This is a genomic window from Frondihabitans australicus, from assembly GCF_003634555.1.
GTDB lineage: Bacteria > Actinomycetota > Actinomycetes > Actinomycetales > Microbacteriaceae > Frondihabitans > Frondihabitans australicus.
Map to the genome: position 1 here is coordinate 3553733 of NZ_RBKS01000001.1, position 114850 is coordinate 3668582.

At 66.1% G+C, this 114850-nt stretch carries 107 protein-coding genes, 1 tRNA gene and 1 pseudogene (2 of these 109 cut by a window edge); 51 read left to right on the forward strand and 58 right to left on the reverse strand.

Annotation, left to right across the window (positions count from 1 at the left end):
* A protein-coding gene (locus C8E83_RS16980; protein ID WP_121371980.1) for a magnesium chelatase ATPase subunit I crosses the window boundary here: on the reverse strand, window positions 1-1142 show its 5' portion. It extends 247 nt beyond the left edge of the window; the window shows 1142 of its 1389 coding nt (coding positions 1-1142); it begins with the start codon at window positions 1140-1142; its stop codon lies beyond the left edge, outside the window.
* Between the two features lie 201 nt (window positions 1143-1343).
* On the opposite strand from C8E83_RS16980, the gene C8E83_RS16985 reads away from it, so the two are divergent.
* The 5 genes from C8E83_RS16985 to C8E83_RS19650 all read left to right on the forward strand — a co-directional run bounded on the left by C8E83_RS16985 (window position 1344) and on the right by C8E83_RS19650 (window position 6747).
* Entirely contained in the window at window positions 1344-4520 is a 3177-nt protein-coding gene (locus C8E83_RS16985) for an FtsK/SpoIIIE domain-containing protein (RefSeq protein WP_170159981.1), read from the forward strand.
* Between the two features lies 1 nt (window position 4521).
* The gene (locus tag C8E83_RS16990; protein WP_121371274.1) at window positions 4522-5511 is read left to right on the forward strand and encodes a hypothetical protein; all 990 of its coding nucleotides are present in this window, start codon (window positions 4522-4524) and stop codon (window positions 5509-5511) included.
* Window positions 5498-5710 carry a hypothetical protein gene (locus C8E83_RS19285; protein WP_147430215.1) on the forward strand — a complete coding sequence of 71 codons (213 nt, stop codon included), beginning with the start codon at window positions 5498-5500 and terminating at the stop codon, window positions 5708-5710. Before C8E83_RS16990 ends, C8E83_RS19285 begins: the two co-directional genes overlap by 14 nt.
* A gap of 64 nt (window positions 5711-5774) precedes the next feature.
* Window positions 5775-6038 (forward strand): hypothetical protein, encoded by a 264-nt coding sequence (locus C8E83_RS16995; protein WP_121371275.1) that lies wholly within the window; start codon window positions 5775-5777, stop codon window positions 6036-6038.
* Window position 6039: 1 nt separating this feature from the next.
* On the forward strand, window positions 6040-6747 hold the full coding sequence (locus C8E83_RS19650; RefSeq protein WP_170159982.1) for a hypothetical protein: 708 nt from the start codon (window positions 6040-6042) through the stop codon (window positions 6745-6747).
* Window positions 6748-6768: 21 nt separating this feature from the next.
* Here the strand turns inward: C8E83_RS19650 and C8E83_RS17005 are convergent, their stop codons facing one another.
* Window positions 6769-7926: an ABC transporter permease gene (locus C8E83_RS17005; protein WP_121371276.1), complete on the reverse strand. Its 1158-nt coding sequence runs from the start codon at window positions 7924-7926 to the stop codon at window positions 6769-6771.
* A gap of 94 nt (window positions 7927-8020) precedes the next feature.
* Here C8E83_RS17005 and C8E83_RS17010 point away from each other — a divergent pair, with 94 nt between their 5' ends.
* Complete coding sequence (locus C8E83_RS17010; RefSeq protein WP_121371277.1) at window positions 8021-8629, forward strand: TetR/AcrR family transcriptional regulator; 609 nt, start codon at window positions 8021-8023, stop codon at window positions 8627-8629.
* Window positions 8630-8717: 88 nt separating this feature from the next.
* Here C8E83_RS17010 and pnuC read toward each other — a convergent pair whose 3' ends face one another.
* Together pnuC and C8E83_RS17020 are read right to left on the reverse strand one after the other, a co-directional pair.
* Complete coding sequence (gene pnuC / locus C8E83_RS17015) at window positions 8718-9443, reverse strand: nicotinamide riboside transporter PnuC (RefSeq protein ID WP_121371278.1); 726 nt, start codon at window positions 9441-9443, stop codon at window positions 8718-8720.
* A 284-nt stretch (window positions 9444-9727) separates the two neighbouring features.
* The gene (locus tag C8E83_RS17020; RefSeq protein WP_121371279.1) at window positions 9728-10633 is read right to left on the reverse strand and encodes an EamA family transporter; all 906 of its coding nucleotides are present in this window, start codon (window positions 10631-10633) and stop codon (window positions 9728-9730) included.
* 205 nt (window positions 10634-10838) lie between these two features.
* Between C8E83_RS17020 and C8E83_RS17025 the strand changes: the two genes are divergently transcribed.
* Both C8E83_RS17025 and C8E83_RS17030 read left to right on the forward strand, forming a co-directional pair.
* A complete protein-coding gene (locus C8E83_RS17025) occupies window positions 10839-12296 on the forward strand; it encodes an LCP family protein (protein WP_245981784.1) in 1458 nt (485 codons plus the stop codon).
* A 542-nt stretch (window positions 12297-12838) separates the two neighbouring features.
* Window positions 12839-12928: transfer RNA gene (locus tag C8E83_RS17030), tRNA-Ser, on the forward strand.
* Between the two features lie 296 nt (window positions 12929-13224).
* Here the strand turns inward: C8E83_RS17030 and C8E83_RS17035 are convergent.
* The 9 genes from C8E83_RS17035 to C8E83_RS19295 form a co-directional block, all read right to left on the reverse strand.
* Entirely contained in the window at window positions 13225-15084 is a 1860-nt protein-coding gene (locus C8E83_RS17035; RefSeq protein ID WP_147430216.1) for a hypothetical protein, read from the reverse strand.
* Between the two features lie 65 nt (window positions 15085-15149).
* Window positions 15150-16151, reverse strand: coding sequence for a hypothetical protein (locus C8E83_RS17040; protein ID WP_147430217.1), 1002 nt, complete (start codon window positions 16149-16151; stop codon window positions 15150-15152).
* 210 nt (window positions 16152-16361) lie between these two features.
* Window positions 16362-18311 (reverse strand): DUF3732 domain-containing protein, encoded by a 1950-nt coding sequence (locus C8E83_RS17045; RefSeq protein ID WP_121371282.1) that lies wholly within the window; start codon window positions 18309-18311, stop codon window positions 16362-16364.
* 5 nt (window positions 18312-18316) lie between these two features.
* Entirely contained in the window at window positions 18317-18832 is a 516-nt protein-coding gene (locus C8E83_RS17050; RefSeq protein WP_121371283.1) for a three component ABC system middle component, read from the reverse strand.
* Complete coding sequence (locus C8E83_RS19290; RefSeq protein WP_245981786.1) at window positions 18829-20019, reverse strand: ABC-three component system protein; 1191 nt, start codon at window positions 20017-20019, stop codon at window positions 18829-18831. The genes C8E83_RS17050 and C8E83_RS19290 overlap by 4 nt, the downstream gene beginning before the upstream one ends.
* A 92-nt stretch (window positions 20020-20111) precedes the next feature.
* Window positions 20112-20957, reverse strand: coding sequence for a tyrosine-type recombinase/integrase (locus tag C8E83_RS17065; protein ID WP_121371286.1), 846 nt, complete (start codon window positions 20955-20957; stop codon window positions 20112-20114).
* Between the two features lie 726 nt (window positions 20958-21683).
* Window positions 21684-22199, reverse strand: a complete 516-nt coding sequence (locus tag C8E83_RS19660) for a DNA N-6-adenine-methyltransferase (RefSeq protein WP_170159983.1) — start codon at window positions 22197-22199, stop codon at window positions 21684-21686.
* 402 nt (window positions 22200-22601) lie between these two features.
* Window positions 22602-23144 (reverse strand): DNA N-6-adenine-methyltransferase, encoded by a 543-nt coding sequence (locus C8E83_RS17080; RefSeq protein ID WP_170159984.1) that lies wholly within the window; start codon window positions 23142-23144, stop codon window positions 22602-22604.
* A gap of 800 nt (window positions 23145-23944) precedes the next feature.
* Entirely contained in the window at window positions 23945-24346 is a 402-nt protein-coding gene (locus C8E83_RS19295) for a hypothetical protein (protein WP_147430219.1), read from the reverse strand.
* A gap of 153 nt (window positions 24347-24499) precedes the next feature.
* Here C8E83_RS19295 and C8E83_RS17085 point away from each other — a divergent pair, with 153 nt between their 5' ends.
* Window positions 24500-24919, forward strand: a complete 420-nt coding sequence (locus tag C8E83_RS17085) for a hypothetical protein (RefSeq protein ID WP_121371289.1) — start codon at window positions 24500-24502, stop codon at window positions 24917-24919.
* Window positions 24920-24938: 19 nt separating this feature from the next.
* Here the strand turns inward: C8E83_RS17085 and C8E83_RS19300 are convergent, their stop codons facing one another.
* The 10 genes from C8E83_RS19300 to C8E83_RS17130 form a co-directional block, all read right to left on the reverse strand.
* The gene (locus tag C8E83_RS19300) at window positions 24939-25271 is read right to left on the reverse strand and encodes a hypothetical protein (RefSeq protein ID WP_147430220.1); all 333 of its coding nucleotides are present in this window, start codon (window positions 25269-25271) and stop codon (window positions 24939-24941) included.
* 192 nt (window positions 25272-25463) lie between these two features.
* Entirely contained in the window at window positions 25464-26129 is a 666-nt protein-coding gene (locus tag C8E83_RS17090; RefSeq protein WP_121371290.1) for an SDR family NAD(P)-dependent oxidoreductase, read from the reverse strand.
* A 237-nt stretch (window positions 26130-26366) separates the two neighbouring features.
* The gene (locus C8E83_RS17095; protein WP_245981789.1) at window positions 26367-26954 is read right to left on the reverse strand and encodes an aldo/keto reductase; all 588 of its coding nucleotides are present in this window, start codon (window positions 26952-26954) and stop codon (window positions 26367-26369) included.
* A gap of 138 nt (window positions 26955-27092) precedes the next feature.
* Window positions 27093-27638, reverse strand: coding sequence for an RNA polymerase sigma factor (locus C8E83_RS17100; RefSeq protein ID WP_121371292.1), 546 nt, complete (start codon window positions 27636-27638; stop codon window positions 27093-27095).
* Window positions 27635-28216, reverse strand: coding sequence for a hypothetical protein (locus tag C8E83_RS17105; protein WP_121371293.1), 582 nt, complete (start codon window positions 28214-28216; stop codon window positions 27635-27637). Before C8E83_RS17105 ends, C8E83_RS17100 begins: the two co-directional genes overlap by 4 nt.
* Before the next feature lie 203 nt (window positions 28217-28419).
* Window positions 28420-28725 (reverse strand): hypothetical protein, encoded by a 306-nt coding sequence (locus C8E83_RS17110; RefSeq protein ID WP_121371294.1) that lies wholly within the window; start codon window positions 28723-28725, stop codon window positions 28420-28422.
* Window positions 28722-29189 (reverse strand): hypothetical protein, encoded by a 468-nt coding sequence (locus C8E83_RS17115; RefSeq protein ID WP_121371295.1) that lies wholly within the window; start codon window positions 29187-29189, stop codon window positions 28722-28724. The genes C8E83_RS17110 and C8E83_RS17115 overlap by 4 nt, the downstream gene beginning before the upstream one ends.
* Window positions 29186-29509: a hypothetical protein gene (locus tag C8E83_RS17120; protein ID WP_147430221.1), complete on the reverse strand. Its 324-nt coding sequence runs from the start codon at window positions 29507-29509 to the stop codon at window positions 29186-29188. Before C8E83_RS17120 ends, C8E83_RS17115 begins: the two co-directional genes overlap by 4 nt.
* A 169-nt stretch (window positions 29510-29678) precedes the next feature.
* Window positions 29679-30668, reverse strand: coding sequence for a hypothetical protein (locus C8E83_RS17125; RefSeq protein WP_147430222.1), 990 nt, complete (start codon window positions 30666-30668; stop codon window positions 29679-29681).
* Window positions 30665-30955: a hypothetical protein gene (locus tag C8E83_RS17130; RefSeq protein ID WP_121371298.1), complete on the reverse strand. Its 291-nt coding sequence runs from the start codon at window positions 30953-30955 to the stop codon at window positions 30665-30667. Before C8E83_RS17130 ends, C8E83_RS17125 begins: the two co-directional genes overlap by 4 nt.
* A gap of 129 nt (window positions 30956-31084) precedes the next feature.
* Between C8E83_RS17130 and C8E83_RS17135 the strand changes: the two genes are divergently transcribed.
* Window positions 31085-31489 carry a hypothetical protein gene (locus tag C8E83_RS17135; protein ID WP_121371299.1) on the forward strand — a complete coding sequence of 135 codons (405 nt, stop codon included), beginning with the start codon at window positions 31085-31087 and terminating at the stop codon, window positions 31487-31489.
* Here C8E83_RS17135 and C8E83_RS17140 read toward each other — a convergent pair.
* Together C8E83_RS17140 and C8E83_RS19305 are read right to left on the reverse strand one after the other, a co-directional pair.
* A complete protein-coding gene (locus C8E83_RS17140) occupies window positions 31486-31773 on the reverse strand; it encodes a helix-turn-helix domain-containing protein (protein ID WP_121371300.1) in 288 nt (95 codons plus the stop codon). The genes C8E83_RS17135 and C8E83_RS17140 overlap by 4 nt on opposite strands.
* Before the next feature lie 118 nt (window positions 31774-31891).
* On the reverse strand, window positions 31892-32920 hold the full coding sequence (locus C8E83_RS19305) for a hypothetical protein (RefSeq protein WP_147430223.1): 1029 nt from the start codon (window positions 32918-32920) through the stop codon (window positions 31892-31894).
* Between the two features lie 407 nt (window positions 32921-33327).
* Between C8E83_RS19305 and C8E83_RS17150 the strand changes: the two genes are divergently transcribed.
* The gene (locus C8E83_RS17150; RefSeq protein WP_121371302.1) at window positions 33328-34149 is read left to right on the forward strand and encodes an alpha/beta fold hydrolase; all 822 of its coding nucleotides are present in this window, start codon (window positions 33328-33330) and stop codon (window positions 34147-34149) included.
* A gap of 29 nt (window positions 34150-34178) precedes the next feature.
* Here the strand turns inward: C8E83_RS17150 and C8E83_RS17155 are convergent, their stop codons facing one another.
* Window positions 34179-35225, reverse strand: a complete 1047-nt coding sequence (locus tag C8E83_RS17155; RefSeq protein WP_147430224.1) for an ABC-2 transporter permease — start codon at window positions 35223-35225, stop codon at window positions 34179-34181.
* Window positions 35226-35460: 235 nt separating this feature from the next.
* On the opposite strand from C8E83_RS17155, the gene C8E83_RS17160 reads away from it, so the two are divergent.
* Complete coding sequence (locus C8E83_RS17160) at window positions 35461-36486, forward strand: GlxA family transcriptional regulator (RefSeq protein WP_121371304.1); 1026 nt, start codon at window positions 35461-35463, stop codon at window positions 36484-36486.
* A 143-nt stretch (window positions 36487-36629) separates the two neighbouring features.
* Window positions 36630-37457 (forward strand): helix-turn-helix domain-containing protein, encoded by an 828-nt coding sequence (locus C8E83_RS20060; protein ID WP_121371305.1) that lies wholly within the window; start codon window positions 36630-36632, stop codon window positions 37455-37457.
* 7 nt (window positions 37458-37464) lie between these two features.
* Here the strand turns inward: C8E83_RS20060 and C8E83_RS17170 are convergent, their stop codons facing one another.
* On the reverse strand, window positions 37465-38001 hold the full coding sequence (locus tag C8E83_RS17170; RefSeq protein WP_147430225.1) for an MmyB family transcriptional regulator: 537 nt from the start codon (window positions 37999-38001) through the stop codon (window positions 37465-37467).
* A gap of 184 nt (window positions 38002-38185) precedes the next feature.
* On the opposite strand from C8E83_RS17170, the gene C8E83_RS17175 reads away from it, so the two are divergent.
* Genes C8E83_RS17175 through C8E83_RS17185 form a run of 3 tightly spaced genes read left to right on the forward strand, consistent with a single transcriptional unit; the run spans window position 38186 to window position 40832 of the window.
* Window positions 38186-39472 (forward strand): NAD(P)/FAD-dependent oxidoreductase, encoded by a 1287-nt coding sequence (locus C8E83_RS17175; protein WP_121371307.1) that lies wholly within the window; start codon window positions 38186-38188, stop codon window positions 39470-39472.
* A gap of 5 nt (window positions 39473-39477) precedes the next feature.
* A complete protein-coding gene (locus C8E83_RS17180; RefSeq protein ID WP_121371308.1) occupies window positions 39478-40173 on the forward strand; it encodes a hypothetical protein in 696 nt (231 codons plus the stop codon).
* Window positions 40170-40832, forward strand: coding sequence for an alpha/beta hydrolase (locus C8E83_RS17185; RefSeq protein ID WP_147430226.1), 663 nt, complete (start codon window positions 40170-40172; stop codon window positions 40830-40832). The genes C8E83_RS17180 and C8E83_RS17185 overlap by 4 nt, the downstream gene beginning before the upstream one ends.
* Window positions 40833-40845: 13 nt before the next feature.
* Here the strand turns inward: C8E83_RS17185 and C8E83_RS17190 are convergent, their stop codons facing one another.
* Entirely contained in the window at window positions 40846-41205 is a 360-nt protein-coding gene (locus tag C8E83_RS17190; RefSeq protein WP_121371310.1) for a UBP-type zinc finger domain-containing protein, read from the reverse strand.
* Between the two features lie 172 nt (window positions 41206-41377).
* On the opposite strand from C8E83_RS17190, the gene alsS reads away from it, so the two are divergent.
* Together alsS and budA are read left to right on the forward strand one after the other, a co-directional pair.
* The gene (alsS, locus tag C8E83_RS17195; protein WP_211331718.1) at window positions 41378-43060 is read left to right on the forward strand and encodes an acetolactate synthase AlsS; all 1683 of its coding nucleotides are present in this window, start codon (window positions 41378-41380) and stop codon (window positions 43058-43060) included.
* Window positions 43057-43881: an acetolactate decarboxylase gene (gene budA / locus C8E83_RS17200; RefSeq protein ID WP_211331719.1), complete on the forward strand. Its 825-nt coding sequence runs from the start codon at window positions 43057-43059 to the stop codon at window positions 43879-43881. The genes alsS and budA overlap by 4 nt, the downstream gene beginning before the upstream one ends.
* Before the next feature lie 2 nt (window positions 43882-43883).
* Here budA and C8E83_RS17205 read toward each other — a convergent pair whose 3' ends face one another.
* Together C8E83_RS17205 and C8E83_RS17210 are read right to left on the reverse strand one after the other, a co-directional pair.
* A complete protein-coding gene (locus C8E83_RS17205) occupies window positions 43884-46823 on the reverse strand; it encodes an AAA family ATPase (protein ID WP_121371312.1) in 2940 nt (979 codons plus the stop codon).
* A complete protein-coding gene (locus C8E83_RS17210) occupies window positions 46766-49600 on the reverse strand; it encodes a helix-turn-helix transcriptional regulator (RefSeq protein ID WP_170159986.1) in 2835 nt (944 codons plus the stop codon). The genes C8E83_RS17205 and C8E83_RS17210 overlap by 58 nt, the downstream gene beginning before the upstream one ends.
* 292 nt (window positions 49601-49892) lie before the next feature.
* Here C8E83_RS17210 and C8E83_RS17215 point away from each other — a divergent pair, with 292 nt between their 5' ends.
* Complete coding sequence (locus C8E83_RS17215; RefSeq protein ID WP_121371314.1) at window positions 49893-51113, forward strand: MFS transporter; 1221 nt, start codon at window positions 49893-49895, stop codon at window positions 51111-51113.
* 19 nt (window positions 51114-51132) lie between these two features.
* On the opposite strand, the gene C8E83_RS17220 is transcribed toward C8E83_RS17215, so the two are convergent.
* Complete coding sequence (locus C8E83_RS17220) at window positions 51133-53835, reverse strand: helix-turn-helix transcriptional regulator (RefSeq protein ID WP_170159987.1); 2703 nt, start codon at window positions 53833-53835, stop codon at window positions 51133-51135.
* A gap of 347 nt (window positions 53836-54182) precedes the next feature.
* Here C8E83_RS17220 and C8E83_RS17225 point away from each other — a divergent pair, with 347 nt between their 5' ends.
* The 5 genes from C8E83_RS17225 (at window position 54183) to C8E83_RS17245 (ending at window position 58519) form a co-directional block, all read left to right on the forward strand.
* Entirely contained in the window at window positions 54183-54968 is a 786-nt protein-coding gene (locus C8E83_RS17225; RefSeq protein ID WP_121371983.1) for an aquaporin, read from the forward strand.
* A gap of 159 nt (window positions 54969-55127) precedes the next feature.
* Window positions 55128-56201, forward strand: a complete 1074-nt coding sequence (locus C8E83_RS17230; protein WP_121371316.1) for a Dyp-type peroxidase — start codon at window positions 55128-55130, stop codon at window positions 56199-56201.
* Between the two features lies 1 nt (window position 56202).
* Window positions 56203-57006, forward strand: a complete 804-nt coding sequence (locus C8E83_RS17235) for a family 1 encapsulin nanocompartment shell protein (RefSeq protein WP_121371317.1) — start codon at window positions 56203-56205, stop codon at window positions 57004-57006.
* 191 nt (window positions 57007-57197) lie between these two features.
* Window positions 57198-57776, forward strand: a complete 579-nt coding sequence (locus C8E83_RS17240) for a molybdopterin-dependent oxidoreductase (protein WP_121371318.1) — start codon at window positions 57198-57200, stop codon at window positions 57774-57776.
* Window positions 57773-58519 (forward strand): FAD-binding oxidoreductase, encoded by a 747-nt coding sequence (locus C8E83_RS17245; RefSeq protein WP_245981793.1) that lies wholly within the window; start codon window positions 57773-57775, stop codon window positions 58517-58519. Before C8E83_RS17240 ends, C8E83_RS17245 begins: the two co-directional genes overlap by 4 nt.
* A 100-nt stretch (window positions 58520-58619) precedes the next feature.
* Here C8E83_RS17245 and C8E83_RS17250 read toward each other — a convergent pair whose 3' ends face one another.
* The 5 genes from C8E83_RS17250 to C8E83_RS17270 all read right to left on the reverse strand — a co-directional run bounded on the left by C8E83_RS17250 (window position 58620) and on the right by C8E83_RS17270 (window position 61656).
* Window positions 58620-59051: a hypothetical protein gene (locus C8E83_RS17250; protein ID WP_121371320.1), complete on the reverse strand. Its 432-nt coding sequence runs from the start codon at window positions 59049-59051 to the stop codon at window positions 58620-58622.
* Window positions 59048-59434 (reverse strand): nuclear transport factor 2 family protein, encoded by a 387-nt coding sequence (locus C8E83_RS17255; RefSeq protein WP_121371321.1) that lies wholly within the window; start codon window positions 59432-59434, stop codon window positions 59048-59050. The genes C8E83_RS17250 and C8E83_RS17255 overlap by 4 nt, the downstream gene beginning before the upstream one ends.
* Before the next feature lie 341 nt (window positions 59435-59775).
* The gene (locus C8E83_RS17260; protein WP_121371322.1) at window positions 59776-60513 is read right to left on the reverse strand and encodes an SDR family oxidoreductase; all 738 of its coding nucleotides are present in this window, start codon (window positions 60511-60513) and stop codon (window positions 59776-59778) included.
* Window positions 60514-60560: 47 nt separating this feature from the next.
* Complete coding sequence (locus C8E83_RS17265; protein ID WP_121371323.1) at window positions 60561-61091, reverse strand: NAD(P)H-dependent oxidoreductase; 531 nt, start codon at window positions 61089-61091, stop codon at window positions 60561-60563.
* A 13-nt stretch (window positions 61092-61104) separates the two neighbouring features.
* Window positions 61105-61656 (reverse strand): hypothetical protein, encoded by a 552-nt coding sequence (locus C8E83_RS17270; RefSeq protein ID WP_121371324.1) that lies wholly within the window; start codon window positions 61654-61656, stop codon window positions 61105-61107.
* 227 nt (window positions 61657-61883) lie between these two features.
* On the opposite strand from C8E83_RS17270, the gene C8E83_RS17275 reads away from it, so the two are divergent.
* Both C8E83_RS17275 and C8E83_RS17280 read left to right on the forward strand, forming a co-directional pair.
* Window positions 61884-63071 carry an NAD-dependent formate dehydrogenase gene (locus C8E83_RS17275; RefSeq protein ID WP_121371325.1) on the forward strand — a complete coding sequence of 396 codons (1188 nt, stop codon included), beginning with the start codon at window positions 61884-61886 and terminating at the stop codon, window positions 63069-63071.
* Window positions 63061-64320 carry an MFS transporter gene (locus C8E83_RS17280; protein ID WP_170159988.1) on the forward strand — a complete coding sequence of 420 codons (1260 nt, stop codon included), beginning with the start codon at window positions 63061-63063 and terminating at the stop codon, window positions 64318-64320. The genes C8E83_RS17275 and C8E83_RS17280 overlap by 11 nt, the downstream gene beginning before the upstream one ends.
* Here the strand turns inward: C8E83_RS17280 and C8E83_RS17285 are convergent.
* The 3 genes from C8E83_RS17285 to C8E83_RS17295 all read right to left on the reverse strand — a co-directional run bounded on the left by C8E83_RS17285 (window position 64265) and on the right by C8E83_RS17295 (window position 65969).
* On the reverse strand, window positions 64265-65002 hold the full coding sequence (locus tag C8E83_RS17285; protein ID WP_170159989.1) for a YoaK family protein: 738 nt from the start codon (window positions 65000-65002) through the stop codon (window positions 64265-64267). The genes C8E83_RS17280 and C8E83_RS17285 overlap by 56 nt on opposite strands.
* A 122-nt stretch (window positions 65003-65124) precedes the next feature.
* Window positions 65125-65577 (reverse strand): CrcB family protein, encoded by a 453-nt coding sequence (locus tag C8E83_RS17290; RefSeq protein WP_121371328.1) that lies wholly within the window; start codon window positions 65575-65577, stop codon window positions 65125-65127.
* On the reverse strand, window positions 65496-65969 hold the full coding sequence (locus C8E83_RS17295; protein WP_121371329.1) for a CrcB family protein: 474 nt from the start codon (window positions 65967-65969) through the stop codon (window positions 65496-65498). Before C8E83_RS17295 ends, C8E83_RS17290 begins: the two co-directional genes overlap by 82 nt.
* A gap of 126 nt (window positions 65970-66095) precedes the next feature.
* Between C8E83_RS17295 and C8E83_RS17300 the strand changes: the two genes are divergently transcribed.
* The 7 genes and pseudogenes from C8E83_RS17300 to C8E83_RS17325 all read left to right on the forward strand — a co-directional run bounded on the left by C8E83_RS17300 (window position 66096) and on the right by C8E83_RS17325 (window position 72899).
* Window positions 66096-67058: a PrsW family intramembrane metalloprotease gene (locus C8E83_RS17300; protein ID WP_121371330.1), complete on the forward strand. Its 963-nt coding sequence runs from the start codon at window positions 66096-66098 to the stop codon at window positions 67056-67058.
* 24 nt (window positions 67059-67082) lie between these two features.
* Window positions 67083-67223 carry a hypothetical protein gene (locus C8E83_RS19665; protein ID WP_170159991.1) on the forward strand — a complete coding sequence of 47 codons (141 nt, stop codon included), beginning with the start codon at window positions 67083-67085 and terminating at the stop codon, window positions 67221-67223.
* Window positions 67224-67399: 176 nt separating this feature from the next.
* A pseudogene (locus C8E83_RS17305) lies at window positions 67400-67735 on the forward strand (DUF1003 domain-containing protein); the annotation flags it as partial.
* Between the two features lie 9 nt (window positions 67736-67744).
* The gene (locus C8E83_RS17310; RefSeq protein ID WP_121371331.1) at window positions 67745-68539 is read left to right on the forward strand and encodes an SDR family NAD(P)-dependent oxidoreductase; all 795 of its coding nucleotides are present in this window, start codon (window positions 67745-67747) and stop codon (window positions 68537-68539) included.
* The gene (locus tag C8E83_RS17315; RefSeq protein WP_121371332.1) at window positions 68536-68817 is read left to right on the forward strand and encodes a hypothetical protein; all 282 of its coding nucleotides are present in this window, start codon (window positions 68536-68538) and stop codon (window positions 68815-68817) included. Before C8E83_RS17310 ends, C8E83_RS17315 begins: the two co-directional genes overlap by 4 nt.
* On the forward strand, window positions 68804-70225 hold the full coding sequence (locus tag C8E83_RS17320) for an alanine--tRNA ligase-related protein (RefSeq protein WP_121371333.1): 1422 nt from the start codon (window positions 68804-68806) through the stop codon (window positions 70223-70225). The genes C8E83_RS17315 and C8E83_RS17320 overlap by 14 nt, the downstream gene beginning before the upstream one ends.
* A gap of 7 nt (window positions 70226-70232) precedes the next feature.
* Window positions 70233-72899, forward strand: a complete 2667-nt coding sequence (locus C8E83_RS17325) for a phosphatidylglycerol lysyltransferase domain-containing protein (RefSeq protein WP_170159992.1) — start codon at window positions 70233-70235, stop codon at window positions 72897-72899.
* Window positions 72900-72938: 39 nt separating this feature from the next.
* On the opposite strand, the gene C8E83_RS17330 is transcribed toward C8E83_RS17325, so the two are convergent.
* From C8E83_RS17330 to C8E83_RS17350, 5 genes are all read right to left on the reverse strand, one after another.
* Window positions 72939-73181: a hypothetical protein gene (locus C8E83_RS17330; protein ID WP_121371335.1), complete on the reverse strand. Its 243-nt coding sequence runs from the start codon at window positions 73179-73181 to the stop codon at window positions 72939-72941.
* Between the two features lie 97 nt (window positions 73182-73278).
* Complete coding sequence (locus C8E83_RS17335; protein ID WP_121371336.1) at window positions 73279-73878, reverse strand: TetR/AcrR family transcriptional regulator; 600 nt, start codon at window positions 73876-73878, stop codon at window positions 73279-73281.
* Window positions 73879-73984: 106 nt separating this feature from the next.
* On the reverse strand, window positions 73985-74500 hold the full coding sequence (msrA, locus tag C8E83_RS17340; protein ID WP_121371337.1) for a peptide-methionine (S)-S-oxide reductase MsrA: 516 nt from the start codon (window positions 74498-74500) through the stop codon (window positions 73985-73987).
* On the reverse strand, window positions 74497-74976 hold the full coding sequence (gene msrB, locus C8E83_RS17345; protein ID WP_121371984.1) for a peptide-methionine (R)-S-oxide reductase MsrB: 480 nt from the start codon (window positions 74974-74976) through the stop codon (window positions 74497-74499). The genes msrA and msrB overlap by 4 nt, the downstream gene beginning before the upstream one ends.
* Window positions 74977-75093: 117 nt before the next feature.
* Entirely contained in the window at window positions 75094-75558 is a 465-nt protein-coding gene (locus C8E83_RS17350) for a MarR family winged helix-turn-helix transcriptional regulator (RefSeq protein WP_121371985.1), read from the reverse strand.
* Between the two features lie 46 nt (window positions 75559-75604).
* On the opposite strand from C8E83_RS17350, the gene C8E83_RS17355 reads away from it, so the two are divergent.
* Window positions 75605-76528, forward strand: coding sequence for an SDR family NAD(P)-dependent oxidoreductase (locus tag C8E83_RS17355; RefSeq protein WP_245981797.1), 924 nt, complete (start codon window positions 75605-75607; stop codon window positions 76526-76528).
* Window positions 76529-76706: 178 nt separating this feature from the next.
* On the opposite strand, the gene C8E83_RS17360 is transcribed toward C8E83_RS17355, so the two are convergent.
* Window positions 76707-78989: a helix-turn-helix domain-containing protein gene (locus C8E83_RS17360; protein WP_170159993.1), complete on the reverse strand. Its 2283-nt coding sequence runs from the start codon at window positions 78987-78989 to the stop codon at window positions 76707-76709.
* A 240-nt stretch (window positions 78990-79229) separates the two neighbouring features.
* Here C8E83_RS17360 and C8E83_RS17365 point away from each other — a divergent pair, with 240 nt between their 5' ends.
* Window positions 79230-80078: a helix-turn-helix domain-containing protein gene (locus tag C8E83_RS17365; protein ID WP_121371339.1), complete on the forward strand. Its 849-nt coding sequence runs from the start codon at window positions 79230-79232 to the stop codon at window positions 80076-80078.
* Window positions 80079-80140: 62 nt separating this feature from the next.
* Here C8E83_RS17365 and C8E83_RS17370 read toward each other — a convergent pair whose 3' ends face one another.
* Window positions 80141-80782 (reverse strand): DUF1269 domain-containing protein, encoded by a 642-nt coding sequence (locus C8E83_RS17370; protein ID WP_245981798.1) that lies wholly within the window; start codon window positions 80780-80782, stop codon window positions 80141-80143.
* 332 nt (window positions 80783-81114) lie between these two features.
* Here C8E83_RS17370 and C8E83_RS17375 point away from each other — a divergent pair, with 332 nt between their 5' ends.
* Window positions 81115-81777 carry a hypothetical protein gene (locus tag C8E83_RS17375; RefSeq protein WP_121371341.1) on the forward strand — a complete coding sequence of 221 codons (663 nt, stop codon included), beginning with the start codon at window positions 81115-81117 and terminating at the stop codon, window positions 81775-81777.
* A gap of 115 nt (window positions 81778-81892) precedes the next feature.
* Here C8E83_RS17375 and C8E83_RS17380 read toward each other — a convergent pair whose 3' ends face one another.
* The 3 genes from C8E83_RS17380 to C8E83_RS17390 form a co-directional block, all read right to left on the reverse strand.
* On the reverse strand, window positions 81893-83107 hold the full coding sequence (locus C8E83_RS17380; protein ID WP_211331720.1) for a cupin domain-containing protein: 1215 nt from the start codon (window positions 83105-83107) through the stop codon (window positions 81893-81895).
* A 104-nt stretch (window positions 83108-83211) separates the two neighbouring features.
* Window positions 83212-83565 (reverse strand): hypothetical protein, encoded by a 354-nt coding sequence (locus tag C8E83_RS17385; RefSeq protein WP_121371342.1) that lies wholly within the window; start codon window positions 83563-83565, stop codon window positions 83212-83214.
* A 40-nt stretch (window positions 83566-83605) separates the two neighbouring features.
* Window positions 83606-84748, reverse strand: a complete 1143-nt coding sequence (locus C8E83_RS17390; RefSeq protein ID WP_121371343.1) for an FAD binding domain-containing protein — start codon at window positions 84746-84748, stop codon at window positions 83606-83608.
* 169 nt (window positions 84749-84917) lie between these two features.
* Between C8E83_RS17390 and C8E83_RS19310 the strand changes: the two genes are divergently transcribed.
* The gene (locus tag C8E83_RS19310) at window positions 84918-85595 is read left to right on the forward strand and encodes a hypothetical protein (protein WP_147430227.1); all 678 of its coding nucleotides are present in this window, start codon (window positions 84918-84920) and stop codon (window positions 85593-85595) included.
* Between the two features lie 137 nt (window positions 85596-85732).
* Here the strand turns inward: C8E83_RS19310 and C8E83_RS19315 are convergent, their stop codons facing one another.
* The gene (locus C8E83_RS19315) at window positions 85733-86806 is read right to left on the reverse strand and encodes a YaaC family protein (protein WP_147430228.1); all 1074 of its coding nucleotides are present in this window, start codon (window positions 86804-86806) and stop codon (window positions 85733-85735) included.
* 97 nt (window positions 86807-86903) lie between these two features.
* Here C8E83_RS19315 and C8E83_RS19320 point away from each other — a divergent pair, with 97 nt between their 5' ends.
* On the forward strand, window positions 86904-87467 hold the full coding sequence (locus C8E83_RS19320; RefSeq protein WP_147430229.1) for a hypothetical protein: 564 nt from the start codon (window positions 86904-86906) through the stop codon (window positions 87465-87467).
* 1053 nt (window positions 87468-88520) lie between these two features.
* Complete coding sequence (locus C8E83_RS19325; RefSeq protein WP_147430230.1) at window positions 88521-88793, forward strand: hypothetical protein; 273 nt, start codon at window positions 88521-88523, stop codon at window positions 88791-88793.
* Here C8E83_RS19325 and C8E83_RS17400 read toward each other — a convergent pair.
* The 3 genes from C8E83_RS17400 to C8E83_RS17410 form a co-directional block, all read right to left on the reverse strand.
* Entirely contained in the window at window positions 88738-90114 is a 1377-nt protein-coding gene (locus C8E83_RS17400) for a sigma-70 family RNA polymerase sigma factor (RefSeq protein WP_121371345.1), read from the reverse strand. The genes C8E83_RS19325 and C8E83_RS17400 overlap by 56 nt on opposite strands.
* Before the next feature lie 306 nt (window positions 90115-90420).
* Window positions 90421-91659, reverse strand: a complete 1239-nt coding sequence (locus C8E83_RS17405; protein ID WP_121371346.1) for a helix-turn-helix domain-containing protein — start codon at window positions 91657-91659, stop codon at window positions 90421-90423.
* A gap of 9 nt (window positions 91660-91668) precedes the next feature.
* Entirely contained in the window at window positions 91669-92358 is a 690-nt protein-coding gene (locus C8E83_RS17410) for a hypothetical protein (protein ID WP_147430231.1), read from the reverse strand.
* A 47-nt stretch (window positions 92359-92405) separates the two neighbouring features.
* On the opposite strand from C8E83_RS17410, the gene C8E83_RS19330 reads away from it, so the two are divergent.
* From C8E83_RS19330 to C8E83_RS17430, 4 genes are all read left to right on the forward strand, one after another.
* Window positions 92406-92894, forward strand: coding sequence for a hypothetical protein (locus C8E83_RS19330; RefSeq protein WP_147430232.1), 489 nt, complete (start codon window positions 92406-92408; stop codon window positions 92892-92894).
* A 698-nt stretch (window positions 92895-93592) separates the two neighbouring features.
* Window positions 93593-95383, forward strand: a complete 1791-nt coding sequence (locus C8E83_RS17420) for an alpha/beta hydrolase (RefSeq protein WP_121371349.1) — start codon at window positions 93593-93595, stop codon at window positions 95381-95383.
* Window positions 95384-95438: 55 nt separating this feature from the next.
* Window positions 95439-96827, forward strand: a complete 1389-nt coding sequence (locus C8E83_RS17425) for an LCP family protein (RefSeq protein ID WP_121371350.1) — start codon at window positions 95439-95441, stop codon at window positions 96825-96827.
* Window positions 96828-96906: 79 nt separating this feature from the next.
* Window positions 96907-97281, forward strand: a complete 375-nt coding sequence (locus C8E83_RS17430; RefSeq protein ID WP_121371351.1) for a PLD nuclease N-terminal domain-containing protein — start codon at window positions 96907-96909, stop codon at window positions 97279-97281.
* 195 nt (window positions 97282-97476) lie between these two features.
* Here C8E83_RS17430 and lgt read toward each other — a convergent pair whose 3' ends face one another.
* Window positions 97477-98376, reverse strand: a complete 900-nt coding sequence (gene lgt, locus C8E83_RS17435) for a prolipoprotein diacylglyceryl transferase (protein ID WP_121371352.1) — start codon at window positions 98374-98376, stop codon at window positions 97477-97479.
* Window positions 98377-98453: 77 nt separating this feature from the next.
* Window positions 98454-99005: an HdeD family acid-resistance protein gene (locus C8E83_RS17440; protein ID WP_121371353.1), complete on the reverse strand. Its 552-nt coding sequence runs from the start codon at window positions 99003-99005 to the stop codon at window positions 98454-98456.
* Window positions 99006-99206: 201 nt separating this feature from the next.
* On the opposite strand from C8E83_RS17440, the gene C8E83_RS17445 reads away from it, so the two are divergent.
* Entirely contained in the window at window positions 99207-102683 is a 3477-nt protein-coding gene (locus tag C8E83_RS17445; protein ID WP_170159994.1) for an esterase-like activity of phytase family protein, read from the forward strand.
* On the opposite strand, the gene C8E83_RS17450 is transcribed toward C8E83_RS17445, so the two are convergent.
* Complete coding sequence (locus C8E83_RS17450; protein ID WP_170159995.1) at window positions 102680-103660, reverse strand: alpha/beta hydrolase-fold protein; 981 nt, start codon at window positions 103658-103660, stop codon at window positions 102680-102682. The genes C8E83_RS17445 and C8E83_RS17450 overlap by 4 nt on opposite strands.
* A gap of 112 nt (window positions 103661-103772) precedes the next feature.
* Here C8E83_RS17450 and C8E83_RS17455 point away from each other — a divergent pair, with 112 nt between their 5' ends.
* The 3 genes from C8E83_RS17455 to C8E83_RS17465 all read left to right on the forward strand — a co-directional run bounded on the left by C8E83_RS17455 (window position 103773) and on the right by C8E83_RS17465 (window position 108014).
* Window positions 103773-105911: an alkaline phosphatase family protein gene (locus tag C8E83_RS17455; RefSeq protein WP_170159796.1), complete on the forward strand. Its 2139-nt coding sequence runs from the start codon at window positions 103773-103775 to the stop codon at window positions 105909-105911.
* Entirely contained in the window at window positions 105908-106543 is a 636-nt protein-coding gene (locus tag C8E83_RS17460) for a hypothetical protein (RefSeq protein ID WP_121371356.1), read from the forward strand. Before C8E83_RS17455 ends, C8E83_RS17460 begins: the two co-directional genes overlap by 4 nt.
* Window positions 106544-106673: 130 nt before the next feature.
* Window positions 106674-108014, forward strand: a complete 1341-nt coding sequence (locus tag C8E83_RS17465) for an anaerobic C4-dicarboxylate transporter (RefSeq protein WP_121371357.1) — start codon at window positions 106674-106676, stop codon at window positions 108012-108014.
* A gap of 36 nt (window positions 108015-108050) precedes the next feature.
* On the opposite strand, the gene C8E83_RS17470 is transcribed toward C8E83_RS17465, so the two are convergent.
* On the reverse strand, window positions 108051-109205 hold the full coding sequence (locus C8E83_RS17470; protein ID WP_121371358.1) for an N-formylglutamate amidohydrolase: 1155 nt from the start codon (window positions 109203-109205) through the stop codon (window positions 108051-108053).
* Between the two features lie 104 nt (window positions 109206-109309).
* On the opposite strand from C8E83_RS17470, the gene C8E83_RS17475 reads away from it, so the two are divergent.
* Together C8E83_RS17475 and C8E83_RS17480 are read left to right on the forward strand one after the other, a co-directional pair.
* Entirely contained in the window at window positions 109310-109531 is a 222-nt protein-coding gene (locus C8E83_RS17475; protein WP_121371359.1) for a hypothetical protein, read from the forward strand.
* A 71-nt stretch (window positions 109532-109602) separates the two neighbouring features.
* Window positions 109603-109983: a hypothetical protein gene (locus tag C8E83_RS17480; protein WP_121371360.1), complete on the forward strand. Its 381-nt coding sequence runs from the start codon at window positions 109603-109605 to the stop codon at window positions 109981-109983.
* Between the two features lie 143 nt (window positions 109984-110126).
* Here C8E83_RS17480 and C8E83_RS17485 read toward each other — a convergent pair whose 3' ends face one another.
* The gene (locus tag C8E83_RS17485) at window positions 110127-110810 is read right to left on the reverse strand and encodes an NYN domain-containing protein (protein WP_147430233.1); all 684 of its coding nucleotides are present in this window, start codon (window positions 110808-110810) and stop codon (window positions 110127-110129) included.
* Between the two features lie 113 nt (window positions 110811-110923).
* Here C8E83_RS17485 and C8E83_RS17490 point away from each other — a divergent pair, with 113 nt between their 5' ends.
* On the forward strand, window positions 110924-111367 hold the full coding sequence (locus C8E83_RS17490) for a DUF2269 family protein (RefSeq protein ID WP_121371362.1): 444 nt from the start codon (window positions 110924-110926) through the stop codon (window positions 111365-111367).
* A 198-nt stretch (window positions 111368-111565) separates the two neighbouring features.
* Window positions 111566-114850, forward strand: the 5' portion of a protein-coding gene (locus C8E83_RS17495; RefSeq protein WP_121371363.1) for a DUF11 domain-containing protein. 3171 nt of this gene lie beyond the right edge of the window; only the first 3285 of its 6456 coding nucleotides appear in the window; its start codon is at window positions 111566-111568; its stop codon lies beyond the right edge, outside the window.

The following is a 114850-nucleotide window of genomic DNA, read 5'->3' on the forward strand; positions in this document are numbered from 1 at the left end:
CCGAAGTCGACGCCCCGGAAGTGCTCTCGGACGGTCTCCGCCGTCGCGGCCCGCAGAAGGTGCTCGAGGATGTCGTCCTCGCGCCCCTCCTCGCCCGACTCGAACTCGATCTTCCCACCGAGCACGTCGACCGCGGTCTCGAGATCGATCGGGCGGGCGACCGCCTCGGGCTCGCCCTGGCGCGTGGCGCGGTGGATCGCGGCGGCGGCGATGGTCTCGGCTCCGGCGATCGCGAACCGCGCGCTCACGCCCGAGCGCTGGTCGACCGCGGTCGATTCGCGGAGGCCCCTGGTGAAGCGGGCGAGGATCTCGATGAGGTGGTCCGGCACCTCGGCCACGAGGTCGGCCTCCTGGCGGATCACCGCGACCTCGTCGGCGAGCTCGGTGGGGTAGTGCGTGCGGATCTCGGCGCCGAAGCGGTCTTTGAGGGGTGTGATGATCCGGCCGCGGTTCGTGTAGTCCTCGGGGTTCGCGCTGGCGACGACGAGCACGTCGAGCGGCAGGCGCAGCACGTAGCCGCGGATCTGGATGTCGCGCTCCTCCATCACGTTGAGCATCGCAACCTGGATGCGCTCGGCGAGGTCGGGAAGCTCGTTGATGGCGACGATGCCGCGGTGGCTGCGCGGGATCAGGCCGAAGTGGATCGTCTCGGGATCGCCGAGGCTGCGCCCCTCCGCGACCTTCATCGGGTCGACGTCGCCGATCAGGTCGGCGACCGAGGTGTCGGGCGTCGCGAGCTTCTCGACGTAGCGCTCGTCGCGGTGCTTCCACTCGATCGGCAGGGTGTCGCCGAGCTCCTTGCTCTTGCGGATGCTCGCGTGCGTGATCGGCTCGTACGGGTGCTCGCCCAGCTCCGAGCCGGCGATGACCGGCGACCACTCGTCGAGCAGCCCCGACAGGGTGCGCAGGAGCCGCGTCTTGCCCTGACCGCGCTCGCCCAGGAGCACGACGTCGTGCCCCGCGATGAGCGCGCGCTCCAGCTGCGGGATCACCGTGTTCTCGAACCCGTGCAGGCCCGGCCACGGGTCGCGCCCCGCTCGGAGGGCGGCCAGGAGGTTGTCGCGGACCTCCTGGCGGAGGGACTTCTGGACGTGGCCCGAGGCGCGAAGCTCGCCGAGCGTGGAGATGGTGGGAGCGCTCACGAGCGCCACGCTACGCCGGGCCGTGTGTCGTCGGGGTTACGGTCTCCCGTCCGTTCGCCGAGGGCGTGACCCGATCGCGGGGTGCCCACATCATTGTGAGAAAGCCTCAGTCTTGGGTAGCCTATGAGCCAGTTGGGTGGCCGACATGCGTTGCCCGAGCCGACGAGCGAGAGAGCCGACTCGATGACTACCGAAGCCCCCGTGAGCACCACGTCGACCGGCGCAGCGTATGCCCGTCACGGTCATGCCGTCGAAGAGCTGGCAGTGTCGGTCTCCGAGCGAGTGACTGCTGAGGTGTCGGCTCGCTGGGTCGAGCCGACGGCCCCGGTGAAGGAGATCCGCAACCGCTACGCCGCGGAGCGTCAGGGCATCGCCGCGGTCTTCGCCAGGATGCGCGACGGTCTCAAGCGCTACGACGTCACCCTCGAGGAGTGGAGCAGCTCCACGACCACATCGGTGACTCCGGAGCAGCTCCTGCGGGAAATGACCGCCTTCGCCGAGGCGCTGGAGAAGTCCAAGCGTCCGTTTCTGGCTGTCAAGCGCCTCGAGCAGCAGAAGGAGTTCTTCGCCGCGGCGGAGAAGATCCAGCAGACCCACGCCGACGTGCTCGAGACCCTCCGCCGCCGCGAGAACGACGCGATCGTCGCGGCGCACCAGACCGCATTCAACTCGTGGCTGGCAGCCGTGAGCCGTGACGCGGACGCGATCGAGGCGTCGGTCCGCGGCGATATCGAGCGGCTGCGTGCCGAAGAGCCGAACCACGCCGCCCCGGCGTGGAGGTCGCCGTCGCGCGCCGATCGTGAAGGTGTGCCCCAGCCGATCGTCGAGGTCGGCCGAGTTGGCCTCACCGACTGGCACTTCGACGCGGTGCACTCCATCTGGGACGAGAAGACGACCGACATCACTCGCACCGTCAACTGGTCTGCTTCCGGGCTCGGCCTCGACTTCCCCCTCGCCCTCGATCTCGATTCCCTCGGGGGATTCGTGACGGGGTCGCGCGAACTCGTCGAGTCGGCGGTCGTGCAGCTCCTGTCACTCCTTCCCCCGGGCATGCTGTCGGTTCAGGCCGTCGACCCGGTCGGCCTCGGCGAGTCGCTCAACTTCCTCTACGGTCTCAACGAAGCGGGCGACAAGGTCCTCGGCGACGCGGTCTGGACCACCGCGGAGCAGGCTGCGCGGCTCCTCGTCGAGCTCGAGAAGCACGTGACGTTCGTCACGCAGAAGTACCTGCAGGGTCAGCACAGCACCCTGACCGAGTACAACCTCGCCGCTGGCGAGGTGGCCGAGCCGTACCGCGTGGTGCTTCTCTACGACTTCCCCGCCATGTTCACTCGCGATGGAACGTCGTGGGACGAGGAGAGCATGACCCGCCTCCGGAAACTCGCCGGCGTCGGTCGTCGGTCGGGCCTGTACTTCTTCGCGGTGTCGTCGACCGCGCCGACCGGGTCGAGCGCGCTGTCCGAGCTCGTGGCGCTCTATCCGCAGTCGACCTTCGGAGCGCGCACGTCGGCGCCTTCAGCCGACCGGGTCGACTCGATGACCCTCGACTGGTCCTTCGCACCGGTCGGGGCACCGGACCGCGAAGCCCGCGACGACGTCTTCTCGCGCGTCCTGCGGGGTCTGGACTCGCAGGAGTCGACGAAGGTCGAGCCGTCCAGAATCGCCGAGCTGGCACGTGCGCACGAGGCCAAGATGCATGCCCGCGGCGTCTCGGCCGATCTGGCCCTCGCCGATCCTGCGGATGCCTCGACCTGGTGGCGTGGCTCGAGTGAGAAGGGCATCACCTCGCGCTTCGGCCGGATGGGAGCCTCCGGAGTGGCCGAGGTGGCGTTCAACTCCAAGATGGAGTCGAGTGCTCTGATCGGCGGCCGCGTCGGATCGGGCAAGTCGTTCCTGCTCCATTCGATCGTCATGGATCTCATCACGCAGTACTCGCCCGATGAGCTCGAGCTCTATCTGATCGACCTCAAGGAGGGCGTCGAGTTCAAGGGCTACGCCGACGCGCGACTTCCGCACGCTCGCACGATCGCCATCGAGAGCAATCGTGAGTTCGCCGTGAGCGTTCTCACGTCGCTCGATCGTGAGATCACGAGGCGAGGAGAGCTCTTCAAGGGCACTTCCGGCACGACGGTGGACCTCGACGCCTACCGGTCGCAGACGGGCCTGGCGCTCCCACGAGTCCTCCTCGTCATCGACGAATTCCACAAGCTCTTCGAGCGCGAGGACTCGCTTCGTCGAGAGGCGGAGGCGCTCCTCGAACGCCTCATCAAGGAGGGGCGTGCCTTCGGCGTCCACGTGATCCTGGGCTCGCAGTCGATCGCCCTGGTGGGTTCGGCCTTCCGGAGCGTGGCCGGGCAGATCTACTACCGACTGGTTCTGGCCAGTTCGGAGGAGGACTCCAGGATCCTGCTCGGTGAAGGGAACCCCGACGCCCAGCTGCTCAGCCGGGCGGGCGAGGGGATCATCAACAAGCAGGCGGGACTTCGCGAGGCGAACGATCGATTCCAGGCGGCCTTCTGGGACCCCGACCACCGGGCGCGGATCCTCACCGATCTCCGTGCCCGGGCCGATGCCGCGGGATTCGCTGCCGAACCGGTCGTCTTCGAAGGCCAGGCGTCCGTATCGGCGGACTCGCTGTCGGCCGACGAACTCCGACGGAGCAACCCGAACGGCTCCCTGTCGCTGCCCGCGGGAGCGACCATGACGCTTGATCCGGCCACACAGGTCGTCCTGGAACGGGCGCCGGGAGCGAACCTCCTGATCATCGACGACGAAGGGGTGGACACCCTGGCGATCTCGGCGGCCGCCCTCCGGGCGGTCGGGATCGACGTCCTCTTCGGCGACTTCGGAGCGTTCGGATCCAGTCACGAGCCCGTCAAGGACTCCCTGGCCGACCTCGGTGTGACGATGGCATCGCAGCGCGCCCTGCCATCGCTCCTGGAGGCCCTCGTCACCGAGCTCGACCGCCGGATCGCGCTGGGCAGCTACTCCGAGCCCGCCAGGGTGCTCATGCTCGCCGGCTTCCATAGGGCCCGCGACTTCTCGCCGGAATCGGTCTACGACGAAGGCAGCAGTTCGCGGGCGCTGCAGCGCCTCCTCAAGGACGGCCCCGAGTTCGGCGTCTTCACCATCGCCCAGGTGGATCGTCCCGCTGCTCTCGAGAGGCGACTCAGCTCCGAGGCCCTTCGCGAGTTCGGCCAGAAACTCCTCTGCACCATGAGCGCGCAGGACTCCCGCCATCTGATCGAAACCGACGCGGCGTCGAACCTCAAGGTCAGTGAGGTGATCCTCGACGACTACGACGGGGCCACGAGCACGGTCCTTCGAAAGCTCAGCTTCCCCGGTGTCGCATGGCTCGAAGACCAGAGGGTCGGCTGACATGGTCGGCGGTGCGGAGGTCACCACCGAAGCGGTCGCGGACCTGGCCCGGGATCTGCGGGCCTACGCGTCGAACTCCGGCCGAGCGCACGTCTCCGCGCGACGCGGCCTCGACTCGGCGGTCTCGTTCGTCGAGGAGGTCGTCGCGACCCGACGCCGGGCCGCACAGTCGGCCAGGTCGGAACTCGACGCGGAGACGGCCCGGCAGGAGCGCGCCCGCCGAGAGCGCGAGCGACTGGCTGCTCTCGAACGCGAACGGGGTCAGGAGTCGTCGGCCTACGGCTGGTCTCTCCCTCAGGACACGTCGTGGCAGGACGAAGCCGCGCTGGCAGAGCTGAGACGCCGACTCCGCGAGTGCGAGATCGCCCTCGAACGAGCACAGAGGATCTCCGGAGCCGTGTCGACTCGCGCCGCTGAGGTTCGGAGGCTGGTGGCGTCCCACGCCAACGCAACGGGTCAGATCGTGGACAAGACGATCGACCTTCTCGGCCTCGAGCACGCCCAGCTCGAGACCTACCTGAGTCAGACCTCCGCTCCGGGAGGAGCCTTCTCGGCGGTCTCGACGCCCGCGGCGATCGAGGGGCCGGCGTCCGTTGCCGACGCCGCGCTGCCCGAAGGGTTCGCCATGGTCTCGCTGGCCGACATCGACGACAACGGACGCGTGACGGGCCCCGAGAGCTTCGGCAAGGGGTACTCGCCGCGCGACCTCGAGTGGGCGCACGAGGCGTTCCTCGAGGTCGTGCTGCCGACTCTGAGGGCGGGCGGCGGCATCGACGACCTCCGCCTGCGAGACGCGAACGAGGGGAAAGTCGGGACACGCAGCTTCTCCGACACGTTCGGGGGCTTTCTCGGCGACTCCGCGATTCGCCTCACGCCGATCGGCGACCGGTGGGAGATCACCAACGGGGCGCACCGCATCTGGGTCGCCCGCCACATGGGGCTGGAGTCCATCCCCGCCAGGATCGGAGCGGCCCACCGTGGCGAACATTGACGAGGGGATCCGCGACCTGAGGCAGGCGATGGATCGCCGGGTCGCAGCGGAGTCGCGGGCCTCGGGACTCTGGCGCGACGTCGTCTATCGACGCCTCCAGGATCGGATGCTGACGCCCCTCCAGGTCGAGGACCTGGCGCTGCTTCGCACCCTCACCGACGCCGACGCCGAGATCTCCCGGCTCCTGCGCGAACTCTGAGCAGTTCGCCTCCGACCACTACGACTCCCACCCTTCCTGACCGACACGACAGAAGAGAGACATCATGGCTGGCGTCATCGCCGACCCGAAGGACCTTCGCAACGTCCGAAGCGCCCTCGACCGCTGCCAGAAGGACATCGACCGCGCTTTGGCGCAGGTTCGCGGCACGCTGCGCTCAGCGAACTGGCGCGACGACCGCAGAGTGAAGTTCGAGAAGGACCTCGAGAGCCTGCTCGGGTCGATCGCGCGGTTCTCGAAGGACGCCGACGAGTTGAAGACCTACCTCGGTCGGAAGGCCGACGAGCTCGACCGCTTCCTCTCCAACTGAGATGGCCAACGACTTCGACGCTCGGCTCCGCGACGTCAGAGCGAGTGCAGCACGGCACCGTTCGGCCGACGTCGTCTTGATCGTGCTGACCCTGCTGCTGTCGGCCACCGTGCTCGTGCCGTGGCTCCTCGGACGATTCCTCCTCCGTGACACCCTGTTCCGGCCGGAGGCGTCGTCCGTCTTCGACATCGCCATCCGCAAGAACGGGACCTACTTCCTGTCGGACTGGACCGCCGGCCTCGCCGTGCTCTTCGTCTTCCTCGGCCTGGCGCTCGTCCTGCGACCGTGGTCGCTGCGCATCGGACGGGTCGTCTTCGGGTTCCTCTTCCTCGCTGTCGGCGCGGGAGTCTTCGGGCCGGTCAGCTCGCACCTGTGGAGCCTGGACGAGCACGTGTCAGCCGACCGTCTGCGCACCACCGCCTACCCGTGGAGCGACACGAAGTACGAGTGCGACGAGCAGGAAGCCATGTTCAGCGGCGACCTCTGGCAGGCGCACACGGCCCGGACCGAGGGGCTCGACGGTGGCTGCGATCGCATCGTCGTCTACAAGGGGTGGGAGCCGGTCGGCTGGGCGCAGCTTCCCCACGGCAAGACCGAGTCCTCCCTCGTGATCCAGAACAACGGCCTGGTGCAGGTCAAAGACGACAACGGGCACGTCATCACGTCGTTCGCCATCTGGAAGCCGCCCATTCAGGGCGCCTCCGGCTGATCGGCGGGCGGCCGGGCGAGGTCAGGCGTGGGCGGGCGCGCGGTGGGAGGGGTGAGGGGCGTGAGCCGGCTCCTGCGACGCCGCGCTGTCGACCGACGGCTCGAGGGCGAGCTCGTCCTCGCTGCGCAGGCGGACGTCCTCCTGATTGCGGAAGTGGCCGGCGACTGTCGCGACGAGCCCCAGCACCGCCCAGCCGGCGAGCACCAGCCACGCGAACGTCGGGTTCGCGTCGGGGAAGTACGACAGGTCGCGCACGAGTGTGGTCGAGGCTCCGGGCACGAACCACTGGCCGACCGCACCCCACGGCCCGACGAGGAACTGCTCGGGCTGCGTCGCAGCCGACAGCGGGTTGCCGACGAGCATCGTCGTGACAGACCCGAGCGGCACACCCATGCGGCCGATGAGGGCGTTCATGCCGACGACGAACGAGGCGGTCGCGGCCATGGTGAGCGAGATCGCGGCGGCGTTGAGCCAGAACGAGCCGAGCAGGATCCCGAAGAGTCCCTGCAGCAGAGACGTCACCCCGACGCCGGCGAGCACGGCGTACACGCCGACACCGACGAGGCGGCGCCAGGAGCCGGTGACGGTCAGCGCGATGAGGATCCCGCCCAGGATCCCGCCGAGCACCAGAGGAAACGACGCCGCGCTGAGGCCGAGGCCGCGCGAGTCCTGCGACGAGAGCGGCACGACGTCGTGCACGGTGGCTCCGACGCCGGAGGCGACGCCGGTCATGATCTGCGTGACGGCGGCGCCGTTCGCGCTCGCCGTGAGGACCTCGGGTCGGGCGGCGGCTGCTGCGGTCGCGCCGGCCGCCGCGCTCGCGCCGCCGGCCGCCGCCGAGCCCGTGCCGCCCGCCGCAGCCGACGCCCCGAACGTCGCGGGCAGGACGATCGCGCCGTCCACGTCGCGCGTCCGGATCAGCTTCACCGCGTCGGCCCGCGAAGCGACCCGCGTGACGTCGAAGGCCCCGGGGCTCTTCTTGTCGAGCGCCTGCTTCACGCCGGCGACCTGCTGCGAGGTGCCGCTCACCGCGACCGGCAGGTCTTTCACCGACGAGGTCATGGTCGGCCAGATGAAGGCGAGCAGGATCACCGCGACGGCGACGGCCGCCGCGACGGCGAGCAGCACGGTGCGGGCCCAGGCCGTGCGGTGGGTGACGGGTGTTGCGGTGGTGGACATCTCTGCTCCTGGATCTAAAACGAATGTTCGTTCTTTATTGTGAGAATGCAGAGACGAGTTGTCAAGAACGAACGTTCTTTTTTAGAATCGGAGCATGCCCAAGGTCACCGCCGAACACCGCGACGCGCGCCGCCGCGAGATCGCGCAGGCGGCGCTGAGGCTCTTCGCGCGCAAGGGATTCCAGGGCACGAGCGTGGCCGACATCATCGCCGAGAGCGGCCTCAGCGCCGGCGCGATCTACGGCAACTACAAGAACAAGGACGAACTCGTGCAGGCTGCCGCGACCGAGCTGCTCGAGTTCCGGCTCTCGAACGCGGCCGCCATCGACGACGGAGCGCCGCCGCGGCCGCCGGGCGAGATGGTCGAGCGGATCGTGCACGGCATCACGTCCGAGGTCGCCGACCTCGGCGTGCTGGTGCAGGTGTGGGGGCAGGCGACGCTCGATCCGGCCATGCGCGAGGCCACCACGCGGGTGGCCGAGAAGCTGCGCGACACGTTCGAGGAGTACCTCGTCGACTGGTACACGCGCGGTCTCGGGCTGCCGGCCGGCGAGGCCGCGACGGCAGCCGCGAGCACGGCCTCGCTCTACGTCGGCATCATGCAGGGCTACGTCGTGCAGTCGACGATCTCGACGACGTTCGACGCCGAGGCCTATCTCGCCGCCGTCTCGTCGCTCGCCCCCGTCGCGCCACCGCGCGCCTGACGAGTCGCTGCGAGGAGTGGCGTTTCACGCGAGGAGCGCCGCCGCGACGCCACTCCACGCGTGAAACGCCACTCCGCACGTGCGCGGGCTAGGGGGCGGGCGGGGCGACGGGCGCAGGATCCGGCATCACCGGCAGCGACGCCAGTCGCCTCGTGCGCGCCCACACGAAGAACCCCGTCAGCGTGAACACCCCGTAGAAGACGTACATGATCGCCGACGCCCAGTACCCGGCGCTCAGCAGCAGCGGCACCCCGACGATGTCGACGGCGACCCAGATCAGCCAGAACTCGACCCAACCCTTGGCCATGCCGTAGGTGGCGAGAAGCGAGCCCATGAAGATCCAGGCGTCGCTCCAGACGGGCGGGTACGAGCCGAGGGCGGAGAAGATCGGCGTGAGCACGGCGGTTCCGGCGACGAGGGCCACCGCGAGCAGGATGCGGGTGCGCAGGCCGGCCCAGACGGGTTCGACTGCGCCTGCTCCTGCGCCCTGAGTCGACGCGTCGCCCGACGAGCGGACACGACGGCGCGTGCGCTGCCACGCCCACCACCCGTAGATCGAGACGACGATGAACATGACCTGGCGGCCCGCCTGGCCGAGCAGGTTGACCGGGTTCGGGGTGTCGAAGACGGCCCCGAGGAAGACGGTGAAGAGCAGCACGTTGCCCGCGATGCCGATCGGCCACGCCCAGACCTTGCGGCGCATGCCGCCGAGCGCCGAGACGAGGCCGAAGAGATTGCCGATCACCTCGCGCCAGAGCACGGTCTGGTCGCCCACCTGGAAGGTGGAGTCGAAGAGCCAGCGGATCGCGTCCATGCTGAGATCATCTCAGAGGCAAGGGAGGCCCCGCTCCGCCAGAGAGGTGTCGGCCGCAGAGAGAGGCCCCGCTCCCAGGGGCCGCGGGGGTAGGGGTTGGCGGCCTCCCATCCTGGGAGCGGAGCGGGGTCGCATGAACGCGCCCTCGGCAAGGGCTTCGCTGCCTGGCCAGGTCTCGTATCCCTCCGTGACCGGCCGCCGCGATCTCCTTGTACGCAGAGGATCGCCCCTCGTGTGGAGGGCGGCAATACGTCAAACGACGTAGTTCGATGCGGCGCCGGGGCTCAGGGTGAGGGGACGAGCGCCTGCTCCTGCGCCCTGCGCACCCGCGGCCGGTAGCTGGCGAAGAGCACCCCGCCCACGACGAACGCGCCGCCGACCACCTCGGGCACCGACGGCACCTCGCCGAAGACCGCCCACGAGGCGAGCACGCCGATCACCGGCACGAGCATGGAGAACGGGGCGACGGTGCTCGAGGGGTAGCGGGAGAGCAGCGTGTTCCAGAGCCCGTAGCCGACGACCGTCGCGATGATCACGACGTAGAGCAGGCCGAGGTCGGCGGGCAGGGCGTCGAGCGTGAACGCCGTCGCGAGCGCGTGGCCGACCGTGCGCGGGCCCTCGACGACGAGCGCCAGCACCGCCATCGGAATCGGCGGCACGACCGACATCCACAGCGTGAGGTGAAGCGGGTTCGGGGCCTGGGCCTTGCGCGACGAGACGTTGCCGAGCGCCCACCCGAGCGCACCGCAGAGCACGAGAACCAGCGGCAGGATCGCCGACACCTGCGCCCGGTACACCGCGATCGCCGCCAGCCCCGCCACCGCGATGCCGATGCCGATCGCCTGCCGCCTGGAGATGCGCTCGCGCAGGAACAGCCCGGCGAGCATCACCGTGAACGGCGCCGACGCCTGCAGCACGATCGACGCGAGCCCCGACGACACCCCGGCCGACATGCCGAGGTAGAGGAACGCGAACTGCACGATCCCGAGACACGTGCCCACCGCGAGCAGCCACCGCACCTTCACCCTCGGCCGCGGCACGAGGAACACCGTCGGGATCGCGATCAGCACGAACCGCACGGCCACCGTGAGCAGCGGTGGGAAGTGCCGCAGCGCCAGCTCGGTCGCCGGGAAGTTGAGCCCCCAGCACACCGCCACGAGCGCGGCGAGAAAGCGGTCGCGGGGCGTCATGCCCTCCATCCTCGCCCGGTCGCAGGAGCCGCGACAGAGCCAATCGCACCCGCGTGGCTCCGCACAGCATCCCGGCAGACCCCTGTGAACCCGCGCGCGGGTCAGCCCGCGTTCAGTAGATTCGTAGGCCTTGCCCGCGCCCGGACACTCGTCCGTGCCTGCCGTCCGGTGCTCCTGCGCCCGTGACGAGCGATGAAAGGACACAGTGACAGACCCCCTCGACCGCCTGCCCGCGCCCTCTCCCGCCCGCGACCGCTCGCGCCGCGCCGCCCGTTCGGCTCCGCTCGCCCGCCACGGCCGTCTGCCTCGCCGGAGCCCGTGGAAGGCGCTGGCGACGACGGTCGCGGCCGCCGTGGCCGTCGTCGCGGTGAGCGGCGCCGCCGTCGGCGCGATCGCGCTGAAGCAGGTGAGCGACGACCTCGGCCCGGGGGTCGCCCTTCAGGGCGAGAAGACCGAGCCGGCGGTGAAGCAGCCGGGCGCGGGGCTCGCCGCCTACAAGGGCGGGTTCAACATCCTCATCGTCGGCACCGACAACGACCCGAAGCAGGGCACCTCGTACGGCGTGCGCGATGCGACCCTGAACGACGTCAACATCCTGTTGCACGTCTCCGCGGACCACACGAACGCGACGGCCGTCAGCATCCCGCGCGACCTCGTCGTGCCGATCCCGTCGTGCCCGCGCACGGACGGACAGGGCTCGACCTCCGCGCAGTCGGCGGCGCCCATCAACTCCGCGTACGGCGACGGCGGGCTCAACTGCGTCGTGCAGACGGTCAAGCAGCTCACCGGAGTCGACATCCCGTTCGCCGGGCAGATCTCGTTCAACGGCGTCATCGAGATGTCGAACGCGATCGGGGGAGTGCCCGTCTGCGTGAACAAGCCGATCCACGACCGCTACACCGGGCTGAACCTGCCGGCGGGCACGTCGACGCTGTCGGGCGCCGACGCGCTGGCGTTCCTCCGCTCGCGGCACGGCGTGGGCGACGGCTCCGACCTCGGTCGCATCTCGAGCCAGCAGGTCTACCTGTCGTCGATGCTCCGCACGATCAAGTCGGGCGGCGTTCTCGGAAGCCCCACGAAGCTCTACGGCCTCGCTCGCGCCGCGGCGTCGAACATGACCCTGTCGAACAGCCTCAACAGCACGTCGACCCTCATCTCGATGGGCAGCGCGCTCCGCGATCTGGACTTGAGTCGTGTGAACTTCGTGCAGTACCCGGGCAGCACCGCGGGCACGGGCATCTACGCCGACAAGGTGCAGCCCGACACGGCCACCGCGGCCGAGCTGTTCGGGGCGATCAAAGCTGACCGGCCGTTCACGGTGCCGGCGGGGTCCACGGGCATCGGGTCGGAGTCGAGCGCTGCGGCCGGGACGGGCTCCGGCGCCGCGACTGGTGCCGCCGGGGGGTCGGGTACCGCGAGCGCGGGGGCCGGCGGCGCCGGGGCGGCGGGCGGATCCTCGGCGGCGGCCGGGGGCTCCGGGGCGGCGGGCTCTGCCGCGGGCTCGGGTGCGGCGGGGTCTGCGGGGTCGAGCGCGTCTGGGTCGAGCGGCGGGGCGACGGCTCCTGCGACCATCGGCTCGGGAGCCTCGACGGGCGCGGCCATCTCGGGCCTCACCGGGCAGACGGCCGCCGATCAGACCTGCTCGGTGGCCTACCGCTTCTAGTCGAGGTGGTGCGTCGCCCGCCCGTGTCGCCCCCGCCCCCGCCGCATTTCGCGACCGGAACGGCGCTCCGGCCTCATGCGTCACCGATGTTCCGGGGGCCTCGGGGCGAACCGGTCGCGAAATCGAGACCGCGGCCGGGAACGAGGAGAGCCGCCCCGCGAGTAACCATCTCGCGGGGCGGCTCCGTGTCACTCGACCGATCGGGGATGTCGGGAGTGGAGACCCTGCGAGGCCGGGATCAGGGGTGTTCGGCCTCGCAGGGCGCTGCGTCTGGCGGCGTCGCCAGTGAATGTGCGCCCCACATCGGCGCGATCAGGTGTTCGGGCACCTGCTCGTCGGGATACCGCCGTCGGGAGTGGGGCTGGCTGATGGAATGACTCTAAGTGGTCCTCATTATGGAGGACAAGAGGACACGCGCACCCAGATCGGGGGTCAAAAATGTGGGCCTTAATGCGGACAAGCAGGCGCAGGATGCACGGGGTGAGTTCACACCCGGCCACCCGCTATAGTTGAGGCCGTGTGCTCGCGCGAGCGAGCGCCACGGAGCCGTCGCATAGTTCGGCCTAGTGCACCACCCTGCTAAGGTGGAGTCCCCTTTTTGGGGACCGTGGGTTCAAATCCCACCGGCTCCGCTTCCGGGTCGATGACGAATCTAAATCCATTTGATGACGTATCTCGATCCGCGCGAAAAGCCCCCGATATTTTCGGGGGCTTTCGTTGTTCTTGGCGCTCGCCACCGCGGTCTCGGCGAGGACTTCGCGGCGGAGGACGCCCCGCGGGCGCGTAAAAGGCCCCGGCACGCCCATTTTTGGGCGCGCCGGGGCCTTCGTCGTTCAGATGTCGCTCTGGAGTCGTTGGCAGTCCTGTTCCGGGGCGCGACGATTATCCCCGTCCAGCGCAGGGTTTTTGGGTGCCGCCGAGGTCTTTTCTAGGTCCTGCTGACCACGACAGTCGGGCGGGCTTTGTAACCCCGCCTGTAGTGGCTTCGGTCGTTGCGGTCCCGGAGTCTCTTCGGGGGTCGCCGGCGTGCACCGGGTTTGGGCATGGGGACGGTAATGCCCGTTCGGAGCTTGATGGCCAGGTTCTTTTGCTCGAGTTTGAAGCGCTCGTGCATGTACTGGGCGATGCGGGTCATGTTGAACGCGACGAGCATGAGCGCCCACGCGAGTTGCGCGACGGCAAGACCACGCATCGGACGGTTGGTCGGGTCGGAGAGGACGGATGCATCGTTGTGGAGGAAGTCGTTCGCGGACTCGCTGCTGGCGCGGTCAGCCTTGTAAACGCGGTTGTGCGCGCGTGTGGCGTAGCCGTACTTCTGCCCGGATTCCTTCTCGCTCTCGGCAATGGGGATGTTGAGGGACTTCTTGCAGCAGATGTCGACGTCTCGTTCGAGAATCTGGCTCTCGTTGATGGGGGCGAGGTTGTCTTTCTGGAGGGCCTTCTTCGTCATCGTGCGGAGAGGGCAGTCGACGGTGGCGGAGTCGCCCATGGCGGGGCACTGGTACTTGACACTGCTCGGGTTCGGGTTGTGGTCCTTGATGTGCAGCTTGTACGCCTGCCGGAGGTCGATGTCCCGCCAGTACTCCTCGACCGTGATGAGGCCATCGTCGTACCGGATAGTCGCTTCGAGCAGCTCCTTGGGTGTGCTGGCGCAGTACCAGTCGCCTTCGACGAAGTGCGCACCTCCGAATCCGTTGGTGATGCCCTTCTGGCCGCCGACCTTGCCGCCTTTGTAGTCCTTGACGACCTTGATGCCGCGTTCGCGCAGGGGGCGGTGGAACTTCTCGACGGTTAGCTGGGTGTAGCCCTTGTCGAATGAGAGGCGGCTGATTTTGGTGCCTCGGCCCATGATGATGTCAACGAGGGCGATGGTGTGCTCGCCGATGCGCTTGTTGGGCGCGCTGAGGCTGCCGGCGTAGGCGAGCTGCGGTGGCGCGAGGGTGTTGTCCGCGGAAGGGTCTTCGTAGACGCCGAGCATGACATTGCCCATGAACGCCATCTGCCAGTCGGATGCCACCCACGTTGTGACGCCCGCGGAGTCTTTGACGGCGGCGCCCTTTTCGACCGGGTAGAGGCCGGCCTGCGGCTCGAGGACGACTCTTTCGACTTCCGACTCCGGGTCTTCGGGGTCCATGTCGGCGTACCGCTCGAACTTCTCCAGGCCGTTCGTGTCGCGGCGCCATGGCGCCAGCTGTGACACCGCCTCGAGAGCGGTCTGGTCGACGGTTAGGGCCACCGTGTTTTGGCGGCGAACGGAACGGGGGAGCTCTTCGAGGGTCATCTGAATGAGCGCGCAGGTGAACTTGTCACCGCGCGACATCATCTCTTCGACGAAGTCCTCATTCTCGGCCAGGTCTTCTTCGAGCTTCTCGCGCTCGAGCCGGCCGATGGCGCACTTGCGGCCGCCGCCCCAAGCGTCCCACGTTTTCGTCAGACGGCGAACAGCTCGCCGGGCGAGCTGGTTCCAATTGCGCGTGGTCCCGTCGAACAGGTGGGAGATGCCGAGCGCTTCTTTGGCGGCGTTGGTGAGTCGGTGCCCGAGGGCGTGGCCGAGGATGGTGCCCTTGAGAGCAGACCGTTCCGCGACGAGGACCAACATGAGGGTGAGGATGACTTCATCGTCGATTGTGGGCTTTCGGCCGCCCCGGTACCTTTCGGCGCTGTCGGCCTCGCGCCACTCGCACACGAGGGTGAGCACGCCGGAGCGGCGAAGACGCTGCCTCCATCGTAGGACGAGGCCCTTGTCGATGCTCGACGTGTTCAGGGAGCCGGAGACGACCTCTGCCATCGGCATGAGCCCATAGAGGGTTTCGTCGAAGACGTCGTCGATGTCGACGTCGCTGCTGTACGCGCTCACGCCTTCGCCGCCTTCATGACGTCGTGAAACTCGCTGACGAGGTCCAGGTCGTCGAGCCGGCTGAACGGCTCGTATCGAGCGACCAGTGCCTTGATGGACGCGTAGCCGGAGAGGTGCGTAACAATTCGGAAAGGGAGCCGGTCGAGCATGTCGACAATCCACGTGTCGCGCAGTTTCATCTGGTCCGGCGCGCTCTTCAGCTTAAAAACGTGAGCTCCGTGCTGGACTCGCCATCGGGACGTGGCGGTACCTGGCCGAACGATGTATTCCGAGGTCGACCGCTGCTCGAGCGCCGTCAGGAACCCTGGGGTCCACTCGGCCCGCATGGCAACTTGCCTGGCGTTAGCACCTTGGACATCGATGAGGACCGTGTCGCCGTCAACGCAGACATCGGAGGGCCGAACGAAGACGATTTCCGGAGTCCGAAGCCCGGCGCCGCCGGCGAGAGCGACAGCGGCCATGGCATCGACTCTGTTTCGAAGGGCTCGCGACGAAGCCCAGCTGCGGGCATTAGCGAGCTCGTTCTTTGTGTAGACAGACACGGTGCCGCGTTGCCCAGAATGGCGGCTCTGCAGGCTTCGGCCGGTGCTGTGCAGGACGAACCGCTGAAGCATGCTCTGGTAGGCGGTTCTCGTGTTCACGTTCGTGTAGACCGTGTGGAGGAAGCGGCGAAGGAGCGTGTCCGTGAACAGGTCCGTGACGTTCAGAGGGGTGTGCATCTCGAGGACCGCCCACAGGACGAACGCCGTCACCCGGTGACTGAGTTGCGTCACGTAGGTCTCTGAGGGCGACGGGTACGAGCCAAGTAGCGGCGCGAGGAAGTTCTGGATGTCCTCCCACACGCCGGCGGGCGCAGTTTGGGTGCGCCGCATGTTCTTCATCGCCTTCTTTGCAATGCGCGTGTTGTGCTCGTTTCTATGAGCATATTGTGCTAGAGCGCTAACGATTTGGGTAGAGGGGATTTCGACCGAGGCGGTGGCGGAAGGAGTTGGGATCATGCCCCGTCTATGCGCGGAAAATCGAACAGCCGTATCTGAAGGTAAAATCCCAGATCAGGGATCGTTTTCCTTGAATGGTCGGGCTGGAGTGGCCCGTTCGCATGTGGCGTGCCCACCGCATGCGACAGCACGTCAGAAGACTCGGCGGGCGAAGCGGAGATCAGCTATGCCCAGAATGAGACCCCGAGGGGCCCACCCTGGCGAGTTGGACTATTCGGCCTCGTCGACGGTGCCGTCGAGCCGCGACGCTTCGTTCCAGGTTTCCTCGGATGCCCATTCGGAGGGAACGAGGCCGTGGTCGTCCCAGTCGACAAGGGAGTCGATGAACCAGTCCTCGCCGATGGTGGCGTGCTCGATGAGGATGATTTGGAACTTCGGGGCGAGGTCCAGGCAGAAGTCAAACAGTTGCCGCACCATTCGCCGGACGACGTCGTTGTCTCGGTCGCTCGACCCGGATTGCTGTGTCTGCGAGGGCTGGTCCAGCATCAAGAGCGCCGGCACCGGGCGGCCATGCGTGACAAACCAGTGATGCAGTGCAAGGTGGGCGGCCACGTGGTAGCCGACCCAGTTCTCACCACTTCCGATGCGAGCGAGCGGGCGAGGCCCGCTGGGTGTGTCGGCGACGACAGTGAGGTGCTTCGGGTCGAGCCAGACTCGGTCCGAGTGTTCCACTTCCAGCGTCTGCGCGAAGTTGGTCAACGTCTCATTGACGGAGTCGAGGATCGCGATCATCCGAGCGTCGGCATCTTCGTCGAGGGAGCGCTTGAGCATCTCGACTCGTTCGGCAGCCCGTTCGGCGGCGATTCTCGTCGTGTCCGGGTCGCTCTCATTCACCTCGGCGAAGTTCGCGAGGGTTGCGTCGATGCGACCGCGAATGAATTCTCGGCTGGCGGGAGTGCCACGTTCGCCTGGCGTGCCTGCGGCGGACTCGAGGGCTGCGAGGGCGTCATCCGCGGCGACGAGTTCGCTTCGGATCCGGCTAGTTTCCTCCGTCAACCGCGCCAGCGCCTTCTGCCGGGCTGGGCGAGCGGCCGCCAGCAGTTCGATTTCGCCCTCGAGACGGGTAAGTCTCGCGTTGAGGTGGTCCGCGGTGGGGTCCTCGCCCTGCAGAAGCTGCGTGCACACGGGGCACCGTGCAGCCTCGCCGGGCTCACCGGTCAGGCCGATGCTGTGCAGGCGCCCGGCGTGCTGGCGAATCGCGGAGCCGTACCCGGACGCTCCTGCCGCCGACTCGAGAAGCAGGTCCCGGTCGTCGAGGACCCGTCCGAGTTCCTGACGCAAGGTTGAGCGCCGTGCTCTGAGCGCTCGTGTTCGGTCCTGAGCTTCGGCGACTGTCTCCGCGTTCGCGAACGTTTCTGTGTCTCGATGGCGGACTGTCTCGAGGATGCCGCGCAGCACCACGACGTTAGTGGACTCTTCCGCGTCGGTGAGGCCGACCGCGTGTGCTTGCCTTAGCAGTGACTGCAGCTGCTCTCGCGCGTTCTCGACGGTTATGGCGGCGCGATCCGCTGCGAGGCGGGCGGCGCGAAGGTCTCGCTCTGCGGAGGCGAGTTCCGCGCGTTTCAAAGCCTGGTCGCCATCGATGGCACCCAGGAAGAAGGGGAGGGCGTTGCGAATGGTACGTGCGACACCGTCATCCGATTGTCGGTGGAAGAGGGTGTCCGACCGGGCTATCTCGTCCTGCCGTTGGAAGAGGAAGAACGCCGCGGCGCCGAGGGTGACGGCGAATGGGCCTTGCAAATCCCCGTTATCGAGTCGCGCGTCCCGTAACCCGATTCGTTCTCCGACTTCCACTCGCATGGAAACGGAGTCGGTGTTCGGGTGCAGCTCGGCGTGCGTTGGAAGGTCCAGGGTGTCGCCGCCGAAGCGGATCATGGACTGGCTGGTGCCTTTGTGGTCGTCGGGGACCCTCGGGCGGCCTAGGAACACACGTGCTCCGTCGTCGAGTTGCCAGAGAGTGCCGAACCAGGCGACGGTCAGGTCGATGATGCCCGCCGGTATCGATGGTTCGTCGCGTCCCAGGCAGAAGTCGACGATGTCCAGGAGGGCGGTCTTCCCGGTGCGTGACGGTCCGGCGACGATGTTCAGCTGGCCGGGGCGGAAGAGAACTTCGTGGACACGACCGTCAGTGTGAAAGAGAGCGACCTTCAGGAGTTGCACGGTGCTTATGGTGTCACGCCGAGAACCGCGAAGACGGTCGGCACGCTTCCGACATGGGCGAACCACCGCCCAAGGAATCCGGCCGTGGCCATGATGGACCGCAGCTCGTCGCTGTTCGACTTCGGGATGGAATCCCGGATGGTCCCGCGAAGTCGACCATCAGTGAGTTCCAGGGAGCCGCTGTTCAACCCCCACCGAAGGCCTTCCCTCACGTAGGGCGCGAGGCTCGCGGCCCGCCGGCCGATGCCCGCGTGGATGACCGGGTTCTCTTGAACCCACCGCGGAAGATTCGATGTGATCCGGACTGGAACGACATCCCGCGTTCCCCCGTGCAATGCCATCGGTGCGACAAGGAAGCTGAGTTCCCACGGCATCAGTTCACCGCTGTGCTTAGCGTGCCGGTACGCCGCGGCGGCGATGAGTGCGGCGATGAGCGCCGGGTTCAGCATGGCGGCGGCTGCGTGGGAGCGGTTCTCCCAGTGCGGGAGGCCATCCAATGTGCGCGGCGGGGCGTCTGTCATTCGCGACCCACTGTCACCGACTCCAGGAGAGCGTTGAAGTCCTGGTGCCAACCGTGGTGACCCTCGTCGGCGATCTCCATCTGCACACCGTGCCCGTAGAAGGTATCCGCGTAGTCGGATCGGATCTTCATGGAGGCCAAGGTGCGCAGGGCGTGGAACAGTTCACGTCCCTTTGCTTTCTTCGTCTCCTCGGTTGCGTCCCGGGGCAATTCGTCGCACATGGCGTGGAACCGCCACTCCCATTCGGTAGCGAGGGAGTTCTTGAACGAGTCGAACTCCCGCATCTCGATGAGGTCTCGGTCCAACCAGTCCGTGGTCTGCTCGACCTGCCGGTAAAAGTTGATGATCGACATCTCGACGAGCCTGTTGTTCAAACCGATGAGGTCCATCTGTCGAACGAACAGTCGGTCGCCGTGGTCGGCGACGATGCCGGACCAGGCGTCCTGATCGACCTCGTCGACCGTTGTGTAGAGAGCATCGCCACCGAATCGCCTGCTGAGGCGGTCGATTTCCGTGGCGAGCTGCATGGCGTTGATGGATCCGCGGGATCCTCGCAGCATGTCGAGGGCAACCGCGTGCCACCAACCGAGAAGCGCCTGCTCGAGGTCCTTCTTGCGCGCTGCGTCTCGAGGCGGGATGAGGAACAGTTCGCGGCGGATCTCGGCGAGTACGTCGCCGGTGGATTCGTCGAGGACTTCGACTCGCTCGAGGAGATCGTGGCGGGTCGAGTCTGTTAGTGCCAGCCAGGCGTCGCGTGAGGCTTTGGTTTCCGCGTTGTTGGATGATTGCGCGGCATGATTCAGGAGCTTGAGGGCCCGTGTCGAGTCCCGGTCGCTATCAGGTCGTAGAAACGAAGCGGCTGATCCTTGCGGCGCCAGCGACGTCGTGACTAACGCCAGTCTTGGGCCATGCGCCGCGAGGAACCTCGCGTCATCCATCCACACCTGGACCGTGCGCCACCAATCGTCCGACTTGTCCGTCAAGGGCTTCGTGCCAGGCTTGTGCGATTTGAGTTGCAGCAGTTCGGTCGGAGTGCCCTCGTCGTCCCAGGACACGTCGTCCCATTTCTCCAGGAGAATGCCCTGGTCGGGGCGGTCTTTGCCGAATCGGAGGAGTTCCAGCAAACCCCACGCGACCTGGTGAAGATACCCGACCGCACTCGCCGATGCGTCATGACTGTTGCTCAAAGCAGCCCCCTAATCTCCTCGAGTCCAGACGATACCGGGTAACACCGTCGCCGATACCTATGCGGCAGACGGGCGGCCCGACGTGGGGAGAGTCACTTGTCGGCGAATGGCAGGACGGCGTCGAGAGCTTCTGCCGACCGCAGGCCCGCAAGCTTCAACAATGGTTTCAGCCGCGTCCCAGAGTTGAGGTGCCCGACGAGCCACGTCGCCCGCATGCGGCGCGTCGTCAACGGAATCTGCGGGCCGGTTCGCGCGACGAAGTCGGTGATGAGGTTTGCGTTCGACCCGCGCTGTCCGGTCCGAAACGCCCAGCCCGTACCACCCGTCACGGCGCACCGGGTGATGAGGAGGTCGAGCCAGACCCCGTTGACGGGTATCTCGCGCTCCGTCCCGCCGACGACTCTGACGGTCCCATCGGCCAGCGACACGTCTTCGAGGCGTTGTCGGATGATCTCCGCCCCGGTGAGGCCGGCACCGAACCCCAGGGCGAGGAGCGCACCGGTGGAGCTTGTGAGATCGTCGTTACGCATCGACCGTGACCAAGACCGCAGCAGTGCCAGTTCGCGGTCATCGTAGGGTTTAGATGCCTCCGACTTCGCGAAGGTACGGATGAGGTCGGAGGTGCTGCCGCCTCGAATCGCTTCGGCTACTCGTCGGACGCGGGCTCGCATCGTGCTCTTCCCGCCCGGCGTGTAGTCCTTCAAATACACCTGAACGAATCGTTCGAGAGTCCGCGGCGAGAGGACGTCGGTGTCGTTCAAGGGGATGTGGTTGATGAATGCGTAGTGGACAAGCCTTGAGACCACCGGGTTGAGTTGGTCGCGGCTGTACACGACGAGGGGTTCCGCCCGGGCTACGAGATCGTGCACGTACGGGGCGATGGCCTCCCAGTCGCGTTGCGGCAGCTTGGGCTGGTATGGCTTTGGTTCGTTTCCCATGTCGTCACGGCCGTCCTAGCCTTGGCCGGGGGCTGTTGGCCCGTACGCTAAGCGCATGGGACGGCCGAGCAGAATGACGCCTGCTGAGCTTGCGGCGCCCCCGTGGCCGGAATCACCGTCAACTGACGCATTGGGTGAGACCGCCCGCCAGTTTGTCCTCAACGTGAGAAAGGTCATGGACGGTCGAAGTATTCGCGCCGTCGCCCTGACATGCGGGGTTGGCAACGTCACCCTCGCCAACCTTCTCGCCGGCCGCGCATGGCCGGATCTCGCCACCATCGCCCGGCTCGAAAGCGGCCTCGATGCGGACCTGTGGCCTGGACGGAGAGCTGACTGAGACTCCAGCACATTGTGCTCATAAAAATGAGCATAGGGGTGCGGGATGGCGGCGTCCAGTCAGGCCGTGCGCCGGTCTGCGGCCACCCTGTAGAGCCGGCTGTCGTTCAGGCCTGAGTCTTCCCACCTCAGGGACGTGAATCCAGAGTCGAGAGGGCGCATTCGCTCGAAAACCGCCTAGGTATCACCTCAATTCAGGCGTGAATGTGGCCTATGCGGCGAAGTGCAGTCGCGCAGATACGCGCGCTACCGGCCGCGGCTTCCTTAGTGTCCAGCAGGGTTCGGAAGTCTTGGGTCTCTCCTTCGCCGGGTTCGTGCGGCGGGAATCGTGGCGGCCCGGAAGGTTCTCGAACTTGGTCGAGACACCTTCCGGGACGCGTTCGTTGTTGTTTAGTTGGCGGAAGTAGGGGTGAGGCAGACGCCGAGTCCGGAATGGAAGACGGCGTTGGCGGCGGTGGTGCCGTAGGCGAGGAGGACGGACCCGCCTCGAGGTCCGCCCTGGGCCCGCATACCGGTGCGACTGTCGATGTACTTGACGGTTTCGCGGATGAAGCAGGCGATGGTTGCGTCCTGGATGGCGTTCTGGACCCACCTGTTGTTGGTGCCCGTGCGGAGGAGGGCGATGCCGTCGCCGTGGTCGCGGAGCTTGTGCCCCCAGAGGCCGAGGTCGGCATCGGGCTGGTTCATCCACACGGTTCCGTGCCACGCAGCGTAGATGCTGTCTTCGAGGGTGGTGATGTGCTCGGTGGCGTTGACGTGGGACTTGTCGGCGCCGGGGGAGCACACGTCCATCGAGAACTTCCTGATGCCGTACTCGCCGGTGGTGAGGTTGAGGAGGAGGTTTGACGGCGCGCACCATCGGGCGATGGCGGCGACGGCGGTCTCGCTGGTGGACCCGGTCTCCATGGTGGAGGCCGGCGTGGAAATGGGGGTTGATGAGTTAATCACCCCCTTCCTGTGCCTCGGGCCGCAGATCGGCTGTGGGTCGTCGATTTCTGGAGCGTGTGGCCGCCAATTCAGTGGGTAACCGCAGCGCGTATGTCGTGGAAGTGTCCGTCTTCCGCTGCGCCTGCTGCGGCGCGCTACGGTCGGCGTCATCCGTGGGATCCAGGTTGAGGTGCACCCCCTGTTGGTCGGAAGCCTTCCGTTCGGAAACGTCGCGCTTCGGACCGCACTGATGCTGGCTCGTACCGGTCCCACTACCGTGGATTTTCTTTGTCTCAACGTGTACATGCGGCGAAAACGGAGACGTCCCGGAAGATTCTCGAAATTGTGTCGAAGAATCTTCCGGGACGTGGTGGGTGGTGGTCAGCTGGCGAGGATGGGGGTGACGCAGATGCCGAGTTCGGAGTGCAGGACGGCGTCGGCGGCGGCCTTGCCGTAGGCGAGGAGGACGGACCCGGCGCCGGGGCTACCCGCGGGTTTGCCGGTGGAACCCTTGATGAAGCTGATGCGGCCGTTGATGAAGCAGGCGACGGTTGCCTGCTTCAGGGCGGCCTGGAACCACTTGGTGTCGGGGCGGGCGAACACGAGCGCGATGCCGTCGCCGTGGTCGGCGAGCTTGCGCATCCAAGGGGCGATGTCGCTATAAGGCGGGTTCATCCACACGGTGCCGGCCCACGGGGTGGTGAGACCGTCTTCGACGATGGTCAGGTGCACGTCGGCCGGGACGTGGGTTTTCTCGGCGCCGGGCGAGCAGACGTCCATCGCGAAGCGCTCGATGGCCAGCGCTTCGAAGATGTGGCGCGGCGTGTACCACTCGTCGGTGGCGCCCTTGGCGGTCTCGTGGGTGAAGCCGGCTTTCTTGGCGGAGACCGGCGTGGACTGAGTGGGGTTGGGTGAATGTGTCACCTCCTCCCTGTGCTGGATCAGATATGCCAGCCGCGGATTTGGCCGTCGCGGAGGGCAGCTCGCCGGACTGACCACGCGTCTGACGAACGGTTGCGATCAGGGTCGACTTGCGATCTTGACGCCTTTCGCGGCAGGTACAGCTATGGAGGGATAGAGGTATATATATCTGTCCTCTATCTATCTCTCTCTTCTCTACATAAGAGAGATAGAAAAGTAAGTAAGTAAGTCAGGCCTCCGAAATGGCTCTGCAGCCCTGATTATTCGGGGTTTCCGACGACTTGTGCCGGACTTGAAAGCGGCCAGCGGAATGGGTCGATTTCGGGGATTTTCGGCGAATCGTCACGTTCGAGAGGGACACCGACGCACTTGCCCGATCAGAGTCAGCGCCTGTCCATTCGTCGATTCACGGTTTCTCCACGCGCGCGGCATAGAACGCGCCGGAAAACCTTCGCTACCGCGCTCGCTTGTCGAGTACCGGGCCGGCACAGTATCCAGGTCAAGCGCTTCCTCGCGCGCTAATACGAGCGTGCTGGGCGCGTGGCCCAAGCCGGGGGATCCGAAATATCCGATGGGAACTCGTGCGCACCTGGTCGTCCTCAAGCGTCGAGCCGGGCTAGCGTTCGCCACGGCACCGCCGCCGCCACCGCCTACGCGAAGCTCGGTGCGCCGGAGAATATCTTGCCGAAACTGCCCAAACAAATGCGCAACGCGGGCATCGGCCAAGTCGCACCTGGTGCAGCATGGGGCGGCCGCGGGCGTACTCGACGTAAGGGTCTGCTGCGGCCCCTGTCAGGCGGCCGTCAAAAGTCCTTGGCTGGCTTGTCGCCGGGAAATGGAATCCAGCGTCCACCATTGGCAGAGCGGCCCGTTGTTCTCTTGCAGTCGCAACTGTCGCATCCGCTCGACGAGTGATTCCTGTAGAAGTCGTGCGGACACTCGCACGACGGACTAGGCGAATGGAGGGTTTCCGCGCGGGCGAGTACTTGCTTCGTAACTTTCACCACGGCATCGCTGTCGGCGAGGTCTCGAGCCCAGAGCTGCACTCCGACCTCGTGAACCAACTTCGCCAGGGCGTCGAGCACCTCGGCTTCATCGGCTCTTGTCGCCCACCCGTAGTGAGCACCGGTCTGACCAGTGGTCTGCAGAGCAGCCGTGGCCTTTTTCATCGAGTCGATGATCGTCGTCCGTGCGTCGCGTTCCATGTCCCCAGAAGTCACCCGTCCACGCTAGGGGAGGTGCGGCGAGAACTAGGACCATCGGGTCACCCCAGAACGGGGCCCGCACCTGGTCGAGTTCCCCTGGCATAGACGCGTCGTCAGCGTCCGCTGGCCGTCATCAACCACATTGGAGACCCCGTGCCCACCATCTTCTTCGCCCCGTCCGGTCGGCACAGAACCCTGTTCGGTGACCTGTCCGTCGAGGAACTCACCACGGAAAGCGGATCCGGAGAAACCCCGAAGCAGAAGTTCGTCCTCGAACTCGCCTCGCACCTGACAGAAGACGGGCTGGCGCGACTCGACGATGCACCTCCCGGGTGGCGGTGGACCGTCACGGTCCCCGAGAACGCTGAAGTTCCCGCGCCGTGGTGGCGCGAGAAGTACGGAAACCTGCACCCCGAGGAACTCCGGAACGCGAAGGCGATCCGGAACGCAGACTGGCCGGACACCTTCACGGCCCAGGTCGCCGATCTCGGTGACGCTCTCGAACGCGACGGCTACCGGACCCTCAACCAGGCGCCGGCCAGCTGGGTCTGGGTTGCCGGCGGCAGGGAATGAACGCGGGACACACCCTCCTTCACCGAGGCCACGCTTCAGGTTCCGGCTCGTTCTCGGCGATCACCGCCGCGATAGCTCGTTCATGCTGGCAAGCCCAGGCCACGGCCGAGTTGAAGGTCTGGAACGCCTTCAACCAGAGCCGCTTCCCGTACTCGTTGCGGCAGTGCGCGTACACGTCGTAGACGAATGTCCCGCGCTCGGGCCGTTTCAGGACGTAACCGATAGGTGTCGGTGTTCGCCGGATGAGCCAAACGCCTTGCCCGCCGGGAACCGGCGGGATGGCGAACGGGTGAGAATCCGGGCGCCGGCGAAAGATCGCATCAACGCTCTCACCGCTGCCTCGAACTCCCATGGCCGGGACGATACGGGCCACCTCTGACGGGGAGCGTCTCGGCATGGGCCCACCCGCGTGGAATGGCCAGGCGTCTTCGATCTTCCAATCCCTAGGCACTTAGTGAGCGGAGTCCTGACGTTCTTGACGAAGGTTCCTAGGTACGGCATTCCGTCACCGGCGATCTCGGTCAGCGCGCAGCCTGAGATGACATCAGCGGGGCATATCGGCCGCGTAAGTTCGGAATTCAGTCGGCGCGGTGTGGAGGCCCCAGATGGTGTCGGCGAGGGCCTCCGGTTCGTGGCTGGGGTCGCCGCCTCCGATGCCGAGGGGGATGATCAGCTGGGCGACGTTGATGTTCTCCGGTTCGAGGGCGTCGTGCAGGAGCTGCGCGTAGGCGCTTTCGCCGGCGAATGCCACGGAGGTTCCCGTGACCTTTGGGCCAGGGCGGACGGCGCTGCCGCCGTTGACGAAGATGATGCTGCCGCCGCCTTGTGAACGCATGCCCGGGATGACCTGGTGCGCCGCGGCGACTGGACCGTAAATCGAGAACTCGACCGGACCGACCAGGTCGGCCGCAGTGGTCTCCAGGACGGGTCGCATGAACGCCTTTGCGGGCAGGGGGCTGTACTGCAGGACGGTGATCTCCCCGAGTCGATCCGCAGCGGTGGTGAGGCTGCGGACGAGGGAGTCCTGGTCTCGGACGTTTGTGGGGAAGCCGGCGGCGGTGATGTTTTCGCCTGCGAGAGTCGTCACCAGATCGTCCAGGCGCTGCGGGTTTCGAGCAAGGAGCGCGACGCTGAATCCTTCGCGGCCGAAACGTCGAGCGACGGCGAGTCCGAGCCCGGGTCCTGCTCCGATGATGGCGATGGTGCTCATGTGTGGCTGCCTTTCCTAGAAGTGACGGCGTTGTGCCTCGACGTGGGGTCCTCGAGCCGAGGATGAATGCCCTTGCATCTAGCGTGCGCGTCAGCGCAAGGGCCTTCACAGGAAGACCGCAACGGGCCCGAACTGACGCGTACCGGCTTCTCCGATAGAGCTCACCAAATGGCCCGTAGATGCCCGGAATAAACGCGCGGCAGTTGTCGTGAGTTCGAACGGTTTACACGTGATTCGTCAGAGGTTCGTCTGCGCCTCGAGGAAGTCAGGGTAGCGGCCGCCCTCGATAGTGACGGAGTCCGACAGCTCCGTCAGGCGCGCAATGTCAGCGTCGTCGAGGTCAACATTGGCGGCTGCGACGTTCTCTTCGACGCGGTGCAACTTCGTCGTTCCGGGAATGGGGACGATCCATGGTTCCTGGGCCAGGAGCCACGCGAGGGCGATCTGGCCGGGCGTGACGCCTTTGTCCTTCGCGATCTCCTTGACGCCGTCGACGAGTCGGAGGTTGTTAGTGAGTGCGTCGCCTTGGAACCGCGGGATGCTCGCGCGAAGATCGTTCCCGTCTTCGAATGCCGTGCCGGCGCTGATGGTTCCCGTGAGGAAGCCCTTGCCGAGGGGGCTGTAGGGGACGAATCCGATTCCGAGTTCCTGGCAGGCGCTCAGGACGCCTTCTTCGGGTCGGCGCCACCAGAGCGAGTACTCGCTTTGAATCGCGGTGACGGGCTGGACGGCGTGGGCACGGCGTATGGTCCGTTCGGCGGCTTCGGACATTCCGTAGTTCAGGGAAGGAACGCCAGGGAAGTTAGCGGAGTCGGTGCCGGGCACGCCACGCAATTGCGACTGGGGGCTAAATGCTCCCAGAGGGAGGGGGACTGCGGCGGCGTTTGAGCCCCAGAATGTCCTCGTTCTTCTTTCTCGGGCTAGGGGACGGCGCTGCAGCAGCCGGTGTGTGATTGTGGCGAGTTAGCGCCTGGTGGAGTCGGCCCGGGTCAGAGTGTCGCGGAGGCTCGCCCGTGCAGCGGAGTAGCGGCTACGGGCCGTCGAGGCGGGGATGTCGAGGATGATGGCGGCCTCGACGAGAGAGAATCCATCCCAGTGCACGAGAGCGACGAGGTCCCTCTGTGTTTCGGGGAGACGTTGGACGAGGTCGCGGAGGTCCGATGCGTCGCCCTCGTCGTCGGCACGGTAGGCGCTCTGCGCCGCTCGGAGCTCCAACCGGAGAAGTTCAGTGTTCGCGTCGGCACGTTGCCGGCCGCGATGATGGTTGGCGAGTGTTCTCCTGGCTACGCCGAAGAGCCACATTCGGGTTTCTTCGTTCGAGTCGGGAAGGTCGTCGATGCGCCGCCAGGCGGTCAGCATCGTGTCGCTGACGAGGTCGGCGGCGTCCTCGAGGATGTCCACGCGGCGGGCGAAGTATGCCAAGAGGTCTCGGGAGGTACGTTCCACCGCGGTCCGCAGGCGTTCGTCGCGGCGGCGGGCCCGCGAGTCCGCGAACGGGGCGACGTTCATTCGCCGTCCGTCCGGTGGCAGGCGATGTCTTCCCCGACGCCGTAGCCCGTGAGCCCGCGCTTCTGCATGCCTTGGTCCAGCAAATGGATGGCGTAGTTCGCCACCGCTTCGGCACGGTAGTAGGCCACACCGTTCGAGGTATCTGTGTTGTCGAGGTAAGCCTGGCTCTTGGTGTACTTCACGGCCGTGTCGACGTTGATGCTGCGGAGGTCGACGGTGGAGAAGATCTGGTGGGCGATCTTCTCCTTCCACGCGGGAGTGTCCGTGATGTGGAGGTTGATGAAACAGGCCGACGTGGAAGTCACTTGGACGGTGGCGCGCGCGTCGGGCACGACGCCGGGCGAGTAGTAGAACGGATTCCAGTTCGGCAACGCCGCCGCTGCCGCGGTTGCCGTGGACGCGGCGACGACGGCGACGACCGACGCCGCGATGATCGCATTCCTGCGCCGCGTCCGCGGCCTGCTCACGGCGGCTTCTGCTGCGACACTAACCGCGTCGAGTTCACGGTCGATGCCGTCACCCGCGACGGTGACCCGTGGCGCGCTCCTTGCCAGCAGTTCGTCGAGTTCGCCGTCCATCACGCTTTCCCCATTGGATTCCCTCATACCCAGTACATGTCCGGCAACCGAGGGAACGTCCAACCAGTGTGCGACTCGAACCACCAGCCTGGAACCGAGCTCCGTCAGTCGCCGGTATTCGCTTTGTCCCAGTCAGGTGCGCGGACAGCGCCATAGGCGACGGCGATGCTTGAGTATCGATAGGAGCGTTTCGGCGCTGCCTCTCATTGGAGTCGTTCGATTCTGATGACCATGCTGGTCCAGCGTCTGGTGGGTATGCCGTCGCCGCGGATGTCGAGGATCATGACCATGTCGGCACCGATGGCAACTCGGCTCATGCCGAGCAGGGATCGTTCTTCGCCATCCTTGCGGAGGTTTTTCTCGTCGTCGTCGTCGTCCGGGTTGGGGGTGCGGCGGGCTGTCATCTTGTCGAAGTCGATGACGTATGCGGATCCGTTCATGGTCGTGACCAGGTAGACGCCCTCGGTCTGGTCGATGTTGAGCATGATGGGGTCGGGGCTGTCTGTCATTCGTGAAACCAGTTCTTTCCGTTGCTGTCGGCGCCGTACCGGCCGGGGAGGCAATCCGCCGGGGGTCCCGATTGGGAGCGGTGGATGGCGGCGGTTTCGAGTTCGGCGCTTCCCGCTTCTCCGCGGATGAACCGCCACCTGAGCTGCTGCCACTCGTTATCCCCTTCGAGACAGCTGAGCCCGTAGCGGGCAGTCACCCGGCTGACTTCCCGGTCTCGGTCTGCTGCTTCTCCGGTGGTGAAGGTGAGGAGGGTGTGCATGATGCTTTCCGCTTCTCTGCGGTACTCGTCGAAGTCGTCTCGGTACGTGCCGCCTCGGGGCGGTGCCGCCTCGAACCGGGCAGACGCGGCGGTGGGTTCGATGGCGATGGGAACGACGGTGTGGGTGTCATCGTGGAGCAGCATGGTGCCGCTGATGCGCGGCGGAATCAGGCGCACGTCGATGATCGATGCGTAAATCGTCACTGGGGTTCACCTGCCTGCCCGGTGGGGCCAGCAGGCGGTGCTCGGCGTTCGTTTCGGAGCTTCTCGGCTCGCCGGTTGAAGTCGTCCCGTGCCCGTTTCCATGCGGCTACATCGTCGAGAGGCACGGCGGCGTGCTCGGCCTTCACGGCGTGGAGCGCGTGGAGCATCGGATGTTCGGGGCCGTGATCTCCGGGGAGCCGGAGGATGTACTCGTGCATGAGTCGCCGGGATGCGTCATACAGGAGGTCGAGGAGGGTGTCGGCGCCGTAGTCGGTCGGGTGCTGGATATGCGGAAACTGGTCTTCGTCGTTGGTCGCCATCATTCGAGTCCTCGAGGTCGTTCACCGGTGAGCTCCCCGACAAGCCCTAGCGCGTCCTCCAGGAACGGTTCCGAGTTCGGAAGAAGGTTCTCCCCATCGGTGTGGCGGTGCATCGGTTCCCCGAGCATCCCGGGCCGGTTGAGGACTAACCGCCCAACTTGCATCGCCATCAGCGGTTGCTCTCGTCGTCATCCACGTATTCGACGTCGCCGTCGAACCCGGACGCATGAAGGATCTGCCGGAGACTGTCCTCGGTGACGACCATCTGCCCGATGGACGTGTGAATGGCGACCAGGCGGCCGATACGACCCCGTGCGTCACGGAGGGCATCGTCGACGCCATCGACCAGGTCTGTTGAGCGGGGCTCGGTCGCGTGCAGGGGGACGAACGCGAGTTCGTGCTCGTTGTCATCCCAACCGACACCGACTCGAAGCCGTTCACCGGTTGCGGCATGTTCGTAGGCGAGGGAGCCGAACGGATGTCCGTGCTGGAAGGTCAGGTCCGACCCGGTGCGCGTCCACCCGTCAAGGTCGGTGACGGGCCAGGCGGTGACGGCGATGGCGCCTTCGCCGAGGCGAAGCCCGGTGATGAGCGTCTCCCCATCCGTCGTCTCCATGTCGGCCTCACCGGCAACGTTTGATCCATCGGCTGTCGCTGCTTCCTCAGCGGCCTCGGGGATGCCGAGGAATGTGTAGCCGATGCGCTGCAGGCCGAGGCCGGCCGCGTCGAGGATCCCGTCTTCCATCTGCGTGGAAAGAACCTGGGTGCCGATGAGCGCGTTGAGCGACATCAACGCCGACACGCGCGCCTTCGCGTCCGCCTCCGCCAGTGCGGCAGCCACCTTTTCAGGGTTTCGACCGGCGACAGCTTTCTGGTCATGGAGGTACTTGCATTCGATGGACTCGAGGTTTGTGTTCCACCGGACACCGATGCGGATGTTCTTCCCGGTCGTGAAGTGCCGGTACCAGAGGTACCCGTAGGGTCGACCGCCCGGCATTTGGAGGTCGGCGCCCAAGAGCTCATGGGCTGTGGACTTGTGGGAGGCGTTCCATCGCGGCACCCGCGCCCAGCCGGGGGAGAACGGAACTGGAATCAACTTCTGGTTCCGCGAGACCACCGTGTACATGCTTCTGGTGCCGTCCGAGTCCTTCGATGTCACAGCAGAGCCTCAGAAAAGGCCGATTTGCTGGCGTCATCAATGAAGACCCGGTCGTAGCGGGGCGGATCCTCATCGATGGAGAGCGCCGGCCACAAAGGGCTGCCATCCGTGACGGGTGCAACCCGGCCGCCACGGAGGGTGAGATGGTGAAAGGAGGTCACCTCGTCCCCTGGTCTTCCGGCTTGGTCGCGGGCGTCGATGACAAAGGTCATGTCAGTGCTCTCGCCGAAGCCTCGAGGTAAATCGAGGATGCGTTGCGGGGAGGCGGTCTTGTCACGTTCATGCATGTGCCGCTCCGCTGTCGTTGGCTGAGTCCTGTGGCCCCATGAGCGAGCCCTGTCGACCGCGGATGCGCTCCACGCCTGACTTCTCGGGGCTGGAGCAGGAGTCATCATGGTGGCTATAGTAATAGCCACATGGACGCGAGCCAAGCACAGATTCGGATCACCGTTTTCGGTGGTCTCGTTGCGCGCGCCGACTGGCTTGCCGTGGTTGCGGTGCCAGCCGGAGTGAGCGTGGACATTGTCGACTTCGGCTACAGGGTGACCGTCATCGTGACTAGAGAGGCGGAGGTGGCGACGGTCGTGGCAGATCTGGTGACAGGTGATGCGGCCTTGTCAACGGTGGAGACGGCAGATTCACCCGTCGTGATGCTTGCCCGTCGGATTCTTGCCGCGCGCATGGCGATGGGCGTCGCGGACCCGGGGCCGCCGGCCGGCGAACCCGCAACGGAACTGCGGGCACTCATCGAAGCGACTGGGGCCGTGTGGATCAGCACGGATCCTGATGACGAGGACAGCGGGATGTCTGAGGAGGGTTAGTTGTCTCGGACGGAATGAGACGTGTAGAGGTCCGCGTTCAGTGCTAGTTCGAGCCTGCCGATGGTTGCAAGGTCGGGCCACGCTCGTCCGGCCAGCACGTTGAGGACGGTCATGTGATTTAGGCCCGCCTCGGCGGCGACCGAGCGGACGCTGCGATCACCGATTTCGTCCCGTAGCCGAAGGACGAATTGTCTGGCGATCTCGGTTAGGCGGTCCTCCGAAGGCACGTCGGGCCACGGGTCGGGCGCACCGTCAACGGGGAGGGCGCGCTCGGTCCTGGGCATGTTCCCAGGGTAGAGGACATGGGATCAGCGGAGCCGGGAGAGTCTGATGTCGCTGTGTCACCGCGATGGCCGACGGGCGTGGCGGACTTTGGCGATTCCACCGTCCAGATGCTCGGCTTCAGGCTCGGTCGGTCTTTCGTCTTCGCGTTCCAGAGAAGAATTGCAGGCACGTGATCAGCGCGAGCGCTGCTGCGGGAACGCCGAGGAGATCCTTCCACGGAATCTGAGTGAGGACGGTGGGGGAGAACACGGTGGCCGCAACCCCGAGAACGGCAATGGTGAAAAGGGACAGGCTGACGCGGAGGGCCGTCTCGTGTGCTGGGCGTTCTGGAGGGAGGAGGTCACGCTTCTCGTCCGATGTCGGGTACGGCGCGAGGACGATGCGGCATGCGTCCTCCGTCCAGGAGGCGAACCAGGCGGAGGGAGAAGTCTCGCCTGCGCTGAGGAGCCGGCGTGCACGGGATTCGAGCAGCGGCTCGAACAGTCGCTCCCAGGTGAGTGCGGCTGCTCGGTCGGATTCGGCGACGGCTGTTCGGGCGAATCGGTTGCGGAGGACATGCTCGATTTGACGGGCACCGCGGAGAGCCAGCTCTTCAACGACCTCTGGCGGGCGTCGCTTCGCAACGGCTTGAGCGAGTATGTCTCGCTGGACGGTGATGGACAGGTAGAGGCGCCATTCGAATGGTGCACGGAGGTCCCACGTGCGCTGTTTGAGCGCAAGCGCGACCAGCAGGGTTGCGAAGTCGAGGAGGAGGAAAAACGCCGGCACCAGCCACAGCGATGCATCTGTCCCGAGGAGACTCCCGGCCGTGGCGAGCAGAAGCAGGCCAGTGAGGAGAAGGAGCCATCCAGCGAGCACGGGGAGCGCGAATGCGGCATCGAGGCCGGAATCGACAGTCCTCGTTGCGTGACGGACACGAGCGTCGAGTTGCCGAAACGCACCTGTGCGCCCTCGAGCCTCGGGTAGCGATTTTCCGAACGCGAAGGGAACGAGTCGAGGAAGCCGCGCGAGAGTCCGCTCGACACGAGTGGGGATGGCGCGCACGGAGTCGAATGTCCCGACGTTGCTGGCTACGGCAAGCGTCACCGCCCATACCCCCAGACCCCAGCTCTGCACGTACAACAGGTCGATGAATAGGTCGCCCATGCCTACCCCCTTCTCCGGCATCGCCCCGGTGGGGCAGCGTCACCCTACCGGGCACCGGAGACACCCGCTGGCTGCCCGTGCACGTTGCGAGCCACACGCAAGGGTTCCGTCGGCGCATTCGAGTCAAACGACGCGAGACAGACATGCCCTGCCCCTGGGACCGTGTTCTTGCAAGTGAAACACCGGCGGATCCCCCACCCCGGGTGAAGTCGGCTCCGTGCCGAGAGAGCTCTATGCCTCTCGGCACGGATGCCGTGAGGTGGCGCGAGTAACTCGTCGACAGACCGTCGAGTGCGAGCCAAAGCCATACGTGCCTTGCCCAGGACGGCGTCGAGACATGTTCACCGAAAACTCGTGTCTTGGGCAACTTGCGTCTGATAACTATCGAATCGCAACGAGGAGAAGCAATGCCTTACATCACCGCGAAAGACGGCACGAAAATCCACTACACGGACTGGGGCACCGGCCCGGTCGTCGTCCTCAGCCACGGCTGGCCGCTCAGCTCCGAGGCCTGGGCCGTCGAGCTGATGCTGCTCGCCGACAAGGGCTACCGCGCCATCGCCCATGACCGCCGCGGTCACGGCAAGTCCGACTGGACGTGGGACGGCAACGACATGGACACGTACGCGTCCGACCTCAACGACCTCATCGAGGCTCTCGACCTGCACGACATCACGCTCGTCGGTCACTCGACCGGCGGCGGCGAGGTCGTCCGCTACGCCGCTCAGCACGGTGTCGGCCGGGTGAAGAAGATCTTCACCGCGGGTGCCGTGCCCCCGATCATGCTGAAGTCCGACTCGAACCCGGACGGCACCCCCATCGAGGCGCTCGACGCCATCCGCGAGGGCGTCGCCACGGACCGTTCGCAGTACTTCCAGGACCTCGCCGTCCCGTTCTTCGGCGCGAACCTCGAGGGCGCGAAGGTGTCCCAGGGGTCGAAGGACGACTTCTGGCGTCAGGGCATGCGCATGAGCATCAAGGGCGCGTACGACTGCATCAAGGCGTTCTCGGAGACGGACTTCACCGAGGACCTCAAGGCCCTCGACGTTCCGATCTTCATCGCTCAGGGCGACGCGGACCAGATCGTCCCCATCAAGGCGGCTGCTCTGAAGTCCATCGAGCTCGTCAAGCACGGCACCCTCAAGGTGTACCCGGGTGCCCCGCACGGCATCGCTGGCGACTACCAGAAGGAACTCGACCAGGACATCCTGGCGTTCCTCGCCGACTAGTCGGCGTCGCGTCACAGGGCCGGCCATCGTCAGGTGGCCGGCCCTTTCGTGTCCGGTGTCGCCGTGCGGTTGTCGCGGCGACCGTGGACCGCGCGAATGAGTGACGAGGCGAGTCGGGTGACGACGATCCACAGGCTCAGGACGATGAACGGTTCCAGATGGATGGCGTCCGGGAAGTAGCTGACGTCACGGACGGCGCGGACTGTTGCGCCCGTGGGGAGAAATCGGCCGATCGCCGAGTACACGGGCGGAAGCAGTTGAGGGGCGACCGCACCGCCGGAGGCCGGGTTCGACACGATGGTGAACAGCAGCCACGTGGGGATCAGGATCCATCGGCCGCCGACAATAAGGCGGAACAAAGTCACCGTGGAGCCAGCGGCCATCATCCCTAGAGCGAGGATTCCCCAGAGCGCGAACAGGGGTGTCGTCTCGAAGTGGCCGGCGATAACCACGGTGACGCTGAGCATCAACGAGACGATGGCGACGCGGAAGACATCCGCCGCGAGAAATCCTGCCTCGGTGAGCTTGGGGGCATTCGTCCGAGTCTGCATTTCGCTGACAGTGCCGACGATGATCGTCGCGAGCGCCACATAGAAGATGACGAGACCTTCCGGGTCGTGAGCGTGGAGCGGGTGCAGGTCGTCGACCGTCACGGGTCCATTGACGCCGGCTTCGAGTGAGGGCACAAGGGAATCGAGCATGTTCGCAACGATCAGGCTCGCTGCCGCAGACGTCAGCAACGTGTACCGACCGTCGGGCCGGGCGACCAGAACGCCGTAGACGTCCTGCCGTTCGATGGCACCGCGCGCCGTCATCTCGTTGTCGAACCGGGACACCCGGTACGTGGTCCGGTCTTGCGCATCGACGACGTCGTTCACTTGCTGCGTGAGGTTGGTCGGACCGACGACCCCGATGGGGACATTCCTTGGAATCGGCTCGCCGAGCGCAGAACTGTAGCTGGCGAGAAACAGGGACCCGACGACACCTGTGACAAGAGTGACGACGATGACGGGAAGAGAGCGACGCACGGCACCCCGAATGCGTCCGGTGTCGAGTGCGGTGGTGATCCGTGGCACGACAATCCAATCTCTTCGGCTGGTTCATCGTGCCGACGCGTCGTCGTGTGCGCAGTACTTTCGGGGCGACTCGGGTCATTTGTCGTCACGGTCCCACCACCTCGTGCCGGGTGGACATCCGCTGCGTAGGTGGGGCCACGGGGAATGAGGTCGTTTGGCCTAGTCGGCACCCATCCCGACCTGACATCCTTGGACGCACGGCGCGGCTTTCGGGCCGGCGAGGCAGGAGCGACACATGGGCAGAGCAGGGACGGTCGGCGGCGTGAGTACACACAAGAAGATCGCCTTGCTCGTCTTCAACGGCGTCAAGATGCTCGATTTCACGGGTCCCGCGGAAGTGTTTGCCGAATCGAACATGTTCGGTGGAGACTACGAGCTGTTCTATGTGTCGCCGGCGGGGGACGCGGTGACGACGTCCATCGGCATCGAGGTCGGCGCCCACCTGTCCGCGTTCACCGATGACAGATTTGACACCGTTGTCTTGCCAGGCAGCGAGTTGGCTCCGCCGGTCTTCATGACCCCCGCCGTCCTCGCCGCGGCGGAGAGCCTCATCGCCCGCAGTTCCCGGATCGCCTCGATTTGTAGTGGCGCGTTCATCCCGGCGTCCCTCGGACTTCTGGACGGTCGAAGGGCCACGACGCACTGGAAGTTCGTAGACGACCTGGCCAAAAGGTACCCTGCCGTTGACGTCGAACCCGACGCGATTTTCGTCAAGGACGGCAACCTGTACTCGTCCGCCGGCGTCGCCGCGGGAATCGACCTCGCCCTGGCTCTCGTCGAGGAAGATTTCGGAGCCGATGTCGCCCGCAACTCTGCACAAGGGTTACTCGTCTACATGCAAAGAGCAGGAGGCCAGTCGCAATTTTCCGCGCCATTGACCGTCCCGTCGCCAACGTCCCTGGTCGTGCGAACGGCTGTGGATCTCATCAAGGAAGACCCGGCCGGTACTCACACCATCGACAACCTGGCCCGGCGGGTTTCGGTCAGCCCGCGCCACCTGACCCGCCTTTTCCGCGAAGAGATGGACATCACCCCGGCTGAATACGTGGCCATGCTTCGACTCGACATCGCGAAAGCGATGCTCGACGGTGGCCACTCCATTGCTCATACGGCCGAGGCGGCCGGCTACCGAAACGCCGAATCCCTTCGCCGGGCGTTCCTGGCCCGTCTGGGCATTTCACCGAGCGGCTACCAGCGCCGATTCCTCTCCACGCAAGTCGGAAACCAGGTGTCGACTGAGCCGGAAGTGGCCACCGCGTAACCGCCACCAGGTGTCTTGATGGCCATAAGTGAGGGATTCACGGCCAACTTCGTGCGGGTCAGCACGTCTTCACCGGTCCACGCTTGTTCTAACCGTCGGCTGTTGCTCCTCTCGTGCTGGCGGCGTCGAGGTCAGGAGACGACATGCGCGCGCGGGCATCCCTGTTGGGTGACTACCTGCGCACGCGCCGTGACCTGGTCCAACCCGAACAGGTCGGGCTTCTCCGGGAGCCAAACAGGAGAGTCCCGGGTCTTCGCAGGGAGGAGGTGGCTGCCCTCGCCGGAATCAGTTCCGAGTACTACCTACGACTCGAACAAGGTCGAGACCATCAGCCGTCCGATCAGGTCCTCCGATGCTTGACCGAGGCTTTGAACCTGAGCGCAGACGAATCCACCTATCTGCACAAGCTCGCCCGGCCCTCCACGAGAAGTGCAGATCCTCTCCAACAGGGGGGTGACGCAGCTGTGGTGCGACTACTGGAGAGGCGAGCGGGAACGCCGGCGTTCGTGGCGGACAGCAATTTCGACATCGTCGCCTCCAACGCAGCCGCCGACCTTCTCGGCGCAGGCGCCCTATCGGCCGGGCGCAATCGACTCGTCCAGGTGTTTTCCCGACGCCAGCATCACCCGCGATGGGCACAACAGGCGGCCGAGACCGTTGCGATGTTCCGGATGCACGGCAACCCTGACGATCACCGCTACCAGGAGATCGTCGGCATGCTGTCCGTGCGGGACGACGACTTCCGCCAGATCTGGGCCCGACACGAGGTCCTGTCCGCCAGCTCTGGCACGTGCATCGAAACCGTGGAGCCTTTCGGCCTCGTCGAGTTCGAATGGGAGTCCCTCCTAATTCCAGGGTCGGACGGGCTGATCGTGACCACCTTCCACGGCGCCCCCGGTACACCTGCCATGGGTGTGCTCGCCTTCGTTGCCACCCAGTGCGCCGACCGGCAGGCCATCAACGCGTCATAACGTGTCGCTAGGCGTCGAGAAGTTGGCGCAGACGCGTGAAAGCCAGGACAGACTCCTGCGAGTCCACGGGACGCCAGATGGACAGGACGAACTCGAAGTCATTCGGCACGAGTAGTTCTTGATACTCGAGCTCAACCGGCCCGATCTGCGAATGCATGATGGTCACCCGCGACGAGCGGGCAGCCGGCCTGTTGTCGTGGGCCCAGGCCGTCGCGAACGTCTGACTGTGAGCGGAGAGCTCGCCGATGAGCTCCCGGAACGAGGCGTCTTCCTCGTGCTGCTCCAACGAGTCCCGAAGCGCCGAGGTCAGCTGTCCCAACGCATCCACCCACCAGCTGGCGTCCTGTTGCCTGGGCGCTTCGAGGAAGACGAAGCGGGCGATATTGGTCCGGGGCACGAACGCGCCCGTCAGCTCTTGCGCCAATGGGTTCGACGCCACGACGGTCATGTGCCGGTCTCGCACGACAACGGGAAGGTCGTGGACGGATTCGACGAGCGCAACCAGCGCACCGGGGACTCGACAATCAATGCCTCCGCTGGTCATAGGAAACCGTAGTCACAGCCGAACGTTTGTCGGGTGACCCTGCCATTACTAGGCGTGCGCTTTCCGGCGAGAGCACTGACTCCTACCGGTTCCGAATGAGGCCAAATGACCCTCGATCCCGTCGCCTCTCGTGCCGCAGGATGACGTGATCGCGTGAAAAACGACGACTTCGAGGGGAGCGCGCATGAAAGCCGAACCGGCCCCGACCGTGAAACTGTTCGGGGAACAGTTCAGCGCTGATGCCTTTCAGATACGCGACTTCTTGACCCGCAGCGTCGTCCATTTCGACTGGATCCCCATTGCAAGCGACCGTGAGTGCGAAGCGCGACTCGGTGCGCCCATCGGCGACGCGGCGCTGCCCGTGGTCGAGTTCCCCAACGGTGAGCGCCTCCGCAATCCCACTCTTCGTGATATCGCCATCCGGCTCGGATGGGTGGCGTCGCCTCGATACGGCGAATATGACCTTTCCATCTACGGCGCCGGACCAGCGGGGCTGTCCGCCGCCGTCTACGCCGCGTCGGAAGGTCTCCGCGTGGTGCTGCTTGAACGCGAAGCCGTCGGTGGCCAAGCAGGATCCAGCAGCCTCATCGAGAACTACCTGGGCTTTCCCTCCGGTATCCGAGGCGCGGACCTCGCAGAACGGGCCCGGCAGCAGGCTGTGTCATTCGGGGCTGAGGTTCTTCTGATGCGCGAAGGCATCCGCGGCACGTTCTACGACGATCGCATCCACGCAGACCTGGCCGATGGAGGACACATCGTCGCTCGGGCGAATATCTGCGCCACCGGCGTTGAGTGGCGGCGCCTCGGCCTCGCGTGTGAGGACTCCCTCATCGGTCGAGGGGTGTACTACGGTGCGGGCACGAGTGAAGCGTCGCAGTGCGCGGGCGAGCACGTGTATGTCGTCGGCGGCGCCAACTCTGCCGGCCAGGCCGTCATGAACTTGGCCGCCCATGCGACGAAAGTGACGATGCTCGTCCGTGGGCAACGCCTGTCGGACACCCTATCCGAGTATTTGGAGTCGCGGATTCGCCAGGCGCCGAACGTAGAGGTTCTCACCGACACGCAGATCACGGCTCTCCACGGTTTTCAACGGCTCCGGGGCCTCGAACTGACGAACTCGCGGACGGGCGACGTCTGGGATGTCGAGACGTCCCGCGTGTTCATCTGTATCGGGGGAGAGCCAGACACCGCTTGGACGCAGGGAACGGGAACCATCCGCGACCGACTCGGGTACCTCGTGACGGGGCCCGACCTTGTCGACTATCCCGATCTCCGTGGTCATTGGCCGCTCACACGCGATCCGTTCTTTCTGGAGACGAATGTCCCCGGGTCATTCGCGGCGGGTGACGTGCGGCACAACTCGATCAAACGGGTCGCGTCGGCGGTGGGCGAAGGGGCGATGGCAGTCACGTTTGTCCACCGTTACCTCGCCGAGGGCGACCTGGCGGCGGCCGGAACGAAGGGACGTTGAACTTCATGGATGACACTGCCGCTGAGGAGGGTTTTGTGCCCGTGGCGTCGGACGCAGGTCGGTACATCGACCGGCCGAACGCCTTCTTCAATGCCCTGCTCACGGAGCAATTCGTGCTCGAATCGGCGCGAAGCATCACGGTCACCGAGTCGAGCAGTCGTGCGTCGCTCTATCTGACGACGTTGTCGAGCTCTCTCGTGGCGTTCGGTTTCCTGACCCACACGGAGTTCGCCATCGGATTCCTCGGCGTCATCATCCCTGTCATCGTCCTGCTGGGAGTATTCACGTACGAACGTCTGGTGGAGACATCGCTGGAAGACGTTGTCGCTCTGGCGGCCATTCAACGTATTCGACGTTTCCACGGACGTCTCCTCCCAGGGGCGTCGACGTACTTCATGACTCCGGCTGGTCGCCACGCGCCGAACGAGCTGCTCGACATCGGGCATCCGGCGTCGTGGAGCCGCGTGTTCTTCACCATGTCTTCCGCCATCGCCGTGGTCAACTCCATCGTCGCAGGAGCAGGCATCGCCATCCTGCTGAACCAGCTCGGTGCGCGGGAAGACTATTCGATCGTCTTCGGCATTCTCGGTGCCGCAGTGTTGGCCGTCCTGCACGGTTTCTACCAGCTGAGGCGTTACGCGATCGTGCAGAAGCTTGTCGACGAATCCGAAGCGCTGGACGAATTGGAGGCCGAATTGTGACTGCAGCCAACAGCATGGCGACGTCCGCCGGACAGCCGCAGTGGGTGCACGCCTATGTCACCGGAACCGGCCCCGTCGTCGTCGCCCTTCACGGTCTCGGCGGCGCGGAGACCGACATGGTCTCGCTCGCCCAGCAACTCGCCGCTGATGCTCTCGTCATCGCGCCGCGAGCAGGTGTCCTCGAGCGGGGCATCCACCGGTGGGTGCCCCGTTCGAAGCCGCGAACGAAGAAGCAGTCCGGGCTCATCGAGACAACGGGGAAGCTGGCTGCATTCATCAGCGAGACGATTTTGGAGCAACGGTTGGAGTCTCGCCCTGTCATCGTCACCGGATTCTCCAGCGGTGCCGATATCGCGCTGGCGCTCGGCATCCTGCATCCGGGGCTGGTCGATGCCGTCGTCTCCTTCAGCGGCACCTACCCCCTCGGCGACCTTGACGTCCCCGACGGACTCGAGGGGGAACGCTTTCTCCTTGTCGGATCCGACGGCGACACTGGCACGGATGGAATGACGTTGCCCCGTCTGGCTGCCGAGCTAGAAGCGCGACATGCTTTGGCAGCTGTCCGCGTCCGGCCTGGCGGACGCCAGATCACGGCCACCGACGTGGCAACGGCACGAACGTGGCTGGGTGAGCAGTTTCCTGAGGCCGACGGGCTCTAACGCCGACAACGGACTACGGCCTGTTGGCGAGTTCGTCCATCCAGTCGGAGGGGACGCGTTCAGCTGGGCCGGGAACCGTCTGCGACAACGGGTGGTGCTGAGGGTTAGCCAGCCGCGGACCGTCGATGAAGTCCTTGACGGTGTAATCCCAGAACCATGTTTCGTTGGGTTCGAAGCTTTGAATGATGAAGTGCCCCGTCTGCGCTACATGTCGGGACGCGTGCCGATTTAGGGAGTCGTCGCAGCAGCCGATATGGCCACATGATGCGCAACGGCGAAGGTGGAACCACCACGATCCGGTCTGTTCGCATTCGACGCAACCGCTTCCGCTCGGCGGCACAGCCCGGTTGATCAGTTCCTCGTTGATTCCCATGAGCCGACTGTGGCATGGACTGCCGCGAACGGGCTCGGGTCGGTTGACTCGATATGCCCAGGACCGGGAGAGCTGTGTTGGCGGATCGGGTCAAACAACGCTACTCGAGCGTTGTTGGTGTCCGTAGCGTCGTCGCCGAACCAATGACCGCAGACGTGGAAGGGGCCCCCTCGTGTCGGAGCCGATCGAGAACAGCATTCGGAGCGCGCAGAAGGCCGTGGACGTCATCGATGCCAACGCCGTCCCCTACGTCTTCGGGATTCCGGGAGCCAAAATCGACGCATTATTCGACGCGCTGGCGCATGGCTCTGCAGCGACCCTCGTCGTCTGCAGACATGAACAGAATGCGGCGTTCATGGCGGCGGCGATGGGGCGGCTCACGGGGACTCCCGGCGTCGTCGCGGTGACCTCCGGGCCGGGAACGAGCAACCTCGCCACGGGGCTGCTGACCGCGACCACGGAGCAGGACCCAGTGGTGGCCATCTGTGGAGCGGTGCCTCTGCCAACGCGGCTCAAACGGACCCATCAGTCGATGGATGCGGCGGCATTACTCTCGACTGTCACGAAGCATGTCTCAGAGGTGTCCGCACCTTCCAACGTCGGTGAAGCGGTCGCCAACGCGTTCCGCGTGTCCGTGACCGAACCGCAGGGAGCCACCGCGGTCGTGCTGCCCGCGGACGTCCTCGCATCTGCGACACAGGCAACGATTACGGCCGGCGCCGCTCCTGCCTCTCTCGGACCCGCGTCGTCGACGTCGATCGCCGACGCAGCTGCCGTGCTGCTCAAGGCGCTTCGACCGGTGATCCTCGTCGGTCTCAGGGGTGCGACTCCGGTGGCCAGCGCTGCCATTCGTCGGCTGATGTCGGCGACCGGGCTGCCGGTGGTCGAAACATTCCAGGCGGCCGGTGTCGTGTCCCGGGAACTCGAAAGCCACTACTTGGGACGCGTTGGTCTTTTCCGGAATCAGCCCGGCGATGACGCCCTCGCGAACGCCGACGTCGTGCTGACCATTGGCTACGACCCGGTTGAGTACGACGCCGCGTTGTGGAATGGGACCGGCGACCGGTCGATCATCCACCTGGACACCGTCCCGCCCGATCTCGACGTGAACTACCAGCCCGAAGTGGAACTGCGCGGAGACATTTCAGCGACCATCGACGAGCTCCTTCCCGACCTCGAGCGGATGGTGCTGCGCGAGGATTTCCTTCTCGATGCGGCGGAGTTGCGGTCGCGGTTGAGCGATATCGATGACGACGCGCGGCAGTGGAACGGTGCTGACGGTCGAGTCAATCCGGGTGCGTTGGCGTTGAAAATTCGCGACCTCGTTGACGACCGGACGACCGTCACATGCGATGTCGGCTCCGTGTACATATACATGGCCCGACACTTCCGCAGCTTCGAACCACGCCATCTTCTCTTCAGCAACGGGCAGCAGACATTGGGGGTGGCGCTGCCGTGGGCGATGGCTGCGTGTCTCGCACGCCCCGGGCAACCTGTTGTGTCTGTCTCCGGTGACGGAGGCTTTCTGTTCTCTGTCCAAGAGTTGGAGACAGCCGCACGTCTAGACCTGTCGTTTGTTCACGTGATCTTCCGCGACGACAGTTATGACATGGTCGGCTTCCAGGAGCAGTTGAAGTACGGCCGGAAATCGGGTGTGGAGCTCGGCCCGTACGACATCCCGTCGCTCGCCGCTGCGTTCGGCGCTACGGGTGTGGTGGTGCAGGGCGCGGCCGAGTTCGAGGCCGTGTTCACGAATGCTCTTCAGACGCACGGTCGAACGCTGATCGAGGTTCGCGTGGATTACAGCCGGAATGTAGACCTCGCCGCGCTGCTGCCAGAGGAAGCGTTCGAGTGACCGAGACGGGGGAGGCAAAAATGGGTGAGCCACAGGGGGGTGGCGGGCTTGCGCACTGGGCGCGTCAAACACTCGCCCGATCGTGGGGCGACAAAACGGCCCGTCCTCGCATGGAGGACGGGAAAGTCGTCTGGCAGACCTCGACGATGGAAGCGCTCTTGGCGGGCGTCTTTGACGGTGATGTCTCCGTCCACGACCTCCTCCGCCACGGCGATTTCGGGCTCGGCACGTTCAACGGACTCGATGGTGAGATGGTCGTCCTCGACCGCATCTGTTACCAGTTGCGCGCTGATGGAACGGCCTCGACGGCCGGCCCCGATGAACGCAGCCCGTTCGCGGTCGTCACGACGTTCTCGCCGGACGCCGTTCTGGATATCGACGAGCCAACCGACAGGCTCTCGTTGCTGTCCAAGATCGATGAGGTCCTGCCCAGCAAGAACATCATCGTCGCTGTCCGAGCCGATGGTGCGTTCTCGACGATGCGCACGCGCACGGTGGCCAAGCAACGTCGGCCCTACCCGCCTTTTGTCGACGCGACGAGCGACGAGTCGGAACACGCCCTGGCGGATGTGTCGGGGACCCTCGCTGGATTCCGAACTCCGGACTTCGAGGAAGGGATCTCCGTCGCCGGCTACCACCTGCACTTCCTTGACGGGGTTCGTCAGTCCGGAGGCCACGTCCTTGATTTCACGTTCGAAAAGGGTCGTGTGGAGCTGAGCTTCTCGACGGATGTGCATCTCAGTTTGCCTCGCTTCGGAGCGTTCCTGACGGCGGACCTCACCGGGCCTAATGTGGCCGCCGACATTCATAGAACCGAGTGACGTCATCCAGCGGGGCGGTCGTGTTCGTTCCGGAACCGTGCAGCGAGGTCTTTGCGTGAGGCGACTTTCCATTTGCCGTAGATGTTTCGCACGTACGTGGTGACCGTGTGGGGTGACAGGAAAAGATCGTCGGCGATCTGCTGCGTGGTTCTCCCCGCGGCTACCCGCTCAGCGACTTGGAGCTCCCGGCTGCTGAGGACAGACTCTTCGAACTCTGGGCGTGTCGCACGCTGGCTTACGCCGACAGTGCGGAGCCGCCGCCGGACACGGTTCCATGGATGGGTGGCGCCGGCGGAGTCGTAGAGATCCGCGGACTCAAGCCACGACATCGTGGCTTTCTCTTCGGCCGTGGCTGCTTGTAGGACGCCAAGGTCCTCCAGGGCGCACGCCAGCGCGAGTCGCCTATCGACAGTTCGGTACGCGGCGACCGCTTCGCTGAGCTCTGCGACGGACCGCTCCGCGAGCCCGACCACATGGTGTGCCACGGCGGTGGCGAGGGGGAAAGACGGGTTTGCTCTGGCTCTGCCGACCGCCATGTTCACAACCTTGGCGACATGCTCGGAGTCGCTTCGGCGAAGAAGCATCCGGCACAGTTGCACGTCGTCGAGGAAATCGGCTGGTGCCGCAAGCCCGAACACCGGTGCGTCCAGAGCCGCGGTAAGCGGGGTGAGGTACGCGTCGGCCGTGGACCTGTCATGATTCTCGTCTGCTTCGAGAGCCAACAGCCAGTGCGCAACACCCGCCATGTCGGTGGCCCGCGACAGGTCCTCGATCATCGGACGGTACTTGTCCAGCCCGGCCCGGTCGCCCTGGTGAACGGCGGCCCGGAACAGGACGTAGCCGACCGTCGTCGCCAGTAGCTGCCCGAGCGGCAAGTCCGCGTGGAAGTCCAGGACCGCCTCGGCGGTTGCGCGAGCCCTCCGCAGGTGGCCCTGGTCGAAGAGGGCGCGGGCGCGAACCATCATCCAGTAGGCGGTGGCCGTGGCGTTGTGTCGGCGCTGATTCTCGAGGACGTTGGCTGCCGCGATGCGCTCGGCGCGTCCGGGATCACCAAGAGCGTCTGTCAGGAACGCCAGCCAGAGACTTTCGGGTAGCCACTGGGATTCTGTCGTGCCTGGAAGAGAGGCGATTCGGGCTACCGCGGACACGATTTGTTTCGATGCGTCGTCGAACCGGTTTCGGTAGAACGATCGGATGGACTCGCTGGCGTCGAAGGTGGCGAGCGCCAAAATGTTGGAGGTGTCCTGCGCGAGTGGTCGGCCTTCGTCGAGTAGCTTTTGCACGGCGTCATGCTCTCCAAGGCCCGCGAGTGCCTGCGCTTTGACGCTGAGAAGCCCTGCCTTGGTGAAGGCGGGGATCCCGTCGAGCTGCAGGCCGGCATTGGCTGCGTCAGCCGCCGCCCGAAACGAGGACTCGGTGCGGAGTCGGGCGATGCCAAGGCGAAGGGACGCTTCTTCCGGTGCGGGGAGGGACCCTTCGAGGGACGCGACGAACGTTTGCGCTTCTTCGCTGAGACCTCCTTGCCACAGCACGGGAAGAAGATCCGCGATCAGCCGCTTCCGTTCCTCTGGCCTGTTTTCCGTTTCGATAGCGGCACGCGCGAATTGGGCGGCCAGCGCGGCGTCGGATTCGAATGTGCGTTGGGCGGCGCTGTGGAAAGTCGCGGCAGCGTCAAGGTCGCCGCGTTGCGCCACTCCTAGCAGGCGCGATGCGATGGCCACGAGGTACTCGCCGTCGGTGTGCGCGACAGCGGCCGCCCGGCGCTCGAGGATGCGTCTGGATTCGGCGGGAATCAGGGACTCAGCGGCGTCTCTGAGTAGGTCGTGCCGGAACGCTACGCGAGTGCCGTCGTCGGTCAGCAGTCCGGCCTCGATGGCGTCGACGAGGGGGAGCGCTAGGTCGTGGACCGAGGTATCCATCAATTGTGCAAGTGACGTCAAGCGAAATTGTCGGCCGAGGATCGACGCGGCGAGGATGAGTTCTCGGGGTCCGGACGGAAGCCGGGTGATGCGTTCCACGAGGGCCTGGCCGTGTGACGCGTCATGTCCATCGCCGACGAGTTCGGCTCGACCACCTGCTAGGTCGAGCTGGTCCGCGTCTGAGAGCGCGCGGAGCATCTCCAGGACGAGCAACGGCATGTGCTCGGCGCCTTCCATGTGGCGCAGGAGACCTTTGCCGGGGGTCACGCCGATTCGGTCGGAGATCATGGCGGAAACGTCGTCGTCTGAGAGCGGACTGAGGTCGAGGGTGCTTCCGGAGATCGTCAGTGCGGAGATCGTGTCACTCACCGAGGAGGTGAGGCCGCCGGAGCGGACGGTCACGATCCAGGTGACCGCCATGTCCCGCAGGTGCCGGATGAGGGACCGGAACACGGCCAACGTGCTGGTGTCGCACCATTGCAGGTCGTCGACGAAGACGACAATGCCGCTGCCCGCGGCCGCGCGTTCCATGCGCTCTTGGATTTGCTGAATCAGCCAGTACCGGGATTCGGGGGCGCTGACCAAGGACTCGAAGTGTTCTGCGGAGATAAATGGGGGTTCTGCCCCGAGGAGGATGTCGGAGATTGCGCCCAGCGGCACGTTCTGGGATTCGGGTCCGGGGCGGCAAAGTGTGAAGAGGATGCCACGTTGTCCCGCTGTTTCCAGCGCCGACGATAGGAGGCGTGTTTTGCCGGCGCCCGCGGAGCCGACGATGACGAGGTTGCGGGCGTAGCCTGCCTCGAGTGCATCGAGGCTGTCCTGCACTGCGCTCTGCTCTCGTGGCCGACCTCGCAGGGGGAACGCCGTGTCTAGTCCTTGGAATGCTCGCCGTGTGAGGCGGCTGGCGGGGACTGGACCGGCCACCTCCGTGGGGGCGTTCACCGGTTGGGTGGCGGCAGGCTCGGTCATGATGCCTGGCCGTCGAAGAGGGACCGGAGCGCACGCCGGGAATTGACGCCCCATTTGGCGTACATGTGCCGGACGTGGCTGGTGACAGTGTGCGGGGAGATGAACAGGTCGGCGGCGATCTGTTGGGTGGTCAGGCCGGCGGCGACTCGCGCGAGAACTTCCAGTTCCCGATTGGTGAGGTCGGTCGACGGTGGCGCCGCCGCGTCCCGGGGGAACACACCGATGCTCCGGAGCCGCATTTTTACGCGATTGGATTCGCGCGATGCTCCGCTGGATTCGAACAGCGCGAGAGCTTCCTGCCACGCCGATTCGGCATTGCTGGCGTCGTCGCCGGCCCGGAGAATGCCGATGTCCTCGAGGGCGGACGCGAGGATCAGGGGACGTGCGATGCGCCGGTAGTACTCCGCGGCGGCGGCGACGGCTTCCGCGTCGTCCTCACGAAGACCATGGAGGTGCAGCACGATCCCCCGGCACAGGTCGTTGGTGGGGTTGAGTTCGGCGCGCCGGTCGGCTTCGCTGATGATTCGGGCCAGGCGGTCCGGCCGGCCAGCTGCGAGCATCATCCGCGCGAATGTGACGTCGTCGAAGAAGTCGGCGGGTGACGTCATGGACGGGACGGGTTGTTCGAGGGTGTCGTAGGCCTCCTGCGTCAGTGCCGTTGCTGCCGCCCAGTCGCCGTCTTGCTCTGCCTCCAACGCGAGAAGCCACTTCCCGATCCGTCGTAGCGGCTGAGACGCGGCCATGGACACGGCGAACCTCCGGTATCTGTCGAGGGCGGGCCGGTCGGCTTGCAGTAGCGCCACCCGGAACAGGACGAGGCCGATGGTCGATTGTGAGATGAAACCGTTTTCGAGGTCGTCCGCGAGCTCCAGGGCCGCTTCAGCCAGAGTCTTCGCTTCGTCAAGGCGCCCTTGGTCGAGGAGGACTCGGGAGCGGAACATCGTCCAGAACGACGTCGCGACTATGTCGTGCAACGCCTCTGTTTCCGCGATGCCGTCCTGGGTGATGCGGTCGGCGCGTGCGGTGTCGCCGGTGCTGTTCGCCAGGCATGCCGGCCACAGCCCTTCGGGCAGCATCCTGGACGGAGGTAGCGATCCTGCGTTCGACACACGCTTCATCGCTGACGTGATGAGGGTGAGGGCGTCATCGAAGGCGTTCTCGTTGAAGGCAGCCATGGAGTCGCCCGTTTCGATGAACGCCAGCGTCATCGCATCGCCGGCGACGTCCGCCTCTGTTCGGGCCGCTCGAAGCGTGGCTCGCATGTCGTCGTGGAGCCCTTGGTTGGCCAGGCTCATAGCTTTCGAGGCGAGGAGCCTGGCTCGGAGGGTGGAAGGGATTCCGGGAAGGGCGAGTCCCGCATTTGCGGCGTCCATGGCCTCTTGGATGGTGGTTTCGGCTTGGATGCGAGAGACAGCGAGCCTGAACTCTCCTTCTTGCTCGGGGGTGAGCCTTCCCTCGAGGCGTGCGAGGAGTTCACGGGCTTCGGAATGAAGCCCCCCGGACCACAGCAACGGCAGGAACCGGGCAGTGAGCGCCGCATGGCAGGGGAGGGCGTCGACCAGCTGGATGGCTCGGAGCGCGAATTGTGCCGCCTGCGATGCGTCGGCGGTTGTGAGGGCGTCGGCGGCGTCGCTGAGGATGTTGGAGGCGATACGGTCTCCTCGCTTCGCTGATGCGGCCACTCGTGTGGCTATGGAGAGGAGGGGGTCGCCTTCTTTGAGGAGGATGGACGCCGCTTCCCGGATGAGGAGGTCGCGGAGCGATGGGGGGATGGACTGCTCCACTGTCTCGCGGACGATGTCGTGTCGGAAGGCGGCGCGGTGGTGTCCGTCGTCGATGAAGACGCCTGCGTCGGTCGCGTCTTTTGCGGCGGCTAGCAATTCGTTCTGAGGCATTTGGGTGAGCTGTCCGAGGCTGGACAGGGTGAAGCGGCGCCCGAGCACGGAGGCTGCCTGGATGACGTTCTGGGTTGCCGCCGGCAGCCGTCGAAGCCGGCTCATGGTGGAGATGCCGAAGCTTTGGGGAATGGCGCCCGTCTCCATCGTCGCGACGCCGTCCTGGGTTGTGACCAGGTGCTCGTCCTCGAGTCCCTGGACGAATTCCTTGACGAGTAGGGGCACGTTGCCGGTGCGTTCGACGGCCTCGAGGACGGCGGCGTCGGGGGTCGCGTGGAGGAGGTCTGACACCATCGCCTCAACCGCCCTGGTGTCGAGCGGTTCGAGGTTCAGCACGTCTCCGCTGGCCCGATGGGCGTCAACGGTGGCTTCGACGTCGGCGGACTGTTGATCGGCTCGGACGGCGAGTAACCACAAAATGGGCATGTCTGAAAGTCGGTTGGACAGGGTCCGGAGGATGTTGAGGGATCCTGGGTCGCACCATTGCAGGTCGTCGACGATGAATGCGACACCGCTGTCGAGAGCTAGTTGCTCTACAGTTTCCTGCACCTGTTGCGCGATCCAGTATCGCGAGGCCGGGTCGGTCGTGTGCGGGTCCAGGGCGAGGCGGGTGCCGCTGCGTGAGGCTTCGTTGATGGCGTCCAGTAGCGGCGCGAGGGGCATCAGAAAGGATTCGGGGTCGGGTCGGCAGAAGATGATGTTCAGCCCGCGTTCTCGGGCGGTGTGGGCGGCGTCCTGGAGGGCTCGTGTTTTGCCGACTCCGGGGATGCCTCTGATGATCAGGGTCTGGGATGTCCCGCTGTATAACGCGTCGATAGTCGCCGTGATGCGGGCCGTCTCGGCGGCCCGTCCGCGGGTGGGAAACCCGTCGCTGTTCGAGAGCCCCTGAACGGCGCTCGAAGAAGTGGTCTGTCGTGGTGTGCCGAACTCCCTCACCGCCATCTCCTGTCCTTGGGGCGTATTCGGAGTCTATGAATGGGCCGAGTGAGCGCGCGTGTCCCTCCTGATACCCCATACGCCGAGGTGGCCTTGTAATCGTTGGGTCCGGCCGTGGAAATCGGACATGTGGCACGGGTATCTGGTCATAGTCGGTCGTTCGGCGGACACGCGCTCGCGCATCGGATGAAGGGTGACCCTGCGAGGGGCAGGATTCTGGAGTGATCATTACCCGACATGGTTGAGCCGTTTGACGCTTGGGTCGGAGGAGCCTGGGCGACAGAGTCGCAGCATGACAACTTCTACGACGAACAGGTCGGTCATCCGGGCGGTTCCCGCCGCGTGGCACGGCATCGGTTTCTGGATTATCGCTGTCGTGTTCACGACGGTCATGGCGTATTCGACTGTCCCCACGCCTCTTTATGTGCTTTACGAGGCGCGTGACGGCTTCCCCTCGTTCGCTGTGACATTCATCTTTGCCGCCTATGCGGTCGGCGTGGTCGCGAGCCTCTATTTCGCTGGTCACATCAGCGATTGGGTGGGTCGGCGTCGCATCATTCTCATCTCCGTCGCCGTGGAGATTCTCGCGTCCTGCCTGTTCATCGCTTGGCCTGACTTACCGGGGCTGCTCGTGGCCCGGTTCGTCAACGGCGTCGGCGTCGGCATGTTGACGGCGACTGCAACAGCCCATCTGAGCGAGCTCAGGGTCATCTCGCGCTCCGACGGATCAGCGGACGCCTCCACCGTGTCCGGCGTCGCCAACCTTGGCGGTCTCGGCTTGGGACCGCTCATCGGCGGCCTGTTCGCCGAGTTCCTGCCCCAGCCGTTGCTCGTGCCGCACGTGGTCTTCCTCGCGTTGTTCGTCGTCGCTGTAATCGGTGTGGCGCTGGTCCCGGAGACGGTTGTGAAAGAGGAGATCCGGCCGGCGTACCGGCCACAGAAGGTGTCCGTTCCGCGAGAATCCCGGGCGGTGTTTTTCGCCGCTGGCGCGGCCGCTTTTTCCTCGTTTGCTGTGTTCGGCCTGTTCACGTCCCTCGCTCCGACGTTCCTCGTCGTGACGCTCCACGAAACCGACCGCCTCGTCGCAGGGGCGGTGTCGTTTTCGGTGTTCGCCGCGGCGTGCCTCGGGCAAGTGCTCCTGTCGAAGGCTCGGATCCGCACACAACTGAATGTGCTTCTTGCCCTCCTCCCCGTGGGCCTGGTGGGTCTCGCCGTCGGCGCGGCCGCCGCGTCACTCCCCGTGTTCGCTGCGTCGGGCGTCGTGGCTGGCGCCGGAGTGGGCCTGCTGTTCCGTGCGGCGCTGTCGACGGGAGCGTCGCTCGCGGGCGCCGAATCCAAGGGTGAAGTTCTGGCGGCGTTGTTCCTCATTGCCTACGCCGGGTTGTGCATCCCCGTGCTGCTTGTCGGCGGTGCACTCGTCATCGCATCGCCGCTTGCCGTCCTGCTGGTCTTCGTTGTGCTCGTGCTGACAGCCGTGCTCGTCTCGGCGATCAACATGCGGCGGCGTCACTGAGCGGACGAAGCAGCCGACACTAGGCGCCGCGGGACATTTCCGGCGAATTCAAGCCGAGCAGGGCGTCGCGGAGACCCGCGCGTGCGGTGACGCCGAGCTTGGGGAAGATCCGGTACAGATGTCCGCTGACGGTTCGCGGGGAGAGAAAGAGCTGGTTTGCGATCTGCTTGTTCGACAGCCCAGCGGCCGCCAGGGAGGCGACGCGCTGTTCCTGCTCACTGAGTTCGATTCCGTCGAGGCTCGCGGGGGTCGGCCCTGATGCTCCGCCAGCGACCCGCAGCTCGCTCTGCGCCCGCTGGCGCCATTGCTCGGCCCCTAGGGCTTCGAAGGCCGCCGCGGCAAGCCGGAACTGTGTCCTGGCTTCAAGCGCGTGCATGGTGCGTCGGAGCCATTCGCCGTATGCGAGGCGGATTCGCGCGATTTCGAATGGAGCTTCTTGCGGTTCCACCAGCGACAACGCGGACTCGAAGAGTGCTCGGGCATCGGTGCGTTCGTCGATGATGGCCCGCGATGCGGTGACGATCATCGTCTGCTTCGGGGCGCGCCGGGAGCCCAAGGCGGCCTCCGCGGCCCTGATCAGTTCCAGGCCGTGCGCCGGCATACGCAGCCGGGCCGCAGACTCGACCGCGTCGAGGAGTTCGACGGGGCCGTAACCGTGCTCGATCCAGTGGCCGCCGACCGGGGGTTTCGCCGTAGATCGTGCGTGCGCGTCTTCGAACCTACCGAGTGACAGGTCAAGGGAAGAGCGTGCGTGGTCCGCGGAGCGGGCGACGAGAGGTGCGCCGTGCCGCAGCGCCCACTGGCTTGCACGGTCAGCTGTCGCAGACGCCCTGTCCGGGTGCCCCTGGACGGAGAACACGAGCGCTTGAAACGCGTCGGCGAGGGCCACAACGGTGCCCGCCTGGTACCGCAACGCCGTTGCTCGGGCTTTGTCCATCGCGTCCACCGCCTCGTCGAGACGGCCGCGCTGGAACGCTGCGACGCCCGTCCGGCACATTCTGAACAGGCCGAGGAGGTCGTCGTCGTTGCCGGTTCCGGCCATGAGCTGCTCAACCCAGTCGCGTCGAGGATCCGTCGCATCGAGGATCGACCAGGCAACATGCAACGACACGAACTTCCACGGTTCCCCGTCTGCGGCCGATTGGCGTGCTGCGTCATACAGCGGTGCGTTCGCGGGGGACGCGGTGCTCTGCAGGCAGTCCTCGACGACGCGGAGAATCGGGTCGACGTCGCGTGTGGCCGTTTCGCCCACGGCCTCATCCCACCAGGCGTTGTCTCCCCGCAGGAAGCACAGGATCTGCAGTGTCGCTGTGAGGGCGTCTCCGGTGGCTGAGTGCATGCGAGGGGTCTGTGCCAGAGCAGCGAGGATGTTCCTCTTCGACTCGCGGACTTCGCCGCGACAGAGGGCTTGCGCGAACTCGAATCCGGCCCGCATGTCGACAGGAACCTGACCATCAGGGGTTGCGAGCTTGGCCGTGACATCTTCGAGAACAGGGAACGCGCCGATAAAGCCGGCGATATCCGCTGCTCGCGCGAGCTGCTTCTGCTTATCCTTCCGACTCTTGGACAGGCGTGCCGCTTGCAGGTAGGCGTTCACGGCCTCATGAGGGCGGCGCGCTTCAAGCGCTTCGCCTGCGACGGCGACGAGGTCGCCCGCCAACGCATCGTCGGCCTGTGTGGCGGATGACGCTCGCACCAAGATGCGGAACCTTCGAGGCAGGTGCTCGCACGCGGTGATAACGGTCCGCACTTCGGTGAGCTCCGCTTCGGATGCCTGGGAGAGAACGATGGCGCGCGTGACGGGATCCGCAAACTCCGGTCCGTTGTCGCCCTCGATGAGGACCCCGGCGTTTAACGCATCCCCGATGGCGGCGCTGTCTTCGGCGATGAACGGCGGAACGATGCCAGCGAACTCCACGGTAGCGACTGCTGCTTTCAGGACGACGGTTCGCGCCGAGTTGCTCAGACTCTCCAAAGCGTTCCGGCTTGACCCGGACATCTCATCAAGCCGCGGATAGCTGGCGGGGAAGATCGCTGAGCGCCGCTTGGACGACTGCGCCGCCCACGCCCGACCGACAGCGTGCAGGATCATCGGGTTCCCCTGCGCCAGATTCGTGAGCATGCGCCGACGCGCGGGAGGCAGATCGATCACGTTCTCCCGCAGCAACTGTTCCGCCTCACCCACGTCCAACGGGCGCAGGAAGACGTGCGGGAGGTCATTCCACCCCGGGATGAGTCTCCGGTCGTCCACCGCAACCACGCACACGGCGCTGGAGTTCCTGACGACGTGGGTGAGAATGGCGTGCAGATGAGCCTGGGCGGCCCGCTCCAGGTGATGGAAATCGTCGACCAAGACGACATGCCCGCGCGCCAGCGGACGTGGAACAGATGCGGCGTCGACATGCATCCCTGGCGCGTTCGCGCTCCCGCTTGGCTCACTCTTCGGGGCCACGACCGGCCACAGCGACATCAGCGGTTCCAGCGACGACGCCGAGATCACGGGATCGCCGGCATGGGCTCTCATCTGCACGACCTCGAGCCCTTCACTGCGCGCTGCGGCGGCAGCACCCGCGAGTGCGAACGACTTCCCGAAACCTGTCCCTCCTTCGACGATCACGAACCTGTCCAGGAACGTCGATGACGGGTGGAGCGCGCGGGCGAAAGCTTCATCAGCTTGGACGGGGCCGCGAACGGCCCTCTCAGCGGACATCTCGATGGTCATTGTCGCTCCAGAGATTGATGGCATCGATAAGGGCGGACGTCGAAACGTCCGCATTCGGAGACACGCTTGCAAGTTAGGGGACTCTTCGCCGGCCGCACATCACCCCTGCGTTGAGACGACCTCCCCTCCTGCGTCCGACGCAACCTCCGCCGGCCGTCGGGAAGCAAGCCTCGACATTGGGCAGTGCGCCGACCGGGTCGAATGACTCAGGCGCAGAGACGGATCTTTTTGCCACGCTCGACGCAGCAGACCCTGACCACACAGGCAGCCCGGTACAGGAACGCCGCATGACTCGCCGCACCCGCGAACCCTCATCACTCGATTTCACCTAAGGCTCGGTGCTCAACATGACCTTCCCCGCAGCACCGAAACCGGCCCGCCCTACACGGGCCGGAAAATGGGCCGCTGAGTTCGCTGGCACGTTCCTTCTGACCTTCGGTCTGGTTGGAGCGGCAACCTTCTCGGCGGCCCACGTGGCCGGTGCCGGCACGCCGGCACCCGTCGGCATCCTGGGAGTGGCGCTCGCTCTCGGACTCACCGTGATCATCGGCGCCTACGCGTTCGGGCCCATTTCCGGCGGGCATTTCAATCCCGCCGTGTCACTCGGTCTCACCATCGCCGGTCGTCTTTCGTGGCGAGATTTGCCCGAATATGTGATCTCCCAGGCGCTGGGCGCCCTCCTTGGCACAACCGCTGTCCTCGGTATCGCGGCCGGCGCCGGCCACACCTTTCTGTCTGCTGCCGTCAATACGGGTTTCGCGTCGAACGGATACGGCGGTCACTCGCCCGGTGGATTCGGCATCGTGTCGGCCATCATCGTCGAAGTGGTCGGCACGGCCGTTTTCGTCTTCGTGATCCTCGGCGTCACCAACGCCCGCTCGAATCCCAGCGTCGCCCCCTTTCCCATCGGCATCACCCTGACGCTCCTGCTCCTCGTGGCGATCCCCGTGGACAACGCCGGCTTCAACCCGGCTCGCTCGCTTGCCACAGCGGTATTCGGGGGAGGACCCTGGATGGGCCAGTTGTGGCTCTTCGTCGTCGCTCCCGCCGTCGGGGCGGCGATCGCAGGAGCCAGCAACCAATTCCTGTTCGAGACGGCCACAAAGAATACGGACGCATCCGATGGACAGTAACTACCGTGGCGTCGCCTGGGTGCCACCAGTCGGGATCGAACGGCTGGGGCGCCATCGACGCCGCTGGTTCCCCCGCCGCGTTCCACCCGCAACCCACGGCGACCACGCATCATCATTCACGGACATCACGTACGGTGACTTCTTCAAAGCCGACGGCGAATGAGCAACCGCGCTGACGGGACCCGTGTCCCCATCGACGCCCAAAGCATCGACGCACCGCTGACCAAAGCGGCCGTCTTCCTCACCCTGACCGTGAAACCAGACTTAGACGACGCCGACGCTGTGCGAGACATCCTCGACGGCCTCGATGACCTGATCAAAACAATCGGCTTCCGGGATTTGGCAGCTCGACTCACCTGCGTCGTCGGCCTCGGACCGGGCCTTTGGAAGCGGCTGTCACCAGGAAGCGCACCAGCAGAACTTCACCCGTTCGTCCCCATCGACGGGACACCCCACCGGGCGCCTTCAACCGCCGGCGACCTGCTCTTTCACATTCGGGCGGACAGGCCCGACTTCTGCTTCGAACTGGAACGGCTTATCCTCGCCACCCTCGGAGAGCACGTGCGGATCGAAGACGAGGTGCAGGGATTCCGCTACTTCGACACCCGGGACCTCCTCGGCTTCGTCGACGGCACCGCGAACCCCGTCGCCCAAGAACTCGACGCCGCAGCTCTGGTCGGGGCAGACGACCCGACGTGGGCCGGCGGCAGCTTCATCGTCGTCCAGAAATACCTCCACGACCTCACACGCTGGAACGATCTGACGACCGACGAGCAAGAGGCCATCATCGGCCGGTCCAAAGCAGACAACATCGAACGCGACTCAGACGCCGAAGAGCGGCCCTCGCACAAGACGCTCGCCACCATCACCGACGATGACGGCAACGAATACGACATCCTCCGCGACAACATGCCTTTCGGCAGGCCGGGCGCAGGAGAGTACGGGACATACTTCATCGGCTATGCCGGACACCTGTGGGTCATCGAGAAGATGCTCCAACGAATGTTCCTCGGAGAAACCCCCGGGCAATACGACCGCATCCTGGACTTCTCCACAGCCGTCACCGGCGCCACCTTCTTCGCCCCATCCCGTCAGCAGATGGCACTGCTCGCCGCCGGCCCAGCGGCGGCAGCCATGGAGAACACCGCAGCGTCAACCGACGGCTCCTCCTCAGCGCCTTCGAGCGCGCCCACCTTGGGCATCGGTTCCCTAAAAGCACCCACCGGAGAGTGACATGAACCACTTGCTGCGAGACCTAGCCCCGTTCGGCGTCGACGCATGGACGATGCTCGACGACGAAGCCCGAAGCCGACTCACCGGGTCGCTTTCTGCACGTCGAATCGTCGATTTCGATGGCCCGCTCGGCTGGAAACACTCGGCCGTCGACCTAGGGCGGACGGACCCCCTGACGTCAGCGCCTTCCTCCATCCAGGCTCGCCGCCGCAAACTCCTGCCGTTATCGGAACTCCGAGCCGGATTCCGACTGAGCAGAAACGAACTCCTCGATTTCTCCCGGGGCGCAACCGACATCGACCTCGGACCGCTGGACGAGGCTGCTCTCGCGCTGGCCGCGTTCGAGAACGAGATCATCTTCCACGGGTGGTCCGACGCGGGCATCACCGGCATCGTCGAAGCGTCCTCCCATGCTGACGTCGCCCACGATGGTGAAGCAGCGTCCTATCGCGACAGTGTCGCCGAAGGCGTCGCCGCACTGCGCCGCGCAGGCGTGGACGGCCCCTACACGCTGGCCGCCGGACCCGACGATTGGGTTGCCCTCGTCGACACGGACGATGCCGGCTACCCGCTGCGCAAGCAACTGCACGGCATCCTCGGCGGACCCATCGAGTGGACTCCCGGCCTGCGGAACTCGGTCATCGTCAGCGCACGCGGAGGCGACTACCAACTGACCGTCGGTGAAGACTTGGCCCTCGGCTACGCGTCGCACGACGCAACCACCGTCGACCTCTACGTGGAGGAGACCCTCGCGTTCCGGGTGAACACGCCAGAAGCCGCCGTCCGTGTCGTGCCGCAGCTCTAAGCGGGCTCGGGGTCGCCAGCCGAAGACAGCTCCGATGACCGTTCTTCGCACCACCGCGACCGCACCCGCTCGACCGTCATCAAGCCTGACGTCGACCCGGCGCCACCACGCACCCTTCGCCTTTCCGTCTGGCTTGTGTCTGCGACACAATGCTGACGACGGGTTCCACTGTTTCGCTCCGAGGAGATGACATGGCCGGATTCGAAGGATTCGCGAGCCGCCGGCAAACCGACCCGGCTCTTCCACCAGGGCAGCACCTGGAGCGGGGTTTCCCGGTCCTGTCCGCCGGCCCAGACCCGAACATCAAGGTGTGGGAGCTGCAGGTCGCCACCGAGACCGGGCAACGCTCCTGGTCGTGGGACGACTTCCTGGCGCTGCCCCAAGAGGACATCACCACCGACATTCATTGCGTGACCAGCTGGTCCAAGCTCGGAACCCACTGGCGGGGCGTGTCCGTCGACACCCTCTTCGACGGACTGAAGACTGAGCAGAGGTTCGCCATGGCCCGCTCCTACGGCGGATACACCACGAACTTGCCCCTGGAGGACCTCCTGGGCGGCAAAGCGTGGGTCATGCACACGTTCGAAGGTCGACCTCTTGCTTCCGAGCACGGCGGCCCGGCACGCCTGTTCGTCCCCCACCTGTACTTCTGGAAGAGCGCCAAATGGCTGCAGGGCATCCAGACCATGGCCGTCGACCGGCCAGGCTTCTGGGAGAACTACGGATATCACAACCACGGAGACCCATGGAAAGAGGAACGCTACGCGTGAGCACCGACTGGCGCCCCGCCATCTGCGTTCAGGGCCGACCCGAGACGTTGAGCTCTCGGAGCATCCGTCTCAAAGTTGACAACCTCGGACCGGTCGTCGCCGGTCAGCACATCGACATTCGGCTGACGGCCGACGACGGCTACCAGGCTGTTCGTTCCTATTCCCTGTCTGCGACACCTCGCGGAGGCCCTGGAGGGACACCGCTGGGTAACAGCGAAGTTGAAATCGCTGTCGAAGAACTGCCCGAAGGTGAAGTCTCCCCGTACCTTGTCGAAGCTCTTGCCCCCGGAGACCCGCTGGAAGTCCGTGGACCCGTTGGCGGCTGGTTCGTCTGGCACCCCACTGATTCAGAGCCAGTGCAACTCATCGGTGGCGGATCTGGCGTCGCCCCGCTCGTCGCCATTCTCCGCGCCCGCATCGCTTCAACCAGCGCTGTACCGATGCGGCTGCTGTACTCCGTCCGTGCTCCTGACACCGTGTACTTCGCCGACGAACTGGCCAGCTACACCACCTCGCCCAACATCACCGTGGATCTGGCGTACACGCGTGTGGCTCCACACGGTGAGGCTCGCCCGCCCGGGCGTCTCACCGACCGGGACATTGAGAACTTCGTCCAGGAACCCGGCTCTGGAATCGTGTACGTCTGTGGCCCGAACTCGTTCGTCGCGGCCGTCACCGACTTGCTCCTCGCCCGCGGCTACGACTCCGCGGCCATTCGCACGGAACGCTTCGGAGGAGCCTGACGACCCCTGCGAGGTCCGACACCATAGGCGTCACGTCCGAGTGCCGGGTGGTCATGCCCGGGTCGCACTGGACAGAGCGTGCGCTCGCGGGCTTTCCGTATCAGGCGATACAGGGGACGAGGCGTCCGCGGAGGCGGCGGCAGAAAACCGCATTGCGCCACGGGTCCTCCACGCACGTCACACTCGTCGCGGGATGGATCAGGCCGAAGAGTTCCTTGCCCGTCGGCGGAGCCGGCCGGGGCGGGTCGGCGGTCGCGAACGCGGACGACACGGCCTCGTCCGACGCCCTGTCGACGTATTCGAAGGCTCCCGGCCCGCCGATGACGATCAAACGCACACGCCGCCGGGTGCCGCGTCCGGACGACAGCCGGAGCACCGTCAGGTCGCCACGGAACTGGATCATCCCGATGGACAGTCCCGCCTGCGCCAGCCACCACGCCGCTGCTTCGCCGGCACGCGGGGCCGTCACGATCTGCACCCCGAGGGGTCGCAGCGCGTTGACGCTGCCCGTCGGGTACTGGGTGGTGCTCATCCGTGCAACTGACGCCAGACGGTGATCTGGCAGTCGTGAACCTCGAAGCTGGCGAAGCTCATCAACTCCCGGATCGGCTGGCCGGGGAAGCCCAGCAGGAGGGCTTGTTCGACGAGGACGCGGTCACCGCACGTGGCCACATGGATGGGCTCGATTCGGAAGATCTCGAAGTTGTCGATGATGGCTTCGCACAGCCGTAGGACTTCGCCGCGGCCCCGCACGAGACTGCACGTACTCGGCTGGTAGACGACGTGTGTGCTGAGGAACGGTTCGAGTTCGAGGACATCGTGGGTGTTCAGATTGTCGATGAAATCGCGGACGACGAGCTCGTGCTCGACGGCGGTCGTCATCTTTGCAACGGCTTCCTCAAGAGGGTCGAGCATGGTGTCTCCTTCCGTGATCTGGTGACATTCACTCTCGCCGGAGTGCGCCCGGCGCGGTTAGGTCAGATGTCTGCAAACCGCCCGCGTTTTTCCTGCCTGACCGCACCTTTTCCCGGAGCGTTATCGAGCGAGTGAGGTCATCGGACCCGGACTCTGGTGGACAGGTCAGCTGACTCTTCCCCGAGCCAGGTCGCGGACCATGTCACCCACAGCACAAGGCCAGGAGCGTGCAGACATCGCTCGGTCCACGCACGTTGCGCGAGCTTCACTGGACCGCACTCCTCGCGGGACGTGTGGAGCGGCGGCGCCGGTCGCGGATTGCAGGCGTCGCGGTTTGCGTTCTACGCGGTTCCGCCGTTGACGTGCAGGTTCTGGCCGTTCAACCAGCGGGCACGACCGGCGAGCAGGGAGACGACTTCGGCGATGTCGGAGGGTTGTCCGAGACGTTCGAGCGGGGAGTCTTTGGCGAGATCCGTGAGGGCGGGTCCGTCTTTCCCTTCCAGGAGCTGTGGCGTTGCGACGCTGCCCGGGGAGACGGAATTGACGGTGATGTTTCGGCCTCGCGCCTCACGGGCCAACGTCATCGACAACGCCTCGACGGCTGCGTGTGACGCGGTGGTGATGCTTCGGCCGGCGGGCGTCAGTCGAACGTCTGCGGAGGCCATGTTGACGATGGCGCCGCCGTCGCGGACGAGTTGCAGTGCCAGCTGGTTCACCGTCAGCGTGCCGAGGATGTTCGCCTTGAGGATCTGATCGGCGGCTCGAAGGTCCAAGTGGCTGAGGAGTCCTTCGAAGGTCCGCGACGCCGTGTGGACGACGACGTCGACACCGCCGTACTCGGCGAGGACCATGTCGAACACGTAGCGCATGTTTGCCTCGTCGGTGATGTCGCCGGCGACGGCGATGGCTTCACCGCCGTCGTCGATGATCTGGTCGACGATGTCGCGAGCTTTCTCGGCGTGGGTGAAGTAGTGCACGGCGACACACATGCCGTCGGCGGCGAGACGCCTGCTGATCGTTCCTCCCAGGGTCCCGGAACCGCCGGTGACGAGTGCGATGCGGCTGGTCGTCGTCTTCATGTCGAAATCTCCTGGCGCGTGTGACGGCCGATAGCAGGTGTCGTACGTCATCGGCGTCCCGCACCGACACCATCGATGTAGGTGCCGACGTGGTTTCTCAGACCCGAACCGTCTTCCAGGACGTTGTCGACGACGATCGGGGTCTCCCACGTCATGCCGAGTCGCAGCGCTGTCGCTTTCAAGGGCACGAGGAACTGGTCGATGGTGAAGTACTGGGGCCGGCCCGGTTCGTATTCGCGGGCGTCTTCCGAGGTGGAGACGGCCACTTGCAGGGACTTGCCGCGGAGGAAACCGGGACCGCCGTCGTCGCCATACGCCCAGCCCCGTTCAAGGACGCGGTCCATCCAGTCTTTCAGCAGCCCGGGGACGGAGTACCAGTGCAATGGGAACTGCAGAACGATGTGGGTGTGTTCCAGGAGGAGCCGCTGTTCGAGTTTCGCGTCGATGATGTGGTCGGGGTATTCGGCGTAGAGGTCGTGCAGGGTGACGTCCCCCTTCTCGAGGAGTGGTTCCGCGAGCGATGCGTTGATCCTGGCCGCCTCTTTGTTCGGGTGGGCGAGGATGATGAGTGTCGACATGCCTGCTCCCGAGTCAGTTCGTGGGCGTCGGTTGCGGGGTCGACTCGAACAGCGGCGATGACGTGTCGCCGGGGTCCGCAGGATTCGTACCGGCCGGTGTCGGCAGCAGAGTCTTGTATTCGTTGAGCGCACCGGTCAGGATCGGGATCCGAAGCATCTTGCCGGTGCTGGCATCCGACTGCACGAAAACACGGATGAGGGCACCGGGTTCGACGTGCAGGTCCGAGAGGATCATCTGCTCGTCACCGGGTTTGGTGCCCCGGAACAGCATCGACGTCGGTGCCATGGAGAGGGTTTGAGTGACCCGTCCGTCCGTCGTGTCGTACTGGAAGCGAACGTCGGCGGGGGACGCACCGGTGTTCAGCAACGTCATGCTCAGACTGCCCGTCTTCCCGTCATTGCTGATGAGAACGGCGTTGCGGACCTCGATCGAGCCGATGTCCGCATTCGTCCCATCGGTGACGTCTTTGATGTACTGCGTCTCCGTAGGGATGACGAAGTTGCAGCCGGTGAGGCCCGTCGCGGCCCCCACGGCGATGGCTGCGATGGTGACGAGTCGTTTCATGCGAAAGCCTCCGTTCTCTGGGTTCCTCCGATCTTGAAAGACGTGCCGTAGGTGCCGAGTCAGTCATTTGACGGCATCCGGTGCCGACGACTCCATCTCCGCCATTCCGAGTCATCTGACGCATTCGGTTGGCGCCAGGTGACCGGCAGGGTGGCATCGGGCGAACCGGGGACCGAACCGTCGGCAATCCGGTGCGATTCCGCGGCCCCGAACGGAAGGCAAACGTCATGGCGAAAGTGCTCTGCGTCCTCTACCCGGACCCCGTGACGGGGTACCCGCCGCAGTACGCACGCGACAGCATCCCGAAGCTGACCGAGTACCCGGGCGGGATGTCCTTGCCGACGCCGTCGACCATCGACTTCACCCCGGGGGAGCTGCTCGGCTGCGTCAGCGGGGAATTGGGGTTGAGGAAGTTCCTGGAGTCTCAGGGGCACGAGTTCATCGTCACATCCGACAAGGACGGCGCAGACTCGGAATTCGACCGGCACCTGCCCACGGCAGACATCGTCATCTCGCAACCGTTCTGGCCGGCCTACCTGTCGGCGGACCGCATCGCCAAGGCTCCCAACCTCAAGCTCGCCATCACCGCAGGAATCGGTTCTGATCACGTTGACTTGGACGCGGCGATTGCCCGGGGCATCACCGTGGCTGAAGAGACGTACAGCAACAGCATCAGCGTGTCCGAGCACGCGGTCATGCAGATCCTCGCACTGGTGCGCAACTACTTGCCGGCACACGAGTGGGTCGTCAACGGCGGGTGGAACATCGCCGACAGTGTCGAACGCTCCTACGATCTCGAAGGGATGGACTGCGGTGTCATCGCGGCCGGGCGGATCGGGCTTGCCGTTCTGCGCCGACTGAAGCCCTTCGGCGTCAAGCTGCACTACTTCGAACGTCGGCGCCTCGCGCCCGAGATCGAAGAGGAGCTGGGGCTGATGTATCACTCCGACGTCGAATCGATGCTGGAGATGATCGACGTTCTGTCCATTCACGCGCCGCTGCAACCGGAGACGTACCACCTCTTCGACGACGCGATGATCGGGAAGATGCGCCGCGGGTCGTACATCGTGAACACGGCGCGGGCCGAAATCATGGAGCGCGACGCCGTCGTTCGCGCTCTTCGGTCCGGTCAGCTCGCGGGTTACGCCGGCGACGTCTGGTATCCGCAACCGCCCGCGGTCGACCACCCGTGGAGGACGATGCCCCATGAGGGGATGACGCCTCACATGTCGGGGTCATCCCTCTCGGCGCAGGCACGTTACGCGGCCGGCACGCGGGAGATCCTCGAAGACTGGTTCGCGGGGACCCCGATTCGGGAGGAGTACCTCATCGTCGACGGAGGCAAGCTCGCCGGAGCCGGAGCCGTGGCGTACACGACCGGCGGGGCGTCAAGCCCTGGCAGCAGTGGCTCCTGACCCGGAAAGGAGCCACGCGGGGACGGTTGCGGGCATCTCGTTCGCCGCCTTCGCCGTCCCCAACTTCCGGAAGTTCGCCATCGGCCAGGCCGTCAGCCTGATCGGGACGTGGACGGAAACCGTTGCCCTTGCCCTGCTCGTCCTGCACCTGACCAACTCCGGGTTTCTCCTCGGTCTCGTCACCGCCGCCCGGTACGTGCCGGTCCTGCTTTTGACCCCGTATGCCGGGCTCATTGTGGACCGGTCCTCGAAGCGTCGCGTCCTGCTGGTCACGCAGACGGGCCTGGCCGGACTGTCGGTCGTCATGGGCACATTGGCTTTCGCCGGCCGGGCGAACCTCCCCGCGGTGTTCACTATTGCGGTCGCTTTCGGCTGCCTGTCAGCTCTCGATAATCCGGCCCGGCAGGCTTTCATCCCCGAGATCGTCGGCCGCGACCTGATTCGCAATGCGGTGACCATCAACAGCACCTTCGTCAATGTCGGCCGGGCTCTCGGACCGCTGCTCGCCGCAGTTCTCGTGGCAACAGCCGGTATCGGCTGGTGCTTCTACATCAACGCGGCAAGTTTCGGAGCGGTCATCATCGCCCTCACACTTCTCGACCGTGCTCAGCTCGCCCCGACCGTCCCGGTGCCACGAACGAGGGGGCAGTTCACCGCGGGAGTTCGTTACGCACTCACCGTGCCGACGATCATCGGACCTGTCCTGATGATGGCGTTCATCGGCACGTTCACGTATGAGTTCGAGGTGAGCCTCCTCCTGCTGGCCCGAACCCTCGACGGCGCCTCGCCGTTGGCGTACAGCTGGCTGATCGGAGCGTTCGGAGCCGGATCCGTTGCGGGAGGCTTGTACTGCATGCGCCGCCCGCAGACCGGAGTCGCGCGCCTCATCCGCGCCTGCGTCTTGTACGCCGCAGGCCTGGCCGCGGTCGCTGTTGCCCCGGTCCTGTGGTTGGCCGTCGGACTGATGTTCGTCGTCGGTCTTGCCAGCATCACGTTCCTCACCACCGGGAACAGCACCATTCAGCTGGCCGCTCGACCGGAGATGAGAGGTCGTGTCACTGCGCTGTGGTCGACGGCGTTCCTCGGAACAACCCCAATCGGTGCGAGCATCATCGGTGCCGTCGGCGGTGTCAGCCCGCGGCTCGCAGTCGGCCTCGGTGCGGCAGCCTGCGTGGCGGCTCTAGGTGTCGGCGTCACCGTTTCGCGGTCATCGACTCGAGCGACGCCCGGGACGACACCACCAGAATGACGGCCGCTGCGACGAGCACGAACGGCAGCACCGGCGCAATGACAGGAACGGATGAGGACAGCGCCGTTCCGGCGAATGCGCCGGCGGAGAGCGACAGCACGATCACCACCTGGATGGCTTTCGACCCTCGTTTCCGGTCGGCGAGCTCCTCCATGACGCTGGTCAACGTTCCCGTGACGAACGTCGTCGTCAGCCCCGCCGCCCCGGAGATCTTCTTCGCCAGGACCGTCTGAAGTCCGAGCGCCGCTGCGGAACAGCCGATGAACGCGCACTGAAGCGGCAGCGTCGTGTGTCCCTCCCACACCAACCACTCGGCCACGATCACGAGTTGCAGGCCCGCTGCAACCACGGCGACCCCTAACAGCCGAAGGGTCGCCAAAGACGAATCCGCGTTCGCGGTTGGTCGTATCACCCAGAAACCCACAAAGCTCGACCCGGCGAAGCAGACCACAGCGGTCACCGCGCCCGCCAACGTCGACAGCCAGTCCGGCCGGGAGAACAGTCCCGCGAGGACGAGATTCCCTGTCATGTTCGCGGTAAAAATCCCGCCCAGGAGAAGGAACGCGAACGCGTCCGTGGCGCCGGATGCGAGAGCAAGAAGAACCAACGCCAAGTGCACCCTCGCCCGCGGCGTCGCCTCGCTGGTCATTGCCGGCCCGGGTGAAGTGTTCGCTGATGTCATGGACCAAGGGTGGGGCGCCCTCCCTCCGCACGACAGAGTCGTTTGGCCTCCATGTTCATCCACCGGTGCGTTCATTCCGGTCGCGAACCGGATGCCGACCGCCGAAGAGACTCGACAGCCTGTCAAAGGTGAGCGCCGACTGCGAGGCCTGCGGAAGCCCCGATCAAGCACGTCACGAGCACGCCCCACACGGTCGCCGCTGCGAGAAACCAGCGGCCCTGCCGGGCCAGGGACAACGCTTCAACGCTTGCGGTGCTGAACGTGGTGTAGCCGCCGAGCGCGCCCGTTCCCAGCACCATGACCCACTGCGCCGATCCGGGAGCCGCGAACGGGAACGTCGTCACGACACCAAGAAGAAAGGAACCTGTGGCATTGATCACCGCCGTCGGCCACGGCCACACGTGAGGGCTCTTCGAAGCCCACCTGCCGACGGCGTACCGGACCAAGGCGCCACCGCCTCCAGCCGCGCAGGTCAAGATGAAAACCGTCACGTTCACGAAGCGACCCCCTCGGGAACAGACGCCGGCTCCGGTGCGGGCTTGATGCGCGGCGAGAACAGACGATGCCCGGCCCACGCGGCCAGAACACCCGCCGAAACCAAAGCGAACGACACGGCGATCGCGAGCACGAAAGCGCCACGGCTGAACAGGATCGTTCCGGCCAGCGCCATCGTGCTGTACGACGTGAACCCGCCCAGGACGCCGACTCCGATGCCGACGTTCAACACGTCCTTCATCCCCCGGCCGACGCCGGCCCGTGACGCAACAGCCGACACCGCACCCAGGACGAACGCGCCGACGACATTGATCGCGACCAAGCCGACCGGGAAACCATCTCGTCCTGGCGCAAGCATCTCGCCAGCCGCACGAGCCCCGGTACCGACAAAGCCGCCGACCACCACGAGAAACACCCTGAATACCGTCATGGCCACACTGTCGCGGATCAATTGACCTCCGAGAACAGTCACTTGACCTCACCTGTCGGCCGGGCTCCCGGACAGGTCCGCGCGAAAGCGAGTCAGCCTACTCATTCGCCAAACGTCGACACCTTCAAGGATTGAAGCCCACCGGCCATCACACACAAGGAGGACGACATGGCGACGGAACTCGCGGCCGCCGAACAGAAACTGCACCCCCATCGCCATCACCGTCACGGCTGGTGGTGGAAGACCCTCATCGCCGGGTTCATCCTCTGGGCGATCACCATCGTCGTGACCGCAGTCACCCGAAACGTCAACCTCATCCCGACGTTGATCCTCCTCGGCAGCTTCCTCGTTCCCTTCGCCGTCGTCCTATTCGCTGTAGAACGCGTGAAAGGCTCCGTCAGCACCCTGCAGCTGGTCCTCGCATTCTTCGTCGGCGGGATCTGCGGCGTCCTCGGCGCATCACTGCTCGAATCGAATCTGCACCAGTCCGTGTGGATGTTCGTCGTCGTCGGCTTCATCGAAGAGTTCGTCAAAGGCGCCATCGTCGTCATCGTCGGCTGGCGAGTCGTCCCCAAAACCGCCACTCAGGGAGCGCTGCTCGGCGCCACCATCGGGGCCGGGTTCGCCGCCTTCGAATCCGCCGGCTACGCGTTCAACGCCGCCATCACATCGCAGGGCATCGACCTCGTCTCTCTTCTCCACACCGAAGTCCTGCGGGCCATCCTGTCGCCGGTCGGACACGTGCTGTGGACGGGACTGCTCGGAGCCGTCGTCTTCGGCCTCGCCAAGCAGCGCCCCCGATTCCGGTGGTCTTTCCTGATCCTCGCCGCCTACGCCACCATCGCCCTCCTGCACGCCCTCTGGGACTCGACATCGGAACTCGCCTCCTACCTGGCGTTGTTCCTCACCGGGAACGCCACCGCCGTCCTCGAGCACGGCTTCCTGCCGCAAGGCACAGCAGACGCCGTCAACACCCTCGCCACCGTCTTCTACATCATCGGTCTCGCCGTCGACGCCATCATCGGCGTCCTCATCCTCATCCTCGTGCTCCGGCACTACCGCCGCGCCGAACGGCTCCACGCCGCCGAAGCGACGTGGGACGACCCCGACACGGCGTGGTGGACCCACTAACGCCAATCGAATGGGACAGGAAACATGAATCGCGACATCCTGCACGACGCCCCCGGGCACCGCATCCGCCCCGACGACCTCGAGCTACCGCCTACGGAACCCGTGGTCATCGAGTTCACCCGAACCAACTTCGACACGTTCACCTCCCCGGACGCCGGCCTGTGAGCGGCCGCGGGCAGGCCGCGAACGCATCCCGCTCAGGGCGGATGCCTCGCCTTCACAGCGCCCGCATCGTCCACGCGAAGAACTGGCACCAACGCGCCCAAGAACGGTTGAAACCAGGCGACCGCGCCGCTGACGTTCTCCGCAACGCCATGGGCAGTTGACCGTTCGTCGGAGCGTTCATCCTCTTCATGCTGGTATGGGCCGGCGCGAACAGTGTCCGTGGAGCATGGGACCCCTACCCATTCATCCTCTTGAACCTGCTCCTCAGCATGCTCGCCGGGCTGCAAGGCGCCATCCTGCTCATCTCCGCCCGCAGGCAAGACGCCATCGCCGCCACCCTCGCGCAAAGCGACTATGAAACAAACGAAGCGGCAAAAACCGACATCGAACGGCTCCTCGACATGAATCAGCAGCAGCTCCAACTCATCGAGACCCTCTGCGCCGCCCTCAACGCCACCCAGACCACCAGCCCCTCCGACGAGGCGGCGACGCCGAACCCGTCGGACCTTTGAAAGGCAACCATGCTCATCGACCTCTCCGGTAAATCTGCGCTCGTCACCGGGTCAACCCAGGGCATCGGGGCCGCCATCGCCCTGGGTCTGGCCAGGGCAGGAGCGGAAGTGGGTATCAACGGCCGCACCGCTGAACGAGTGGACGAATCCATCGCCTGGCTGCAAGCGAAAGCACCGTTGGCGCGTTTCGTCCCGGTACCCGGGAACATGGCCGACCAGCAGCAGGCCACTGCGGTCGCCGAGTTGCTTCCCGACTTCGACATCCTCATCAACAACCTCGGCATCTTCGGATCCGCCGACCCGCTCTCCATCGACGACGCCGAGTGGAAACGCTACTTCGACACCAACGTCCTCTCCGCCGTCCGACTCACACGCCTGTACCTCCCGGCGATGATGACCAAAGGCTGGGGGCGCATCCTCAACATCGCCAGCGACTCCGCCGTCGTCACCCCCGCCGAGATGATCCACTACGGCATGAGCAAGACCGCCCTACTCGCGGTCAGCCGCGGCTTCGCGAAGGCAGCCGCCGGCACCGGCGTCACAGTCAACTCCGTCCTCGCCGGCCCGACGCACACAGACGGCGTCGAGGACTTCGTCTACGAACTCGTCCCCCGGTCGTTGAGCTGGGAGGAAGCGGAGCGGCAGTTCATGCTCAAGTACCGGCCGCAAAGCCTGCTGCAGCGGCTCATCGAACCGGAAGAGATCGCCAACATGGTGGTCTACCTAGCATCCCCAGTCGCTTCCGCGACCACCGGCGCCGCCGTCCGCGTCGACGGCGGTTACATCGATTCCATCGTCCCGTGACCGACCCCACCGCGCAGCCGTTCCTGCCCGACGAGCACGGGCTCCGACGGGACCGGCAGCTCCGGCTCTACAACGCAAACACACTCACGGGCGACCGAGAGCGGCAAATCCGGGCAGCGTGTCGCGGAGCGGACCCCTACGGGACGGTTCTTCCCGCCTGGATGACGGAAGCGCTGCTGCACGAGATCGACCGGCTCCGAACCCAGCTCGACACTGTTCTCCGCCAGAGCGGGAGCGATGCCCCACCCGAAAGCGAGAGCACTCATGAACGTGGATGACATCCGCCGCGCCTACCTGCAGTTCATGCTCGAGCGCGGTCACGTACGTATCCGACCCGCGAGCCTTGTTCCGGACGACACCACGACATTGTTCACCAGTAGTGGCATGCAGAGCCTGCTGTCGTTCTTACTGGGACGTCCTCACCCCGACGGAACTCGCCTGACCGACGTGCAACCGTGCCTGCGAGCTCAGGACATCGACGACGTCGGCGACAACCGGCACACCACATTCTTCGAGATGCTCGGGAATTGGAGCCTCGGCGCCTACTTCAAAGAGCAGCAGATCCGGCAGTTCTTCAACTTCCTGACCGACATCATCGGGCTCGACCCTGCCCGGCTGTATGTCACCTGCTTCCAAGGCGACAAAGAGCAGGGCATCGCCCGCGATGACGAAGCCGCCAGCATCTGGCAGAAGGTGTTCGAGGAAGCGGGCGTCGAAGCACGCATCGCAGTCATCGGCAGCCAGCAGGACGGGGACCGGCGAGGCATTCTTCCTGGGGAACGGATCTTCTTCTACGACGCCGACCAGAACTGGTGGAGCCGCGGAGGGTCCCTCCCCGGCACACCCTCCGGCGACCCGTGCGGCCCGGACAGCGAGGTGTTCTTCGACTTCGGCCCGCAACACCACGACGGCCGTTTCGGGCTAGCGCACCCAGCAAGCGACGGAGGCCGCTTCCTCGAAATCGGCAACCAAGTGTTCATGCAGTACCGACGCGAAGCCGACGGGTCGTTCGTCCCTCTCGAACGCCGCGACGTCGACTTCGGCGCCGGACTGGAACGCATCGCCGCGGCCGTCCGGGACGATCCCGACATCTACCGCATCGATGTCCTCGCGCCTCTCATCCGCACCGTCGAAGCCATCGCCAGCACCTCCTACGACAGCGACCCGACCACGATGCGCATCATCGTCGACCACGTGCGGGGCGCCGTGTTCCTTGCCGCGGATGGAGTAGTCCCCTCCAACAAGCAGCAGGGCTACGTGATGAGGAGGCTTCTCCGCCGCGCCATCGCAGCGGCCCGCCGTCTCGACGTCACCGACCATTTCTTCAGCCGTCTTACCGACGAAGTCATCCGCAACTACGCCGACACCTATCCTCAGCTCGCCGCCCGTCGAGAGTCCATCACCCACCTTCTCGACATGGAGGAGAAAGCCTTCCGCCACACGTTGGATTCCGGATACCGGGAATTGCAAAGGCACACAGGGACGACGCTGTCCGGGCAGGACATTTTCCACCTGTCCGACACATTCGGGTTCCCCCGCGACGTGACCTTGGAAGAAGCGCGGCGGCTCGGAAGCGCCATCGATGCCGAATGGGACTCCGACTTCGCCAACGCCCTCGAGGCCCAACGACGCCAGTCACGGCAGCATTCACCACTCGGCGCCGGCAGCACCCCCGACACCAAGTGAATCGCCGATGGCCAGCGCAGTAGCCGCCGTGCTGTATGTCGTCATCGTGTTCGTCGGCGTCGCGGCCGAGAACCTCGGGCTGCCGCTCCCGGGACAGTCGCTTCTCGTCACCGCGCTGGCAGTGAGGCATCACACGGACACGTCCGGATGGCTCATCGCCGGGACGGCCGCCGCCGGAGGCGTCGTCGGAGACACAGCCGGATACGTCACCGGACGCAAGTTCGGAGACAGGATCATCGCCGAGGCATCGCAACGATTCCCGCGACTCATTCCTGCGTCAGGCGTGAAGCGTGCCCGCACGGTCGTGAACCGGTACGGCACGGCTGGTGTCGCCATTGGACGCTGGTTCCCCGTGCTGAGGATCTTCGTCGCCCCGACGGCCGGTGCGTTGCGCCTACCGTACCGAGCATTCCTCCCCGCGAGCATCGTCGGATCGGCCGTGTGGACGGCCGTCGTGTTCGGCGCGGTGACCATCGCGGGTCGAACCGCCCGAGAAGGCATACACGGGGCGACGTGGATCGCGCTCGGTGTCGCCGTCGCCGTCGCCGTCTCGGCGACGGTCGCCCGGTTCCGTTCCCCGCACGTGCAGGATCTCCAGACGCCGACAGCCGCCGGCGACCCGGTGCCTTGGCGTCGGGTCGGGGCTGTCGTGGCCAGACGGGCCTGGAGCGCCTGCACCGAGTACCCGTTCACCGTGGCTTTCACGGTGGGGTTCGTGACCATCGGTGTTGTCACCGGCGCACTGTGGCACGCCATCGACTCGCGACCGGATTTCGTGAGCCTTGCGTACGGGGCGCCGAACTTCGCGGAAGGGCGCTGGTGGACGTTGGTCACGGGCTCTCTCGTCGCCGCCGAACCGTTGCACTATTCGCTGTTCCTACTGATCTGTCCTGCCGCGTTATGGGCGTATGAGCGACGCGCGGGAACAGGAAAGGCGGTGATCGTTTTCACCGCTGGTCAGCTCGGGGCGGTGCTCATCACGGCGGCGCTGCTGACGGCGCTAGCCGGCACCGGGTGGGTTTGGCCCCGCGCAGTTGCCGGCGATCTGGACGTTGGACCGTCGGCGGGTTACCTCGCCGTCCTTGTCGGAGTCTTCTGGCGTGCTCCGCAGCCCTGGCGTCTGCGCGGCCTCACCGCGGTCGGCGCCATCGTGACCGTGTTCCTGCTGTTCAGCGGGACGGTCGCCGACGTCGAGCATTTCGTTGCCGTCGCCGGCGCGTTCGTGTTCCTGAAGAGACCAGGTCTGGCGGTTGGCTCTCTTCACGAACGTCGGCTGTTCGCATTCGCCGGAGCGCTGATGCTCGCCGCCGTGCCGTTGCTGACAGCCATCGGCCCAGAAGTCGGTCCGTTCGAGGTGTCTTTCGACGGGCTCGGCACGTGGATCTTCGTCGGTGTCGACATCGCCGTCGCCGGTCTGCTGACTTTTCCCCTTCACCGAGGACAACGAGCAGCGTGGCGGATCATGGTGCCGCTCGGGGTGTGCAATGTCGCCGTCGGGGTCAGTTCTCTCGCCTTCACGAGTGACGAAGCGATTGCGACGATCATTCGGCTGCCGACCGCCTACGCGGGATTGTGGTTGGTGGCCACCGTACTGCTGGTCTTCTCTCGGGACGCGTTCGCTGTCACTCGGCGGAAAGTTGGTCGAGAAGTCGCCGTCGGTCGCGACGACGCAGTGCGAGCACTTCAGCAATGGGGCGGCGAGTCACTGTCTTGGATGATCACGTGGCCGCACATGGAGTATCTCCGCGTCCGTGAATCCATCATCGGGTTTCAACGCCACAGGCCCGTGGCGCTGATCTTGGGGGACCCTATCGGCCCGGTCGCCGGCGCAGAGTCGGTGATGGAAGACATTGATCGGCAGGCCCGGCGTCTGGGCCTCACGCCGTGCTTCTTCGCCGCGAGTGAGGCGACACGGCACAGCGCTCCGCAGGGATGGGCGTCGCTTCGTATCGCAGAGGATGAGGTCGTCGACCTGGACGATGTCGCCTTCACGGGAAAGAAATGGCAGCCGATTCGCAGCGCCGTCAACAGGGCTGGACGGGAACGTGTGACCCTTCGCATGGTGACCCTTGAAGACGAGCCGGTCGACGTTCTCGAGCAGGTTCGGTCCATCTCCGATGGGTGGGTCGGCGATAAGGAGCTGCCGGAGATGGCGTTCACTCTCGGCGGCGTCGCGCAAGCCCTTGACCGGCACGTTCAGGTGGCGTTGGCTGTCGATGCCGCGGAGATCGTGCAGGCTGTCCTCAGCTGGCTGCCCGTCTACGGGGAGGGCGGTTCCATCCGCGGATGGACGCTGGATGTCATGCGACGCCGTGACGGAGCCATGCCCGGGGTGATGGAGTTTCTCATCGCGGCTTCTGCACGGTTCTTTCACGATTCCGGAGCGGAGTTCGTGTCCTTATCGGCCGCGCCGCTGGCGCCCGGCGGTGCCGACGTCGAGAAGCCTGAGCGGACGGTCCTCGACCTGTTGGCGAGGGTCTTGCAACCGGTGTATGCGACCGGCTCCCTGGAGTCGTTCAAACGAAAGTTCAACCCGGTTGGTGCGCCGCTGTTCCTCGTCTACCGCGACGCGGCGGATCTTCCCGGAATCGCTGTCGCTTTGACCCGCGCGTATTTGCCGGGCGTGACAGCTCTGCAGCTGAGCCGGGCAGGTATCGCGGCGATACGACGATGACCGTGTCGGAGAGGCCACATCGTGTCTCGACTCTCGGAGTCAGGCGCCGGGACCGGCCGCGTCGTCGGCCATCTCGAGGTATCCGCTGAGCCTGCCAGTGAAGTCGTCGGACGGCCGATAGGCGGCGTCGGCCAGAGCCTTCTGGTACTCGGTCTGCAGCTCGTCGAGGGCGCCGTCGATCTGCAGGACAGCGAGGGCATCCTGCTGGTTCCGGTCTAACGTCACCAGGAAGCCGATGGCCCGGTCGATGTCTTTGGCGCCGTGATAGGTGAATGTCGACACGTTCTCTCCGCTCGTTTTCGAGCAACCCTAGGGCCGTCCCGGCCTGACGAACGGAGTTCGAGTACTAATCGGGACATCCCCGACCGGGCTGGCGAGATCAGGCGATGCGGGCCGTGGTGAGCCGGGTTGACGTGTCGGCGATCGCTCGCAGTTGGGCGTCCGAGGCGGACAGATGGCTCATCTCGATGAGCGCCTGCGACACCAACACGATGTGAGACGCGAGCGGAGCCACGGCCTCCGGTGAGATGGCGTACCGCTCCTCGTCGACGGCTTGACGGATCCGGCGGGCCATGGAGGCTTCCATCTTGTTGATGGTGTGAGCTCCGATGCGTCGAACTTCCTCGATGCGCGGGCCGAGTTCGGCGAGGGAGTTGATCATCAGGCAGCCGCGTCTGTCCGGGTGTGATGAGCAATCGGCGATGATGGCCGAGAAGTAGTTCCCGACGGCCGATTCGAAGTCGCCCACGTGCGTGCGGATAATCTCATCGACGAGCGCAGCCCGACCGTCGCAGTAACGAGCGAAGACGGCGAGAAACAACGTCAGCTTGTTGCCGTACGCGGCGTAGATGCTGCCGTTGCCCACCCCGGAGCTGGACGCGATCACCTCGATGGAGGTTCGCTCGTAGCCGCGCACCCAGAACACCTCTTGGGCGGCGTCCAGGAGGCGTCGCTCGTCGAACTGGCGGGCTCGGGCCATACGGTCACGTTACAGGCAGGTCCCGTTTCGGTGAACGCCGACTTTCCTCACCGACCCCGCCGGCACGGGCTGCCGCCATGGTCCGACCGTTCGGCGATTCCGTGGTTCAGCTGACGGGGTGATCTTCCCGCACGGGGAGGCGCCAGTTCGGTCGAACGTAATGGCAGGTGTACCCGAACGGGTTCTTGATGAGGTAGTCCTGGTGCTCTTCCTCCGCTTCCCAGAACGGGCCGGCGGCGGTGACCTCCGTGACGACCTCGCCAGGCCACAGGCCGGACGCTTCCACGTCCGCGATCGTGTCGATGGCGATTCGGCGCTGTTCGTCGTTCGTGTAGAACACGGCCGAACGGTAGCTGCGGCCGATGTCGTTGCCCTGCCTGTCGAGGGTGGTGGGGTCGTGGATCTGGAAGAAGAATTCGAGGATTTCGCGGTACGTGATGACCTCTGGGTCGAACGTCACCTCGACGGCTTCGGCGTGGTCGCCGTGGTTGCGGTAGGTGGCGTTGGGGACGTCTCCGCCCGTGTATCCGACGCGGGTGGAGATGATTCCGGGGCGGCGGCGAAGGAGGTCCTGCGCTCCCCAGAAGCATCCGCCGGCGAGGATCGCGATTTCGGTGGTCATTTGCTTGTCTCCTTCGCGGTGGCGCGGAATGCGTCGTCGAAGAGGGCGAGGTACTCGCCGTAGCCCTGTGCTGCCATGTCGGCGAACGGGATGAAGCGCAACGCGGCCGAGTTGATGCAGTACCGGAGGCCGCCTTCGGACGTGGGGCCATCGTCGAAGAGGTGGCCGAGGTGGCTGTCGCCGTGGGCGGATCGGACTTCGGTGCGTCGCATGCCGAAGCTGTTGTCTTCTTTCAGCACGATGTTCTCCGGGTCCACCGGCTTGGTGAAACTCGGCCACCCGCAGGCGCTGTCGAACTTCCTGGTGGACACGAACAGCGGCTCGCCGGAGACGATGTCGACGTAGATGCCCGCCTCGTCGTTGTCCCAGAATTCGTTGGCGAAAGCCGGCTCGGTGGCTGCTTCCTGCGTGACCTGATACTGGCGGGTGGTGAGTTTGGAGATCGCGTCGGGCGATTTCGAGTACTTCGTGGACATCATGGATTCCCTTCGTCTCGTCGTTTCATGCTGACAGGGTTCCGGGTCCGGCAGATAGGACGGATGACTGCATTTCGCGGCGCACGTCGATGGTGGGAGCTGATGCCGCTTCGGGTGTCAGCGGCCTGCTGCGGTCTCGGGCCGGTTGAACCGGTGCAGTAGGGCGGCCAGGGCAGAGATGTCGTCGGCGGGCCAGTCGGCGACCCGTTGGTAGAACTCGGAACCTCGAAGGTCCAGTGCCGCGGAGACCTGCGTGCGTCCGCGTTCCGTGAGGGAGACGATGGTGCTGCGCCGGTCCGTCGGGTCCGTTGTCGTGTCGATCAGGCCGTGGTCTTTCATCTGCCGTATCAGGTTGCTCGTCGAACCACGGTCCATGGCCACCTCCGCGGCCAACACGCTCGGTTTGGCCGGGCCGAAATCGAATAGCCACCGCGCGAGATGAAAAGCCGCCGGACGCAAGGCCGGGTGGAACCGTGCCGCTGACCGCTCGGTAAGGGCTCGTGAGGCGGCGACGAGGGCGCTCAGTTCTTCACCCAGAGCGAGCCGCGGGTCGGGCGGTGTTGTCGGTTGGGACGCGCTCACGGTGCCCACCCTACTTGTATAGTTGGTAAATGCCAACTATCCGCCTATGGTTGGTAAAAACCAACTACATGGCGTGTGGCGTCAGGGCAAGGAGTTTGTGCTTGTGAAGGATCTGATGATCGTCGTGTTGACGGGGGCGACCAGCGGTCTCGGGCGAATCGTGGCCCGGCGGCTCGCAGTCGATGGCGTGCACCTCGTCTTACCTGTCCGGGATGAACGCCGTGGTGACGACTTGCGGCAGGAGCTTCACCGTCTCGCCACTCGTTCTGCGGTCGACGTGTTCGTCGCCGACCTGAGCCTGATGGCTGACGTCTCGCGGCTCGGCACGGACATCGCGGCAGCCGTCGACCGTGTCGACGTCCTGATCAACAACGCCGGCCTTCATGCCTTCGCCCCGCGCGGCACCGTCGAGGGATTGCCCGAGATGATGGCGGTCAACTACCTGGCACCGTGGCTGCTGACCGAGAAGGTGATGCCAGCTCTCAGCCGTGCCAGCGGGGGTCGGGTGGTGAACGTGGCGTCGGAAGCATCCCGCCGTCACGGCACGCTTGGGCTCCCGTCAGACCTCACTGACACCAGGCCGTTCACCGGCCGGCAGTCGTCGGCGCTGTATGGGAAGACGAAGCTGCTCGACATCATGTTCACCATGGAACTGGCGCGCCGAACCGCGGCCGCGGGAATGACCGCGAACTGCCTCGACCCGGGATTCAATGTCACGGGGCTCGGCCGCGAGCTGTCGTTCGCCGCCCCTCTGGAGCGAGTGCTGAAGGCTTTGCGGATCGGCGACCCCGCGCGAGGCGCGCACCTCATCCACCGGGTGGCTACCAGCTCGGAGTTCGACGGCGTCACCGGCGCGTACATCGGTGTGCGTCATGCGGAGCCTCTTGTCCCCGCCTGGCCGGCTGGCGACGAGGCGCTTCAGGAACGCCTGTGGGATGACACGGCCGCCCTGCTGGAGCCGTGGCGGTAAGGCTCCGGGCGGAGCCGGCGTCAGTCCGAGATCAGGTCCTCCTCGGCGGACACCAGGTCGGCTGCCGCGGACTCGATGGCTGCGTCTTCCGAGTCGTCGTCAACGTCGTGCGAGCTCTTGTTGCCGGGTGCGGATTCCATGCCAGGACGCTACGAGACCGTTCGCTGTGGCAGGAGCGTCATTTGACTCCATGCGGCCTGGAGTTCGCTGCCTCCGACAACCCCGCGTCGAGGGTGAGGAGATCTCCTCGAAGCTTGTTCAGATAGGCGTCTTCGCCGGACGTGCCGATGCGCTCGAGCGCCTCGGCGATGTCTCGTCGCGCCGCCGCGGTCTCCCCGAGCCCGACGTAGGCACTCGCTCGTCTACTCAGTGCGCCCGCGATGCGCAGCACCGAGTCCAGATCGTGGGCGAGGTCGAGGCTCTGCTGGGCGGCATCGAGAGCTTCCTCGAAGCGGCCTAGGGCTTGCAGGTTGGATGACATCTGATCGAGGATGCTCGCCTGCGCCACGCGACTGGCCACCGTGTGTGCCCGTTCACCGTGATCTCGGATCCGGGTCAACAATTCCCCGTATTCCGCGAGGCCTCGAGCGTGCTGCCCGCGTTGCGACTGCACCTTGCTGAGGACGAGGAGTGCCTGAGAAACGCCGTCCAGTTCGGATGCTCGTTCGAACGCGACAAGCGAGGCCGATGCCGCGGCATAGCTTTCGTCGAGGCGTTCCTTATGGCTGGCCGCCCAGGCGACGTAGAACAGTGCCCATCCGAGCTGCTTATCCCCCTTCGCGTCTCGGGCAAGGTCGGCGGCCCGGCGCCCGGTGTCGATGGCGGCGTCGTGGTCACGGCGCTCGACGATCTCCGCCCACGCCACGTAGCCGAGCTGTTCGGCTTCGAGGGCCGAGTTGCCCAGGTCGTGGGCGGAGCGGGCGGCGAGAGAAAAGAATTCGTGCCACCGCCCCCATTCGACCCAGAGGTCGGAGAACCAGTGCAGCGCGTCGGCGGTGTCGACGATGCGTCCGGCGTCACCGGCGGCGGCAATCGATTGCATGGCCGGCCACCAGTGCGCGACCTCGAGTTTGATCCACGCCCCTGCCGTGTCAGCGTCGGGAAAAGTGAGCCCCTCATCCGCTGGTCTGTCCGGGCGGCGGTCTGTTTCGAACCAAGCGCCGGCCCGTTCGAGGCTGGTGAGGAACCATCGGTGCAGCGCCTCTCGACGGCGTCGCACGCCCGATTCGCCCTCGACTGCGAGCAGCCGCTGAGAGGCGAACAATCGAGTCAGGTCGTGCATGCGGTAGCGGACGTTTCCTCGCGCATCGAGCAGCCCTAAGTCGGTGAGCTGATCGAGACCCGCTTCGGTTTCCAGAACATCGGCGTCGAGGGTCGCGGCTGCGATGCGGGCGTCGAAGGTGGCGCCGTCGATGATGGAGATGCTGCGGAACAGTGTTGCAAGGCCGTCGTCGAGGTCGCTGTAGGAGAGGTCGATGGCGGATTCCACCGCAAGATCTCCGGCGACGAGAAGTCGAAGCCGATCCTCCGCCTGCGCCATCCGGTCGATGAAGTCCTCCGCCGTCCACGCGGGGCGGCTGGCGATCCGGTTTCCCGCGATGCGCAACGCCAGAGGCACCCGATCGCAGAGCATGGCCAGTTCTGACAAGTCCGTGTCGATGCGCTGTCGTTCGGGGATGAGCCGGGCCAGGAGCCGCGTGCTGTCGGTGTCGGCCAGGGGGCCGACCCACACTCTGTGCGGCCCTTCCAAGCCGGCGAGCACCCTCCGTGAGGTGACGACGACGGATCCGGCCGTGGTGCAGGACAGGACGGTGCGGACTTGCGCTTCGCTGCCCGCGTTGTCCAGCACGACGATAGGGGCGTATTCGGTGGTGGCCGCCGCCCACATCTGACTGGCGGCGTCGAGGTTCGCCGGCACCTTCTCCGCGATGTCTGGGATCTGTCGCAGGAGCGCGCGGAGGACCTGGACCGGGGCCAGCGGGTACGCGTTGAACCCGTCGAGGTCGACGAACACGATGCGGTCGCCGTCCTGGTTGAATCGGCTCAGCGCCTCGACGGCGATGCTGGTTTTACCCATCCCGGGAGGGCCGCTGACGACGACGACTTTCGCGCCCGACGTCGTGTCGTCGTTGAGGAACGCAGTGACCTCCGCGATTTCGTCATCGCGGCCTGTGAAGTCAGCGACGCGATGCGGTGACAGGGCGGTCACCCGGGTACTGGCGGGCTGGGCAAGTCGTTGGGCCTTCGCGGCGCCTAAGAAGTCTTCCCGGTCCGCCGGCGTGAGGTCGAGAGCGGCGGCGATCATCTGTAGTGTTCGGCGCTGGGGGATGCTGCTGATGCCCCGTTCGATGTCGCTCAGCGTTCGCGCGCTGACTCCGGACCGCTCCGAGAGGCCTTCGAGGGTCAGGTCCGCGAGCAGTCGGAGCTGTCGGAGTTGCGCTCCGAGGGGGAGAGTGGTCATCGAGCCGGTCGCAGTTCTGCATTGTTTCTGCATGGCGCCGCGCCAGCCTGGTCCGCTGTCATTGGCTGAGGGCACATGACATAAGCGTGGCAGGGCGCCCGGTCCCGGACAATGCGACATCCGTCTCGACTCGGACCCACACGACGAGGGAAGTGAGGGCAGCATGACACCACCCGCCATCCCCCTGCCCTCGTGCGAGGCTCGACCGTCAGCTCATCCCACCTCCGGCGGGGTCCAGTCATGAACAGCCGGTCGACGCTGCTCGGCGACTACCTCCGAACCCGAAGGGACCTGGTCCAGCCGGAAGACATCGGTTTGCTGCGAGAGCCGAATCGACGCGTGAAAGGACTGCGTCGCGAGGAGGTGGCGGCGTTGGCCGGCATCAGCCCGGAGTATTACCTCCGACTCGAGCAGGGGCACGCACATCAGCCATCCGAGCAGGTGCTGAACTCCCTCGGGAGAGCGCTCGATCTCGACCCTGCCGCCATCGACTATCTCCATCGCTTGGCGCGGCCGAGCAACCGCACCGAATCGAACCCTCGATCCCGGGCGACGAAAGACGAGCTTCAGCGACTCCTTCGGCGCACCGCGGACCGGCCGGCTTTCGTCATCGACGACAACATGGACGTTGTGGCCGCCAACCCTCTGGCCGAGGTGCTGGGGCCCGGGGCCATGTCCACCGGTAGCAATCGCCTCGTTCGCATGTTCTCCGACGAATGCCGGGGCATGTACGACGACTGGGCCGAACGCGCCGCGGAGATGGTCGCTGTGCTCCGCATGCGTGCGGACCCCGAGTCGTTGCGCCTGCAGCAGATCGTGGGTGAACTGTCGATGCACAGCGTCGACTTCCGGCTCCTCTGGGCTCGCCACGACGTGCACGTGTTCACGTCGGGAACGTGCCTGGAAATGATTCAGCCGTTTGGTGCGGTCGAGTTCGAATACGACGACCTGCGGATCATGAGTCACCCGGACCTGACGTTGACGACTCTGTATGCAGCTCCTGGCAGCATAGGTGCCGGCGTCATCGCCTACGCCTCCGCTCGACTCACCAGCGCCACCGAGACGGCCGATATCGACCTTCTGCCCTGATCCACGGCACGGGCCGCCCGCATCTCCGACCGGGGGATCGGGGACGAAGGCGACCCGCGGATTTACGCCACGGGTGTCAGATCGTGCGCCAGCTCCCGTTCCTCGTCGTCGCTCAACGACGTCTGCACGACGGTTCCGCCGAACGGTGCGAGCGCGTCCGCGAACTTGTCCTGGGTGAGCTTGGTCGCGTAGATGACGACGGCGGAACGTCCCCGGGCAAGTTCGGACTTCACCCGGTCGCGGAATGCCGCGTTGACGCCCGTCTTGTCCAGGCGTGCGACGAGTGCCCCGATCGCACCGCCGACGACCAGGCCCACCAGTGGAACGAAGAAGAACAGACCGATGAGAGCGCCGAAGACCGCCCCGCTGGCCGCCGCCAATCCCACCCGGTTGCCCTGGTCGGGCATCTCCACTCGCGTCTTCCCCTTGTCGTCGACGTGGACGAGCGCGAGGCCCGCCAGTTCGATGATGAGGTCGCGTTCGAGTGACTGCACCGCTTCGAAGGCGGCCTCCGCCTTCGCTTCGTCCTGGTACGACAAGATGATGAGATCCGCCATCGCGGTTCCTTTCCTCGGCTGCAACGACCGGCGCGGAAGCGCCGACAGTGGGTGGGCGGTGCCGCCCATCCCCGTCACGAGTGTCCCGGGATCGTCGCCCAACAGGCCTGCGTCGGATGACCCGAATCGGCTGTCTGCCTTGGTCATGGCTCCCTCATCGAGAGAGCCGCGGCACGCGGGGCCCAGCGCTCGGAACACATCGACGGCGACGACGAATGGACCGGGCACACCGCCGAGGAGGACACCGAACCGGTCGGCTAGAACCTGCAACCGAGGCAACTGACTGGCACGACAAAGAAAGTTAGAGCCGCCACCTGAGTCATTCGACGCGCTGCGCCATCGACATCACCCGGCCATCCCGCAACGGATTGCCGGGTGGTGTCGTGTTTGATGACTCGAACCCGCCGAAGGCGCCCCAGCAAGGGCGCCGACGTAGGTACGGTTCCCCCATCCATCGAGGATGAAACGGAGACCCCATCGTGAATGCCGGCACCCGCAAAACTTTCCACGCGCTCCTCGGCGGGAAAGCCCCCCGAGACCTCAGTTGGGACAAAGTCATCGACCTGTTCGAAGACATCGCTGACGAGGTCCACCGAGAAACCAGCGACCGGGTCGCCGTCACGATGGGCGGCCACCGGACCGTATTCCACCGACGTCACGACGGACGGCTCAGCCTCGACGACATCGAACAAGCCCGGCACTTCATCCGCACCGCCGACGCCCCCGGCATGCCCGTCCATCTCCTCGTCGTCGCCATCGACGACGAACGCGCACGACTGGTGACCTTCGATCTCGACCAGGCAGCGACCGTCTCCACCGAACACGACCTCACCGACAGCGACGACCGGTCACGACACCTGCGCACCGTCGAACGGCACACGGGACGTGACGATGCCCAAGAGGAGAACGCGTTCTTCGACACCGTCGCCGCAGACATTCGAGCCAGCGGACACCTGGACTTCGTCATCCTCGGTCACGGCACCGGAAAAGCAAACGCTGCCGCCGGGCTCCTCGACCGGATCCGCGCCCACCACCACGACATCCTCGAACGGTTCGCGGGCGTCGGCGACATCGACCTGTCCGCCGCAACACTCACCGACCTCGAAGACGCTGCTCGGGCTGTCCTCGACAACGGGTTCTGACGCGCGACAGACACCACGCCGGACCGACGTTTGCCGTCGTCACTGAGCGAAAAGACAGAAGTGGTGCCGAGTGACTTCACCCCGGCACCACTTCTGGTCGTGTTGTGCCGGGCGACTACTTGCGCAGAGGCGTGATGCCCTGAGTCTCGCGGGGGAACGTCGCCAGGACGTCCTCCGGGATGTTCAGATGCTGCGACACCAGCGCCGGCGGGACGTGCGCCAGCCAGTTCGCCAGTGACACTTCCTCGTACCGGTCGCTCTTGAACGTCTCGATGTAGATCAGCTGTTCGTCGCCGGTGTTCTCGACGTAGTGGCCGAGGTTCCTCTTGACGAGGCCGACGTCTCCGGCGTGGAAGTCGGTCGTGTTGGCGTGCGGGCCCGTGTTGAACACGGTCATGCGGCCGGACCCCTTGAGGAAGTACTGCCATTCGTCGGCGTTCGGGTGCCAGTGAAGTTCGCGCATCGACCCGGGTTCCAGGATCGTGAGAGCTGCTGCGACCGTTTTCGACGCCGGGAAGTTGGTGCTGTCGGCGATCTGGATGCTGCCTCCGCTGTTCTTCCGCGCCGGAGCGGACTGCGACAGTCGGAAGATCACCGCCTCCGTGTCGGGCTGCACACCGGCTGACGCGCGGTCGGCCTCGAGGTCGCCGGGAACGTCTCCGGGGAAGATCCACAGGTTGTGCAGCGGAATGTCCTTGAACACCTCCTGGGCGACCCCGAAGTTCTTCGCGAGCACGTCCGGCGGGGTGTGCGCGAACCAGTCGCTCAGCAGCAGCGTGTTGCTTTCCGACTGCGCGCCGTTGTCGAATGCGAGGACGAACTCCGCGCCGCTGGGGCCGAGACCCTGCAGCGAATGGGGAAGGCCCGGCGGAAAATACCAGAGGTCGCCTTCGTTGACGTCGTCGACGCTGGGACGTCCGTCGCGGCTGAGAGTGGTGATGCGGCAGCTTCCGCGGGTCATGATGGCCCATTCCGCGGTCTGATGCCAGTGGAGCTCCCGGATTCCGCCGGGCTCCAAGTACATGTTGACGCCGGAGATCTCGTCGGAGATGTTGAAGTCCGCCTGGGTGACCTCACGTGCCCAGCCGCCGCGTTGCACACGCCTCGGGGAGATGTTGAACGATGACCAGAAGAACGGCTGAGTGCTGATGTCCGTGGCCGGCGCGTTCATCTGATTCGGGAACTGGCTCTCGAGCACCGGGTTCCGAGGCCCGGTCATGACGAGGCTGCTCGGGTCGTCTGCGACGTTGGGCAGCCCTTCCTGCGGAAGGTCGGGGTTGCCGAGGACCGGTGTCTCGTGATGCGGGGCCGTTGATTCTTCAGGTGTCATGGGTCTCTCCCTTATCGAAGCGAACGGGCTGCTCGCCGTCTTTCGATCACACCGGAACCGTGGCGGGGCACGACACGGGCGTTTGACTCGACTGTGGCGGCCGGTCAGAACGACTGGAAGCGCATGCCGAGGTCCAGCCCCGCCGCCATCATGATGTCCGCCTCCGACAGCCCGGGTTTCGCTCGCGCCGTCCGGATGGACGCCCGGGTGAACAACCCGTTCGCGACCGCCAGATACCGGTATGCGTCGGCGTAGCGAACCTCGCCGTGGGGTCCACGGAAATGCTCGCTGAACACTTTCTCGAGTTCCCGGATGAGCTCCACTTTCTGCTCCGCGTCATCCAGTGAGGGAACGCCGACGGCCATCCCGACCGTGTACTCGATGGCGCGGAATAGGTCGTCTCGGTCCTGGTCGCGGACGTGCAGGTCGGGCAGTTCCGGGACAAGCTCTGCGGTCATCGCAGTCTCCTTCGCTGATTGGTTGAACGGGACTGGTCGGTCACGGTCGCGAGAACGGTAGAGATGCGCCGAGACGCCGGCCGTACTCGGCGATGGACCGTGCTTCCGCGGTGCGAGCCACGTCGTACACCGACAACGCCACCTCGGGAATGTGCGTGCGCAACGCGTCGCTGAGCGCCATCGCGTCGCCGGCCGCTTTCGACGCCCCCATCGCTGTGTGTGGGCGGACAACGCAGGCGGCATCGCCGAGAACAACGACGCGACCGCGGGCGAACCGCGGGGCGACGTAGTCGGTGATCGCCTGAAGGAATGGTTCAGGTTCCGCCACGACAGCGTTTGCGAAGGGCGCCGGAAGTTCGTCGTTCGCGTCGCGGACGAGCAGTGTTCGCAGGTCGCCGGGCAGGTCTCCTGGAGCGGTCGACAGGCTCGCCTCAGGCCGGCCGGAGGCGACCATGATCTGCCGCAGATGCGCCGGGGAGATGGGACGGTACCAGACCCAGTTGTATCGGCGTCGTCCAACGACGGTCTCCCCATCAGGGCCTGGGACGAGGTAACCGAGCATGTGAGCCCGAGTGCTGTTGAAGAACGCGAACTTCTCCAGGAGCACCAACGCGGAGTCTGCCTCCAACGCCGTCTCCGGGATGAGGCCACGCCACGTGGAGTAGCCGACATAGTGGTTGTCGTGGTCCGCCGGGGCGACGTATCGCCTCACGACCGAGGAGGCCCCGTCCGCCCCGATGATGACATCGAACTCGTGCGCCGCACCATGCTCCACCTCGAGGAGAGCGTGCGACCCCACCGTGTCGACGTACCGGACCTGCTGCCCGAGCAGGTACTCCTTGCCGGTCAGGCGAGCCCGCAGTTGTTCATACAAGTAGTCCCACGACACCTGCGTCTGTGGTGTTGGGTCCCGTTGGATGACGCTCCCGTACCGGTTTAAGGTGATCCGCTCCCGCGCGGAAACGCCGACTCCTGCGGCATCCCGCAGCTGCAGGCGCAACAACAGCTCGTACAGGTCTGGTTGCGCGACCAGGCCGGCGCCGCGGCGCGCCAACCCGGAATGGGACCGTTCGAACACGGTGACCGCGTGGCCGTCCTGCTTCAACAGGGTCGCCGCGAACAGCCCGCCGAGCGATCCGCCGACGATGCCGATGCGGAGGCGTTCGAAATCACGGTCGGTCATTCTCACCCTCCGAAGCGCTCACAATCCCCACCTGCCGAACGCGGGTGGGGGGTCGGCGGCGACGCCGCCCCACGAGATTGCCGGGACGATAGGCGCGGGCTCCACGGGCATTTGACTCGACCTGTCTCGGAGGCAGCCTGGGCGCGATCCACGTCGCTAGGGTCGACTGGTGATCACCCTGACGGTAAGCCCACCTGACCTCGCGCCCACCTGGCTCGGTGCGATCGCAACGGCCGCAGGCGTGGTCGTCGCCATCGTTGCCATTGTTCTGACCATCCACCAGATCCGCACGACTGGTGCCCAGATACGCTCTGCAGCGGCCGCCGAGTCGAGGGACAGCGAAAGTAGGACCAGGCCGTATGTGTTCGCCGAACCTACGATCAGTATCGCGGGGTCTCCCACATGCGACATCGTGTTCTTCAACACGGGCAACTCAGTAGCCCGAGGCGTCACGCTCGAGGTGACAGGGCAACCATTTGCTGCTCGATTTGAGGGCGACATCGTGGGGCCAGCGCAGGCCAATGCGTTCGGCCACGGATTCGACATGGCACCGCATACGCGACGTCGATTCTTCTGGCACTTTCCGGAGAGGCCCAGTGCGACCCCGAGTGGCGCCATGGGAGCGCCTCGGAAGGGCGAGATCGTCATCCGCTACACCTGGGCTCCCGACGACGGGAGAGAGCGGCGACAGTACGCAGAGCGGTACACGTACAACCTCGACGATCTCATGGCACTCGCCCCTCAAGCGTGGAAGGGTGCCGAAGCATCAAACACATCAGACGACGCTCGGAATGCCGTCCTCGCGCTACGTGCCATTGCGGGCAACCTTGGCGATTTGAACCGCTGAGGATGACGCGGCAATTCGCCGTGTGACGACTAACCGATGCCGCGTCCGAGGTGTTGTGCCCGTCCATCGAGGCCGGATGACGCCAAGGAGTGGGCCCCTCGCGTTTTCAACAGGAGTGGGCGGAACGGCAGTGCAATTTAGCGATCTGCCCCGATGTGCTCGAGTGCTTCGCTAATGAGGTCCGGGACGACCTCAAGAGCTGCATCCAGGAGAAACTCCACCTTCGACGCAATAGGACTGTTCGACAGCGATAGGGTCTGAGTCCAATCGTTCGGCGCGTATCTCGCAATCATGGAAAACGAGTACAAGATCAACCACCACGACATCAACGGCGCGAACGCTTGGTCGTCGGGGCTGAGTTGTGGGAATACGAGATCATGGCTCCGATAGCGCTGCGTGCCTACTGGAATGTACGTGTAACCAGAGCGTGCCATTTTGATCTCGTCGCGCCGCTGGACTGCAAGGTTGATTCGTCCTGCGTTGCGAATCAAGATTGAGCCATCCGGACCGTGGACAAGTCCGAAGGCGCGGAGGGCGGGGTACTTCGCCATTGTCGCCAGAACGACTTCGTCCTTGACCTCGCCGCTCAGGTCGAGTCCGGGAGCATCGACCTCGAGGCTCGTCGGGAAGATCAACTCGGGCACCATGGCGTAGATGCCTTCCGGGTTCAGGTAGGGCAAGGCTCCGTCGATGGAGCCAAACGTCAACTGGAACTCCGGGATCTGGCTTACCAAACCAGCCAATGGCACGCTTCCGGACGTCGACGGTGAATCCAGCACTGTTGAGACACGACTGAACAGGTCTGTTCGCGGACGTCCCGAACGAGCTTTGGCTATAAAGACGTCCGAGTGTAAGAAGTCTCTTTCTCCGATTTCCGGCTGAAATTGCAGACCGTGTCCGTTGCCCTTCCACACCTCGGTGGCGAGATTGCCCGTGTCCGGCCCTAATTTGTCGCTCGCAGCCCCGAGTGCGCGGCCAGCCTGGGCCAATCCATAGAACAGATTGAGGGGCCGGCTTTCGTACCCGATGAGGGAGGCTGCGGTGAACTGCTGTTGAGCCTGTTCTAGGCCCGTTTGAAAGACAAGGCGCCTCTCATCATCCGAATCAAATACGTCAGCAAACGACTTTGGCAGGTCCGCTCGAAGCGAACGGATTGAGCGCCATGATTCGGCCGGGGTATTAGCCCCAAGGGAGAAGACCGTCTTCGGCATGCCTGAAGCTACTACCGCCCGGAGAGGGCAACTCGAAATATCTGCTCTGGCCGTCAGGCCCGCGCATAGACGTCAGGTCAACCACGAAGGAGACCTGATGTCGACCCTTGACCTCGCCGCCCGCCTCGAAGCGTTCGCAACGGCAGCCGCCGCGAAACACAACGGAAAGTACGACTACAGCCGAGTCGCCGAACGATTCGTCAACGCCCACACGAAAGTCACCATCGTGTGTCCCGACCACGGCGATTTCGACATGACTCCGAACGACCACAAGCGAGGCCAGCGCTGCCCGGACTGCTCAGGGCGACGCGGCTCATCCGCAGCCGCTCGCCGAGACCTCTTCATCCGACGCGCCATCGACACCCACGGCGACCGGTACGACTATCGCGACGTCGTCTTCGTCGACCAGCACACGCCGGTTGTCATCATCTGCCCGGACCACGGTCCCTTCGAACAGCGCCCCACGAACCACCTCGACGCGGCCGCACCTCACCACTGTGGCGAGTGTGCCATGGACAAACGTCGCGCGAGCCTCAGCACATGGGCTGCATCCCGACCGGCACCTCGACGCGACAAAAGGACAGGAGAGTTCCGGCCAGCTCGTGTCGCGAAACGACGTCAGCCCTCGACGGCGCCGCGAGAAGAGCGTGGCGCTGCCTGACGGCAGCGCCCCGACGCGATTCACCTCATTCGAGCACAAACTCCGCGCACATCAGTCGATTGAGTCCCTGTCGTTGCGCCGGGAAAACATCTGCCGAGCTGAAATACCGTGGCGTCCCAACTTCTTCAGTGTCCGTTTCGACGAGCTAAAGATTCTTCTGGGGTTACTCGCGGAGTTATGACCGAACGCGTCAGCAGAGGACTGCGTTGCGCAACTTGGGCTGGCGTCCCGGCAGCCAATCGCCGCGAGCCTCAAGCGAGGCCGCCGGTGCGTGCAGCGTCACTGCAACGGACGGTCGCAACGTTGTTGCGGTGAGGTGCTTCTCCTAGGTCCCAAAGATGTGTCTGCCGCTGTCTCTCTGAATTGCCCCGACCGCGATCTGTCCTGAGGATCGCTGGACTGGAGATGAGTTGTGCCGCGAAAGGCCCATAGCGAGATTGTCAGGGTCGTTGACCTGAGTCTCGGGACTGCTCTTGGCGTAGCCGCGCTTCGCGTTGCCTACGGCGCGCTTCTTCTCCAACAAACGCCCCGGGACTCGTTTTGGCCAACGCCTGCGCGTGGTCTCTCCGGAGGAGCGCGAAGCGCTCGCTTGGCCGGAGCGGCCACACGACGACGTTGTAGTCCTCGACAGCCTCGTTCACTACTAAGTCCCAGGCGGTACTCCTCCCTCTGGCCGTGATTCTCACTCCATAGGCGCTTCGATCGATCGACGCATACTCGGGCGGCCGGAATGTGTCTCCATCCGGGCCGTAGAAGTAGAGGGGTCCAGAGGTCACTAAGCGTCCTGAGCCGACGTCCGATGAGGGGGCGACTTGAGGGGGTTCTTCGTCAACGAGAGTCGCGTAAATGCGCACCGGTCCAGCGGCGACGCCGGCCATGACAGCCAACGTCCCATCGAAATCGCTCACTAGGCCGTTGATCATGCGGTCGGTTCCGGTGCCGAAGTCATAGATCGCGCGACTGCTCAGATAGAACAGGTGATCGTCAACGTGTATGACACTGCTCGTCACTGGCTCATCTCCCGATTGTTATGGATCCGCGCATAGACCACCTGTGGCCGCGAACGCGGCCCAGAACGGAGCCATCATGCCGGACAAGACTCTATTCGCATTCGACGCGCATAACCGCGTCGACGTCGCCGTGATCACCGACGACCTTCACGTGACCATCGGGCCGCACGACACCGTCACCATCCACGGATGGGAGGGCACCACCGTCAGCCTTGACTTCGACGACACCTGCGACATGGTCGCCGTGCTCGCGGACGCCGTCACGATCTTGAGGGATCGCGGTCACAGGCCAGCCGAACGTCCGACAAATCCGTAGCCGAGTGACCTACATACGAACTGATGCCGGGCAACATGTCGGTCACGTCTCGGACCGCGATGCGGAAAACGACGACACATGCAGAGACGTCCACGGGGCCGTTGGTGTCCGCGTCAATCCAGGTCGAAGAATTCTGCTGCTTGACGGCGAATCTTCGCAAGCCGCTTGCTGATCGCGGAGTGGTTCGCATAGCCGAGGATCTCGGCGCACTCGTGTAGCCGCTGTTCAGGAGGACGACGACTTCGCGGTTCTTCGCATCCAGCACAGCCAGAAAGTCGTTCGTGACTAGGTTCCCGTCGAAGTCGCTGCCCGGTGCCTGCACCAGGTCGGCGTCCGTCAGCTCGACGAACTTCACGGACACCTTGGACCGCTTCTTGTAGAGCTTTCGTTCGAAGTCCGCGCGGGCGTTCGACCATTTGTTGCTGAAGTCGTCTTCAATCCTGTTCGACCTGACCGCGTCGATGATGTCGCGGAGCCGCCCCGTTTCGTCCGCGGCGTCGACGACCTCAACCAGTGCGTGTGCGGCGTCGTCCTCACCTGTCCAGATTTCTCCGCCCATCCTGGGTCCACCGCCGACGACTCCCGGGAGCACGTCGCCGTTGGTCAACATGACCGGCCCGGTAGGGGATGCGTCCTGCACGATGGGTAGTTCGCGCAGGCGGGCCTGCATGACTTTTGTGACCGCGGGCATCCAGAAGTCCAAGTTGTGGGCAAGGAGGCGGATCGGGTCATCGCCCGAGAACGCTCCCAGCGTTGACTGGGAGGTGATGCGCGGCCACACGACCGATGCCCACGCGCGTTCCAGCCGGGACGCGAAGTCCCCGGGCAAGTGGCGGTCAACGTTTATGTAGTCGACGAGCGGAGGCCACTGACCCGCCTGCATGTACGGGAGGGTATGCCGGGCGAGAGTTTTCTGGGGCAGCAGGTGCAACAGCGGCGCGTACTCGTAGTACCGCGACTTCGTCTGCGGGATGAATTGAATGTTCCGGTCGCCCACGTCGGCGAGTTTCGCGAGGGGGTCGGGGAGCTCGTCGATGTCGAAGTAACGACGGCGGTACTGCGCTGACTCCCACACCAGGTTCCACTTGCTCATCGCCACGACCAGTTCGTCGTGCCGGTCCCTTACCGGGATGACGACGTGACTCACCGGGTCGGGGTTCACAGGTCGGATGATGCCTTTGAACAGGAACCCGGCGGACATGTTCACCATTCGCGGGAACTGGTCGGGGTCGACCTCCTCGGTCGTCAAGAACCGCCGGAGAGGATCGCTGTCGTCGCCCCGCGAGGCTGAGGGCGTGTCTGTCTGTGAATTGATGGTCATATCTCCTGGACGGCATCGGAGGCGTGCTTCGTTCCGTCGCGGGTGATTTTATTTCGGGGCGGCGTCCTTCGAACGTGTCGGGATGATGACCCTCCCGAGGTCACGCCAGCGCCATGGGGCGCGTCAGCCCCCTCACAGGCGACCGGTGGCAGAGGGAATTTCTGAGAGAACGAGGGACTGGAGACGGCACACTGGTGTGCTGTCGGTCGGATGCCTGCCGACGCTGGGGCTCGTGCGGCGCCGCTTTCCGCGACGACCGACGCGACCTCCCGATGGTCGACGACCTCGTGCCGGCTCCAAGCAGGGTCAGTACGGGGTCTGGCGGTTGTCGTCAGCATGTGGGTCGGGTCGGACTGGTAGACGCGCGATTCGCGCGGGGCCCTTCGGCGCCGGTCGAGCCACCTCGCGGATCGGAAGCACTGTCAACTCACCAGCAGGCATGGCGGTACCCGTCGGTTCCCAATCGAGCCACCGGGAAAGGTAGCGAGCACCAAGACCACTGGCCTCAGCCGCCTGGTCGTGTCCGGAGGGGCCCGGGAAACGCTCGCGGAGCGCTTTCTTCAACCACACAGCGCTCTCGTTTCCCGGCCGGAACGGTTCATCACGGTTCCACCGCCGTGCCGAGATTTGCTTGTAGAGCGACCGGGCTTGGGCTTCATCGATGACACCGAGCTCCCGGAATCTGAAGACGAACGCTTTGATGGAGTAACCCCATTTCTGTTTCAGCGTTGCCATGGTTCCGAGCGTCACCCGACCGCCTGCGTGGTGAAGGTCCTCAAGGGCCGAATCTCCCGGTACGAGGAATGCCGCCGCGAATCGATTCGCCTCGCGTTCCATTCGAGCGGCCTCGGCCGGAGCCGCAGGTTGCGTCGCCCCGGCGTGGAGGACAAGATGCCCGAGTTCATGGGCGACGGTGAAACGCTGACGGTCGCCGGGAAGGTCAGATTCTGGGTCCCGGGACGGCCGTGCGACGCGAATGACAGGTGTGCCGTCGACTGTCAGCGACATCCCGAGGTGCCGCCCGAGTTCACCATCGAGAGGCAGCACGAGGCAGCCCAGTCGTTCTGCGGCTCGGATCACGCTCGGTATGACCTGGGTTGAGGTCAAGCCGGCAGCCGTGCGGGTATCGGCTGCGATCCGGTCGATTGCGTCGTCGTCATTGAGGTCGCCGTCAAAGACCGGGACGGACACGGGCATGACGCGAAGGTTCGCGGCCCGGATCACCTCGACGGCGGCCACGGAGTCGAACATGGTGCGGTCGACTACGCGCTGGGGTGCGTCGGCGTATGCGCGGAGCTTGGGCCGGTCGAAGTCGACCGGCCATGCCTTCAGTAAGTAAGCCGGGTCACAATCAAGGACGTCCGAGAGAGAGGCGATGTCGTCGGCGTCGGCGTCGAATCGCCCGTTCTCGATCATCGAGATGGCGCCAGAGGCCATTCCTGCGCGGGCGGCCAAGTCGGTCTGGGTCAGGCCGGCAGCCAGTCGCAGACGTCTAACACGCTCGCCGAGCGTTGCCACCGCTGACGGTGACTCGTTTCTGGTCATACGGGTGTTCTACCCCTGTTTACCGGATTGCTCGGATTCGTCGACGTCCCAGCCGTCGAGCTCGTCGCCGTCGTCGGGGGTGAACGCGAAGCCGCCGCCGACTGTCGGTACGTCGAAGTAGTGGGTCCATCCGAACTCGAAGTACTGCACCTTGGTGTCTGTGCGCCCGCGCACTTCTGCGACTAGGAACCGCAGCCGGTGAGTGTCGTCGACGAACCACGCGAACACGTAGGGCATCAGACGCACGAGTTCGTCGTCGGCAATGCCGCCGAACGATGACCCCTTGTTTGCGATGACTCGCAGTTCTCCGTTCACGTGCTTGGCGCCGCGGAGTCGGATGAGGGCGTACTCGTCGCCGTTCAGCTCGAAGATCTCCCGAGCTCCACCGCTACCGTCACGCTCGTACATGCCGGCCCTGATCGCTGCCCGGCTGAACTCTCGCGCGATGATGGCGCGGATCATGGATGACCGTGTGTGGTTCGTGTCGGTGAACGAGGGGTGCAGCTCGAGGGCGGCCGACACCGTCCCGCTGTCTGCTTCGAACCCTTCGGCGACGTCGACAGCGACGTCACCGAGCTTCTGCACCAACTCACCACACAACGCGACCATGGACATGAGGATATTCGATCGAATGTCACACTGCAACGGTTTCTCGGGCGTGGCGTCGAGATTCGTTGCATCACCGCAGACTCCACGCAACCCGGGAGGCGCACGTCACCCGGGACCATGACAGGCATCCGGAACGGGTGAAACCCAAGGACTCTGGCGATGTCGCACTGCTAAAGATGGTCTCCGACGGCGCGGATTGCGCCCGCACCATCGCAGAGATAGTCGAGCGCGACCAGCGTGCGCGCGACGTCGCCATCGAAGGTGCGAAGTACCCCATCAACCTCTACGAGGCGGCCGGCAATCAGCTTCCTCGCGCGGCTGCCGCTGAGAGTCTCCAGTCGTGGAAGGCCGACGACGTGTTCGGCGATCGATGCCTGGCTGGCCACGTTCGAGGCGGAGCTGACACGCCTGAAATTGCTTTGACGTCGTCGTCCGACGTCGACGCGGCCGGGCTCGTCACGTTGCACGGCAGGGGCTACAGCAGAGTGGTGGCCAGAGCCACGGACGCAGGCGCCGGCTTTCTCGAAGCGGCCGACTGGACAATTCACGACCCTGGCCACACTCTTCGGCGGGTGGCCTCGCCCCGCGCAAACGACCTCCATACCCGTTGCCTACGATCGAAATGACGTTCCATGATGACGTCGGGCGGAGAACAGCGTCGCGAAGCGTTCCGGCAAGAACGAAGGGCGCGCTCGACTGACCCGACCGCGATTTCGAGACGTGAACTTCGGCGGTCAGGCGCACCAAACGGCCCGTGAGGAACCAGCCCCTGACCTGGGATAAGTCTGGAGGAGGGGAAAATCTGGCGCCGGCCAGGGGAATCCCAGATTCGCATCGGTCATGGCGCCCCGAAAATCCTTACAAATCCAGGCCTCGCTGAGATACGTCATCGACCCGCTTCCTTCTAGTCGCTCGCTGCGCTCGCTCCCGGGGCGGAGCCTCAGTGCTTGTTTGGCCGCCTCCGGCGGCGCGCGTCAGCGCATCGCTCCGCTCGCTCGACGCTGTGCGGCCATCGCTGCGCTCGGCCGCGGCGCTGGCTCCGCTCGGTGCTTGCCTGGCGGCCTTCCGGCCGCGCGGGTCAGCGCATCGCTCCGCTCGCTCGACGATGCGCGGCCATCGCTGCGCTCGGCCGCGGCCGCGCGGCATCGCTGCGCTCGCCGCTGGGAGCGCGACACAACGCGACACCCGCGACGCTCCACCGCGTCGCAGGTGTCGCGTTTTGTCGCGGGCGGCGGAGGGGAGGGGGGAAGGGCGCGACGACGACTCATAGGTTCGGCGGGTAGCGTGTGAGGGTCTGTCTCCCAGCAGAATCCTCGAGGTCCACGTGTCGTTCCCGCCGCCCTACGGCCAGCAGCCCCTGCCCGAGCGCGATCCGCGGCAGGGCGACGGCCAGCAGCCTCAGCCCCAGCCCCCGCAGTACGGCTACGGGACGAGCGGCGGCTACGGCTACGGCCAGCAGCAGCCCGGCACGCCCTACGGCCAGAACCCCTACGGCCAGAACCCCTACGGCCAGTCCCAGGACAACCCCTGGGGCCCGCCGCCTCCGCGCCGCCGGCGTCCCAGCCGCCGCCTGATCATCGGCCTCGCGGGTGCCCTCGCGTTCGTCCTCGTCGCCGTGGTCGGCGTCGTCTCGTTCGGCCTCGTCGGCAGCGGCAACGACACCGCGACGGCGAAAGCCCTCGAGGCCCGCTACACCCAGGCGATCGACTGGCAGCACTGCAGCGGCCAGTACTACTGCGGCGCGATCGAGGCGCCGCTGGACTGGTCCAGCACCTCCAGCAAGTCGATCCGGATCGCCCTGATCGAGCATCGGCCGAAGACCGGTGAGGCGAAGCAGTCGATCGTCGTGAATCCGGGCGGGCCCGGCGGCTCCGGCGTGAACTTCGTCGGCTCGTCGGTGCTGAACGCCGTCGACAAGACCATCGCCTCGAAGTACAACGTGGTCGGCTTCGACCCTCGCGGCGTCGGCTACTCGAGTGCGGTCAAGTGCTACGACGCGGCGAACACCGACACGTACCTGTACGGGATCCTGCCCGGAGCGATCGGCTCGAAGACCTGGCTGGCGGCTCAGACGAAAGCGCAGAAGAAGTACGGCGAGGCGTGCAAGACGAACACCGGCGACCTCCTCGCCCACGTCGACACGACCAGCTCGGCGCGCGACATGGACCTCATCCGGGCTGACCTCGGGGCGTCGAAGCTCAACTACATCGGCTACTCGTACGGCTCGTACCTTGGCACGATCTACGCCGGGCTCTACCCCGGAAAGGTCGGCCGCTTCGTCTTCGACGGCGCCGACGATCCCTGGTACGGCGACGCGTCGGGCATCAGCGACGACCAGACGGTGCAGCAGGCGGTGGGCTTCGAAGACGATCTGAAGTCGTGGATGAAGGCCTGCCTGGCGGGGAGCGCCAAGGCGGTGGGTTCCGGATCCTGCCCCTTCACGGCCACGAGCGTCACAGCCGGCATGGACGACGTGCAGGCGATGCTGGCGAAGGTGCAGAAGTCGCCGCTCGACAACTCCGACGGCCGAAAGCTCGGCTCGGCCACCCTCGCGACGGCGATCTTCTCGGCGATGTACGACACCTCCGAGTGGCCCGCGCTGACCAAGGCCTTCGCGGGCGTGCAGGCCGGCGACCCGAAGGCGGCGTTCGCGCTCGCCGACGCCTACAACGACCGCACCTCGTCGGGGAAGTACTACGACAACACGTCCGACGCCTTCCTCGCGATCACGTGCCTCGACGACGGCGGCGACAGCTTGAGCGATCAGAAGAAGGAGTTCGACGCCCTCAAGAAGAAGGCGCCCGTGCTCGGCGTCTACGAGTCGTACGGTGCGATCACCTGCAACGAGTGGCCCGAGAAGGCCGTCGCGGCGCCCGCGCCCGTGACGGCGAAGGGCTCGGGCCCCATCCTGATCCTCGGCAACACCGGAGACCCCGCGACCCCCTACGCAGGAGCAAAGGCGCTCGCGAAACAGCTCGACAACGGCCACCTCCTCACCTACGTCGGCGAGGGGCACACGATCTACGGCCAGGGTGTCAGCTGCATCGACACGCGCGTGGACTCGTACCTCGAGACCGGGAAGACCCCCGCGGCGGGCATCCGCTGCACGAAGTAGGTTCTCCGCCTCCGGGACGATCCGCGCACCGTTATCCGTCTGTTACCTTGGCGGGATGCACCCGGGGGAAGCTTCAGAGCCGTCAGCGCCGAGGGGCGAAGCGAGCGCCGAAGCGAACTCCACTGCGAACGCCGAAGCGAACGCGACCTCGAACGCCACGCCGCTCGCCCGCCACGGTCGGCTGCCGAGGCGCCACCCGGTCGTCTCGCTGATCAAGGGCCTCGCGATCGCCCTGGTCGTCGTGGTGGTGAGCGCCGGATCGATCGGCGCGATCGCCACCTGGCAGATCCTGGGCGGGGCGAAGCCGACGGCGCAGTTCACGGCAGCCGTGCCGTCCGGAGCGGCGTCGACCGCGCCGGCAGTCAGCGCGTACTCGGGCGAAGTGAACATGCTCGTCGTCGCCACCGACACCCGGACCGGCCAGGGCGCGGCCTTCTCCGACCCCGCCGACCAGCGCGCGTCGTCGGGAGCCGGGCAGAACGACACGAACCTCCTGGTGCACATCAACGCCGACCACTCGCAGATGCTCGTGATCAGCCTTCCGCGCGACCTCGAGTTCCCGTTCCCGGCGTGCCCGAACGGCTCAGGCGGCACCACGCCCGCGAGCAGCCAGGCGATGCTGAACACGGCGCTCGTCCGCGGCGGGACGAAGGGCGGCCTGCAGTGCGCCGCCGACGCGGTGAGCCAGCTGACCGGCGTGCGCATCGACTACGCCGCCCTCGCGACGTTCTCGGACGTCGTCTCCATGTCGAACGCGATCGGCGGCGTCACGGTGTGCCTGGCGACGCCGATCGACGACGACAACGTCACGCCGGCGCTGCACCTGAAGGCCGGAAACGTGAACCTCGTCGGCGCGCAGGCCGGTGCGTTCCTCCGTTCGCGCGAGGGCGTCGGCTACGGCGGCGACACCAGTCGCATCTCGAGCCAGCAGATCTTCATGTCGGCCATGATGCGCAAGATCGTCTCGGCGGGCACCCTCACGAACCCGGTGAAGCTCTACGGCCTGGCGTCGACAGCCGTCCGCAGCGTCCAGCTCTCGTCGACCCTCGACCCGAAGACGCTCGTCACGATCGGTCTCGCCATCAAGGGCATCGGCCTGTCGAACATGGTGTTCCTCGCCTACCCGAACCTCCCCGACCCCGCCGACAGCAACCGGGTGATCCCCGACCCCGCCGGCGTGGCGATCCTCCGCTCGGCGCTGCAGAGCGGCACGCACGTGGCGCTCTCGCCGAACAGCCTCGGTCAGGCGGCGGTGACGCAGTCGCCGGCGGCACAGGGAGCGCCTGCGACGTCGGCCCCGGCGACGCCTCCCGCTGCTCCTGCGACCAAGCCTTCGGGCGCAGGATCAGGAGCCCCGACGCCTCAGAGCACCTCGGCCGTGCTCCCCGGCACCGCGACGGGCCAGAACGCGTCGCAGCAGACCTGCGCGGCCAAGAAGTACTGAACCCCAGCCTCCGGAAGAGGCACAAGTGACCCCTGGCCAGGGGATTGTGGGCGCACAGGAGATCCGTAGACTCTCGCCCATGCCGTACTTGTTCGAGGCCGTCACGGTCATCCTCATCATCGTGGCGCTCGTCGATCTGATCCCGCGCCAGGACCACGAGATCCAGCACATGCCGAAGGTGGTGTGGGCGCTGCTGATCATCCTCATCCCGGTCGTCGGCGTCGTCCTGTGGTTCGTCATCGGTCGCCAGTACCGGGCGCCGCAGCAGTACCGCACCACGCGCGACCCGCACGAGACGTCGGCGCCGATGCCGCACCCGGCGTCGAACCGCGTGAAGACGACCGAGGAGGAGCTCGCCGACCTCGACCGCGAGATCGAGTTCTACGAGAAGCAGGCGAAGCTCAAGCGCCTCCAGTCGGAGGTCGACGGCGCACCCGACGAGCAGACGACCTAGCGTCCGGCCGGGCCGACCAGCACTGCCAGCGGCCGCGAGCCTGACCAGCAGCCGGTCAGAGCGCCGAGGAGATGTACGGCGTGGAGTGGCCGCAACCCGAATGCGCCCACTCCACACCGACGGTCAGGAGACCAGACCCGACATCCGGCTCCGACACGACGAATGTAGCGTGACGCGACACGTGCTGTCTGTCCGTCATACAGCGGACACGCCTGCCTCCGAATCGGTGTCGGCCTCGGTGGCGGCCACCGCCGCCGGCGGTGACTCCGGGATCGCCGGATGCCCTCGACGCCCACTCACGATGATCACGATCAGGCCGAAGATCGCGGCGGCGATGGCGACGTCCTCGTTGATCTTGAGACCGAACAGGTAGAACTCGGTGGGGTCGAGGCGGAGGTACTCGAGGAAGGCGCGCGCGGCGCCGTACCAGAGGAAGTAGAAACCGGCGGTCTGCCCGAGCTTGAGTGCGAGGCGTCGGCCGACCGTGAGGATCAGCACGGCGCCGAGGATGTTCCAGAGCATCTCGTAGAGGAAGAGCGGCTGGAACAGCGTCCCGGCCGGCACGCCCGCGGGGTAGGCCGCGTTGTCGGGCGAGATCTGCAGACCCCACGGCAGCGTGGTCGGGCCGCCGTAGAGCTCCTGGTTGAAGTAGTTTCCGAGCCGGCCGAAGGCCTGCGCCAGCAGCAGGCCGGGGATCACGGCGTCGGCGAACAGCGCGAACGGCACCTTCGCCCGGCGGCAGCCGATGTAGGCGCCGAGCGTGCCGCAGAGGATCGACCCGAAGATCGCGAGCCCGCCCTCCCAGATCGCGAAGACGTTGAGCAGGTTGTCGCCCGCGGCGAAGTAGTCGCCCGGGTGCGTGACCACGTGGTAGAACCGACCGCCGACGATGCCGATCGGCACCGCCCAGATCGCGATGTCGATGATGGTGCCGGAGCCGAGGCCCCGCTTGACCATGCGGCCGTTCGTCACCCAGCATGCGATGGCGATGCCGACCACGATGCAGATCGCGTAGTAGTGGATCTCGAGGGGGCCCAGGTCGAAATGGTTGACCGGGGGGCTGGGTATGCCGCCATGGAACATGCTGTCGAGCATGGATCATCCGCCCCAGGAATTCATGCGAATCGCCTGAGTGCCGCTCATCCCCGGTTCGCGTGCCCGGTGCGGCCGTGCTACATCGCGGCGCGACGAGGCAGCAGCAGGAGCATGGTGACGCCGATCACGATCAGCACGATCGACCCCACCGTGAGGAACGCCGACAGGGCCACGAGCGGCAGCAGGATCATCACCACTCCCGCCAGGAGGCTCACCACGCCGGCCACGATCGTCAGCCATCGCGCCCCGCCGACGTAGCCGACGGCTCCGCCGATCAGGCTGCTCGCCCCCTCGAAGATCCACGCGAAGCCGATGAGGTAGCCGAGCACGGACAGCGAGCGGAACGGGTCGATCCAGCACAGGATGCCGGCGACGAGCGTGAGCGCCCCCAGGATGCCTGCGAACCAGCGCATTCCCCGGGTGAGGTCGCTCGCCGTGTAGGAGTGCACGATCCTGCGCAGTCCGACGACCACGAGAGCGATGCCGAAGACGATGGCGACGGCCACGAGCGACGTGCCGGGGAAGATGAGGCCGATGAGCCCGAGAACGATCGCGACGACGGCGACGCCGATCACCCAGCCGCGGTGGAAGAGGACGGTGTTGCGACTCAGCGGCGTCGGCGTGGCCATGGTGTCCTCCAGTGATCGCGGAGAGGAAAGCGCCCGGGTGCGGGCGTACTGAGCGTACGGGGTGACGGCGATCGAGGGCCAGACGGGCGCCCCCGCGTGTGCGCCAGGGTTTCGCCTGGACGTCACCGCGATGTCACCCGTTCGGGGTTAGATCGGTCTGTCCACGACGATCACGCGCGGACGAGCTCAGGGGAGAGAGACATGCGACGATCACTCGCACTGGCGGCACTCGCGGCCGCGGCACTGGCCGGAGGGCTGCTGACCGCGGCTCCTGCGAACGCCGTGCCATCGACCGGCCTCGTCATCGACGAGGTGTACGGCGGCGGCGGCAACTCGGGCGCCACCTACACCAACGACTTCGTCGAGATCGCCAACCAAGGCGCGGCGGCCGTCGACCTCAGCGGCTACACGGTGCAGTACCACTCGAAGTCGGCGACCGGCACCTGGCAGGCGACGACGCTGACCGGCTCGATCGCCCCCGGCGACTTCTACCTCGTGCAGGAGGCGAAGGGCTCCGGCGGCACGACCGCCCTCCCGACCCCCGACGCCACCGGAACGATCGCGATGAGCGCCACCGACGGCACCGTCGCCCTCGTCGACGGCACCACGGCCCTCACCTGCTCCGACAGCGCCGCCTGCGAGTCGGCCAGCGTCGACCTCGTCGGCTTCGGCGGCGCGGCGCTCGCCGAGGGCAGCCCCGCCACGGGCGCTTCGAACACGGCCTCGGTGCAGCGTCTCGCCGCGGCCGACACCGACGACAACTCGGCCGACTTCGCCGCAGGCACCCCGACCCCGGGCGCCGCGAACACCGCGACGGCCCCGACCGGCCCCACCGGCCCGGCGCCGACGCCCGGCGACGTGCGCATCCACGACATCCAGGGCGCCTCGTGGGTCTCGCCGCTGAACGGCCAGAATGTCGAGAACGTGCCCGGCATCGTCACGGGTCTCCGCACCTCCGGCAGCAGCAAGGGCTATTGGATTCAGGATCCGACGCCCGACAGCAATCCCGCCACCTCCGAGGGCGTCTTCGTCTACACCTCCACGACCCCGACCGTGAAGGTCGGCGACTCGGTGCTGGTCACCGCCACCGTGAAGGACTACTACCCCCTCGCCTCGGGCGACACGACGGCCACCACGTCGAACCTCTCGGTGACCGAGCTGGAAGACCCGACGGCGTACGTCGTCTCGTCGGGCAACGCTCTGCCTGCTCCTGTGGTCATCGGCCCCTCGTCGGTGCCCGCCACCTACGCCCCCGACCTCTCGGGCGCGAGCATCGAGTCGACCCCCATCACTCCGACCCGCTCGGCGCTCGACTACTACGAGTCGCTCGAGGGCATGCGGGTCGAGGTCGACGACGCCCGCGTCGTCGGCCCGAGCGACCAGTACGGCGAGCAGTACGTCACCACGAAGCCGACCCAGCTCGAGAGCGCCCGCGGCGGCACGCTGCTCACGGCCGAGAACGCCACCCCGTCGGGTCGCCTCGAGGTCGTCGAGGCGTCAGGTGACAACCCCGAGGTCTCGGTCGGCGACGTCTTCACCGGCGCGACGGTCGGCCCGATCGACTGGTCGCAGTACGGCGGCTACACGCTCGACGCGACGACCCTCGGCGCGGTGAAGAGCGCCGGCCTGACGGCGAGCGTCGCCACGAAGGCTCAGAGCGACCAGCTGTCGGTCGCGACCTACAACGTCGAGAACCTGGCCCCGTCGGATCCTGCGTCGAAATTCGCTGCCCTCGCCAAGGGCGTCGTGACCAACCTCGCCTCGCCCGACATCCTCACGGTCGAGGAGGTGCAGGACGACACCGGCGCCACGGACGACGGCACCGTCGCCGCGGGCACCACGATCGACAAGCTGACGGCGGCCATCGCCGCGGCCGGCGGACCGACCTACTCGTCGCGGGAGATCGACCCGGTCAATGACGCCGACGGAGGCCAGCCGGGCGGCAACATCCGCGTCGTGTTCCTCTACAACGCGAAGCGGGTGACGTTCGACGACCGCGGCTCGGCCTCGACGAACCGCTCCACGACGGCCACCGCGGTGACGAAGGTGCACGGCTCGCCCGACCTCACGCTCTCGCCCGGCCGCATCGACCCGACGAACTCGGCCTGGACCTCGAGCCGCAAGCCGCTCGTCGGCGAGTTCACCTTCCGCGGGCGCAAGGTCTTCGTGATCGGCAACCACTTCGACGCCAAGCTCGGCGACCAGAACGCCGACGGCCGGTTCCAGTACCCGGCGCAGTCGTCGGCCGCCCAGCGCCAGCAGCAGGCGACGCTGGTGCACGACTTCACCGCGCAGATCCTCAAGGTCGACAAGAACGCGGCCGTCGTCGTAGCGGGCGACCTGAACGACTACCAGTTCAGCCCGGCGCTCGCGACGCTGACGGGGAAGCCGCTTCACGGGACCGGATCGCCGATCCTGACCGACCTCATCACCACGCTGCCGGCGAACCAGCAGTACACGTACGACTACGACGGCATCAGCGAGGTGCTCGACCACATCCTGGTGACCAAGGGCGTCGGCACGCCCGACTACCAGGTGATCCACCTCAACTCGGAGTTCGCGAACCAGGTGTCCGACCACGACCCTCAGGTCGTTCGGATCTTCGGCCACGCCGCGCCGCCGTCGAACCTGGTGCCGCCGTCGGCCGCCGCGCTGAGCTACAGCGACGCGCTCGACAAGCTCGTCTACAAGGGCACCGAGGTCGGCGGCCTGTCGTCGCTCGCCTACGACACGCGCTCGGGCGCCTGGATCTCGGCGGTCGACAACCACGCCGACGACCCGTCGCGGATCTGGTTCTTCCGCAACCTGAACGACCCCACCGTGACCCGTCAGCCGCTCGTGCTGAAGAACACCCAGGGCGTGCCCTACACCGGTCTCACGGCCGACAACGAGGGCCTCGCGGTGCTGCCCGACGGCGACTACCTGGTGAGCTCCGAGACCGAGCCGTCGATCAGGATCTTCGGTCGCGACGGCGTCGAGAAGAGCCAGCTGCCGGTGCCCGGTCGGTTCGCCGTCACCGGCACGACGCTGAGCGGCGCAGGGCTCTCCGGGCCGGCCGTGCCGGGCGAGGCCACCTCCAACGCCACGCTCGAGGGGCTGTCGATCTCGCCGTCGGGCCACACGATCGTGGCGGCGATGGAGGGCGCGCTCTCGGGCGACGTCTCCGCCGCCGGAGACGCCACGTCGCACCGTCTGCTCGTCTACACGGAGAAGACCACGTGGACGCGCCACGGGCTGTCGACCACGTGGGTGCTCACCAAGCAGGTAGGCTACCGCGCCGACACGGGCAACCGGATCCCCGAGGTCGCGCTGGTCTCCGACGACCGGCTGATCGTCGAGGAGGCCGCGTTCACGGCCGACGCCGGCAACTCGGTCGAGCTGTACTCGGTGTCGGGGCTGTCGCGCGCGGCCGACGTGAGTCGCGTGGCGAACCTGTCCGCTGCTCCTGCGTCGCAGATCCTGTCGAAGACGCTGGTCGCCGACCTGGTCAAGGGGCCGACGCTCGGCGCCACCGCCCTCGAGACGCAGACGAACCCGCTGCTCGACAACTACGAGGGCATGGCGATCACGGGTGTCGGGCCGGGAGGGACCGTCGGGGTCAGCCTGATCTCGGACGACAACTTCGGCGCCCTCCAGCGCACCCGCGTGCTCAACCTGGCGGTGAAGCTGCCCCGCTAGCCCTTGGTGAGGTGCGCGGCCAGGAAGGTCATCTGGGCGGGTGCGATGCGGCGCCAGTACGCCGAGTCGTGCCCGCCCGGCGTGAATCCGCCGGCCGGCCTCGTCGCGAATCCGGCCACGTAGTCGCGGTCGTTCGGGCAGAACCCGTCGCCCGTGCCGCAGTCGACCCTCACGGCTACGCCGTCGAGAAGGTGCTGGCGGCCGTACAGCGTGTGCTCGGCGAAGTCGGCGGCGCCGTCGAAGGCCGAGGCGGTCGCCCGGTCGGCAGTGTGCCAGAGGGCGACGCTCTCAGCCGTGACGGCCGCCACTCGAGCGGACCCGAGCTGCCCGCCGATCAGCAGCGCCCCGTACGCGCCCATCGACCAGCCGAGCAGGCCGATGCGACCCGTGTCGAGGCCCTTGGAGGCCAGGAGCGGGAGGAACTCGTCGGCGACCATCGCTCCGGAGTCCTCCCCCGTCGCCCGCCGATGCCAGTACGTGTTGCCGCCGTCGACCGACGCCAGAGCGAACGGCGCCGCTCCGGACTTCACCGCGGCGGCCAGGAACCGGTCGAGATGGAAGTTCCGGTCGAACGCCGACGCGTGCGAGCCGCCGAAGCCGTGCAGCACGACGGCGACGGCAGGTGGTCGCCCGGAGTCGAGCCCGGCGGGTAGGCGATCGAGTAGCCGACGGTCTTCCCGAGACGCTTGGGTGAGACGAAGGTGCCCGTGACGACCGCTCCCGCGGCGACGTGCGGCACGGTGCCCGCGGCGCCGTCGAGCCCGAGGTCGCGGTAGATCGTCGAGCGGCCGGGCAGGACGCCGCGGTCGACGGCGACGGCGCCCGTCGCCCCGGCCAGGACGACGGCGGCACCGCCGACGAGGAGCGTGCGGCGGGCCAGGCGTGAGGTCATGTCGCGACCGTATCCGCCCGGCTCCTGCGCCCACCTCGGTCTCGGGAGTGACGAGAGCGGTCCTCGAGACGGATCTGCCGGACACTCGTATGACTGCGGGGCACGCAAACCTGCGTCGCGTGCAGATTCACGCTCTGTTCACCTACCGGCCCTCGTTCGGGGGGCTTCGCCGTTGATAAACAACTCTTATGCGACTCATGGGAGATCTGAAAGGCTGGCGACGCATCACTGCGATCGCCGTGTCGGCGGGCGTGCTCTGCGCCGCCGCAGTGGGGGTCGGCAGTGCCGCCTCCGCCACTACCGCGGCACATTCCGGGGGAAACCAGCGTGGCACCACGATCACGACGACGGGCCTCAAGGCGGGTCAGATCAAGCACGTGTGGCTGATCATCCTCGAGAACAAGTCGTACGACGCGACCTTCACGGGCCTCAACCAGAACTCCTACCTCTGGAAGACGCTGCCGAGCGAGGGCGTCCTGCTCAAGAACTACTACGGCACCGGCCACTCGTCGATGGACAACTACCTGTCGATGGTCTCGGGCCAGGCTCCCGAGGAGGACACCCAGGAGGACTGCTCGGTCGCCAACACGAACTTCGGCAGCAACTCGTCGATCGTGACCAAGGGCGCGAACAAGGGCCAGGTCGCCTCGCTCGCGAACGCCTCGCAGCCCAGCAAGGCGAACGCCGCCAACGGCCTCAACGGCTGCACCTACCCGACCGACACCCCCACGCTCTTCAACCAGCTCGACGCCGCAGGCAAGACCTGGAAGGGCTACGCGCAGGATCTCGGCAACCAGACCGGCCGCGAAGACGGCGTCTGCGGCGCTCCCGGCTCGGCGTCGAACAATCCGACGACCAACCCCACGTACCTCAGCGCGACCGCGGCTCACCCGCTGCCCGCCGGAGTGACGAGCTTCACCGGGGCCCAGGCGAACGACCAGTACGTCGCGAAGCACTTCCCCTTCCCGTGGTTCTCCAGCCTCACCGGAGCCGTCACCACGAGCGGCAAGGTCACGCCCGCTCTCACGAAGCCCGTCCAGGGCGGCACCGACTGCGACTCGAACCACATCGCCAACCTCGACTCGGCGAAGAACGGCCTCTACAAGGACCTCCAGCACGAGTCCACGACGCCGGCCTTCAGCTGGATCACGCCGAACAACTGCTCGGACGCGCACGACGCGGTCTGCAAGGGCAACAACCTCTCGGGGTCGTTCACGAAGTCGGGCCAGCCGATCTACCAGGCCGGCACGCCCGCCCCGCAGTCGACCACCCCGGTCAACTACACCGGCGGCCTCTACGCCTCCGACCTGTTCCTCAAGTACTACATCCCGATGATCGAGAAGTCGGCGGCGTTCAAGGACGGCGGTCTGATCGACATCACGTTCGACGAGGCCGACCCGCCCTTCACCTACTCGGGCAACAGCTTCAACAACGCGAACGCCTACGGCCCCACGCTCGCCGACCAGCCGAACGCCGCCAACGGCATCAAGACCGACGCCGCAGGTGAGAACCTCTACGGCAAGAACGTCACCACGGAGCCGACCGGCGTCAACTCGACGCTAGGAACCGACTCGCAGGGCAACCAGCTCTACCCCGGGCCCGGCAACAACTCGTTCATCGACCGTCCGCCGGTGTGCACCTCGACCTCGCCGAAGGTGCCCGCGAACTGCGTGCCCGGCATCGTCGAGGGCGGCTCGGGCAGCAGCCCGGCGGCTCGCAACGACACGGCGCTGGCATCGACCGCGACGAGCTTCGTGCTCGACGACTCGATCCTCGCCGACGACACCGGCCGCATGGTCACCGACACGACCGACACGACCGGCCCCGGCGGCACCAGCCCGATCCCGGCCAACACGTTCGTCGGCACCGTGAGCGACACCGGTCCCAACCCGGCCGCCACGAACGCCAGCTCGGTCATCAACGGCTCGTTCCAGCTCGTCGACGCCTCGGGCAACCCGGTCACCCCGACGGGCAGCGTCTCGAAGATCACGCTGAGCGCCGAGGGAGCCCCCGGCTACCTCACCGCCGGCCAGACCGCCGACCCGCTGTACGACGCGAAAGACGCGACCCCCGGCGGCGGCGACACCGGCAGCGTCCTGATCAGCCCGCTGATCAAGCCCGGCACGGTCTCGACGACGTACTACAACCACTACAGCTGGCTGCGGACCATGGAGGACATCTTCCAGGTCGGCGAGGGCCGCGACCGCCAGTCGCTGCCGGGCGGCTCGGTCTCGGGTGGCGTCGACGGACTCGGACACCTCGGGTTCGCCGCGCAGCCGGGCCTCGCGCCCTTCGGGCCGGACGTGTTCAACAACACGGGGAACAGGCACTGGTGAGCTCCACCGCCTACAACGCACGACCCCAGGGCCGGCTCGTCTCGCGAGCCGGCCTCTGGGCCGTCGTGGGGCCGCTGGCTCTCGCGGCGGGGTTGGCTGTCGCGGCGTGCTTCCACGCTGCTCCTGCGACCTCGGCCGCCGAGCCCGCCTACGGCACGATGCCCGCGTACCTGAAGAAGATCGCCGGCGACGGCACCGACGCGATGCTCACCGGCACCGCGGCGCGCCCGGCGCTGACCTCGGAGGGCGACACCGTCAAGGTGATGCTGCCCGGCGGAGGCTCGGTGCGGATGGACGTGACCGGGCCGGTGGTGCCCGGCGAGGGCCTCCCGTTCCAGGCGGACTACACGACCTGCACGTGGACGATCACGCTCTCGCACGCGACGAAGAACGTGCCGATCGTGCTCACCGACATGTCGACGCTCGACCAGGTCGGCACGATCTACAGGCTGTCGCGGGTGCCGCACGAGGCCGCGCCGCCGACGTCGATCGGGCCGGGGCAGTCCGAGACGTTCGAGGTCCGGGCCGACATGAAGGTCGGCGAGGGGCTGCTGCGCTGGGCCCCGGGAGCCACGGCGGGCTCGAACTCCAAGATCCTCGCCGAGTGGGACTTCGAGGTCGAGAACGACTGAGCCCGATCGGCCGGTCGAAAGGCCGGCCGGTCGGGTCGTGTCGCGGAGGGCGACGCATGTCGCCGGACCGTGAGTAGGCTCGGCCTCATCGAGCCGGTCGATCAGGGGCCGGCCTGACGAAGGGTCCGTCATGGACATCGTGCTCTTCATCGTCGAACTGCTCGTGGTGCTGGCCTGCATCGTCATGGGCACGCGCTCGAGCGGCGTCGCGCTCGGACTCTGGGGCGGCCTCGGCGTCGCGATCCTGGTCTTCGTCTTCCGGCTGCCGCCGGGCTCGCCGCCGATCGACGCGCTCCTCATCGTCATCACCGTCGTCGTCGCGTCGAGCGTGATGCAGGTGGCCGGCGGCATCGACTGGATGGTCTCGGTCGCCGCGAAGATCATCTCGGCGCACCCGAAGCAGATCACGCTGATCGCTCCGCTCGTGGCCTTCCTGTTCTCGGTCGGCGCCGGCACCTCGAACATCCTGTACCCGCTGCTGCCGGTGATCCAGGACCTCTCGTACCGCAACGACATCCGACCTTCGCGGCCCCTGTCGCTCTCGGTCGTGGCGACGGGCGTGGCCCTCGCGTGCAGCCCCGTGTCGGCGGCGATGGCCGCGATGGTGACGCTCACCGAGGTGCCGCCGTACAACTTCGAGCTCGTCGACATCCTCAAGGTGACGATCCCCGCGGCGGTCGTCGGCATCGTCATCTCGTCGTTCGTGATCCGGCGCCTCGGCAAAGACATCGCCGACGACCCCGAGATCCAGGCGAAGATCGCCTCGGGCGAGCTCGCTGCGCCGGGCGCCTCCTCCGACGCGAAGCAGGCCGAGGTGACCGTCACCGCGGCGGGTCGCAACGCGGCGATCATCTTCTTCCTCGGGGTGTTCGCCATCGTGGCGTTCGGCCTCTTCAAGGGCATCCGGCCGCTCGACGCCGAGGGGGCGGCCGTGAGCATGACGCCGATCATCGAGGTGGTCATGTTCGTGGTCGGCACTCTGATCCTGCTCATCTCGCGGCCGAAGATGGCCGAGGTGCCGACGACGACGGTGTTCCGCGCGGGCATGGTCTCGGCGGTCGCGCTGTTCGGGCTCGCCTGGCTGACCGACACGTTCCTCTCGCACTACACGAAGGAGATCTCGTCGTCGATCGGCGGTCTCGTCACCTCGGCGCCGTGGATCTTCGCCATCGGCGTCTTCCTCGTCTGCGTGCTCACCACGAGCCAGTCGACGGCGACGCGGACGATCGTGCCGATCGGCCTCGCGGCGGGCATCCCTCTCGGGCTGCTCAGCGGCATGTGGGCCGGTGCCTTCGCCGGCATCTACCTGCTGCCGACCAACGGCTCGCAGATCGCCGCTGCGAACTTCGACGTGACCGGCTCGACGAAGCTCGGCACGAAGCTCATCGACCACTCGTTCTTCGTGCCCACCCTCGTGCTCGCGGTCTCGACGATCGTCGTCGGCGCGATCTTCGGGCTCCTCTGGGGGTGACCCAGGGCTGCGTTCCGGGGCAGGGCGCAGGAGCGGCTACGCGCCCTCGCGGTAGGCGTCCCACGCGCTCCTGCAGGCCTGCGCGATCGCGTCCACGCGCGCGTCGTCGGGGGTGATCCAGCCCTCGCCCGGCTGCGTCAGCACCGACGTGTTCTCGGGGCCGAGCAGGAACTCGCGGAGGAACTCCGACTGGACGGCGTCGAGGGCGAGGTCGGGTGCGCCGTGAGCGGTCGCCGGTTCCTGCGGCTGCCTCTGCTCGCGCACCGCGTCGAAGCGGGCGCCGGCCTGGATGATCTCCTGGCTGCCGAGGTACGGCACGTTCAGCTGCACGGCGTCGTCGGGCTCGTCGAAGGCCGCCCCGAAGGCTCTGCGGTGCGCGCCGGCGAGGCGGCGGAGGCGCGCTGGATCCATGGTCACCACGTTGTCGCCGCGCCTCTCGCCCTCGGCGTCGCCCCGGTTCGAGAGCGCGACGACCGCCGGCAGGCGGTCCGCGGGGTCGCGGTCGACGTCGATCGCGCCGTCGACGCGCGTGGTGTGGTTCATCGTGTCGTGGAACGAGAGCGTGGTGAAGGTGCGGCTCTCGCCGCCGCGCGCCGCAGCGTCGAGGGCGGCCTGGGGGAAGCGCTCGATCAGCTCGTCGCGGGTGCGCTCGTAGACGCCGAGGCCGCGGTCGGCGGTGGTCGAGAAGGTGTCGGCGAGCTCCTGCAGCCCGGCCTCGTCGGTGGGCGGCGTGATCAGCGGGTAGAACGAGAAGGTGACGGGCCGGATCGCGTCGACGCCGGTGAGGTCGGTCTTGACGCCGCGGCCGGCTTTCTCCACGCGGGCGAAGGCCTTGCGCAGGTCGGCTGTCAGGTCGGCGGGCTTGGCCCGGTTGGGATCGCGGATCATGCGCGGATGCGGGTTCTCGACCGCCACGATGCGCTCGTCGATCTCGGCCCAGCGGCGCACGACGGCGCTGGTCGAGACGTCGGTGAAGTCGTACTGCAGGCGGCGGGTGAACTCGGGGGCGAGGAATCGGTCGAGCTCCTCGGGGATCGCGGCGCCGGCGTGCGGGCAGGAGACGAGGAGGTCGGCTGCGGCGATCGCGTCGTCGAGGGTGCGGCCACCGTCGGCCTTGCCCTTCCAGAAGGTGATGTCGTCGCTCGTGAAGGTGGTCCCGGCGGGGATCAGCACCCGTGCACCGTCGCTCATGGGGGTGACTGTAGGCCTGGTGGCCCGCCCAGGCGCGTCGCTGCCCTGGGGCGAGTTGAATTCCTCAACAGCACCGATCACACGCTCACGACAGGAAGCCGCCCGTGAAGATACGCATCGACAGCGTCGCCAATCGTCCCTTCGAAGTGGTTCTCGAACCCTGGGGCACCGAGCTGACTCTGGACGCGGGTGACTGGTTGGACGTCCGGTTGCCGGATGACTCGGCAGGCCTTGAGGTCACCTACCACGAAAGAGGATTCCTTCTCGGTTTTCGGGAGGACGATCCGATCATCGAGGACAGGGCAGGAAACATCGTCCGGCCCTGAGCCTGCCGCGGCGGTGGAATAACCTCTCACGAGGGCAGCTACCTCGCCGCATTCGACCCCAAGGGACGGACTTGGAACTCACACGCATCGGGTTGTGGACGCAGCAGTCCGGCGACGGCCTGCCTGCACCGGAATCGCTCGTGGACTCGAACCGCCCGCTCGACGAGCACACCCTCGTCGCCGACTACCTCGAACGAGGCTTCGTCTGCCGCGCCTACCTGGGGCGAGCCACGTGTCGACTTTGCGGAACGGACCTGGGCAGCCTGGAACTCACCGATGGGTCATTCGCGTGGCCCGAGGGCCTGCCCCACTACCTTCGAGCTCACGGCGTGGCCCTTCCCGAGGAATTCATCCGCTACGTCCTCCAACGCGTGGACGCCCTCGAAGAAGCCTCCGGTCAAGTCCGCTGGTGGATCGAGCGGACATCCTCGTCGCCCGTGGACCACCCCTAGCCTTTTGCACAACGCGCCGCTCGTCGCACAGATGACGCCAGCCGTAGCCACAAGGCCGCGTTTGATCTCAGACGCTTCGACGGGCAGAATGGTGGCACATCGCCTGGGGCATCGACGCCAGGCTTAGGGCCTCTTCGGAGGCCCTATTTCATTTGCCGCGCGATGCGACGGTCGGGGTTGGGGAGCCATTCGGCAGGTCGAAAGAGCGGGACCGTCTCGGCCATCACAGGGTTGGGCAGCAGGCTCTCGGCGAGCCTGCCTGTGCTGATCCAGACGACACGCTCGTGGCCGCATTCCATGAGGTCTCGGCTCTCGCGACCGTGCGGAAAGACGAGGAAGACACGTTTGCCGAGTTCCGTGGCAACGAGCCGAATGGGCGTTTCGAGGTCGGAATCGTTGCTCACGATCACGTAGACGTCAGCGGTGTCGAGGAACGCGTCGCGAACGAGGTACGTGGCGAGGTTGACGTCGGAACCTTTCTCTTCCGGGCGCCACACGTCGACCATCTCGGACTCCGACGGTTCGCGAAAGCGCCGCCGGTACCGAGACGCTCGGACCTCGAAGCGTCCGAGGTGAGTTTGCAGTCTTTCGATCGTTGCGAGGGCGCGCAGGTAGACCATCTGACGCGCCACGATGCCCGGATCGCCGGGACTTGCCTTGCCTTTGAGCACGGCAGTGAAAAACCGGACAAGGTTAACCTCGTAGTCGACGAAGATTCTGTCGAAGAGTTCCACCGGATTGAGCCAGCGGTAGTCGCTCTCGCGGAGGAGGCCGTTGTAGAGGTTGAAACCGTCGACGTAGACATTGACGCGCATCCGATATGTCACCTATCAAGACTACGTGCTCGCGCGGTCGCGCGGGTCGACCGAGTGGGCAGGCGGTCGCTCGAGGTCGACCGATCGGCACGGGCACGGCGATCGGGCGGCGGTACGATCGCCATATGGATACCGTCTTCGTCGTACTGCATGTCGTCTCGGGGGTCTTCCTCGTGGGCCCGATGGCCATCCTGCCGATGGCCGGTCTCCGCACCCTGCGCTCGGGCGAGGCCGGCGCGGTCGCCACGACCGCCAAGTCGGTGCGCCTGTTCACCTGGCTGTCGCTGATCGTCGTGATCTTCGGCTTCGGCGCCCTCGGAATGAGCGACCCGAAGTACCACACCTCGTTCACCTCGACCTGGATCTGGCTGTCGCTCGTGGCCTACGTCATCGCGATGATCGTCAACCTCGTCGTCGTCATCCCGGCGATGCAGAAGGCCGCCGGTGCCGCGGGCGGGGCAGCGGTCGCAGGATCCAAGCCGGCCGGTTACTCGCGCATCTCGGCCGGCTCCGGCATCTCGGCACTCCTCCTCGTGCTGATCGTCGTCCTCATGGTCTGGAAGCCGTAGCCCCCTCTCGTCTCCGCACGCGCACGCCGCGGCCGCGCGCAGCCCACGCCGACGAACACCGCCGACGCGTAACGCACCGTCTACCCCCGCGTCACATTCGCCACACCCGTCACAGAAAAGTCTTCCGAGATTCGGAGGATGTGCCTACATTGGGTGACATCGGGGCACCCAACCCCGCAGTGGGAACGGTGTGCGCGCATGTCTTTTCTGACCCGGAGGCCGAGCGAGAACCGTCAGAGGAGGCCACTCCTCGGCGTCATCGCCGCGATCGCCGTCGCCTTCGTGGTGGGCGGCACGGCGTTCGCCGCCCCCGCCGCGGCGGCTGACACTGGCGCGCTCACGCTGAGCAAGACGGTCGACCAGGGCCAGAGCGGCTCGTACGCGCCCGGCGACGAGTTCACGTATCAGATCGCCGTCGGGTGCGACGACAACGACTGCCAGAACGCGGTCATGACCGACCCGCTGCCCGCGGCGTTCGCCGGTTTCACGATCGAGTCGACGACGACCAGCCCGAGCGCCAACCCGAGCACGCAGTCGTACAGCGGCTGCACCACGACGGTGACCGCGAACTGCACTCTGACGGTCGCCTACCGCGAAGCCCTCGGCACCGGCGTCGTCGGTATCTCGGCCGGCGACACGTACACGACGAGCATCACGCTCCGGGTCCCCGCGAACCTGCCGCCGACCTGGCCGTCGAACGGCCAGGCGATCACGAACACCGCGAACGCGACCTCGACGACCGCCACTCCGGCGACCGATCAGGCGCAGGTGACCGTGAACATCCCGATCACCGTCGGCACCACGCTCGGCAAGACCTGGGCGCCCGCGACGCAGCAGTTCGCCCCGGGGGCCGCCTCGACCATCACCCTCATGCCCCGGAACACCTCGAACGTGCCCGCCGAGACCCTGTTGACGCAGGATCCCACCTCCGCCCAGAACGGCGCCACGTCGCTGGGGTCCGACGACCCCTTCGCTCTCGTCGACTTCACCGGCTTCGGTCCGGTGACGCTCCCGGACGGCGCGACCACGGTGCAGGTCGACGCCTACGTGTTCAACGACGCCCTGGGCGCCTACGAGTGGGTGCCGGGCCAGCCGAACGCCCCGGGTGCGATCGCCTTGCCCGCGGGCGTCGACCCGAGCGCCGTCGCGGGCCTCCGCTTCACCTTCGCGGGCGCCGACGGGGCGCAGCTCACGGGCGCAGGAGCAGCGGGAAGCGTCGCCGTCTCCGTCGCCCAGCGCGCCACGAACCGTCAGACGGGCGCCTCCCTCGTCGCAGGCGGAAGCCTGACGAACCAGGCGACGTCGACCGTGACGGTGCCCGGCCAGGCTCCTGCGACCGCCTCGGCACAGGCCCCGTACACGATCACGCCGCTGTCGACCGCTGTGACCGCGACGAAGTCCATCTCGCCGGCGAAGATCCCCGCCGGGACCACCGCGACGGCGACGATCGGCGGCAAGAACACGTCGAACGGCCCTCTCGACAGCCTCAGCCTCTCCGACACCGACTACTTCACGCCGAGCATCGCGTTCGGCGGCTTCAGCGCCGGAGTCTCGTATCCGACGGGCGCCACGGCGGGCAGAGTGACCTGGCACTTCGGCGACGGGACGACCACCACGGTGCCGTTCGGCAGCGGGACGACGCCGGCCACGCCGACGGCTCCCGCGGGCTCCTACGTCTCCGGCTTCAGCCTCGACTTCACCGGTGCCGTCGCCGTGAACGCGACGGCCACGGCGCAGTATCTGATCGCTCCCGTGGCCGACACGGTCGCGCAGGCCGACGGCTCGGTCGCGACGACCAACACCGTCGACGTGACCGGCGCGAACGCGGCCGGCCCGTCGAGCGCCGCCGCAAGTGCGCCGCTGCAGATCTACTACCCGCAGATCCAGCTGGGGCTGGCGAAGACGATCTCGCCGCAGGCGCCGGTCGCTCCCGGCGGCACGGTCGTGGCGCAGCTGCCGGCGACGACCGACCCGAGCACCGCCTACGTGAACCCCGACACGATCGTCGTCACCGACGTCGCACGCCCGGGGCAGGCGAACGACTTCTGGAACTCGTTCCAGCCCACTGCGATCGCCCCGACGCAGGTGCCGCGCGGCTCGACGCTGCTCGTCGAGTACTCGACCGACGACGGAGCGACGTGGCAGACGCTGACGACGGCCGACGCCACCGCGGCCACCCAGGTGTTCCGGTACGACATCGATCCGGCGCTGCAGCCGTCGATCACGGGCCTCCGCTATACGTTCTCGAACCCTCAGGGCTTCGCCCAGGGCGTGACTGTGAGTCCGAACACGGTGTTCCAGGCGCAGGCGAATCTGCGTGACGGCACCGGCCCGACCTCGGTCGCAGGAGCCGCGGCGAGCAGCTACCAGAACCACGCCACCGCCGTCGGCACCGGCGAGGTGACCGGCCTGCCCGACCTCCGAAGCGCGGTCGTCGCGGCCGACGCGAACGCGCGGATCCAGACCTTCACGGGCGAGGGCACGCTCCTCGCGAGCAAGGCCTGGACCAACACGTCGTTCTCGCGCGACATCACGACCCTCGACGCGCAGTCGGGCGAGCAGGCCGGCACGAAGCTCGGCTGGGGCGTCAACTCGACCGGCTACTCGTCGCTGACCGTGACCGACTCGGCCTCGAACCAGCAGGACCCGTCGCAGACGGTGTTCCAGGCGTTCAACCTCGTCCGCGTCGCCCCGGTGTCGTTCACGGCCGACCCGCTGATGCAGTGGGATCAGGTGACGACGCTCGAGCTGTACGAGAACGGGGCGTGGGTCACCGTCACGCCGCCGACCGGCTCCTGGATGTCGTCGACCGGGTTCGCCGGGTACACGCTGACGTCCGCCCAGCAGGCCGCCACGACGGGCATCAGGATCACGGTCACGCCGAACGACCCGGCCCGCGCCGCGTCGACGAACCCGCTCGCACCGCCGGTCGGCTCGGGCATCGCGACGTCCGCCGGCAACCAGCCGCGCTTCTTCGACCTCGTCTGGCAGCTGCGCAACACGGTGCGCGTGGCGAACGGCGCGGGCCCCTGGGTGACGGCGACGCACGGCTACAACGAGCCCGACGCCGCGACGATCGACAACACGGTCGGCGTGGCCGGGACCCAGAACGGCGCGGCGGTCGGTCCGCGCGTCGCCGACGACACGATCACGCTGATCGATCAGCCGCCGCTCGTCGCGGTGACCAAGGCGAGCCAGAAGTCGAGCATCGTCGTGCCGCAGCCGGGCGACGTGCCCGCCGCGGGTTATCCGACCAACGACTTCACGGTGAAGGTGCAGAACGACTCGGCGTCGCGCGCCTCGTACCTGCGGGCCACCGAGCCGATGCCGTGCGACGCCGGCAGCACGGCCGCCTGCAAGACGGACGCCTCGGGCTTCGCGGCGAACCCCTACGCCACCGCGGTCTACTCGCCCTCGACGAACCCCTTCGAGCGCTTCACGATCACCGGCCTCGTGTTCGCCGGCGTCACCCCGCAGATCAGC

Coding starts and splice junctions, on each gene's coding strand:
- C8E83_RS19305 (WP_147430223.1), bottom strand. CDS start 32,920: ATGGGCGACCTATTCATCGACCTGTTGTACGTGCAGAGCTGGGGTCTG.
- C8E83_RS17220 (WP_170159987.1), bottom strand. CDS start 53,835: ATGACCATCGAGATGTCCGCTGAGAGGGCCGTTCGCGGCCCCGTCCAA.
- C8E83_RS19300 (WP_147430220.1), bottom strand. CDS start 25,271: ATGGGAGTTCGAGGCAGCGGTGAGAGCGTTGATGCGATCTTTCGCCGG.
- C8E83_RS17160 (WP_121371304.1), top strand. CDS start 35,461: ATGGGCAGAGCAGGGACGGTCGGCGGCGTGAGTACACACAAGAAGATC.
- C8E83_RS17175 (WP_121371307.1), top strand. CDS start 38,186: ATGAAAGCCGAACCGGCCCCGACCGTGAAACTGTTCGGGGAACAGTTC.
- C8E83_RS17360 (WP_170159993.1), bottom strand. CDS start 78,989: ATGACCACTCTCCCCCTCGGAGCGCAACTCCGACAGCTCCGACTGCTC.
- C8E83_RS17465 (WP_121371357.1), top strand. CDS start 106,674: ATGGACATCGTGCTCTTCATCGTCGAACTGCTCGTGGTGCTGGCCTGC.
- C8E83_RS17275 (WP_121371325.1), top strand. CDS start 61,884: ATGGCGAAAGTGCTCTGCGTCCTCTACCCGGACCCCGTGACGGGGTAC.
- C8E83_RS17400 (WP_121371345.1), bottom strand. CDS start 90,114: ATGACCATCAATTCACAGACAGACACGCCCTCAGCCTCGCGGGGCGAC.
- C8E83_RS20060 (WP_121371305.1), top strand. CDS start 36,630: ATGCGCGCGCGGGCATCCCTGTTGGGTGACTACCTGCGCACGCGCCGT.
- C8E83_RS17470 (WP_121371358.1), bottom strand. CDS start 109,205: ATGAGCGACGGTGCACGGGTGCTGATCCCCGCCGGGACCACCTTCACG.
- C8E83_RS17310 (WP_121371331.1), top strand. CDS start 67,745: ATGCTCATCGACCTCTCCGGTAAATCTGCGCTCGTCACCGGGTCAACC.
- C8E83_RS19665 (WP_170159991.1), top strand. CDS start 67,083: ATGAATCGCGACATCCTGCACGACGCCCCCGGGCACCGCATCCGCCCC.
- C8E83_RS17110 (WP_121371294.1), bottom strand. CDS start 28,725: ATGACAGACAGCCCCGACCCCATCATGCTCAACATCGACCAGACCGAG.
- C8E83_RS17335 (WP_121371336.1), bottom strand. CDS start 73,878: ATGGCCCGAGCCCGCCAGTTCGACGAGCGACGCCTCCTGGACGCCGCC.
- C8E83_RS17170 (WP_147430225.1), bottom strand. CDS start 38,001: ATGACCAGCGGAGGCATTGATTGTCGAGTCCCCGGTGCGCTGGTTGCG.
- C8E83_RS17300 (WP_121371330.1), top strand. CDS start 66,096: ATGGCGACGGAACTCGCGGCCGCCGAACAGAAACTGCACCCCCATCGC.
- C8E83_RS17140 (WP_121371300.1), bottom strand. CDS start 31,773: ATGCCCAGGACCGAGCGCGCCCTCCCCGTTGACGGTGCGCCCGACCCG.
- C8E83_RS17130 (WP_121371298.1), bottom strand. CDS start 30,955: ATGCATGAACGTGACAAGACCGCCTCCCCGCAACGCATCCTCGATTTA.
- C8E83_RS17490 (WP_121371362.1), top strand. CDS start 110,924: ATGGATACCGTCTTCGTCGTACTGCATGTCGTCTCGGGGGTCTTCCTC.
- C8E83_RS17050 (WP_121371283.1), bottom strand. CDS start 18,832: ATGACAGACGCCCCGCCGCGCACATTGGATGGCCTCCCGCACTGGGAG.
- C8E83_RS17425 (WP_121371350.1), top strand. CDS start 95,439: ATGCACCCGGGGGAAGCTTCAGAGCCGTCAGCGCCGAGGGGCGAAGCG.
- C8E83_RS17255 (WP_121371321.1), bottom strand. CDS start 59,434: ATGCTCGACCCTCTTGAGGAAGCCGTTGCAAAGATGACGACCGCCGTC.
- C8E83_RS17455 (WP_170159796.1), top strand. CDS start 103,773: ATGGGAGATCTGAAAGGCTGGCGACGCATCACTGCGATCGCCGTGTCG.
- C8E83_RS17005 (WP_121371276.1), bottom strand. CDS start 7,926: ATGTCCACCACCGCAACACCCGTCACCCACCGCACGGCCTGGGCCCGC.
- C8E83_RS17135 (WP_121371299.1), top strand. CDS start 31,085: ATGGACGCGAGCCAAGCACAGATTCGGATCACCGTTTTCGGTGGTCTC.
- C8E83_RS16995 (WP_121371275.1), top strand. CDS start 5,775: ATGGCTGGCGTCATCGCCGACCCGAAGGACCTTCGCAACGTCCGAAGC.
- C8E83_RS17270 (WP_121371324.1), bottom strand. CDS start 61,656: ATGAAACGACTCGTCACCATCGCAGCCATCGCCGTGGGGGCCGCGACG.
- C8E83_RS17265 (WP_121371323.1), bottom strand. CDS start 61,091: ATGTCGACACTCATCATCCTCGCCCACCCGAACAAAGAGGCGGCCAGG.
- msrB (WP_121371984.1), bottom strand. CDS start 74,976: ATGTCCACGAAGTACTCGAAATCGCCCGACGCGATCTCCAAACTCACC.
- C8E83_RS19320 (WP_147430229.1), top strand. CDS start 86,904: ATGTCGACCCTTGACCTCGCCGCCCGCCTCGAAGCGTTCGCAACGGCA.
- C8E83_RS17240 (WP_121371318.1), top strand. CDS start 57,198: ATGGCCGGATTCGAAGGATTCGCGAGCCGCCGGCAAACCGACCCGGCT.
- C8E83_RS17065 (WP_121371286.1), bottom strand. CDS start 20,957: ATGGGAAACGAACCAAAGCCATACCAGCCCAAGCTGCCGCAACGCGAC.
- C8E83_RS17250 (WP_121371320.1), bottom strand. CDS start 59,051: ATGAGCACCACCCAGTACCCGACGGGCAGCGTCAACGCGCTGCGACCC.
- C8E83_RS17390 (WP_121371343.1), bottom strand. CDS start 84,748: ATGACCGACCGTGATTTCGAACGCCTCCGCATCGGCATCGTCGGCGGA.
- C8E83_RS17385 (WP_121371342.1), bottom strand. CDS start 83,565: ATGACCGCAGAGCTTGTCCCGGAACTGCCCGACCTGCACGTCCGCGAC.
- C8E83_RS17370 (WP_245981798.1), bottom strand. CDS start 80,782: ATGACCAAGGCAGACAGCCGATTCGGGTCATCCGACGCAGGCCTGTTG.
- C8E83_RS17260 (WP_121371322.1), bottom strand. CDS start 60,513: ATGAAGACGACGACCAGCCGCATCGCACTCGTCACCGGCGGTTCCGGG.
- C8E83_RS17430 (WP_121371351.1), top strand. CDS start 96,907: ATGCCGTACTTGTTCGAGGCCGTCACGGTCATCCTCATCATCGTGGCG.
- C8E83_RS17235 (WP_121371317.1), top strand. CDS start 56,203: ATGAACCACTTGCTGCGAGACCTAGCCCCGTTCGGCGTCGACGCATGG.
- C8E83_RS19650 (WP_170159982.1), top strand. CDS start 6,040: ATGGCCAACGACTTCGACGCTCGGCTCCGCGACGTCAGAGCGAGTGCA.
- C8E83_RS17225 (WP_121371983.1), top strand. CDS start 54,183: ATGACCTTCCCCGCAGCACCGAAACCGGCCCGCCCTACACGGGCCGGA.
- C8E83_RS17320 (WP_121371333.1), top strand. CDS start 68,804: ATGAACGTGGATGACATCCGCCGCGCCTACCTGCAGTTCATGCTCGAG.
- msrA (WP_121371337.1), bottom strand. CDS start 74,500: ATGACCACCGAAATCGCGATCCTCGCCGGCGGATGCTTCTGGGGAGCG.
- C8E83_RS17365 (WP_121371339.1), top strand. CDS start 79,230: ATGAACAGCCGGTCGACGCTGCTCGGCGACTACCTCCGAACCCGAAGG.
- C8E83_RS17445 (WP_170159994.1), top strand. CDS start 99,207: ATGCGACGATCACTCGCACTGGCGGCACTCGCGGCCGCGGCACTGGCC.
- C8E83_RS17105 (WP_121371293.1), bottom strand. CDS start 28,216: ATGGACGGCGAACTCGACGAACTGCTGGCAAGGAGCGCGCCACGGGTC.
- C8E83_RS19315 (WP_147430228.1), bottom strand. CDS start 86,806: ATGCCGAAGACGGTCTTCTCCCTTGGGGCTAATACCCCGGCCGAATCA.
- C8E83_RS17205 (WP_121371312.1), bottom strand. CDS start 46,823: ATGGGGCGTCAATTCCCGGCGTGCGCTCCGGTCCCTCTTCGACGGCCA.
- pnuC (WP_121371278.1), bottom strand. CDS start 9,443: ATGGACGCGATCCGCTGGCTCTTCGACTCCACCTTCCAGGTGGGCGAC.
- C8E83_RS17180 (WP_121371308.1), top strand. CDS start 39,478: ATGGATGACACTGCCGCTGAGGAGGGTTTTGTGCCCGTGGCGTCGGAC.
- C8E83_RS17035 (WP_147430216.1), bottom strand. CDS start 15,084: ATGGCAGAGGTCGTCTCCGGCTCCCTGAACACGTCGAGCATCGACAAG.
- C8E83_RS17020 (WP_121371279.1), bottom strand. CDS start 10,633: ATGACGCCCCGCGACCGCTTTCTCGCCGCGCTCGTGGCGGTGTGCTGG.
- C8E83_RS17010 (WP_121371277.1), top strand. CDS start 8,021: ATGCCCAAGGTCACCGCCGAACACCGCGACGCGCGCCGCCGCGAGATC.
- C8E83_RS17440 (WP_121371353.1), bottom strand. CDS start 99,005: ATGGCCACGCCGACGCCGCTGAGTCGCAACACCGTCCTCTTCCACCGC.
- C8E83_RS17040 (WP_147430217.1), bottom strand. CDS start 16,151: ATGATCCCAACTCCTTCCGCCACCGCCTCGGTCGAAATCCCCTCTACC.
- C8E83_RS19295 (WP_147430219.1), bottom strand. CDS start 24,346: ATGGAACGCGACGCACGGACGACGATCATCGACTCGATGAAAAAGGCC.
- C8E83_RS17190 (WP_121371310.1), bottom strand. CDS start 41,205: ATGGGAATCAACGAGGAACTGATCAACCGGGCTGTGCCGCCGAGCGGA.
- C8E83_RS17100 (WP_121371292.1), bottom strand. CDS start 27,638: ATGAACGTCGCCCCGTTCGCGGACTCGCGGGCCCGCCGCCGCGACGAA.
- C8E83_RS17285 (WP_170159989.1), bottom strand. CDS start 65,002: ATGACATCAGCGAACACTTCACCCGGGCCGGCAATGACCAGCGAGGCG.
- C8E83_RS17325 (WP_170159992.1), top strand. CDS start 70,233: ATGGCCAGCGCAGTAGCCGCCGTGCTGTATGTCGTCATCGTGTTCGTC.
- C8E83_RS17150 (WP_121371302.1), top strand. CDS start 33,328: ATGCCTTACATCACCGCGAAAGACGGCACGAAAATCCACTACACGGAC.
- lgt (WP_121371352.1), bottom strand. CDS start 98,376: ATGCTCGACAGCATGTTCCATGGCGGCATACCCAGCCCCCCGGTCAAC.
- C8E83_RS17090 (WP_121371290.1), bottom strand. CDS start 26,129: ATGAGCACCATCGCCATCATCGGAGCAGGACCCGGGCTCGGACTCGCC.
- C8E83_RS17215 (WP_121371314.1), top strand. CDS start 49,893: ATGACAACTTCTACGACGAACAGGTCGGTCATCCGGGCGGTTCCCGCC.
- C8E83_RS16990 (WP_121371274.1), top strand. CDS start 4,522: ATGGTCGGCGGTGCGGAGGTCACCACCGAAGCGGTCGCGGACCTGGCC.
- C8E83_RS17230 (WP_121371316.1), top strand. CDS start 55,128: ATGAGCAACCGCGCTGACGGGACCCGTGTCCCCATCGACGCCCAAAGC.
- C8E83_RS17405 (WP_121371346.1), bottom strand. CDS start 91,659: ATGACCAGAAACGAGTCACCGTCAGCGGTGGCAACGCTCGGCGAGCGT.
- C8E83_RS19660 (WP_170159983.1), bottom strand. CDS start 22,199: ATGGAGACCGGGTCCACCAGCGAGACCGCCGTCGCCGCCATCGCCCGA.
- C8E83_RS17120 (WP_147430221.1), bottom strand. CDS start 29,509: ATGGCGACCAACGACGAAGACCAGTTTCCGCATATCCAGCACCCGACC.
- C8E83_RS17380 (WP_211331720.1), bottom strand. CDS start 83,107: ATGACACCTGAAGAATCAACGGCCCCGCATCACGAGACACCGGTCCTC.
- C8E83_RS17355 (WP_245981797.1), top strand. CDS start 75,605: ATGGTTGGTAAAAACCAACTACATGGCGTGTGGCGTCAGGGCAAGGAG.